88 protein-coding genes and 2 pseudogenes are annotated in these 89,059 nt (G+C 64.2%); 53 read left to right on the forward strand and 37 right to left on the reverse strand.

Translation table 11 applies throughout. The features are described from left to right. Window positions 1–177: 177 nt before the first annotated feature. On the forward strand, window positions 178–1,626 hold the full coding sequence (locus tag HZR14_RS11080) for a DHH family phosphoesterase (protein ID WP_181692936.1): 1,449 nt from the start codon (window positions 178–180) through the stop codon (window positions 1,624–1,626). Between the two features lie 145 nt (window positions 1,627–1,771). Next, window positions 1,772–2,584, forward strand: a complete 813-nt coding sequence (locus HZR14_RS11085) for a CBS pair associated ParBc domain-containing protein (protein ID WP_181692937.1) — start codon at window positions 1,772–1,774, stop codon at window positions 2,582–2,584. A gap of 43 nt (window positions 2,585–2,627) precedes the next feature. Here HZR14_RS11085 and HZR14_RS11090 read toward each other — a convergent pair whose 3' ends face one another. The 7 genes and pseudogenes from HZR14_RS11090 to HZR14_RS11120 all read right to left on the reverse strand — a co-directional run. Continuing rightward, entirely contained in the window at window positions 2,628–2,984 is a 357-nt protein-coding gene (locus HZR14_RS11090; protein ID WP_181692938.1) for a DsrE family protein, read from the reverse strand. Window positions 2,985–3,093: 109 nt separating this feature from the next. Beyond that, window positions 3,094–3,357 carry a DUF7520 family protein gene (locus HZR14_RS11095; protein WP_181692939.1) on the reverse strand — a complete coding sequence of 88 codons (264 nt, stop codon included), beginning with the start codon at window positions 3,355–3,357 and terminating at the stop codon, window positions 3,094–3,096. Between the two features lie 351 nt (window positions 3,358–3,708). Next, on the reverse strand, window positions 3,709–5,505 hold the full coding sequence (ctaD, locus tag HZR14_RS11100) for a cytochrome c oxidase subunit I (RefSeq protein ID WP_181692940.1): 1,797 nt from the start codon (window positions 5,503–5,505) through the stop codon (window positions 3,709–3,711). A gap of 115 nt (window positions 5,506–5,620) precedes the next feature. Next, the gene (locus HZR14_RS11105; RefSeq protein ID WP_181692941.1) at window positions 5,621–5,920 is read right to left on the reverse strand and encodes a DUF6684 family protein; all 300 of its coding nucleotides are present in this window, start codon (window positions 5,918–5,920) and stop codon (window positions 5,621–5,623) included. Window positions 5,921–5,978: 58 nt separating this feature from the next. Then, a complete protein-coding gene (locus HZR14_RS11110) occupies window positions 5,979–6,377 on the reverse strand; it encodes a DUF7541 family protein (RefSeq protein WP_181692942.1) in 399 nt (132 codons plus the stop codon). A gap of 107 nt (window positions 6,378–6,484) precedes the next feature. Beyond that, a complete protein-coding gene (locus HZR14_RS11115) occupies window positions 6,485–7,351 on the reverse strand; it encodes a cytochrome c oxidase subunit 3 (protein ID WP_181692943.1) in 867 nt (288 codons plus the stop codon). A gap of 49 nt (window positions 7,352–7,400) precedes the next feature. Further along, window positions 7,401–8,241 (reverse strand): annotated as a pseudogene (locus HZR14_RS11120) (RNA-guided endonuclease InsQ/TnpB family protein); the annotation flags it as partial. 167 nt (window positions 8,242–8,408) lie between these two features. Between HZR14_RS11120 and tnpA (HZR14_RS11125) the strand changes: the two are divergent. Together tnpA (HZR14_RS11125) and HZR14_RS11130 are read left to right on the forward strand one after the other, a co-directional pair. Continuing rightward, window positions 8,409–8,831 carry an IS200/IS605 family transposase gene (tnpA, locus tag HZR14_RS11125; protein ID WP_181692944.1) on the forward strand — a complete coding sequence of 141 codons (423 nt, stop codon included), beginning with the start codon at window positions 8,409–8,411 and terminating at the stop codon, window positions 8,829–8,831. Further along, window positions 8,828–10,135 carry an RNA-guided endonuclease InsQ/TnpB family protein gene (locus tag HZR14_RS11130; RefSeq protein ID WP_181692945.1) on the forward strand — a complete coding sequence of 436 codons (1,308 nt, stop codon included), beginning with the start codon at window positions 8,828–8,830 and terminating at the stop codon, window positions 10,133–10,135. Before tnpA (HZR14_RS11125) ends, HZR14_RS11130 begins: the two co-directional genes overlap by 4 nt. A gap of 6 nt (window positions 10,136–10,141) precedes the next feature. On the opposite strand, the pseudogene HZR14_RS14630 reads toward HZR14_RS11130, so the two are convergent. Together HZR14_RS14630 and coxB are read right to left on the reverse strand one after the other, a co-directional pair. Further along, window positions 10,142–10,696, reverse strand: a pseudogene (locus HZR14_RS14630) (RNA-guided endonuclease InsQ/TnpB family protein); the annotation flags it as partial. Window positions 10,697–10,854: 158 nt separating this feature from the next. Continuing rightward, window positions 10,855–11,607 (reverse strand): cytochrome c oxidase subunit II, encoded by a 753-nt coding sequence (coxB, locus tag HZR14_RS11140; protein ID WP_181692946.1) that lies wholly within the window; start codon window positions 11,605–11,607, stop codon window positions 10,855–10,857. Window positions 11,608–11,706: 99 nt separating this feature from the next. Between coxB and HZR14_RS11145 the strand changes: the two genes are divergently transcribed. From HZR14_RS11145 to katG, 9 genes are all read left to right on the forward strand, one after another. Further along, a complete protein-coding gene (locus HZR14_RS11145; RefSeq protein WP_181692947.1) occupies window positions 11,707–13,077 on the forward strand; it encodes a heme o synthase in 1,371 nt (456 codons plus the stop codon). 127 nt (window positions 13,078–13,204) lie between these two features. After that, a complete protein-coding gene (locus HZR14_RS11150; protein ID WP_181692948.1) occupies window positions 13,205–14,398 on the forward strand; it encodes an NAD(P)/FAD-dependent oxidoreductase in 1,194 nt (397 codons plus the stop codon). 131 nt (window positions 14,399–14,529) lie between these two features. After that, entirely contained in the window at window positions 14,530–14,712 is a 183-nt protein-coding gene (locus tag HZR14_RS11155; protein ID WP_181692949.1) for a DUF7331 family protein, read from the forward strand. Between the two features lie 44 nt (window positions 14,713–14,756). Next, window positions 14,757–14,993: a DUF8151 family protein gene (locus HZR14_RS11160; protein WP_181692950.1), complete on the forward strand. Its 237-nt coding sequence runs from the start codon at window positions 14,757–14,759 to the stop codon at window positions 14,991–14,993. A gap of 159 nt (window positions 14,994–15,152) precedes the next feature. Next, window positions 15,153–16,112 (forward strand): rhomboid family intramembrane serine protease, encoded by a 960-nt coding sequence (locus HZR14_RS11165; RefSeq protein ID WP_181692951.1) that lies wholly within the window; start codon window positions 15,153–15,155, stop codon window positions 16,110–16,112. Beyond that, window positions 16,113–16,850, forward strand: a complete 738-nt coding sequence (locus HZR14_RS11170) for an endonuclease V (RefSeq protein WP_181692952.1) — start codon at window positions 16,113–16,115, stop codon at window positions 16,848–16,850. A gap of 529 nt (window positions 16,851–17,379) precedes the next feature. Beyond that, a complete protein-coding gene (locus tag HZR14_RS11175; RefSeq protein WP_181692953.1) occupies window positions 17,380–18,114 on the forward strand; it encodes a DUF4382 domain-containing protein in 735 nt (244 codons plus the stop codon). Then, entirely contained in the window at window positions 18,111–18,491 is a 381-nt protein-coding gene (locus HZR14_RS11180) for a hypothetical protein (protein ID WP_181692954.1), read from the forward strand. The genes HZR14_RS11175 and HZR14_RS11180 overlap by 4 nt, the downstream gene beginning before the upstream one ends. 95 nt (window positions 18,492–18,586) lie before the next feature. Then, window positions 18,587–20,728: a catalase/peroxidase HPI gene (katG, locus tag HZR14_RS11185; protein WP_181692955.1), complete on the forward strand. Its 2,142-nt coding sequence runs from the start codon at window positions 18,587–18,589 to the stop codon at window positions 20,726–20,728. Between the two features lie 10 nt (window positions 20,729–20,738). Here the strand turns inward: katG and HZR14_RS11190 are convergent, their stop codons facing one another. After that, entirely contained in the window at window positions 20,739–23,210 is a 2,472-nt protein-coding gene (locus HZR14_RS11190; protein WP_181692956.1) for a DUF2298 domain-containing protein, read from the reverse strand. A gap of 211 nt (window positions 23,211–23,421) precedes the next feature. On the opposite strand from HZR14_RS11190, the gene HZR14_RS11195 reads away from it, so the two are divergent. Next, complete coding sequence (locus tag HZR14_RS11195; RefSeq protein WP_181692957.1) at window positions 23,422–23,925, forward strand: cupin domain-containing protein; 504 nt, start codon at window positions 23,422–23,424, stop codon at window positions 23,923–23,925. A gap of 73 nt (window positions 23,926–23,998) precedes the next feature. Next, window positions 23,999–24,157, forward strand: coding sequence for a DUF7563 family protein (locus HZR14_RS11200; RefSeq protein ID WP_181692958.1), 159 nt, complete (start codon window positions 23,999–24,001; stop codon window positions 24,155–24,157). Window positions 24,158–24,189: 32 nt separating this feature from the next. Here HZR14_RS11200 and HZR14_RS11205 read toward each other — a convergent pair whose 3' ends face one another. The 3 genes from HZR14_RS11205 to btuC all read right to left on the reverse strand — a co-directional run bounded on the left by HZR14_RS11205 (window position 24,190) and on the right by btuC (window position 26,774). After that, window positions 24,190–24,474, reverse strand: coding sequence for a DUF2250 domain-containing protein (locus HZR14_RS11205; protein ID WP_181692959.1), 285 nt, complete (start codon window positions 24,472–24,474; stop codon window positions 24,190–24,192). A gap of 78 nt (window positions 24,475–24,552) precedes the next feature. After that, complete coding sequence (locus tag HZR14_RS11210) at window positions 24,553–25,731, reverse strand: ATP-binding cassette domain-containing protein (protein WP_181692960.1); 1,179 nt, start codon at window positions 25,729–25,731, stop codon at window positions 24,553–24,555. Further along, complete coding sequence (gene btuC, locus HZR14_RS11215; RefSeq protein ID WP_181692961.1) at window positions 25,728–26,774, reverse strand: vitamin B12 ABC transporter permease BtuC; 1,047 nt, start codon at window positions 26,772–26,774, stop codon at window positions 25,728–25,730. The genes HZR14_RS11210 and btuC overlap by 4 nt, the downstream gene beginning before the upstream one ends. 59 nt (window positions 26,775–26,833) lie before the next feature. On the opposite strand from btuC, the gene HZR14_RS11220 reads away from it, so the two are divergent. The 6 genes from HZR14_RS11220 to HZR14_RS11245 all read left to right on the forward strand — a co-directional run bounded on the left by HZR14_RS11220 (window position 26,834) and on the right by HZR14_RS11245 (window position 32,140). After that, window positions 26,834–27,922: a PGF-CTERM-anchored ABC transporter substrate-binding protein gene (locus HZR14_RS11220; protein ID WP_181692962.1), complete on the forward strand. Its 1,089-nt coding sequence runs from the start codon at window positions 26,834–26,836 to the stop codon at window positions 27,920–27,922. A gap of 91 nt (window positions 27,923–28,013) precedes the next feature. Continuing rightward, entirely contained in the window at window positions 28,014–28,292 is a 279-nt protein-coding gene (gene srp19, locus HZR14_RS11225; RefSeq protein WP_181692963.1) for a signal recognition particle subunit SRP19, read from the forward strand. After that, a complete protein-coding gene (locus HZR14_RS11230) occupies window positions 28,289–28,516 on the forward strand; it encodes an H/ACA ribonucleoprotein complex subunit GAR1 (protein ID WP_181692964.1) in 228 nt (75 codons plus the stop codon). Before srp19 ends, HZR14_RS11230 begins: the two co-directional genes overlap by 4 nt. 118 nt (window positions 28,517–28,634) lie before the next feature. After that, entirely contained in the window at window positions 28,635–29,684 is a 1,050-nt protein-coding gene (locus HZR14_RS11235) for a presenilin family intramembrane aspartyl protease PSH (RefSeq protein ID WP_181692965.1), read from the forward strand. Between the two features lie 115 nt (window positions 29,685–29,799). Next, a complete protein-coding gene (locus HZR14_RS11240) occupies window positions 29,800–30,426 on the forward strand; it encodes an IS607 family transposase (protein ID WP_181692966.1) in 627 nt (208 codons plus the stop codon). Beyond that, window positions 30,419–32,140, forward strand: a complete 1,722-nt coding sequence (locus HZR14_RS11245; protein WP_181692967.1) for a zinc ribbon domain-containing protein — start codon at window positions 30,419–30,421, stop codon at window positions 32,138–32,140. Before HZR14_RS11240 ends, HZR14_RS11245 begins: the two co-directional genes overlap by 8 nt. A 12-nt stretch (window positions 32,141–32,152) precedes the next feature. Here the strand turns inward: HZR14_RS11245 and HZR14_RS11250 are convergent, their stop codons facing one another. Further along, window positions 32,153–33,151, reverse strand: coding sequence for an ornithine cyclodeaminase family protein (locus HZR14_RS11250; protein WP_181692968.1), 999 nt, complete (start codon window positions 33,149–33,151; stop codon window positions 32,153–32,155). 119 nt (window positions 33,152–33,270) lie between these two features. Here HZR14_RS11250 and HZR14_RS11255 point away from each other — a divergent pair, with 119 nt between their 5' ends. Both HZR14_RS11255 and HZR14_RS11260 read left to right on the forward strand, forming a co-directional pair. Beyond that, on the forward strand, window positions 33,271–34,587 hold the full coding sequence (locus HZR14_RS11255) for an MFS transporter (protein WP_181692969.1): 1,317 nt from the start codon (window positions 33,271–33,273) through the stop codon (window positions 34,585–34,587). Between the two features lie 43 nt (window positions 34,588–34,630). After that, the gene (locus HZR14_RS11260; protein WP_181692970.1) at window positions 34,631–35,044 is read left to right on the forward strand and encodes a DUF3054 domain-containing protein; all 414 of its coding nucleotides are present in this window, start codon (window positions 34,631–34,633) and stop codon (window positions 35,042–35,044) included. A 3-nt stretch (window positions 35,045–35,047) separates the two neighbouring features. Here HZR14_RS11260 and HZR14_RS11265 read toward each other — a convergent pair whose 3' ends face one another. Next, window positions 35,048–35,623, reverse strand: coding sequence for a class I SAM-dependent methyltransferase (locus tag HZR14_RS11265; protein WP_181692971.1), 576 nt, complete (start codon window positions 35,621–35,623; stop codon window positions 35,048–35,050). Window positions 35,624–35,674: 51 nt separating this feature from the next. Here HZR14_RS11265 and HZR14_RS11270 point away from each other — a divergent pair, with 51 nt between their 5' ends. From HZR14_RS11270 to HZR14_RS11285, 4 genes are all read left to right on the forward strand, one after another. After that, window positions 35,675–36,283, forward strand: a complete 609-nt coding sequence (locus HZR14_RS11270; protein ID WP_181692972.1) for a GNAT family N-acetyltransferase — start codon at window positions 35,675–35,677, stop codon at window positions 36,281–36,283. Window positions 36,284–36,649: 366 nt separating this feature from the next. Further along, complete coding sequence (locus HZR14_RS14635) at window positions 36,650–39,031, forward strand: rhodanese-like domain-containing protein (RefSeq protein ID WP_181692973.1); 2,382 nt, start codon at window positions 36,650–36,652, stop codon at window positions 39,029–39,031. After that, window positions 39,031–40,236 (forward strand): Coenzyme F420 hydrogenase/dehydrogenase, beta subunit C-terminal domain, encoded by a 1,206-nt coding sequence (locus HZR14_RS11280; protein WP_181692974.1) that lies wholly within the window; start codon window positions 39,031–39,033, stop codon window positions 40,234–40,236. Before HZR14_RS14635 ends, HZR14_RS11280 begins: the two co-directional genes overlap by 1 nt. Before the next feature lie 309 nt (window positions 40,237–40,545). Next, entirely contained in the window at window positions 40,546–40,854 is a 309-nt protein-coding gene (locus HZR14_RS11285; protein ID WP_181692975.1) for a hypothetical protein, read from the forward strand. Between the two features lie 6 nt (window positions 40,855–40,860). Here HZR14_RS11285 and HZR14_RS11290 read toward each other — a convergent pair whose 3' ends face one another. From HZR14_RS11290 to gyrB, 3 genes are all read right to left on the reverse strand, one after another. Further along, complete coding sequence (locus HZR14_RS11290; protein ID WP_181692976.1) at window positions 40,861–41,091, reverse strand: DUF7385 family protein; 231 nt, start codon at window positions 41,089–41,091, stop codon at window positions 40,861–40,863. A 127-nt stretch (window positions 41,092–41,218) separates the two neighbouring features. Then, window positions 41,219–43,774: a DNA gyrase subunit A gene (gyrA, locus tag HZR14_RS11295; RefSeq protein ID WP_181692977.1), complete on the reverse strand. Its 2,556-nt coding sequence runs from the start codon at window positions 43,772–43,774 to the stop codon at window positions 41,219–41,221. Next, window positions 43,771–45,690, reverse strand: a complete 1,920-nt coding sequence (gyrB, locus tag HZR14_RS11300) for a DNA topoisomerase (ATP-hydrolyzing) subunit B (protein ID WP_181692978.1) — start codon at window positions 45,688–45,690, stop codon at window positions 43,771–43,773. The genes gyrA and gyrB overlap by 4 nt, the downstream gene beginning before the upstream one ends. A gap of 180 nt (window positions 45,691–45,870) precedes the next feature. Between gyrB and fen the strand changes: the two genes are divergently transcribed. The 12 genes from fen (at window position 45,871) to HZR14_RS11360 (ending at window position 58,961) form a co-directional block, all read left to right on the forward strand. Beyond that, window positions 45,871–46,854, forward strand: coding sequence for a flap endonuclease-1 (fen, locus tag HZR14_RS11305; RefSeq protein WP_181692979.1), 984 nt, complete (start codon window positions 45,871–45,873; stop codon window positions 46,852–46,854). Between the two features lie 87 nt (window positions 46,855–46,941). Next, a complete protein-coding gene (locus tag HZR14_RS11310; protein ID WP_181692980.1) occupies window positions 46,942–47,178 on the forward strand; it encodes a BolA family protein in 237 nt (78 codons plus the stop codon). Between the two features lie 138 nt (window positions 47,179–47,316). Next, the gene (locus HZR14_RS11315; protein WP_181692981.1) at window positions 47,317–47,661 is read left to right on the forward strand and encodes a hypothetical protein; all 345 of its coding nucleotides are present in this window, start codon (window positions 47,317–47,319) and stop codon (window positions 47,659–47,661) included. A 64-nt stretch (window positions 47,662–47,725) separates the two neighbouring features. After that, window positions 47,726–49,141 carry a class II fumarate hydratase gene (locus HZR14_RS11320; RefSeq protein WP_181692982.1) on the forward strand — a complete coding sequence of 472 codons (1,416 nt, stop codon included), beginning with the start codon at window positions 47,726–47,728 and terminating at the stop codon, window positions 49,139–49,141. Between the two features lie 219 nt (window positions 49,142–49,360). Beyond that, window positions 49,361–49,861: a helix-turn-helix domain-containing protein gene (locus tag HZR14_RS11325; protein WP_181692983.1), complete on the forward strand. Its 501-nt coding sequence runs from the start codon at window positions 49,361–49,363 to the stop codon at window positions 49,859–49,861. 155 nt (window positions 49,862–50,016) lie between these two features. Further along, window positions 50,017–51,870 (forward strand): Glu-tRNA(Gln) amidotransferase subunit GatE, encoded by a 1,854-nt coding sequence (gene gatE / locus HZR14_RS11330; protein ID WP_181692984.1) that lies wholly within the window; start codon window positions 50,017–50,019, stop codon window positions 51,868–51,870. Between the two features lie 101 nt (window positions 51,871–51,971). Then, a complete protein-coding gene (locus HZR14_RS11335) occupies window positions 51,972–52,604 on the forward strand; it encodes a hypothetical protein (protein WP_181692985.1) in 633 nt (210 codons plus the stop codon). 136 nt (window positions 52,605–52,740) lie between these two features. Continuing rightward, window positions 52,741–52,890, forward strand: coding sequence for a hypothetical protein (locus HZR14_RS11340; RefSeq protein WP_181692986.1), 150 nt, complete (start codon window positions 52,741–52,743; stop codon window positions 52,888–52,890). Between the two features lie 258 nt (window positions 52,891–53,148). Further along, window positions 53,149–53,595: a universal stress protein gene (locus HZR14_RS11345; RefSeq protein WP_181692987.1), complete on the forward strand. Its 447-nt coding sequence runs from the start codon at window positions 53,149–53,151 to the stop codon at window positions 53,593–53,595. A gap of 154 nt (window positions 53,596–53,749) precedes the next feature. Beyond that, on the forward strand, window positions 53,750–55,402 hold the full coding sequence (locus tag HZR14_RS11350; protein ID WP_181692988.1) for a COG1361 S-layer family protein: 1,653 nt from the start codon (window positions 53,750–53,752) through the stop codon (window positions 55,400–55,402). 72 nt (window positions 55,403–55,474) lie between these two features. Next, window positions 55,475–57,826 (forward strand): efflux RND transporter permease subunit, encoded by a 2,352-nt coding sequence (locus HZR14_RS11355; RefSeq protein ID WP_181692989.1) that lies wholly within the window; start codon window positions 55,475–55,477, stop codon window positions 57,824–57,826. Between the two features lie 94 nt (window positions 57,827–57,920). Beyond that, complete coding sequence (locus tag HZR14_RS11360; protein ID WP_181692990.1) at window positions 57,921–58,961, forward strand: NAD(P)/FAD-dependent oxidoreductase; 1,041 nt, start codon at window positions 57,921–57,923, stop codon at window positions 58,959–58,961. A 121-nt stretch (window positions 58,962–59,082) separates the two neighbouring features. Here the strand turns inward: HZR14_RS11360 and HZR14_RS11365 are convergent, their stop codons facing one another. Continuing rightward, window positions 59,083–59,922 (reverse strand): sulfite exporter TauE/SafE family protein, encoded by an 840-nt coding sequence (locus tag HZR14_RS11365; RefSeq protein ID WP_181693023.1) that lies wholly within the window; start codon window positions 59,920–59,922, stop codon window positions 59,083–59,085. A gap of 106 nt (window positions 59,923–60,028) precedes the next feature. Here HZR14_RS11365 and HZR14_RS11370 point away from each other — a divergent pair, with 106 nt between their 5' ends. Further along, complete coding sequence (locus tag HZR14_RS11370) at window positions 60,029–60,418, forward strand: CopG family ribbon-helix-helix protein (protein ID WP_181692991.1); 390 nt, start codon at window positions 60,029–60,031, stop codon at window positions 60,416–60,418. Between the two features lie 19 nt (window positions 60,419–60,437). Here HZR14_RS11370 and HZR14_RS11375 read toward each other — a convergent pair whose 3' ends face one another. Next, window positions 60,438–60,821 (reverse strand): DUF7475 family protein, encoded by a 384-nt coding sequence (locus HZR14_RS11375; protein WP_181692992.1) that lies wholly within the window; start codon window positions 60,819–60,821, stop codon window positions 60,438–60,440. A gap of 150 nt (window positions 60,822–60,971) precedes the next feature. Between HZR14_RS11375 and HZR14_RS11380 the strand changes: the two genes are divergently transcribed. Further along, window positions 60,972–61,256 carry a DUF7545 family protein gene (locus HZR14_RS11380; RefSeq protein ID WP_181692993.1) on the forward strand — a complete coding sequence of 95 codons (285 nt, stop codon included), beginning with the start codon at window positions 60,972–60,974 and terminating at the stop codon, window positions 61,254–61,256. A gap of 73 nt (window positions 61,257–61,329) precedes the next feature. On the opposite strand, the gene HZR14_RS11385 is transcribed toward HZR14_RS11380, so the two are convergent. From HZR14_RS11385 to HZR14_RS11395, 3 genes are all read right to left on the reverse strand, one after another. After that, complete coding sequence (locus HZR14_RS11385; RefSeq protein WP_181692994.1) at window positions 61,330–61,989, reverse strand: 2,5-diamino-6-(ribosylamino)-4(3H)-pyrimidinone 5'-phosphate reductase; 660 nt, start codon at window positions 61,987–61,989, stop codon at window positions 61,330–61,332. 151 nt (window positions 61,990–62,140) lie between these two features. Further along, a complete protein-coding gene (locus HZR14_RS11390) occupies window positions 62,141–62,974 on the reverse strand; it encodes an RNA methyltransferase (protein WP_181692995.1) in 834 nt (277 codons plus the stop codon). A gap of 85 nt (window positions 62,975–63,059) precedes the next feature. Then, window positions 63,060–63,485: a DUF8009 family protein gene (locus HZR14_RS11395; protein ID WP_181692996.1), complete on the reverse strand. Its 426-nt coding sequence runs from the start codon at window positions 63,483–63,485 to the stop codon at window positions 63,060–63,062. A gap of 139 nt (window positions 63,486–63,624) precedes the next feature. Here HZR14_RS11395 and HZR14_RS11400 point away from each other — a divergent pair, with 139 nt between their 5' ends. Beyond that, entirely contained in the window at window positions 63,625–63,879 is a 255-nt protein-coding gene (locus HZR14_RS11400) for an MTH865 family protein (protein ID WP_181692997.1), read from the forward strand. Between the two features lie 150 nt (window positions 63,880–64,029). Here HZR14_RS11400 and HZR14_RS11405 read toward each other — a convergent pair whose 3' ends face one another. Then, window positions 64,030–64,701, reverse strand: coding sequence for a metal-dependent transcriptional regulator (locus HZR14_RS11405; protein WP_181692998.1), 672 nt, complete (start codon window positions 64,699–64,701; stop codon window positions 64,030–64,032). Window positions 64,702–64,835: 134 nt separating this feature from the next. On the opposite strand from HZR14_RS11405, the gene hisD reads away from it, so the two are divergent. From hisD to HZR14_RS11420, 3 genes are read left to right on the forward strand one after another with little or no spacing between them, the layout of a single operon-like run. Further along, entirely contained in the window at window positions 64,836–66,104 is a 1,269-nt protein-coding gene (gene hisD / locus HZR14_RS11410; RefSeq protein WP_181692999.1) for a histidinol dehydrogenase, read from the forward strand. A gap of 59 nt (window positions 66,105–66,163) precedes the next feature. Further along, window positions 66,164–66,538, forward strand: a complete 375-nt coding sequence (locus HZR14_RS11415; protein ID WP_181693000.1) for a universal stress protein — start codon at window positions 66,164–66,166, stop codon at window positions 66,536–66,538. A 52-nt stretch (window positions 66,539–66,590) separates the two neighbouring features. Continuing rightward, a complete protein-coding gene (locus tag HZR14_RS11420) occupies window positions 66,591–67,541 on the forward strand; it encodes a D-2-hydroxyacid dehydrogenase (RefSeq protein WP_181693001.1) in 951 nt (316 codons plus the stop codon). Between the two features lie 6 nt (window positions 67,542–67,547). Here HZR14_RS11420 and HZR14_RS11425 read toward each other — a convergent pair whose 3' ends face one another. Next, window positions 67,548–67,922 (reverse strand): VOC family protein, encoded by a 375-nt coding sequence (locus HZR14_RS11425; RefSeq protein ID WP_181693002.1) that lies wholly within the window; start codon window positions 67,920–67,922, stop codon window positions 67,548–67,550. Between the two features lie 223 nt (window positions 67,923–68,145). Here HZR14_RS11425 and HZR14_RS11430 point away from each other — a divergent pair, with 223 nt between their 5' ends. Next, window positions 68,146–69,048 carry a DMT family transporter gene (locus tag HZR14_RS11430; RefSeq protein ID WP_181693003.1) on the forward strand — a complete coding sequence of 301 codons (903 nt, stop codon included), beginning with the start codon at window positions 68,146–68,148 and terminating at the stop codon, window positions 69,046–69,048. A gap of 446 nt (window positions 69,049–69,494) precedes the next feature. Here HZR14_RS11430 and tnpA (HZR14_RS11435) read toward each other — a convergent pair whose 3' ends face one another. Then, complete coding sequence (gene tnpA / locus HZR14_RS11435) at window positions 69,495–69,893, reverse strand: IS200/IS605 family transposase (RefSeq protein WP_181693004.1); 399 nt, start codon at window positions 69,891–69,893, stop codon at window positions 69,495–69,497. Between the two features lie 45 nt (window positions 69,894–69,938). Between tnpA (HZR14_RS11435) and HZR14_RS11440 the strand changes: the two genes are divergently transcribed. Both HZR14_RS11440 and HZR14_RS11445 read left to right on the forward strand, forming a co-directional pair. Further along, a complete protein-coding gene (locus HZR14_RS11440; protein WP_181693005.1) occupies window positions 69,939–71,243 on the forward strand; it encodes an RNA-guided endonuclease TnpB family protein in 1,305 nt (434 codons plus the stop codon). A gap of 163 nt (window positions 71,244–71,406) precedes the next feature. Then, complete coding sequence (locus tag HZR14_RS11445; RefSeq protein ID WP_181693006.1) at window positions 71,407–72,270, forward strand: transcription initiation factor IIB; 864 nt, start codon at window positions 71,407–71,409, stop codon at window positions 72,268–72,270. Here HZR14_RS11445 and HZR14_RS11450 read toward each other — a convergent pair. The 6 genes from HZR14_RS11450 to HZR14_RS11475 form a co-directional block, all read right to left on the reverse strand. Beyond that, the gene (locus HZR14_RS11450) at window positions 72,259–72,858 is read right to left on the reverse strand and encodes a DUF8080 domain-containing protein (protein WP_181693007.1); all 600 of its coding nucleotides are present in this window, start codon (window positions 72,856–72,858) and stop codon (window positions 72,259–72,261) included. The genes HZR14_RS11445 and HZR14_RS11450 overlap by 12 nt on opposite strands. Before the next feature lie 23 nt (window positions 72,859–72,881). Next, window positions 72,882–73,616, reverse strand: coding sequence for a DUF7856 family protein (locus HZR14_RS11455; RefSeq protein WP_489675671.1), 735 nt, complete (start codon window positions 73,614–73,616; stop codon window positions 72,882–72,884). Beyond that, window positions 73,571–73,909, reverse strand: a complete 339-nt coding sequence (locus HZR14_RS11460; protein WP_181693009.1) for a DUF7855 family protein — start codon at window positions 73,907–73,909, stop codon at window positions 73,571–73,573. Before HZR14_RS11460 ends, HZR14_RS11455 begins: the two co-directional genes overlap by 46 nt. Window positions 73,910–73,949: 40 nt before the next feature. Continuing rightward, on the reverse strand, window positions 73,950–74,204 hold the full coding sequence (locus HZR14_RS11465; protein WP_181693010.1) for a DUF7854 family protein: 255 nt from the start codon (window positions 74,202–74,204) through the stop codon (window positions 73,950–73,952). After that, a complete protein-coding gene (locus HZR14_RS14455) occupies window positions 74,204–81,358 on the reverse strand; it encodes an LAGLIDADG family homing endonuclease (protein WP_181693011.1) in 7,155 nt (2,384 codons plus the stop codon). The genes HZR14_RS11465 and HZR14_RS14455 overlap by 1 nt, the downstream gene beginning before the upstream one ends. 215 nt (window positions 81,359–81,573) lie before the next feature. Then, entirely contained in the window at window positions 81,574–83,457 is a 1,884-nt protein-coding gene (locus HZR14_RS11475; protein ID WP_181693012.1) for a PGF-pre-PGF domain-containing protein, read from the reverse strand. 95 nt (window positions 83,458–83,552) lie between these two features. Here HZR14_RS11475 and HZR14_RS11480 point away from each other — a divergent pair, with 95 nt between their 5' ends. Next, on the forward strand, window positions 83,553–83,852 hold the full coding sequence (locus tag HZR14_RS11480; protein WP_181693013.1) for a type II toxin-antitoxin system HicB family antitoxin: 300 nt from the start codon (window positions 83,553–83,555) through the stop codon (window positions 83,850–83,852). Window positions 83,853–83,860: 8 nt separating this feature from the next. Further along, the gene (locus HZR14_RS11485; protein ID WP_181693014.1) at window positions 83,861–84,109 is read left to right on the forward strand and encodes a type II toxin-antitoxin system HicA family toxin; all 249 of its coding nucleotides are present in this window, start codon (window positions 83,861–83,863) and stop codon (window positions 84,107–84,109) included. Window positions 84,110–84,146: 37 nt separating this feature from the next. On the opposite strand, the gene HZR14_RS11490 is transcribed toward HZR14_RS11485, so the two are convergent. From HZR14_RS11490 to HZR14_RS11510, 5 genes are all read right to left on the reverse strand, one after another. After that, a complete protein-coding gene (locus HZR14_RS11490; RefSeq protein ID WP_181693015.1) occupies window positions 84,147–84,425 on the reverse strand; it encodes a hypothetical protein in 279 nt (92 codons plus the stop codon). Between the two features lie 31 nt (window positions 84,426–84,456). Next, window positions 84,457–84,789 carry a type II toxin-antitoxin system RelE family toxin gene (locus HZR14_RS11495; protein ID WP_181693016.1) on the reverse strand — a complete coding sequence of 111 codons (333 nt, stop codon included), beginning with the start codon at window positions 84,787–84,789 and terminating at the stop codon, window positions 84,457–84,459. Window positions 84,790–84,791: 2 nt separating this feature from the next. Next, the gene (locus HZR14_RS11500; protein ID WP_181693017.1) at window positions 84,792–84,944 is read right to left on the reverse strand and encodes a hypothetical protein; all 153 of its coding nucleotides are present in this window, start codon (window positions 84,942–84,944) and stop codon (window positions 84,792–84,794) included. Window positions 84,945–85,031: 87 nt separating this feature from the next. Beyond that, on the reverse strand, window positions 85,032–85,331 hold the full coding sequence (locus HZR14_RS11505) for a hypothetical protein (protein ID WP_181693018.1): 300 nt from the start codon (window positions 85,329–85,331) through the stop codon (window positions 85,032–85,034). Window positions 85,332–85,358: 27 nt separating this feature from the next. Further along, complete coding sequence (locus tag HZR14_RS11510; RefSeq protein WP_181693019.1) at window positions 85,359–87,302, reverse strand: hypothetical protein; 1,944 nt, start codon at window positions 87,300–87,302, stop codon at window positions 85,359–85,361. A 384-nt stretch (window positions 87,303–87,686) separates the two neighbouring features. On the opposite strand from HZR14_RS11510, the gene HZR14_RS11515 reads away from it, so the two are divergent. The 3 genes from HZR14_RS11515 to HZR14_RS11525 all read left to right on the forward strand — a co-directional run bounded on the left by HZR14_RS11515 (window position 87,687) and on the right by HZR14_RS11525 (window position 88,785). Continuing rightward, window positions 87,687–87,929, forward strand: coding sequence for a DUF8015 family protein (locus HZR14_RS11515; RefSeq protein WP_181693020.1), 243 nt, complete (start codon window positions 87,687–87,689; stop codon window positions 87,927–87,929). Window positions 87,930–88,082: 153 nt separating this feature from the next. Further along, window positions 88,083–88,322, forward strand: a complete 240-nt coding sequence (locus HZR14_RS11520; RefSeq protein ID WP_181693021.1) for a PRC-barrel domain-containing protein — start codon at window positions 88,083–88,085, stop codon at window positions 88,320–88,322. A gap of 7 nt (window positions 88,323–88,329) precedes the next feature. Beyond that, on the forward strand, window positions 88,330–88,785 hold the full coding sequence (locus HZR14_RS11525) for an NOB1 family endonuclease (protein ID WP_181693022.1): 456 nt from the start codon (window positions 88,330–88,332) through the stop codon (window positions 88,783–88,785). The last annotated feature ends 274 nt before the right edge of the window (window positions 88,786–89,059 follow it).

Raw genomic sequence — 89,059 nt, forward strand, 5'->3', positions numbered from 1 at the left:
CCCCGTTCGGCAGGCGAGAAGTTGCCAGCGGGGACACGGGACTGGCCCGCTGTCCCGCGCTGGAATCCTCGCGCTTCAGCGCGGGGAGGATGTCAACCGCCGGGTGGATTGTTTCGTCGCTCCAGCACGTTTCGTCGCTCCAGCACGTTTTAGGCCGTCGGGGTCGGATCCGTTGACATGAATCGGCTGGTGTTGGGTTACGATGCGGTCGGAACGTCGTTCGTCGAACGGCTGGCCGACCGCTCTGAGTCCCTTGTCGTCCTCGTCGACGACGACGACCGGGCCGAGTCCCTCCGTGACGGCGGCATCGATGCCCGGCGGGTCGACGTGGGTAACGTCGAGGACATCCGGACCGTCGCGGGCGATATCGACTCGATCATCGTCGCTCCGGACGACCCCGCGGACCTCCGGACGGCGGTCCGGACGGCCCGGTCGGCGTATCCCTCAGCGTTTCTGATGGTCTGTCTCGGCGACCGGGCGACCGGGAGCGATCGAAGCGCCGTCGCCACGGCGGCCGACCGGGTCGTCGACCTACCGGCCGAAGCGAGCCGTGCGTTTCTCGACCGCGCCGGCGAGGCCGGCATCCGGCCCCGAAAACTCCGGGAGGCGCTCGAGCGGATCGACGGCAGACTCGCCATTCTCGCTCACGACAACCCGGATCCGGACGCCATCGCCTCGGCCGTCGGACTCCGGTGTCTGGCATCGGAGTTCGGCATCGACGCCGAGGCGTGTTATTACGGGGACATCAGCCACCAGGAAAACCGTGCGCTCGTCAACCTCTTCGAGTTCGATCTCCGGGAGCTCTCCCCGGAGGCCGACCTCTCCGAGTTCGACGCCTTCGCGCTCGTCGATCACTCCAGGCCGGGTGTCAACGACGGGCTACCCGAGGAGACGCCGATCGATATCGTCATCGACCACCATCCGCCGAGGGAGCCGGTCCACGCGGGCTTCGTCGACCTTCGGAGCAGCGCCGGGGCGACCTGTACGCTCATCGTCGGATATCTCCGGCATTTCGGGATCGACACGAGCAAAGCGCTCGCGAGCGGCCTCCTGTACGGGATTCGGACGGATACCGACAACTTCTGTCGGGGGGTCTCGATCGCCGACTTCGAGGCCGCCGCGGAAATAATCGGGTCGGTCGACAGCGACCGGCTCAGACAGGTCGAGTCCCCGAGCATCTCCTCGGACACACTCGAGACGGTCGGTAACGCGGTCTCGAACCGGACGATACACGAGGACGTCCTCACGACCTGCGTCGGCCCGATTTCGGATCGGGATACGCTCTCGCAGGCCGCCGACCGGCTGCTCGATATGGAGGGCGTAACGACGACGCTCGTCTTCGGATACACCGATGACACCGTCTTCATCTCCGCGCGGGCCCGCGGCAGCGAGCGCGACCTGGGCGAGACCCTCCGCGATGCGTTCAACCAGATCGGCGGGGCCGGCGGACACGCCGACATGGCCGGCGCACAGATCCCGGTCGGTATCCTCACCGAGGGGACCGACACCGACGACCGGTGTGACGTGATCACGGACGTGATCACCGATCGGTTCTTCGAGGCGCTCGGGATCACGCCCCAGTACGCGCCGTTCATGTACACCGACGGCGATGACGGATTCAGCTAATACTGTCGGCGAGACAAGGGAAGACGTGTCCACGCGACCGCGGTATCCGTCGTGGAACGGCGTCCGACAGTACGTGCCGGCGGTCGCCCCCTCGAACCGCTATCGAGTGGTGGGCTTTTTGCCGTTCGACGCCGTCATCTCGACAATGGACGATCGTTCAGACGACACGCCCTACGACGGCAAACCAAGGGTGAAAGATTACATGACGCGCGACGTGGACACGGTCTCGCCGGACGACTCCGTGGAAGCGGTCGCAGAGCGGATCGCCGTGAGCCACGACCACAGCGGGTTTCCGGTGTGTGACGGCCGTCAGGTCGAGGGATTTATCAGCGCCCGCGATCTGCTGCTCGCCGACGAGCGCGACCTCATCTTCAAGGTGATGACCGACGACATCATCGTCGCCCACCCCGAGATGCGGATCACGGACGCCGCACGCGTCATCCTCCGCTCGGGCATCGAGCGGCTTCCCGTGGTCGACGACGCCGGAAACCTGGTGGGTATCATCTCCAACGCCGACGTCATTCGGTCGCAGATCGAGCGCGCGACCCCCGAAAAGGTCGGAAAGCTCAAACGCACCCTCGAAAGCATCCACGGCGCCGAGGCCGGAGAGGAGCGTCGAACGGTCGAGTTGGCCGCGCTGACGCCGACGCAGACGAAGGTATACACCGACGAACTGGAGGGCAGACGCTACGAACTCGAAAACGGACTCGCGGAACCGCTCGTCGTCATCGACAACGCGGGGGAACTCCTCCTGGCCGATGGCCATCACCGCGTCATGGCGGCCGCCCGACTCGGTATCGAGGAGATGGACGCCTACGTCATCACGCTCGACCGGCGGGTCGAGTTGGGGATGGCCGAAACTGCCCGCAAGAGCGATCTCGAATCAATCGACGATATCGAGGAGGTCGATTACGGACACCACCCGCTCGTCGAGACGACCGAACGGCTCCAAGAGTAGCCGACGGCCCCGCTTTCTCGCTGCGGAGATACGACCGGAAACGTCAGAACGTGATGATCTCGTAGTCGTCGTCGACGAGCGTACGGATACTGGGGTGGCCGTCGTACTCGTCGAGCGTGGTGAGCCCCGACTCCGCGACGGCATCCGAAACGCCGAACGCGCCGGAGCAGTAGTCACACACCACGGCATCGTCTCTGACCGCCTGGTACAGCCCGTGGTAGTCGCTCTCCTCGTCTTCGAGCTCCGGTATCCACTGGGTTCCCGCCCCATCGAAGATCAACGTGAACTCGTCACCGTCGGTTTCGGCGAACTCCTTTGCCGCCTCGAGCGCGTTCGCCACGCGGCCATAATCGGAATGTGATTCGTTACCGGCAAGAACTACGATTGCTGCCTTTGCCATCGTGAACGTTTATAAATCGCGTACGTATTAAACGCACCCGCGGACGTGTGTCGACGGCACCGAGCCGACACGGACGAACCCCCGGTATACAAAGCGGTAGCCGGCGGTCTCAGGCGTCGACGTACCGCCGCGAGACGAACACGACCAAAGCCAACAGGACGCCGAGCACGACGCCGACGAGTGTCATTCCGTAGGCGGCGAGGCCGACCGGCGTCGGTTGGAACGTCACGAGTCCGAGAAACGAGACCGCTTCGAGATCACGGAGCCCGATACTGCCGATGGCAGCGCCCATAAAGCCCGTGACTCCCACGACGATCACGTACAGGACGACGATGATGCGCTCGCCGCTGACGCCGGTTTCACCCTCGCTCACGGGAGCGAATACGGCTACCGTCCGAATGAGCCTTTTGTTTCCGCGGTAGGGCCGGGCACTCGTGACGGCGATGCTGACGGAGTTCGGCCGGCCGGGAGACGCCACGCGGCCGGGTCCGCGTCGACGCGTGAACGCCACTGTGAAACGCTTTTGAGACGCCCAGCCCAAACACTGGTATGTCCGAAAAACGCCGCCAGTTCACGGAAAAGGAGTATCTCCTTCTCGTCCTCGTCGCTGTCTCCGTGCTCATGGCCCTGACGGCGCTCGTGTTGGTCGTCAGCTCTACGTGAACGATCCACGCCTCGTGGTCGAAACGCCAATCGGAAAAAAATAAACCGTTCGGCCGCGGCGTCACTCGTCGCCGAGTGTCTCGCCGCCGTCCGTTGCGACCTCGCCGTCGATTTCTGTCTCGCCGCCGTCCGTCGCCGCGAGCTGTTGTTCGAACCACGCGAACTCGCGACCGTGGAGGCCGTACTCCTTGGTGTCCCAGGGATCCGGGTCGGTGACCTCACCGCCTTTCTTCCAGGACCAGACGATGTTGACGAGCCAAAGCACCGTTCCGACGGTGATGATGAGCGCACCGACGGTCATCGCCTGATGGAGGAGCGTGATCTCCGCAAGCGGTGCGAGGCTCGGATTGAATTCGTAGGTCGCATACCGCCGCGGCATCTCGAAGTAGCCCGCGAGCAACATCGCAAAGAAGGTGATGTTGACGCCGATCATCGAAAGCCAAAAGTGTGCTTTCGCGAGCGTCCGGTTGTACATCCGGCCGGTGACGATGGGGAACCAGTAGTAGATCGCCCCGAACCCGGCGAAGGCGATCATTCCCATCACGACGTAATGGAAGTGCCCGACGACGTAGTACGTCTCGTGAAGCAGGTAATTAACCGGAACCGACGCCAAGAAGACGCCGGTGATCCCGCCAAGCACGAAGTTCGAGATGAACCCGATACAGAACAGCATCGGCGTGGTCAGCCGGACGTTCCCGTTCCACAGCGTCGTGATCCAGTTGAACGTCTTCACCGCCGAAGGGATGGCGATAGCGAGCGAGGTTGCCATGAACGATGCTCGGATCCGGGGATCGATCCCGCTCCCGAACATGTGGTGTGCCCACACGCCGAACGAGAGCACGCCGATCGCGAGCGTCGAGTAGACGACGAACTTGAAACCGAAGAGCTTCCGGCCGGCGAACTTCGGTAGGATCCACGAGACCAGCCCCATCATCGGCAACACGAGGATGTACACCTCCGGATGGCCGAAGAACCAAAAGAGGTGTTGCCACAGGATCGGGCCACCACCTTCGACCGCGAAGAAGGTCGTCCCGAAGTTGCGATCCAAGAGCAACATGATCAACGCGCTCCCGAGGAGCGGGAACGCAAACAGGATGATCCCCGACTGGGTGAGGATCGTCCAACTGAATATATCGAGATTCGCCCAGGAGACGTCGTCGCCCCGCTCGGTGAAGATGGTCGCGATGAAGTTGATCGCCCCCATCGTCGCCGAGACACCCGTCAGATGGAGTCCGAGGAGCATGAGGTCGACGCCGGGGTTGACCTGCTCGACCGACAGCGGCGTGTACATCGTCCAGGACGTCTCGGCCGGGCCGATAGCGAGATCGAGCGGGATGGTGAAGAACCCGGCCCAGATGAGAAGTGCGCCCGGCGGCAGAAGCCAAAAGGCGATGGCGTTGATCCGCGGGAAGGCCATGTCGTCCGCGCCGATGAGAAGCGGGACGAAATAGTTCGCGAAGGCCGCGATGATCGGCGTCCCGAAGAGGAACAACATCGTGATCCCGTGGCTCGTCAAGAGCGCGTTGTACATGTTCGGGCTGATATACGTCGACGCCGCGGTGAACAGTTCGATCCGCATGATCAGGACGGCGACGCCACCCCACAGGAACGCGATGACACCGTAGGTCCCATACAGGATCCCGATGTCCTTGTGATCGACCGTCGTTAACCAACGAACGATGCCAGAGGGTTTGTGCGCGTGTGAGCCGCCGTGTGCGTGTCCGCCGTCGGTCGCGAGCCGTTTGCCGCCGACGAACGGGAGCCGTGTACGCCAGTTCTTTACGCTGGCAACGAAGCCGAACGCGAGGACGAAAAGCCCACCCACGAGGGCCGTCAGCGCGAGCTGTTCTGGTGGCATGTGTGTCTACCGAATGTGTGGGCTTACTCCTAAAGAAGGTTTGTGTTATCGGGTGATTTCCGCGGCGGCGGGTCGTATCAAGTGTGTCTTCGATCGCCTCCGAGGGCCGCTCCGGCTACTCGTCGCCCCCCGAGATACCGGCGGCTTCGGCGTCCGCTCGGGAGTATCCCGGAGGGGTCTGTTCGTCGGCCTCGCTCTCGGCAGCCGAGATCGCTTTGCCGGAGTAGTATGTCAAAATCGCGAGCGCCACGCCGATGAGGGCCATGAGACTCATCTGGACGAGAAAGACCACCGAATCGGCGGGAAACGGCGCGACCAGGGCGTATAGCCCGATAAAGAACAAAAGCACCGTGAGCGGGATGACGTTGACCGAGAGGTCCAACAGCGTTTCGCGGTCGAATGAGCGCTCGTTCATGCCTGCCGTGTTTGAACGCCCCCAATAAGACGTTATTGGTCGAACGTACGGCCGTGGATCACCGAGTCACCACCCGCGGAACGACGATCCCGGATACCGAGACGATACCCCCGGCCGCGGCGATCGTGAGGCCCCGCTGGAGGACGCTGTCGGCGGCGGCCGCAGCACCGACCGACGCCGAGAAGCCGCCGTCGACACGCAGCGACACGACCAACAGCCCGAGAACGACCAGGGCCGCCCCGAGACTGACGAGCAACCGCCACGGGGAGACGACGTAGCCCGCCTCGTTGACGATGCCCGAAACGCTGGCGACGAAGAGGACGAGTCCCACGATCGAGGCCGCATAGACGTTGAACAGGATCCCGAGTTCGCTGAGCACCAAGCCGAGGACGACGACGATCGGCCACGGGCTCGTCTTGTCGTAGCGGTCGTTCGTCCGTTGGGGCTCAGTTCCCATATCCGTACGTCGTGATGACGGGTAAAAGACGCGTCGGTTGCTCGATGCGTCCGGAGACGCATCGGCCATTCGAGACGAATGCCGGCCGGGAACGCGAGTCGACGGTATCAGACGATCGCGCCGGCGTACAACACGACGACCAAGAACACCCAGACGACGTCGACGAAGTGCCAATACATCGAGACGGTGCTGATCGAGACGTGCTTCTCGGGCGAGTAGTGGCCGTACAGCGCCCGGACGAAGACGATCGCGAGCAACACGGCACCCAACGCCACGTGGAGGCCGTGGAGCCCGGTCAGGCCGTAGAAGGCCGTCCCGTACGCCCCGTCGGTGATTCCGAAGCCGTAGTGGAAAATGAACTCATAGTACTCGTAGACCTGCCCGGCCAAGAAGACGAGTCCGAGCCCGAACGTCGTTCCGAGCAGTCGGACGAACCGCTTCCGGTCGCCCTTCAACAGCGCGTGGTGGGCATAGTGCATCGTCACCGAACTCGCGATCAAGACCAGCGTGTTCGCGATCACGAGCGTACTCAGGACCTCCCCCTCCGTGACGATCGCCGGAAGGTTCTCCCACGCGCCGGCGCGGACGAAGAAATAATAAACGAAGCCGCCGCCGAACGTCGCGACCTCGGTCCCGAGGAACAAAAGCATCGTCAGTTTCAACGGGAAGCCGTAACTGTCGGCCTCTCCCTCCCAGAAATCGACGATGAACGCGTGATACAGCCAGCCGTACAGTCCCGTGAGGAACGCGACGGTACTCAACACGAAGACCAGGGGGCCGATCATGGGGTTGAGCATCGGTTCCGTCCCACGGCCGAGAATGAACAGCGCGGCACCGACGTAGAACCCCCCCCCACCGAGGGCCGCGATGAACGGCCACCACGATGCTTCCCCGAATCCTTTCGGCCAGTCCTCGACGGCCGGTAGGTGATGGCTGTCGCCGTGACCGTGGCCGTCGTCAGTCTCTACGCTCATACCCGTTGGTACGGGTGCAGGAACAAAAACCCACGTGAACTACCCCGCCCTACTCAGCAACGCTTCGCGTTGCTTCCTTGAGGGCGGGGCTTCCTGCTTCCACGACGTTGTCAGACGTAGTCTGACAGCCTGTCGAGGTTCCCTCGACAAACGCGACTTGCATCCACGACGATGGACGATGAATCGCCACCGTCAGTAGACACAGCGGTCGCAGCCTCCACAGGCGTTAACGAATCGCTCTGTGATTCGTTCGCACACCAGAAATCTTCGATTTCTGGGGACGTTGCTTCGGAGTGAACCACTCCTAGTTTGTCGAGTCCCCTGTTGAGGACATTGAGAGCCGCGTTCCAATCTCTATCAAGTTCGAACCCACATGTCGGGCACGAATGCTCGCGCACCCACAACGGCTTGCGCGTTTCAACGCCACACGACGCGCATTCCTTGGTCGTCCCGCGCGGGTCAACCTGCACGACGTGACATCCGTTCTTCTCACCGTGATGTTCAAGAATCGTGATGAAGTCGCGCCAGCCAACCTCGGCCTTGTTCCGCGCGTTCTCCGAGGATTCGAGCATCCCTTTCACGTTGAGGTTTTCGACGAACACGGCGTCGTACTCCGTGGTGTAGAAGTGCGCGAGTTTGTGCTTGAAGTCGTGCTTCTTGTTCGACATCTGCGCGTGAACCTTCGCTACACATCGTCGTTGTTTCTCCCAGTTGTTCGACTCATATTCCTTCCGCGAAAGCGAGCGTTGCTCGCGTTCGAGTCGTTTTCGCTCGTCGGACAAGTCAAGTCTCCCGACAGAACGTCCATCCGAGTCGTGGATGAAGCTGAGGACGCCGAGGTCAAGCCCTACTGTATCATCTGGGTCGATGTCTTCGACGGCGGGTTTATCTTCTAACAGGCGCAATACCCCTTCCTCAAGGAGCGAGCGAAGCGAGCGAGTAGGGAGAGGATACGCGCCGTAAGCTCTGACCGTCATAGGGTGTCGTGCAAAACAGGGTATCCAAACGAAACACTAATGCCATTTGGGTGCGGAGATTGGAGTGTAGACAAAGGCCAATGGTGTACGACCTCGACAAAAGTTCCCACTCCGTGTACGCCTTGAACTACCACCTCGTTTTGGTAGTCAAATACAGGAGAGACGTGTTCACGGAGGAGATGAAGAACTTCATGCGAGGTGCCGTTGAAGGCTTCACAGAAAACTACGGCGTCGAAATCGAACGCTTCGAAGCCGACGGCGACCACGTACACATTCTGTTCAATGCCAAGCCGAGTACTGACCTAACCAAGTTCATCAACACCCTCAAAGGGAGTACCGCCCGACGGATTCGCAACGAGTACCACGACGAGATCACGGACAAACTCTGGGGTGATTCGTTTTGGACAGACTCGTACTGTCTCATCTCCACTGGGCAAGTGTCGCTTGATACGCTCATCGAATATGTCGAGAACCAACGCGAGGAACCCCCGGACGACCGATGAACTACAACTACAGGTATCGGCTCTATCCGACCGATGACCAACGGGAGGCGTTAGCGTGGACGCTCGATACCTGTAGACAGGTCTACAACCACTTCCTGAACCGGCTCAACGAAGCCGACGACATCCCCTCGGAATACGCCCAAAAGAACACACTCCCCGACCTGAAACGCGAATGGTCCGACCTGAAGCAGATCCATTCGAAGGTGCTTCAGGTCGTCGTAGAACGGCTCTACAACAACCTTCGCACACTCTCAGGGCAAAAGGAGAACGGGTACAACGTCGGTGCGCTTCGTTGGAAGGGCGCGGGATGGTACAAGTCGTTCACCTACAGCCAGAGCGGGTTCACACTCATCGAGACCGACACACGACGGGACCGACTTCGACTGAGCAAGATCGGTGAGGTGCCAATCGCGTACCACCGCGAGATTCCCGAGAACGCGACCATCAAGCAGGTCTGCATCAAACGGGACTCAACGGGCAACTGGTACGCCACCCTCGGTATCGAAACCGACGAACAGCCGGAGAAACCCGCTCCCGAAACCATCGACCCGAAGGATACGGTTGGCATCGACGTGGGTATCCTGAAGTACGCTCACGACACCGACGGGACCGCCGTCGAATCGTTGGACCTCTCGGACGAACGTGAGCGCCTACGACGAGAACAGCGGACACTCTCGCGCAAGGTGAAGGGGTCGAACAACTACGAGAAGCAACGGACGATCGTCGCCCGGTGTCACGACCGTATCAAGCGAAAGCGCCGCGACTTCCTCCACAAACTCGGCCGCTACTACGTCGAGACCTACGACGTAGTGGCCGTCGAGGACCTGAATGTTCGCGGCATGATGGAGCAAGACCGAAACAGTCGAAACACAGCACATTCCGCGTGGCGAACCTTCATCGAGATACTGCGATACAAGGCTGAGAGCGCCGGTACGCACCTCGTTGAAGTCAACCCGCGTGGCACTACCAAGGAGTGTAGCAACTGTGGCGTCGAAACTGACAAGCCCCTGTGGGTGCGCGAGCACTCTTGTCCGTCGTGTGGATACGAGGACGACAGGGACGCCAACGCCGCGAAGAACATCCTTCAGCGTGCTTTTTCTGAATTAGGCATGGGACAGGCCGAATCCGCGTGGTTCGAGAGACGAAGTCTCTCGTCATCACGAAAATCTCCGATTTTCGAACGACCCCCGGAGACTGCGACCGCTACGGATACCCGTGTGGTGTCTGCAAGTCGCGTCATCGAACGGGGAAGCCCCGCCCTCAACGAGCGAGGTCGTCAGACCGAGCGAAGTAGGGCGGGGTAGTTCACCTGGCGTCTCCGTCTCGATGCAGAAGCTGGCGTCCCACGCGCCAGTGGAGTCTTTCTTGAGTGTGACTTCTTTGATTGACTCATGGTCTGGAAGGTCTCGATGTAAGCGAATCGGGATTTCGCGGGTTTTGCTTTTGAGTTTCTTGAGGATGAGAACGCCTCGACCGTTCGGGCCACTCTTCTTGTCGAGTTCGAAGCCCGACTGTCGATACGTGAAACTCCTGAAGTCTCGTGGACGCTTCCAGTTCAGCGACCCAACGTCGTAGCCTTTGGCTTTGAGTTTCCCGAGGTTCTGAATGTTGTCTCGGATGCGCTCGACCGCCTTCTGTAAGACCGTCGAGTAGACCTGTTTGAGGCCGGGCCACCAGTCTTTGAGCGCAGGGAGCGTGTCTCGAACCATCCAGACGCGCTGGCGAAGCGTACCTGTGTCCTCGGGTATTTGTTCAAATTCGCTGAGCGCGTGGTTGTATAGCTGTCGCACGGTGTTCCGTTGCCAGTCCATCGCTCCGCGTTGCTCCGTCGTCGGGAACAACCGGAAGCGTGGGCTGTAGTTCATGCGACGTGTCTACTTGTAGGAATTGAAGTATATTAAGCATACTGACCGGCGTGGTTGTGCCTCGTGTGGGCGCTGTATCCCCTCCCTACTTGCTTCCTTCGGTCGCTCCTTGAGGAAGGGGGCTTAGCGCCCTCTCTTTCACCTAAAGCGCTCGGTCGCTACCCGAGTTGCTCGTCGATCCAGGCGTCGTAGTCGTCATCCTCCATAATGATGAACTCGCCGTTCATCTGGGAGTGGCCGACACCGCAGTACTCGGTACAGTAGAACTGGTGGCTGCCGGGCTCGTAGGTCTCCGTCTTGACGGTGTTGTACTCCCCGACGATGGCCGTCTGTTTGATGCCCACGCTCGGGACGTGGAGCATGTGTAACCAATCCGAGGACCGGATGTGGAGATACACCGGTCGGTCGGTCGGGACCCGTATCTCGTTGAACGTGCTGACGTCGCCGCCGGCGTAACTGGCTCGCCAGCCGTATCGGAAGGCTTCGATCTCGATTTCGACGGCGTCCTCCTCGTCGGCGTGGGGACCGACCGCCCCTTCGAGGTCCTGTGAGACGGACGGCTCGAGGCGTTCTTCGTCCGCGATCGGATTTCCGATCTCCTCGACCGCGAGCACCTGATACGATGCCACGCCGACGAAGAGCAACACGACCGCCGTCGCAATCGTCCACGTGATCTCGAGTCGACGGTTCTCCTCGGTCGGCTTCGGGTCGTCGTTGTTTCTGAACTTGATGACCGCGTAAATGAGCACCGCCTCAACGATGATGGTGATCGGGATCGCCGCATAGAGCAGCGTCATGTTGAGATCGGAGATCAGTTCGTCGCGGAGCGACACCTGTGCGGCGACTGGCTCGACCACAAGCAGCGCGAGAAACCCGACGAGAGCGACCGGTAGTATGCGCGCAACTCTCATTGTTCAACGTGTTGGTCTACTCGGTCAAATATGTGCCGACTTCAACTAGTACCACACGAAACGGGGCATCTAAGTGCGTACGCACGAAGAGTGTCGACAATGCGATCGACAGGGTTCGTATCATTGCTTGGGGTGGCAGTCGTCGGCGTATACGTGCTCGTAATCGTCGGCGCGACGGCCGCGCTCGCCGACGCCGCGGCTGCCTGTGGGGGATGGCCACTCTGTACCGGGGACCTCACCGATCCCGCCGTGCTCGTCTCGATCTTCCACCGTCTCGTGGCGGCCGCCGTCGGGCTGCTCTTGGTCGTAACCGCCGCCGTGGGCTGGCGGGACACGACGCGGCGGGTCCGGGCCGCACTCGCCGTCGGCCTGGTGTTGTACCCCCTCCAGGCCGGGGTCGGAGCCGTCATCGCGAACGGAACGCCGGTGGAGAACCTACACCTATTGACCGCGATGACCATCTTCGGGACCTTAGTGCTCGCGTTGGCGTGGGAACTGGAGGCGGAGACCGGGACCGACGACGTCCCGGGGACCGTTCCGGAACTGGAACTGGAGCCGGAACCACCGGCGGACGACGGCGTCGAGCCGACACGCGCGCGCTCCGGGCCCGCTCGACTCAAAGCCACTCTCGGCGCGTACTTCCGACTGATGAAGCCCCGGCTGATGTGGCTTCTCTGTCTCGTTGCCGGGGCCGGGATGGTGCTCGCCGGGACGCCGGCGGTTCGGACCGTCCTCGCGACGCTCGGCGGCGGCGTCTTGGCTATCGGCGCGTCCGGCACGTTCAATCACGTTCTCGAACGGGACGTCGACAAGCGGATGAACCGTACGTCCGACCGCCCCGTCGCGACCCACGAAGTCCCGGTCCGGAACGCCTTCGCGTTCGGCGGGCTGTTGACCGTCGCATCGCTCGGGGCGTTCCTGTCGGTAAACCTGCTCACCGCCGCGCTCGGACTGGCCGCGATCGTCTTCTACAGCGTCGTCTACACCGTCATTCTGAAGCCGAACACGGTACAGAATACGGTGCTCGGTGGAGCGGCCGGGTCGCTGCCGGCGCTCATCGGCTACGCCGCCGTAACCGGAACGGTCGGCGTCGGTGGCCTCGCGTTGGCCGGACTCATCTTCCTGTGGACGCCCGCACACTTCTATAACCTCGCGTTGGCCTACCGTGACGACTACGAGCGCGGCGGCTTCCCGATGATGCCGGTCGTCCGCGGCGAGACCGAGACGCGAAAGCACATCCTCCTGTATCTCGGCGCAACGCTGCTCGGCGCTGGCGGGTTGGCCGCGGTCTCGGACCTCGGCTGGCTCTACGGCGCGACGACCGTGGCGCTCGGAGCCGTCTTCCTGTGGATGGTCGTTCGGCTTCACTACGAGCGCTCCAACGGAGCCGCGTTCCGGGCGTTCCACGCCTCGAACGCCTACCTCGGATTGGTGCTCGTCGCGATCGTCGTCGAGGGACTCGTGGTCTGACGTCGGCTGGTGTGTCTCGAACCCCTCCTCCGACGGAGCCGTCGTTTCAGTTCTCCGACGGAGCCGTCGTTTCAGTTCTCCGACGGATCCGTAGTGCTAAGCCGTCGCCGTCCGACGGTTCACCGGAATGAAGCCGAACGAGGCGCGCGTTGCCGTCCTCGGCGGGGCCGTGGCGGGACTCGCGGCGGCACACGGACTCGTAGACGCCGAGGGGATAACCGAGATCCGCGTGTTCGAGCGACAGGAGTACGACACGAAGCGCGTCGACTGCGGGGAGGCGATCAACGACGCGACGCTCGTCCCGCTGGAAAAGACGGCCGAAAACGGGTTCTTGAACGACGTCGAGGGATTTCAACTCCGCGTATACTCGGGCCGTGACCGGGAGTTCGACGACCCTCCCCTGGAGACGTCGGACCTCCGATGCGATCCGGGATACGTCTGTGATCGCAACACCGTAGAGCGCCAGTGGGCGCGCTCGCTCGCGGAGGACGGCGTGGCTTTCGAGACCGGGCGCTCGGTGTCGCCCGACGAGTACCGCCGGATCGTCGAGGCGTACGACTACGTCGTCGATGCGACCGGACAGCCGTCTTTGACACACAAGGCTACCGACGCGGTCGACGAGTACACGGGCGATATGGTCGCGTTGAACGCCACGGTCGACGGCGAGTTCGGCGAGTACCTCCGGTATCCGCGCATCTTCTTCGAGGGGTACGTCGGCTACTCGTGGTCGTTCCCGAAATCCGAGCGCACGGCGAACGTCGGGATCGGGTGGGCCGGTGACCGACGGCCGGACGACTACATGAACGCGTTCGAAGCCGCCGCGAGGCGCAACGGGTTTCCCGTCCCCGATCGGTCCGACGTGAACGTGTATACGATCCCGCGCGGGCCGAGCCTCGATCCCCGACGGACGCATCGCCCCGCAGACGGCGTCTTCTTGGTCGGTGACGCGGCCGGGATCGCGAACCGGTACCAGGGCGAGGGCATCTGTCAGGCGATCTGGTCGTCGTATCTCCTCGCCGAATCGATCGAGGCGGGACGGGTCTCGGAGTACCCCGAGCGGCTCTTCGAGGCGATGAGACCGGAGTACCGACTCGCACACCTGATGCGCGGCGCGTGGGTCGAACACGAGGATCCGGAGCTGCTGGCGGCGGTCGCCAAGTCGCTCGAGGGGCTCTCGATCGACGACGTTACCAGACGTCCTCGGCGGGTGTTTCGCCGAATCGTACGGAACCCGACGGTCGCCGGGCGGCTCGTCGCCGACAGCGGAATGCTACGTCGAATCGTGGACAGCTACACCGACACCTGGGAGTACGCGCGGTAGCCGGCGTTTCGAGGCGGCTCCTTCCGACCGGAGCCGTGTCGCCTGCGGGACTCTCCCCTCTGGCATCTCCCATCCCGAGCGACACTGCGACCGAACGCTTATATTTCCCCGTCGCTTCGGGGCATATGTCAATGAGTAACGCACCCTCCGATACGGACGAATCGCTCCGCCCATCGACCAAACCACCGGAGACGCCGCTCGACTCCGAGCGGTACGCTCACCTCTCGCTCGACAACGGGGAGGTCGTCATCTACGACCGTGAGGATCCGGACATGTGGGTGCAGTCGGACGTCGTCGTCGAACTCGGCGCGTAACGCTCCCGGCAGCTTTTTATGTGTCAGTCGTCCTACCCGAGGGTATGAAAGAACTCCTCGCATCGGTCGTCGAACTCCTGGCCTACGCGGTCGCCGCGACCGGGTTCACGGTCGCCGGTGTCTTCGCCGAGCTGACGAGCGTCGATTACCTCGCGGCCGGCAATCTCAAATTCGCGCTCTGGCTGTCGGTCATGGGCGCGGTCGCGTTGTACGCTGGAATCGTCGCCCTGGGCGTCGAGGAAGTCATCCCACGCCTCCGCGAGACCGCAGACGGCGCGTGAAATCCCTCCCCGGTATGAACGCTGGGACCCCCCGCTCGAAACGGACAGAAAAGACCGTACGCCGCTCGGGTACCGCCTTGATCCGCTTTTTGTCGGGTGGTTCGACGGACGCCAAAACGCATCCAAACGATTTTGCCCGCCGAGAGCGACCGAGTAACAATGGCGACGTGTGACGTCTGCGGCAGAGACGAGAACATGCCGTACAACTGCCGGCACTGCGGCGGGACCTACTGCAGTGAGCACAGACTCCCGGAGAACCACGACTGCCCCGGCCTCGAAAACTGGAACGATCCGGACGGCGTCTTCGACAGCGGCTTCGACGATTCGGTCGGATCCAGCCCCCGGCGTGGACGGCGCGGTGTGGGGCGTTCGAGCGGCGTTCTCGACCGTTTCGGTATCGATACCGGACCGGGCGGGCTGTCGGGATACTTTCGGAACAACCTCTCGTATCTCTTCTTGGCGCTCACCGTCGCCGTCTTCGGCATGCAGTATCTCATCGCACCGCTTTTCGGCGTCCGACTGCCGCCGGCGGGCGTCAGCCCCGGAACTACGACGTGGGGGCAGATCTTCACGCTCACGACGACTCACCCCGAGTACGTCTGGACGTGGGTCATCTCGGTGTTTTCACACGGCAGTCCGACACACCTGCTGTTCAACGCGATCGCGCTGTATTTCTTCGGGCCGATCGTCGAGCGGCAGGTAGGTTCGAAGAAGTTCGCCGCCCTCTTTCTCGTGAGCGGTATCCTCGCCGGGCTCGGGCAGGTCGGCGTCGGCCTCCTAACCGGCGAGGAGGTCGCGGTGTTGGGAGCCTCCGGCGCGCTGATGGCGATCATGGGCGTGTTGGCGGTCACGTCCCCCGAACTGAAGGTCTTGCTGTTCTTTTTCATCCCGATGTCGATCCGGACGCTGACCGTACTGTTCGCGGCCTTTTCGATCTTCGCGTTCGTCGCCAACGGCGGGATCCTCGATGGTGTCGCCCACTTCGCACACCTCGTCGGCCTCCTCGTCGGGCTGTGGTACGGCAACCGGATCAAAGATCGCATCGGCCGCGGGCCGAGACAACTGAACATCGGGCCGGGCGGTCCCGGCGGTCCGGGCGGTCCGGGGCGGTTCCGGTAGATGGAGGTCGCTGTCGAGCGGTTTCGGCCCGGTCGCCCCGACTCGCACGAGGCGATGGAGGCGCTACAGGCCGAGATCGCGTCGGCGGCGGTCTTCGAGGACACCGTCGAAGACACTCCCTCCGACGTCCGATCGGGCGAGGCGCTCGTCGCCGGGATCGATCAGGCGTTTCTCGACGACCGGGCGGTCTCGGCGGTCGTCGTCCTGCGCGGCGGGGAGGTGATCGCCCGCGAAAGCGCCGTCACGCCGCTTTCGATGCCGTACGTACCCGGGCTGCTCGCGTTCCGCGAGGGCGAACCGATCGTCGCCGCACTCGAGGCGCTCGACGTCGAGCCGGATCTGCTCGTTTTCGACGGGAGCGGCCGGATCCACTACCGTGAGGCGGGGATCGCCACCCACGTCGGCGTCTGCTTCGACGTCCCGGCTATCGGTGTCGCAAAGGGCCTCCTCTGTGGCCGCCCTCGGGCCCCGACCGACTCGCTCGAGGCGGGCGAGTACGTTCCGATCGAGGCCGACGACTCGATGACGGCCCCGGAGGGGACTGTCATCGGGTACGCCTACCAGAGCCGACAGTACCCGGACTCGACGCGGATCAATCCTCTGTATATTTCACCGGGACACCGGCTCTCGGCCCGGACGGCCCTCGAGTGCGTTATCGCCTGTGGCGGCGAGTACAAACTCCCCCCGCCGACGCGGCTCGCCGACCGGTACGCCGACGAACTGAAAGCCGACGTTTGACCCAGCCGCCCCCGTGCGTGGACGCAGCACGGTGTACGACGGCGAAACGGACACGCAGATTGGTTTCCTGTGCGGTGTTCGCTCCTGTGCGGTGTTCGCTCCTGTGCGGTGTTCGCTCCCGTGGTCGGCGTCCGAAGCCGTCTCACCCGACGTTGGTTCCCGGTGGACCCGGACGGATACTTCGTGCCGCAGGGACGTGTCTTCGTCCCCGAGCTCGGGGCTGGCCTACGTCACATCGGTCGATACTACCGCGGAGGCTATAGTAGAGATCGGAAGACAATACACACTCGATCGCACTGCCGCCGTGCGATCGCTGTGTACGTAATTGCGATGTTCACTATAGCGCTTTCGGTCATAGAGCACTCGAGGGACGCTGTGCCTCATCGTTCGATCCGTATCCGAACGCTACGCGAGGAGCAGCCCACACGGTTATCCGTCTCCCTCTCGTATGCTAGAGAATGACAACAGTCTCTCAGTGGTGTCCATTACGAACGTATCTAATTACGGCGTCCCCGCAAGGTGAGGGCGCATGAGACGACGATCCCTGATCAAGGCCACCGTAGGGCTCGGAACCGTGTTCCTTGCCGGCTGTTCCGACAGCCAAAGCGGTTCCGACGACGGCAGCGTGGCAAGCGGGACGTTCCGGCTGTTGATTAGCGACCAGCCGGTAGCCATCGAGGACTTCGATTCCCTGGACGTCACCCTCTCGGCGGCTCGTGTCTTTCGGGCCGACGAGGACGAAGAAATCACTCCGGGAGTCGCCAACGGCACGGTGAACGAAACTGCCACGCCGCCGTCCGACACCACGACCGGCGACGATACTGACGGTTCCGAGGACGACGGAAGCGGGGGATTCGTCAAATTCGACCTCGATAGTGTGACCGTTGATCTCACCCAGGTCAAAGGAAACCGTGCCGTTTCGGTGCTCGAAGGCGAACTGGAAGAGGGGCGGTACTCGGGGATCGAACTCCGAGTCGCCAGCGCTGAAGGGGTCGTCGACGGCGAGGCTGTCGACGTGATGGTGCCAAGTAACCGACTCCGTATCGTCAAACCCTTCGAGATCGGAACCGACGAGGAACTGGACTTCGTCTTCGACATTACCGTCATCCGGAAGGGCCCGACAGGGGGCTATAATTTGCTCCCAGTCATCGGCGAAAGCGGCGTCGCCGGTGAGGACGTCGAGATCGAAGAAGTCGACACCGAGGCCGCCGCAGCGGCGGGGCCAGCAACCGGCACTGACGCGGCGGACGAAGACGGGGAATGATCCCCGGACTCGCCGCGGTCGTACCGTTGTTCTCTGGCCCGAGCGCGTTCTTCGTCGGGACACTGCTCGCAGTCGTGTTGGTTCTCGTGATCGCCCCTGTTGTGATCGGGCTCGCCTGGAACCCCGTCGTGATCGGGCTCGCCTGGAAACCCATCGTGATCGGGCTCGCCTGGAAACCCGTCGTAATCGGCGCGGTCGTCCTGGGCGGGCGTTGGCTCCTCGGCGCGATCAGCGTCGGCCCACCCGGCCTCGGACGACCGATCCGGGGAGATCGGGATCCGGCCGTAGACGTGCTGACCACGTCTTTCCCCGTGGGTTGTGAGGGGTCGAAATATACGGGACCGACGGCGTTCTCGTGGCGGCTCCCCAGCTGCTGAAAAAACTTTACCATTTGATAGATTACGTAGGCGACAGCACATATTTCCTTATTGGTTCGATAAGATTAACACGCCAAAGCGGCAACCCTCCGATGATGAGTGATCCAGACCGAGACGGATGGTCGAATCAGCTACATCTGAAGATGCTCGACCAGAACGCCCGACAGGTCGGTCCAATGGGCGACACGTTCGACTACGCCGAAGCGTTTGAGACGCTCGATTTCGAGGCGGTAAAGGCGGACATCGAATCGGTGATGACGACGTCCCAGGAGTGGTGGCCGGCCGACTACGGCCACTACGGTCCGCTGTTCATTCGGATGGCGTGGCACAGCGCCGGCACGTATCGAACCACCGACGGCCGCGGCGGCGCGGCCGGTGGTCGACAGCGCCTCGCGCCCCTCAACAGCTGGCCCGACAACGCGAACCTCGATAAGGCGCGCCGACTGCTGTGGCCGGTCAAACAGAAGTACGGCCGCAAACTCTCGTGGGCGGACCTGATCGTCCTGGCCGGGAACTGCGCCCTGGAGTCGATGGGGTTCGAGACGTTCGGCTTTGCCGGCGGACGCGAGGACGCCTTCGAACCCGACGAGGGCGTCAACTGGGGGCCCGAAGACGAGATGGAAGCCCCCCAATCCGAGCGCCGGGACGAGGACGGCGAACTCGTAGAACCGGTCGGTGCAAGCGTGATGGGGCTGATCTACGTGGACCCGGAGGGTCCGGACGGCGAGCCGGATCCGCTCGCGTCGGCGGAGAACATCCGGGAGTCGTTCGGCCTGATGGCGATGAACGACGAGGAGACGCTCGCGCTCATCGCCGGCGGACACACGTTCGGCAAATCCCACGGCGCGTCCGACGAGGACCTCGGGCCCGTGCCCGAGGAGGCCCCGATCGACGCACAGGACCTCGGCTGGGAGAACGACTACGGCACCGGCAAGGGCCCTGATACGATCACAAGCGGCATCGAGGGTGCCTGGAACGGCACACCGACGATGTGGGATACCTCCTATCTCGACAACCTGCTCGACTACGAGTGGGAGGTCGAGGAAGGCCCCGGCGGCGCGGTGCAGTGGGCCCCGACGGATGAGGCCGCACAGGACACCGTGCCGGACGCACACGATCCCTCGGAGACGCATGCCCCGATGATGATGACGACGGACATCGCCCTCAAGCGGGATCCGGACTACCGGGAGATCGCGGAGCGCTTCCGCGAGAACCCCAACGAGTTCCAAGAGGCCTTCGCGAAAGCGTGGTACAAGCTGATCCACCGCGATATGGGGCCGCCCTCCCGGTTCCTGGGTCCGGAGGTTCCCGACGAGGAGATGCTGTGGCAAGACCCCCTCCCCGACGTCGATCACGAACTGATCGGGGACGAAGCGGTCGCCGAACTCAAGCGGACGATCCTCGACTCCGAACTGTCCGTCCCCCAGTTGGTGAAAACGGCCTGGGCATCGGCATCGACGTACCGCGACAGCGACAAGCGTGGGGGGGCAAACGGGAGCCGCGTTCGCCTCGAACCACAGCGGAGCTGGGAGGTAAACGAGCCGGAGCAACTGGAGGCGGCGCTCGATGTTCTCGACGGGATCCAAGCGGAGTTCAACGGTTCGCAGTCCGATGGGACGAGGGTCTCACTCGCCGACCTAATCGTTCTGGGCGGCTGTGCGGCCGTCGAGCAGGCGGCGGCCGACGCCGGCTACGACGTGGAGGTGCCGTTCGAACCGGGGCGTACGGACGCCTCACGCGAACAGACCGACATCGACTCCTTCGAGGCGCTCGAGCCGAAAGCGGACGGGTTCCGCAACTATCTCGGGGACGATGCCGACCAGCCGGCCGAGGAGCTGTTGGTGGATCGGGCTGACCTCCTGAACCTGACGGCGTCCGAGATGACGGCTCTCGTCGGCGGGATGCGAGCGCTGGGTGCGAACTACGAGCAGTCCGACCTCGGCGTCTTCACCGACCGGCCAGGGACGCTGAGCAACGACTTCTTCGTCAACCTACTCGACATGGATACGGAGTGGGAGGCGGCCTCGGCGTCCGAGGACGTCTTCGAGGGGCGTGACTGTGAAACGGGCGAGCGCAAGTGGAGGGGGACCCGCGTGGACCTCGTCTTCGGATCGAACTCCCGGCTCCGGGCCATCGCGGAGGCGTATGGATGCGACGATGCGGAGGAGACGTTCGTCCACGACTTCGTGGACGCCTGGAGCAACGTGATGAAACTCGACCGCTTCGATCTGGCCTGAGACGGCCGGCTCATCCCCGTTCGCCCCCGCCCACCCGGTAGATCGTCACCGCACCGTTCTCGAAGGCGACGGTGATCTCCGGCCGGTCGAACGACCGCAACGCGTCGCCGTAGCGATCGCGCTCGCCGGGGCCGACGTAGACGTACACGACGTCGTATCTCCGCAGGTGTTCGGCGGCGACCGTCCACTCGTCCGCGTAGATCTCGTCGACGTGGGTGACGCGGCGCTCGTAGGCCTCGGGGCTCCGGTATTCCGCTTGATGATCCCACCCGACGACCGTCGGGAGACCGGTGAACGTCGAGGCGGGGCTCGTGAACCGATAGGACGGGCCGGGCGCTTCGACGATGGTCGGCCTCCCCGGACGGTCTCCGAGCCAGCGGATCGCTGCGGCCTGCTCCGGCCGGGACGTCTCGATCGCCTCGAACCCGTCGAGGGTGGGGTCGTACGTCCCCGCGGCGACCTCGTTAGCGACCTCCTGGTTGAACACCATGACCGGGAACACGAGCGTCGATACCAAGAACAGACAGACGAGGGCGACGGCGACCGACGACCGGAGCACGGCGAGTCGATCGGGTACGGTCGCCGTGTCGGCACCCCCGCCGGGCGTCGAATCGCTCGCCGACTCGACGGCTGCCCGGTAGGCGGCGATGCGGGTTCGCCCGCGCGAGAGGACGACCGCGGCGGCGGCACCCGCGCCCGCGGCGGCCAGCGTCCACCCCTGGACGGCGACTTTCAGCGCCGTGTTCCACCGTGGCAGATCGATCTCCGGGAGCCGAGCGTGTACCACCTCCAACGCGAGGAGCAGTCCGAAGCCGGCGACGAACAACACGACCGCGAAGTCCCCGCCGTCGGTGGGATCGCGTCCGTCCCCGTGCTCGCCTCGACTCCCACCTCTGTCGCCCCGACTCCCACCCCCGACGCTTCGGCCGGCACACACCAGAAGCCAGCCCACGAGCAACGACGTCGCCATGAGGGCGAGTACGTCGACGTCGAAACGAACCACCGTAGCCGCCAGGGCCGGCGGGAGACAGAGCCCCGTGGCTGCGAGGAGGCGTCGGTCGAGGCCCTCGACTGTGGACCACCCGAGCGTCACTACATAGAGGGCGAACATCGCAAGCAGGCCACCGTACACGACCAAAAACGGTCCGATCGGGCTCCGTGGTGGGAGGAGGCCGATTCCCTCGTTGGTCGGGACGTGGCCGAAGACGAGAAACGGCGACGCGACGGCGACGCCGATCACGACGACGATGCCCCCCGCTCCCCCGGCGAGCGCCAGCCGTCGGAGTTCCGATCCGAGGCGCGATACCCGTGACCGATCCCCACCCGACGCCGACGCGCCTTCGAGCATCGTTCCGAAGCGCCCCGGCACCAGCGTCGCGGGATCCGGATCGGCCGCGCCGACCGCGAGGACCGCGATCCCGCCGGCCGTCGGGAGCGCCCAGGTGTTCATGAAGCCGAAGACGCCCCCGATCGCGCCGAGTCCACCGAACACTGTGGCAGCACGGCGTCGGCGATCCTCGGCCGGCATCCGGTAGTAGGCGTACGCCACCGCGGCAGCGAACAGCACGTATCCCGTCGAGAGCGCGTGGCCGTGGAGGTCGGCCTTCACGAAGGAGTACAGCGGGACCTCCTGGATCGTGCCCGGGACCACATAGCGGGTGTCCCACCACGACCAGGTTCGGGGGGCCGACAGTTCGGCGACCGCGGCGGCCAGATCGCCCCCGTGGAACCGCCGGGCGACGAACCCGAAGGCCGCACGGGCGACGGGCTCCGAGATCCCCTCGGGGAGGACAGGCGTCAGGAGACGAACGGGCGTCGTCGTCGCCCCGCCGAGGGCGACGACGAACGCGCCGAGGACGCCACCCAGGCGGTAAGAATGGCCGCGACGGGCGACGATCGCACCCGAGAGGCCGTAGGCCACCACGACCAATACCCCGTAGAACGCGGCGATTCCGAGGTTGAAACCGTAGCGCAGCTCCGTCCCCGTCAGCATCGCAAAGCTCGTCACCTGTAGTTGGGTCCCATAATAATACCGCAGCGGCTCGCCGGCGTAGCAAAAATCCAGCGGCGGGAGGCTCCCGGACCGTTCCAGCGCGTTCACGAGGCCGAAATGGAGGAACTGCTCGCCACCGGCGGGCGTGATTCCGGGCGAGGACGTACGCAACAACACGAGACACAGAAACCCGAGCGCGAACACGCCGTAGCCCCTCGCGACTGCGTCCCACTCGGGGACGCCGCCGCGGCGGTACGCGATCGACGTGGCGGTGGCCACGGTTCCGAGGGCGATCACGACCGTGTGGCGGCCGAACGTGATCTGTCCGAGCCAGAACACGACGATGGCGAAGGGGATCAGTGCCGTCGGGATCGCGAACGCGGCACCCTTATATTTTAGTTCCCGGAAGACGACCGCCGCGATCGGAGCCCCCAGCGCGCCGAAACACGCAAACAGCAGGAGGTAGCTAACGACTGGAAAGTACTCCACGCGGGATACTGGTTTTCCGCCCTTTGTAAACGCTTTCGACTCCGGTCGGTTCGGTCGGTTCCAGTCGGTCCTGGTCGGTTCCAGTCGGTCCTGGTCGGTTCGGTCGGTTCCAGTCGGTCCTGGTCGGTTCCAGTCGGTCCTGGTCGGTTCCAGTCGGCCCGGTCGGCGTCCGAGAGAAACGCTTTACCCCCGTGCGGTCTTCGACGTCCCCATGCACAAGGCCACGATCGACGAGATCGATAGCGAGTCACACCCCGGAGAGATCTACAGCATCCGTCGCCCGGTTTCGGACGCGGTGGATGCCGAACACCTCGCGATGAACTACTTCGAACTCGAACCGGGCGAATCCTTCTCCGGGGGACTCCACACCCACCACGATCAGGAAGAGGTATTCTATATCCAGTCGGGCGAGGCGACCTTCGACGTGGCCGAGGCCCCGGACAGCGACGCGGCTGATCCCGTCTCCGTCGGCGCGGGCGAGGTGATCCGCTTCCCGCCGGGGGAGTTCCAGACCGGATACAACGAGGCGGACAACGACGAACGGGTCGTCGCGCTCGCCCTCGGTGCCCCGACGTCGGAACACGACATCGGCGAGATCGAAGCGGCGATCCCCTGCTCCGAGTGCGGTGAGGAGACCGGACACACGATGACGGAGACCGACGACGGGGACTTCGTGTTCACCTGCCTGGAGTGTGGAAACGAGCGGAGGCCTTGACATCCCCCCGTCGGGATATCTTTCTCGGCCGGTAGGGGAAAGATATTTGAGACTCTCTTCGAGAGTCTACGGTATGCCACATTGTCGTAACTGTGAGGCGTTCGTGACGGACAACTACGTGCGCGTGTTCGCTCCACAGGGGATGTCGACCGTCCGTGTCTGTCCGAACTGCGAGGACAAACTCCGCGACGGCGCGGAAGTCCGGGAAGCGCGCTCGACCCGACAGAACTGATCCGTCCGGAACGAACCGCCGACGGCCCCCGGTTATCCGTCGCGTTCGGCGGCGAACGAGCGGTCCCCGTCGACGAGATACCGCGATCCTTTTTCGGTGGTCGTATAGATGACCTCCGCAGTCACCGCCTGGACCAGTCCGTGGTCGATCAGCGTGTCGACCCGCCGTTCGACGTATCGGAGATGCATGCCGAGCCGGGTCGCAACGACCGGCAGATAGTCGGGCGGGTTCTCGTCGAGGTACGAGAGAATCCGTTTGTCGGCGGGGTGTGGCGTGGGTGATGAATCTACACTGGACATCGTCGGTGTCTCGTACATAGGTGCGTGGTACCATATAACACTATCGCCGATGGGGGATCCGATCGGTCCCGGCATGACGGCACCGCGAGGACACGGTTATCGGGCCGTCGGTTCGGCCGGAGCCGACCGCCCGAGAACGTCGAGCAGTTCGCGTTCGGTGGCGAGCGGACGGCTCGAGTGACCGTCCGGTGCGTCACGGAGGGCGAACGTCCGCTCCGGGACGTCCGCGAGGCGTCTGTTCGGTGCCCCGAGGGTCCCGGCGACGACGACCGCGTCCGCCCGCCTGACCAGGTCGGCCGCGGCCGCGAACCGGTCGTCGGAGACCGGCTCGAACGGCGGGGCGGTCACGACCTCCCGTGCGACCGCCTCGGCGGTGACGGCGGCGACGTCCCCCGCGGGAACCACTCCGGCGCTAACGCGGACGCCGAGTTCGGCGAGACGGCCGATCGTTCGGGCCGCGCCCGTCCCGTGTCCGACGACGTGTACCCGATGCTCGCCGGCGTGCTCGCCCGATAGCGGCGTCACGGAGAGGGATCCGGTCGCCGGATTCGTTCCCACGGCCGTCCGAACCCCGAAGGCGGACTCGATCCGGTCGGCGGTGAGGACCGCGTCCGGCGGTCCGTCAGCGAGGACCGTTCCCCCAGACAGCAACGCGATCCGATCACAAAAGCGTGCGGCGAGATCCAGGTCGTGGATCGCCGCGACGACCGTTTTTCCGGCCGCAACGAGCTCTCTCGCCAACGCGAGTGTCCGCCGCTGGTGGTTGATGTCGAGACTCGCCGTCGGCTCGTCGAGCAACAGAACGGGCGTCTCCTGTGCGAGCGCACGGGCGAACACGACGCGCTGTCGTTCTCCCCCGCTCAGTTCAGTGACGGATCGGTCGGCGAACCGGGCGGTATCGGTCCGTTCGAGCGCCGATTCGACGGCGGTTCGATCGGCGTCGTCGGCCGTCTCGAACCGCGAACGGTGCGGCGTCCGTCCCATCGCGACGAACGCCGAGACGTCGAAATCAAAGACGGCCGCCGTCTCCTGTGGAACGGTCGCGACCAGTCGTCCGATCTCGCGGGGCGACGCCGACATCACGTGGCGGCCGTCCACGCGGACGGCCCCTGTCGCCGGCGAGACGAGCCCGTTGCAGGTCCGAAGTAGCGTCGTCTTGCCCGCCCCGTTCGGGCCGACCAACGCGACGAAGGTTCCCTCGGGAATACGCAGGGAGACGTCCTCGAGCACTGACGTGTCGCCCAGTTCGACGCTGACCGCCTCGAAATCGATCACAGCGAGTGCACCTCCCGTTGCCGCAGCAAGTACAAAAAGAATGGCGCACCGAGTGCCGCGGTGACGATACCGACGGGCACCTCGGTCGGCCCCGACCGCGCGACCGTGTCGGTCGCGACGAGAAACACCGCCCCAGCCAGGGCGCTCGTCGGCAGCAGGATCCGGTGGTCCGGACCGACGACGAGCCGCATCATGTGGGGGACGATGAGCCCGACGAACCCGATCACGCCCGCCACCGAGACGGCGGCCGCGGTGACGATACTCGACGTCGCGAGGAGGATCCGCTTGGTCCGCTCGACGTCGATGCCGAGCGTGTGGGCGTCGTCCTCGCCCAACAATAGTACGTTCAGATCGCGGGCATACGCCAACAGAACCACGAACAACGCGAGGACGACCGGCAACGCCACTCGGACCCGACCCCAGGTGCTGTTGTGGAGATGTCCCATCAGCCAGTAGACCGCCGTTTCGAGGCTGTCGCCGGCGTTCAACAGGAGAAACGAGATCGCCGCCCCGAGAAACGTCTGGAGGGCGACGCCGGCCAGAAGAAGCGTCGCGACGGGGGTCTGGCCGCCCTCGGTCGCGATGGCGTAGACGGCGAACGCGGCGACGAGCGCGCCGACGAAGGCGAAGGTGGCCCGGCCGAACGGGACGGAGACCGGAAGGACGATGAACGCCACGGCACCGACGGCGGCCCCCGAGGAGACGCCGATGATCGAGGGGTCAGCCATCGGGTTCCGAAAGAACCCCTGCATGACGGCCCCCGCGAGCGCCAGCGCGAACCCGACGATCGCGCCTAAAACGATGCGCGGCAGTCGGATCCGGGTGACGATGAGTTCCGTCGTGGTCGCGACGTCGAAGCCGAACGGCCGGAACCATACGAGCGAGCCAGCCCCGATCGCCGGGACCCGAACCTCGTTCAACAGGACGTACGCTACCTCCAAGGGACCGATAGCCGCGTACCCGAGCGCGGCGCTGACGACGACGACGGCGAAGAGCAGCCCACAGAGGGCTCCGGACCACGCGACCGTCCGCCGGAGAACCATGAACGAAACTGCGGTTGCAGTAGTCAAATACTTATTGTCCTGGTCTCTGGGTTCGGGCAATGCGTCATCGACTCTCGGTCCCCCTCCTCGCGGTACTCCTCACGTCCTCCCTCCTCGCCGGCATCCCGATCGCGACCGCACAGGGAGCCACATCGGCGTGTTCGTTCCCGGTCTCGGAGACGGACGCGACCGGGGCGTCCGTGACAGTCGCGGATCGTCCCGAGCGGATCGTCGTCCTCCAGCCCAGCGCCGCACAGACCGTCTGGGAACTCGGTGCGGCCGATCGGGTCGTCGGCGCACCCGTCGGCCCCTACACTGACTTTCTCGAAGAGATCGAGCGCAAGGAGAACGTGTTGAACCTCGACGAGTTCGCCGTCAATCAAGAGGCCGTCGTCCAACTAGACGCCGACATCGTCCTCGCGCCGAGCATCGTCCCCGAGGAGACCGTTTTGAGCCTCCGGGAGGCCGACCAGACCGTCTTCAAATTCGGGTTCGGCACCTCCCTCGAATCGGTCGCCGACAAAACCGAACTGACCGGGAGGCTGATCGGCACCTGCGCGGAGGCCGAGGAAACGAACCGAGCGTACCGGAGCCGAATCGAGTCGGTTCGGAGCGGTACCGACCCGGACCACACCCCCCGAGCGCTGTACTACACGGACGGCTTCGCCGCCGGATCCGGCACGTTCATCGACGAGATCCTCACCACGGCGGGCGCGGCGAACGTCGCCGCCGACAACGGTGTCGAGGGATACGGCGAGGTGAACGAGGAGGCGCTCGTCGAATGGAACCCGGAGGTGATCGTGGTCCCCGACGAGCGGGCCGGACTCCCCGAGACGCCCGCCTTCGAGTCGACGTTCGCCGTCCGAAACGATCAGATCGCCGTCGTCAACGGTAACTACGTCAGCCAGCCCGCGCCGCGGGTCGCACTCGCCGTCGAGGACGTCGCCGAGGCGGTCGCCGACGCGGAACGCGAACGTGAGGCGGCCGCTGCCCCCGATGCGGGAGCCGACGGCGACGTCGAAACCGACGTCGATGCGGACGAAACGGACGGCTCACCCCCGGAGGCGGCCGATGGCCAGTCAGGGTTCGGTATCGGCATCGCCCTCGTCGCGGTCTTGGCAGGCGTGTTCTTCGCGCGCCGAAGATAGAGCGGCACGGAGGCGTCGGCGACGACCGACGGGGGCCTCCGACCGACCACGGACCGCCCGCTTTTTATTTCGCCAACGCGCAGGCTCGAACATGGTCGAAAACGTCATTTGGCCCGCCTACCTCGATTCGGCGCGTTCCCGGAGCGAGGGCCGGCGGGTCGCCGAGGATCTCGCCGTCCCCGATCCGACCGTCGACGAGATCGCAAGCGCGGTCCAACAGGTCGGCTACGACGCCGTCATCGAACGGGATCGAACGTATCCCCGGGAGTACGAACCGCGCGGCCGGGTTATCGTCAAGGGGGCGGACGACGCGTCGAAGTCCGATCTACTGGGCGCGGTCGCCGCCTACGTCGCCGCCATCCGCGAATGAAACGCGTCGGCGAGGTCGTCCGAACCGCCCAGGGGCTTGCGATCCTCCGGTCGCCGGACGACACACATCCCGATGTCGGCACCGCGGTCGTCGACCCGGAACTCGAAACCGTCGGTCGGGTCGTCGACGTGTTCGGCCCGGTCGAACGGCCCTACATGGCCGTCTCGCCCACGGAGGGCGTCACGTTGCCGGCGCTTCTCGGCGAGAAGCTCTACGCCCGATAGATATCCCGTCGGTCCCGTCCGGGAACCGCACTACCCAAACGATCGGACGGGAACCGCACTACCCAAACGATCGGACGGGAACCGCAATACCCAAACGATCGGACGGGAACGGTACGGTATGAAGCGGGCCGCTGTCGCCGTCGTCGCCACGCTCGGGCTCTTCGTGTTCGTCCAACTGGGCGCGCTCGCGTTGGTCCAGCCGTTCATGGACGCCGGCTACCAGACCGTCGAGGATCCCTCCGACCCGACGAACAGCCTGTTGTATCTCGGTGCCATCCTCGTCGCCACGGTCGTGATGCTCGCGGCGATGAAATTCGGCGTCGATCGGCTGCTACAGGGGCTCATCGTCTTCGCCGCGGTGTTCCTCTCGTTTTACGTCTTCACCGTCGTGATCCCCCCGGTCCTCACCACCGCCGGGGTCAACGTCCTCGCGGTCGGTGCCGCGCTCGTACTCGGGGCCGGGCTGTTGGTGTATCCGGAGTGGTACGTCATCGACGCCGCCGGGATCGTCATGGGGGCCGGGGCCGCCGGGCTGTTCGGGATCAGTTTCGGCCTCCTGCCGGCGCTCGTCCTGCTCGTCGTGCTCGCCGTGTACGATGCGATCTCGGTATACGGTACCGAACACATGCTCACGCTCGCCTCGGGCGTGATGGACCTCCGGTTGCCGGTCGTGCTCGTGATCCCGCTGACGCTGTCGTATTCGTTTCTCGAGGACAGCGGTCCCGAGACGCTCGACGACGGGGAACGCGACGACGATGAGGAACGCGACGACGATGAGGAACGCGACGACAAGCGCTCGGAGGCCCCCGATGGCTCCGAGCACTCCGACGGCCCGGACGAACCGGGGGACCCCCTCGACCGGGACGCCTTCTTCATCGGCCTGGGCGACGCCGTCATCCCGACGATCCTCGTCGCCTCCGCCGCGTTCTTCAGGCCGGGTGGAGAACCGCTGTTGGACGTCCCCGGCCTCGCGGTCACCGTCCCGGCGCTCGGCGCGATGGTCGGAACGCTCGCCGGATTGGTCGTGTTGTTGTGGATGGTGATGAAAGGACGTGCACACGCGGGGTTGCCGCTTCTCAACGGCGGCGCGATCGCGGGCTATCTCCTCGGGGCGATCCTCGCGGGCGTCGCGATCGTCGAGGCGGTCGGCATCGCGCCGTATTTGTAATCCCGTCCGGCATCACGGGACGTACGTCACTCCCCCGTTGCACACGCAGGGTTGTGTAACTGTTACAAAATCCAGTATTTATAAGTAGCTACCAGTAGGAAATAGTAACATCGGAATGCCACGGTCGTACTCGGTTGGCGAGTTCGCGGATGAACTCGGTGTTCACTCCCAGACTGTGAAACGATGGTGTCGTAACGGCGACCTTGACTACACCCGAACACCGGGCGGAGAACGACGGATTCCACACCGAGAACTCCGCCGACTTGCAGGCGATACTCGTCCAACAGACCGTGTTGCCCTCTACGGTCGCGTCTCAAGCCACGGCCAGAAAGACAACGGTGACCTCGACCGGCAACTCGACCGACTCACGGACTACGCTCACGACCACGGTTGGAGCGTCGAAAACACCTACACCGACGTTGGCAGTGGCCTCAACGAAGACCGACGCGGCCTCAACTCCCTCCTCGATGACGTGCAAGACGCCGACTACGGCCGGGTTCTCGTCACCTACGAAGATAGGCTCACTCGCTTTGGCTTCTCGTATCTTGAACGGTATTTCGACTGCTACGGTATCACCATCACCGTCATCGAAGACGAAACGGACAAATCAGCACAGGAAGAACTCGTTGACGACCTTATCAAACTCGTTGCCAGCTTCAGTGGCAAACTCTACGGTATGCGCTCCTCGAAAAAACAACAGGTCGTCAACACCGTCGAATCCGAGGTGAAACCCGATGAGTAACCACCTCTCGCTCCCAATCCGTTTGCCAGACGAGGATGCCGAGCGATTCGAGCGACTGGCAATACTCACTCGTCGTGTCGCCAATTATGTCCTCAAAAACCACTGGACGCCAGTCCATCTAGACGGCATTGCCGACGCATCGCATCAGGCGTGGAAATACTTCGATGAGCACGAACCGTTCGAAGAACTCGACCTGTATCTCCCCTCGCGGTTTCGACGGTGCATCTTGCAGAAAGTCGGTGAAACGCTTCGGAGTCACGCCGACCGCCGAGACGCCTTTCAGTCCATCCAGAGCGTGTTGCCCGACCACAAAATCCGACGAATTCACCGCCGACACATCAAAGACCAGCTCTGGGACGACGGCGACTACCTCTCGTCAGGCTACGTGGACATCCTCATCGACCAACTCAACAGCTACTACGACCGTCACGGCACGTATCCAGACACGTATCTTGAGATGCAGGACTGTCCTGAGTATGACAGCGGCGTACTCCCGTACTCTGCGGACGACGGCCCGACATCGGGTCAAGCTGTTAAATACCAGTACGACACCGATAGCGAGACGCTGGCCATCCGACTCAAAACACCGGACACACTATCGCCGGAGACACGAGGTGACTGGTCGTGGACAGAGTACGAACGTGGCGGCTACGAGGCGTTTCATGACCTCCTCGCTCACGGCGATCTCTCGGCTCCCGAGTTCCAGCCCTCCCGTCGTAAAACCGGTGCCGCCTACTACGAACTCTCCTTCCCCGTCGAAGTCGAACACGCAAAGACGACTGACAGCACCGACTGCGTGTTGGCGCTCGACGCCGGGATGCGAAAAGACATGACTGCCGTGGTGGTTACTGACGATGGCGAACAGCGGTCTACGCCACAGTTTATTCAGTTTACTGACCGCAAGAAGATGCGGCGACTCCACCGCGAACGCACCCGACTGAACGACCGACTTGCCGCGTTGCGCCGTGATGGTCGCTCGCATACTGACGAGTTCGCGCACCTCCACAGCGAATACGAACGGGTAAACGCCAAAATCCAGCACAAGCGCGAACAACTGACACACGACGTAGCAAATCAGATTCTTGCAATCGCACTCCTATACGACGTAGACGCCATCGTTCACGAGGATTTGCGCTCGCTCTCACCGCCGCGAGGTGAGTGGGAGTTGTCGTGGGAGTTGTCGTCATGGGCGCGGCGTGACATCATCGAGAACATCGAATACCGGGCAGAGTGTGCCGGTCTGACTGTTGAACGAGTCTTCCCACAGGGAACGAGTCGGTCGTGTCCCCGGTGTGGTTCGACCGGCCACACCTGCGAGTCACCCGACCATCACGAGGAACTGTGGTGGGGCGGGCACTTTCGCTGTGACAACGCCCGGTGTGACTTCGAAGGCGACCGCGACTACATCGGGGCGCTGAACGTGGCTCGCGTGTTCTTCAGTGAGACGGACGAGCTGGACCACGGTTTCACGTCCTCCTATACGGGGGATTCTGAAATCGTGCTAGCTGGCCGTTCCGCTGGTACGCGGCTCACGTTCGGGTCTGGAATCGTCACCTACGAACCCGATCAGGCAACGGCGATCACTGGTGGTGGGTCGGCTGTCATAGCGCCTGCTGTCGCCGTGCCCGAGTCGAATGCGGATAGTAGCGATGGACGTGGCCCGGTCGTCCAACAGTGTACCCGTTTCTTACGGTGTACTACTGAAAGCTACTGAAAATTGGAACGGTCACTCCCCCGTTAGCGCCTCGCTCGCGGGCGCGAACTCGATCGTCTCGCCGAGCCCCTCCGACTTCGCGCGCCGATAGAGCATCCACGCCGCGGCGACGGTCTCGATCCCGGTCCCGCCGCTGTCGAAGACGGTGACCTCGTCGGCCGAGGTCCGCCCCCGGCAGTGGCCTCCGACGATCTCGCCGAGTTCGGCGTAGATGTGATCGTCGTCGACGGCCCCGGCCTCGCGGGCCGAGAGGAACGCGCCGGCGTCCTGGAACGCCCGCTCGCGGAGATCCGGGACGTACGTCGAACGGGCGATCGTTGCGGCGTCGAGCTCCCGTTTGCCGCGGTCGTATTGGCCCATCGCGGTGACGTGGACGCCCTCGGCGAGGTCGTCGTTTCGAACCACGGGGTCGGTCGCGGTCGTCGCGGTGATGACGACGTCGGCGTCCTCGACGGCCGAGGCCGCGCTGTCGACCGCACGCACGTCTGCGGGGAGCCGTTCGTCGAACTCCTCGGCGAAGGCGCGCCTGTGCTCGGCCGTCGGTGAGAATACGCGAACCGAGTCGAACGCCCGGACCGTCGCCGTCGCCTTGAGTTGCCCCCGGGCCTGTGCGCTCGAGCCGATCACAGCACACGTAGTCGCGTCCTCGCGGGCCAACGCGTCGACGCCGACCGCCCCCGTCGCGCCAGTCTTGAACGGGTTCATCGACGAGCCGTCCAAGAGCGCGAGCAGTTCGCCGGATTCCGCATCAAAAAGCGGGAGCGCGAAGTGGGCATCCCGGTCGCCGAAGCCGGCGGCGTAGGTGTATCCGCCCATCGCGCCGACCTCGGGCAGGATCGCGAAGTACCCGGTACACATCCCCGGCGGCTCCGAGGAGACGAGTTTGGTCCGGGGCTCGGCGCTGCCGTCGTTGCCGTGGCTCTCGTAGCCGGCTCTGACGGCCGAGACGTAGTCGGCGGGCGTCGCGAGCCCGGCGAGGTCGTCGCTTCGGAGGAACAGGACGTCCGTCATATCCGGCGTTCACCCGCGGAGGGCATAACCGCTGTGGCTCCCGAAACGGCGTCGCCCCACCGTGCCGCCCGAGACCGAAGCCCGTCCGTTTAACCACCCCCGGCGAGAACCCGAGATCGATGGACGAATCGTCCCGAACGGGCGGCGGATCGGACGTCGATTACGCCGGGCGGGCCAGGGAGATACTCGGCTTCTCGCGGTGGTGGCAGATCGCCGCCGCCGCGGGAATGATGGCCGCGGTCAGCCCGTATCAGTACGTCTGGTCGTCGATCGAGGGGCCGCTGGCGGAAAGCCTCGATATCGCGTTGCCCGCCCTCGGGGCCGTCTTCTCGTTTTACGTCGTCTTCCAGTCGCTCTCACAGCTGCCCGCCGGCTGGTGGCGGGACCGCCGCGGCCCCCGCAATCTGACGTATCTCGCGGCCGTCCTCGCCGGCGGCGGCTACGTCGGCCTCGCGTACGCCGAGAGCGTCTGGCAGCTCTATTTGCTCTACTCGCTCGGGGCGATCGGCGTCGGGATCATCTACACCATCGCCGTCAACACCGCCGTCAAGTGGTTCCCGGACCGGACGGGACTCACGACGGGTATCGGAACGATGGCGTTCGCGGGCGGCAGCGCACTCCTCGTGCCGTACGTCCGGGCCAACGCCACGGTCGCCGGCTACACCGACGTGCTCCGAAACGTCGGAGTGGGCATCCTCGTCGTCCTGCTCGTCGGGGCGGTCCTGTTGCGCGATCCGCCCGAGGACTGGCTCGATCGCGACGGCGGCGGCGGTGATGACGACGACGGCGGTGGCGGCGGGCTCGCCGCTTCGCTCCGCGGACGGTCCTACACGACCCGTGAGATGCTCTCGACGTGGCAGTTCTGGCTGCTCTATGCGATGTTCGTCGCGACCGCCGGTGCGGACCTCATCGTCATCGCGAACGTCGTCCGCTTCGCCGAACACCTGGGGCTCGCCGCGGCCGTCGCGACCGCCGCCGCGACCCTCCTGCCGGTCGCCGCGGGCGTCTCACGGATGATCCTCGGCGAGGTCTCCGATCGCTTCGATCGGGTGCGCGTGATGGCCGTCTCCTTTGCGCTCGCGGGGCTCTTTCGGTTCGGGCTCGTCGGCGCGGGGACGGCCGACGCTCCGATCGCGTTCGTCGGTGCGGTACTCGGTGCGATGTTCTTTTCCTCGCCGCTGTACGTCTACTTTCCGGCCGTCGTCGCCGACTACTACGGTGCCGAATACTCCTCGAGCAATTACGCCGTTATCTATTCTGCGAAGGTCGGCGGCGGCGTCTTCGCCGGAACGGTGGCCGGATTCTTGGTCGCGACGTTCGGCTGGATACCGACGTTCACCCTCGGCGGGGCGCTCGCGCTCGGGGCCAGTCTCGCCGCGCTCGTTCTCCGGCCACCGTCCGGGGCCGACCTCGACGGCCCGAGTCCGGATCCGTAGTCGAATCCGCAAGGATTTGAACCCCCGGCGTCGAACGGCCGGTATGGCAGATAAGTCGTTCCTCGAACAGCGCCTCGACGCGAGCACCTGGCCCATCGCGGTCGGGGACGTCGCGGTCCTGTTGGCGTTTCTCCTCGCCGGGACGCTCCAGCATTCGACCGTCGATCAACTGTTGGCCGATCCGGGTCTCTATCTCGTCGCGGCCGGGCCGTTCGTTCTCGGATGGCTCCTGTGTGCGCCCCTCATCGGCGCGTACTCCCCGGGCGGTGGCTCGGCGCCGAACTCCTCGATCCCGCTCGCGATCCGCTCGTGGATCCCGGCGGCGATAGTCGGAATGGCGATCCGGGTCGTTGCACTCCGCGGCCGCGGTGCCGAGGCGTCCTTCGCCGCGGTCATGATCGTCGGCGGGGCGGCGGTCCTGTCGGCCTGGCGGCTCCTCTATTTCAAACTCCGGTAGGCGTCACGCCCGAGCGTCGGCGGGGGTGTTCACCCCCGCGACCGTCATCTCGAAGCCGTACTCGATCGGCCTCACGTCGAGACCGACCGCCTCTATTGCCGATTCGAGTTCGGGCGCGGTATAGAAATTCGGATCGAAACCGACGAGCCGTTCGGCCCGATCGAGCGCCCTCCCGAGTCGCGTCCCGCGGTCGAAGTCGGTCACCACGAGAACGCCGCCGGGGGCGAGGACCCGGGCCATCTCCGAGAGACACCGCTGCCCTTCGGGGAAGTGATGGAGGGCGTCGACGACGACGACGGCGTCGACCGATCCGTCGGGGTGTGGGAGGTCGGTCGCGCTCGCCCGGACGGCTTCGAGCCCCCGGCGTCGGGCCCGACGCACCATGCCGCCGGCCGGATCGACGACCGTCGCATCGATCTCGTCGGCGACCCGGCCGGAGCCGCCACCGACCTCGAGGATCCGGTCGGTCGTCCGTTCGGCCACGGAGAGCCCCTTCCGGAGCGCGACCCCGTCGGTCGGTGGCACGAACAGATCATATAGCGGCGCGAACAGGTCGAAGGCCCGAACGTCCCAGCGCATGGGTGCGAATCGAACGCCGAACATAACTCCGTTGCCCTCCGAGCCGCCGGCATGGAAGCACGCCTGCTCGGGTGGCCCGCAGACGGGCCGACGCTCCGGCTCGATCACCGACGGTTCAGCTACGCCGGGAAGTTCGTGATGTCGAACACCGGGAAGGCGGTCCTGTCGGCTCCCGAACGGGCCGGATCGGGGAGTGGAGGCGACCGGTCGGGGGACTCCGTGGACGGGGGCGAGTACGACGACGTCCTCGCTGCGGTCGCGTTCAACGGGGACCGAACCGAACCGGATACGCTCTGGCTCCGTTATGTCACCGTCCGACGGGATCTGCGTGGAGCGGGACTCGGCCCACGGCTGTGTCGGTTCGTCGCCGGGCGGGCGACCGAGCGCGGCTACGATCGGCTCCGGATCGCGGTGAACAACCCCTTCGCGTACGAGGCGCTGTATCGGGCCGGCTTCTCCTATACCGGCGAGGAGACGGGACTCGCCGAACTCGTCTTGGAGCGCCCGGCCGAGAAGCCGGCCGACGGCCGCTCCGAACGAACGTATCAAAACGGGCTCGACGAGTATCGAGACCGGGACCTCTCGGCGGCGGAGCGGGCGTTTCTCGAACGGAAAGAGGGGGCCGCTCCGCCACCCACGGGGATGGATGGCCCGATATAACCATCGCCGGCGGCATCGAGAGACCGTCGCGCACACATATCCCGTGTAGTACCGGAATTTTTCACCGCTATCGGTGTCGAAATTCTCTACCGTCGGGGTCCGGACCACCGATCCGCAGTCACCCGGTTTCATGCCGTGGGGCGGATAAATACACACGGTACCGTGGTATTTGTCGGGATCCCGACTTGAGTCCCGGATTTGCGGGCATCGCGAAGGGGCAGAAACGGTTTCCCCAAGGCGAATTGAATTATACGTAGCGAACGTCCGGATCAGTGAGATGATCGACGAGATTCCCCCCAGACGAACGGTTCGCCGGCCACGAGCATACGGCCGGAACAGACGCGACGTCCCTCCCGGTGATCCGGCGTGACGCTCGATATCTCGATTGCCGATCCGTCGTGGGTCGACGACCGCCGGGACGGGTTGGCCGTCGTCGACGCTCGCGACCGGCGGGACTACGAAACGCTCGGACACGTCCCGGGGGCGGTGAACGTCCCCTTCGAGTCGATCCGGGACAGCGGATCCGACGCCGCGGGACATCTGCCCGACCCGGAAGCCGTTCGGGAACTGCTCTCCGCGGCCGGGATCGAGCACGACGACCCCGTCGTCGCCTACGACAACCGACGCGGCGTCGAGGCGGCGAGACTCCTCGTGACGATGGCGGTCTACGGCCACGAGGGACCGTTGTACCTACTGGACGGCGATTTCGACGCCTGGCAACGGGCGTATCGAACCGAACAGTCCGTACCGGATCCGGGGGTCTCCAGGTACGGATCGGTATCGCTCCGTGCGTCGGCGCTCGCCGACCGCGCCGACGTCGAGGCGGCTATGGGGAACGGGACGACACTCGTTGATACGCGCACCGCGAGCGAGTACGAATCCGCACACGTTCCGGGGGCGGTCCACCTCGGGTGGGAAGCCTTCGTCGACCCCGAGACCGGACGGCTCAAACCCGAAGCCGAACGGCGGGCGATACTCGAGGACCGAGGGCTCGATCCGGACGATCCGATCGTCCTGTACTGTAACACCGCCCGACGGCTCAGCCACACCTACGCGGTCCTCTCGGCGCACGGCTACGGCCACGTCCGGTTTCACGAGGGCGATCTCACGGGACTCATCCGCGAGCACTCACCAGACTGGGATCCAAAGCAGCTGTACGAGGGCGTCCGGGAGGTCGCCTCCGAGGGCTACGACGCGCTCGCCGAGGAGCTCGGCGAGGACGTATTCGGGCGGTTGCACCTCATCGGGCTGTATACGGTCCGACAGGACGGGTACTTCATGCTTCGGACGAAGGTCCCCGGCGGGCGACTGACCGCAGAACAGGCCAAGACCGTCGGACGGATCACGGAGGAGTTCGCGACCGCCCCCGAACGCCACGGCGGCACGGAACAAAACCCCGTCTTCGGCGACGGGTTCCTCGACGTGACGACGAGACAGGGGATCCAGCTACACTGGATCCGGATCGAGGACATGCCCGAGATCTGGGATCGCTACGAGTCCGTCGGTCTGACGACGATCCAGGCGAGCGGGAACACCCTGCGAAACGTCGTTACGTGCCCGACCGCGGGACGTATCGCCGGTGAGACCGACGTCAACGCGATCGCGGAGGAGCTCGCGGACGCGTTCGAGGGGAGCCGCCGCTACGCCAACCTCCCCCGGAAGTTCAAGATCGGCCTCTCGGGCTGTCAGGAGAACTGCGCGCGCGCCGAACTGCAGGATCTCGGCTTCGTTCCGGCGACGAGGGACGGCGAGGAGGGGTTCGCCGTCAAGGTCGGCGGCGGTCTCTCGGACGGGCCGCGAGCCGCGACCGACCTCGGGATCTTCGTCGCGCCGGACGAGGTCGTCGACCTGTCCTTGGCCGCGGCGGATCTCTTCATCGACCACGGCAGCTATCTCGATACCGCGGTCAACCGCCTGAAGTACGTCGTCGACGAGTGGGGTACCGAACGGTTCCGCGAGGAGCTACGGAGCTACGCCCCGTTCGAGTTCGAGCCCTACGACCGAACCCCTTCGAGTGACTACCGCGGCGATCACGTCGGGATTCACCACGAGACGGGCGATCGATACTACGCCGGCTGTACCCTGCCGACCGGGCGGATCGGCGGCGGCGACCTGATCGAGTTCGCCGACCTCGCCGATCGTTACGGTGACGGCGAACTCCGAACGACGGCGAATCAGAACCTCGTCGTCCCGGGTGTCCGTGGCGACACGCTCGAGTCGTTCCTCGGCGAGTCTGTCTTAGACGAGTATAGCCCCACCCCGGGGCCGTTCTCGCGGGGTATCGTCACCTGCACCGGGCGGGAGTTCTGCAAGTACGGCGTCGTCGAGACGAAGAGCCGCGGCCACCGGTGGGCCCGCGAACTCGACTCCTGGCTCGAATCGAGCGACGTCCCAGACGCCGCGGTTCCCGACGCGGTCCGGATCCACATGAGCGGCTGTTCGGCCTCCTGTGCCCAGCCACAGATCGCCGACATCGGGCTTCGAGGGGAGGCATACCGGGACGAAACACGCTCGAGCCAGGCGGTCGATATCGGTTTGGGCGGCGATCTCGGCCAACCACGGTTCGTCGAGTGGGTCTCCGGACGCGTCCCCGTCGAGGACGTTCCCGACGCGACGAAGCGGCTGCTCCGTCGGTTCTTCGAGGAGCGACGGGCGGACGAATCCTTCGCCACCTGGACGGATCGGACGGACGCCGATCGACTCGACCGGATCGTCCGTACCGACCGAGCGGTCGCGGGGGCGGACTGATGTCGATCGAACGCTCCCCCGGCGTGCCGGAGATCGAGACCGATCCGAGAGATCGGATCGCCGAAGCCCGCGAACCGACCGAAAAGACGTGGTTCCGGAACCTCGACGAGGCCGTCATCGAGGCCGATCGATGTGTCCAGTGTGGCAGTTGTATGGCGGCGTGCCCCTCGGATTCGATCGGTATCGACGAGGAGACGGGCCGGCCGACGCTCGTCAGGATGTGTACCGGCTGCTCGCGGTGTTGGGACTTCTGTCCCCGAAGCGGCCTGCGCTATGAGCGGCTAAACGGCCTCGAAGGCTCCGAGGCACGGTCCGCGTACGCGGTGAGCGCGGCCGGCGACCACGAGGGACAAAACGGGGGCGCGGTCACGGCGTTGCTCGCCGGGCTACTCGAGGCCGGCGAGATCGACGGCGCGGTCGTCGTCGGCGACGGCGGTGATGCGCTGACCGGCGAGCCGGTCCTCGCGACCACGCGGACGGAGCTGCTCGAAAGCGCGGGCAGCAGCTATACCCAGACGATGCAGCTCGGACGGGTCGACGAGCTGATCGCCGACAGCGGCCTCGACGACCCGGACATCGCGCTGGTCGGTACCCCGTGTGTCATCCAGGGGGCGGCCGCCCTGGATCGGCTGCAGTACGACGACGAGTTGGCCTCGGTGACGCTTACCATCTCGTTGGTCTGTACGCGGAGCTTCGCGTACGAACGGCTCCGTTCGTTGCTCATCGGACGCGGCGTCGAGATCGACTCGATCGATTCGCTCGAGATCGACGGCGGCGACCTGATCGCGAGAGACGACGGCGGCGCGCGGCTGCTCACCGAGGACGTCGAGGCGTTCGACGCCGCCGCCCTCCGTGGGTGTGCGGAGTGTTCGGACGCGGTCGGCGAGGCGGCCGACATCTCGGCCGGAAACGTCGGCAGCCCGGACGGGAAGACGACGCTTCTGGCCCGTACCGAGGCGGGCGAAGCCGCGATCGATGCGGCCACCGCGGATCTCGACCCCGACGAGCTGGACGAGACCGCGGCGCTCGAGGGATTCGCCGACTGGAACCGCCGGCAGGCCGAGGCATCGATCCCCCGCGATCTCGACGCCGATGCTCCGCTTTCGATCACCTACACGGAACACCACGACGCCTACGACGGAACCGATCGCGCCCCCGAATCGCTGAACCCCGCCCGCGTCCACCAGTACGAGGAGTGGTGTTGACCGGAAGATAGGGCGGGGCGGCTCAGCATCTTTCGAGGTCGATCTCTCGACTGTGCGTACCGGAGACGTTCGCCGCCTTCGGGTGGCGTCCTGTCTGGAACGTTGCCGAGACCGATCGAAAACGCGCGACCGAATGGGCCGCGCCTGCCCGGTTTCCGTCGCGACGACGGGACAGGGATGTGTGCCGTCCGCCGGAAACCGGGTGGAGATGGACGGGTTCTATGTATAATGCTTTGGATCTGTCACGGAACCGCGGGGGACCGCGGTGGGTTCCGGAACGTTGAGGGTCGGTGCCCCGAACGGTGAGACATGCTCGACCGCGTTCGATCGATCCTGAGCGATGCCTGGCCGTTCGTCGGCGCGGCGTATCTGGCGTATCTGGCGCTTCGACCGCCGCCGGTCCGCTACGTCGGCGTCGGCGGATTGATCATCGTGACGCCGCTTTTGTTCGGGTGGACCGTCGGGCGACTCTTCGGGGTCGGGCCGTGGGCCGACGACGGGGCGACTGAGGACGGGACGGTCGACGATGGAGTGGCTGCCGACGATGGAGTGGCTGCCGACGAGGCGGTCGACGACGGGGCGGTTGAGGACGGAACGACCGACGAGGAGGTCGGGTGATCCGATCTAGGGCTTGTGGGTGAAAATAAACGCCTGGCCGTCCTCGACGCCCACACAGAGATCGAGCTGTTTCGAGAGGTTGAGGCTCGTTGGGTTCTGCTTGCAGACGACGAGATCATCGAACGGTTCCTCACACGCGGGACAGGCGACCGAGACCGTGTTCTGGTAGGTCTTGATCGCCGGGTTCTCCTCACGGGGCGTCAACGACGCCAGCAGTTCGTCCGTATCGATGTCCATACATCGTTAGGCGGGGGCCTCCCCCTTCAATCTCGCGGGCGTATGGACGGCCCCCGACCGTCGTACCCATCAGACGGATCGGTGTCACACATGACCGGTGAACGCCGAGCGAGGTAGGTGGGGTAGTTCACTCTGAGTTCGCCCGGTCCGCGTCTACGTTCTCGTTCGCGTCTACGTTCTCGTTCGCGTCTACGTTCTCGTTCGCGTCTACGTTCTCGTTCGCGTCCGGGACGACATCGACACCCGCGACCCGATCGTCGTCGGCGAGTCGCATCACGACGACGCCCTTCGTGTTCCGGCCGACCGTCGAGACCTCGTCGACGTGGGTACGCATGATCTGTCCCGATTCGCTCATGATGGCGAGGTCCTCACCCGCCGAGACGGCATCGATCGAACAGACGGGGCCGTTTCGCTCGTCGGTTTTGATGTCGATGAGCCCTTTGCCGTATCTCGATTGACGCCGGTACTCCGAGAGCGGCGTCCGCTTTCCGTAGCCGTGTTTTGTCACCGTCAACAGGTGGCGGTCGTCGTCGGCCTCGGCCGCGACGAGGCCGGCCACCCGATCGTCGCCCTCGAGATCGATCCCGTTGACCCCTCGGGCTGACCGCCCCATCGGGCGGGCGTCCGTCTCCGCAAAGCGGATCGTCATCCCCCGACGGGTGCCGAGGAGGAGATCGCCGTCCCCGGTGGTGACCTCTACGTCGACGAGCGAGTCCGCTGGTTCGAGCGTGAGCGCGCGGATGCCGCCCGAATGGACGTTCTCGAACGCCGAGACGGCGGTCCGCTTGACGTAGCCGTTTCGGGTCGCCATCGCGAGGTATCCCTCGTCGACGTCGTCGGTGTTGACGACCGCCGTGATCTCCTCGCCATCGTCGAGGTCGATGACGTTGACGGCGGACGTCCCGCGGGCGGTCCGGCCCATCTCCGGCAACTCGAACACCTTCAGCCGGTAGACCTGCCCCTGGTTGGTGAAACAGAGCAGATAATCGTGTGTCGAGGCGGTAAAGACGGTCGAGACCCGGTCGCCTTCCTTGGGCCGCGAGCCGATGATTCCCTTGCCGCCGCGGTGTTGGGGGTCGAACTCGGAGAGGGCCATCCGTTTGACGTAATCCTCCTCGGAGACCGCGACGACGACCTCCTCTTCGGCGATCAGGTCCTCCCTGGTGACGGAGCCGGCGTCCTCGATGATCCTCGTCCGGCGTTCGTCGGCGTACTCCTCCCGGATCTCCCGGAGTTCGTCCTTTATGACGCCGAGGAGTTTGCTCTCGTCGCTCAGGACCGTCTCGAGCCACTGGATCTCGGCTTGGACGTCTTGGTACTCGGATTCGATCTCGCCGGCCTCCATCGACGTGAGCGAACCCAGTTGCATCCGGACGATGTGTTCGGCCTGGTCGGCCGAGAGGTCGTAGGACTCGCGAAGCCCCGCCATCGCCGCGTCGCGATCCTCGCTGTTGCGGACGATCTCGACGACGTTCTCGACGTTGTCCAGCGCGGTGAGCCGTCCTTCGAGGATGTGTGCGCGGTCCTCGGCCTCGTCGAGTTCGAACTGCGAGCGCCGACGGACGACCTCGCGGCGGTGATCGACGAACGCTTCGAGCAGCTGTTTCAGGTTCAACACCCGCGGCTGGTCGTCGATCAAGGCGAGCGAGATGACAGAAAAGGTGTTTTCGAGGTGGTGTTCGAGCAGTTGGTTTTTGACCACGTCGGCGTTCGCGCCGCGTTTGCACTCGATGACGACCCGAACGCCGTTCCTGTCGGACTCGTCACGGATGTCGCGGATCCCCTCGATTTTGTCCTCCTGGACGTCCTCGGCGATGCGCTCGATGCGCCGCGCCTTGTTCTCTTGGTAGGGGAGTTCGGTGATCACGATGCGGTCGCTGCCCGTCTCGTCGTACTCGGTGTCCATCTCCGCGCGGACCCGGAGCCGCCCGCGGCCCTCGGTGTAGGCGTTCCACAGCCCTTCGCGGTTGACGATGTTCGCGCCGGTCGGGAAGTCGGGACCCTTTATGTGCCCTTCCGAATCGGGCGTGTCGATCAACTCGGAGACCGAACAGTCGGGGTCGTCGATGACGTGGATCGCGGCGTCGATCACCTCCCCGAGGTTGTGCGGCGGGATGTTCGTCGACATCCCAACCGCGATCCCGGACGCACCGTTGACGAGCAGGTTCGGCACCGCCGCCGGCAACACCGCCGGCTCCGTCAGCCGATCGTCGTAGTTGCCCTCGAAGTCGACGGTATCCTTGTCGATGTCCGCCATGAGCTCCTCGGCGATCGGGGCCATCCGTGCCTCGGTGTAGCGCATCGCCGCCGGCGGGTCGCCGTCGACGGAGCCGAAGTTCCCCTGCCCGTCGACGAGAGGATATCGAAGCGAGAAGTCCTGTGCCATCCGCGCGAGGGCGTCGTAGATCGCCGAGTCGCCGTGGGGGTGGTAGTTCCCCATCGTGTCGCCGACGATCGAGGAGGACTTCCGGTGACCCGAGCGGGAACTGACGCCCATCTCGTCCATCGCATAGAGAATGCGCCGCTGGACGGGTTTGAGACCGTCGCGAGCGTCGGGCAGCGCCCGCCCCACGATGACGCTCATCGCGTAGTCGATGTAGGACTGCTCCATCTCGTCCTCGATGCGAACCGCCTCTACGTTGTCCGCCGGCACGTCCGGCGCGTCGGGTACGTCCGAGCTCATATGTCGATCCACTCCGCTTCCTCGGCGTGTTCTTTGATAAACTGCTTTCGCGGCCCGACGGCGTCGCCCATCAGGACGCTGAACATCCGGTCGGCCGCCGCCGCGTCCTCGATGGTTATCCGTTTCAGAATCCGGTTTCCGGGGTTCATCGTCGTCTCCCAGAGCTGCTCGGGGTTCATCTCGCCAAGTCCCTTGAACCGCTGGACCTGCGTCGGGTTGCCGTCACAGACCTCCTCGACGATCCGGTCGCGTTCGGCCTCGGTCATCGCGTCGTAGGTCTCACCTTTATATCGGATCCGATACAGCGGTGGCTGGGCGGCGTAGACGTAGCCGGCCTCGAGGAGCGGCGTCATGTGCCGATAAAAGAACGTCAAGAGGAGCGTCCGGATGTGGGCCCCGTCGACGTCCGCATCACACAGGAGGACCACCTTGTGATACCGGGCGTCCTCGATGTCGAACTCGTCGCCGATGCCGGTGCCGATCGCCGTGATCAAGTTGCGGATCTCGTTGTTTTCGAGGATGCGATCGAGGCGGTGTTTCTCGACGTTCAGTATCTTTCCGCGGATCGGGAGGATCGCCTGGAACTCGGGATTACGGCCCTGCTTTGCGCTCCCGCCCGCGCTGTCGCCTTCCGTAATGAAGAGCTCCGAGTCCTCCGGGTCCCGCTCTCGACAGTCCGCGAGCTTTCCGGGCAGCGAGGTCGATTCGAGCGCTGACTTCCGCCGTGTCAACTCCTCCGCCTTCTTTGCGGCTTTGCGGGCTTTCGCCGCTTCGACGGCCTTCGAGACGATCGCTTCGGCGGTGTCGGGGTGTTCTTCCAGGTACGTCGCAAGCTCTTCGTGAACCGCCCCCTCGACGATCCCGCGGACCTCGCTGTTGCCGAGTTTCGTCTTCGTCTGGCCCTCGAACTGCGGGTCCGGGTGTTTGATCGAGATGACCGCGGTCAGTCCCTCGCGGATGTCGTCACCTTTCAGCGTGCCGTCGAGGTCGGACAGCATGCCGTTGGAGGTGGCGTAATCGTTGATCACCCGTGTCAGCGCGGTTTTAAACCCCGTCAGATGCGTCCCGCCTTCGCGGGTGTTGATGTTGTTCGCGAAGGCGTGGATCGACCCCTGGACGCCCGCCGTCGCCTGCATCGCGACCTCGACGTGGATGTCGTCGACTTCGTCATCGAAGTAGACGACGTCGTCGTGGAGGACGTCCCGCGTCTCGTTGAGATAGGCGACGAACTCCCTGATCCCGCCTTCGTACTCGAAGACCGATTCCGAGCGTTCGTCCGTTCTCCCGTCCCGCAACGCGATCTCGACGCCGGGATTGAGAAACGCGAGTTCGCGGAGCCGCGATTCGAGCGTTGAGCATTCGAACTCGGTGGTTTCGAAGATCCCGTCATCGGGCCAAAAGCGGATCTCGGTACCGGTCTCCTCATCGGGTCTCATCTCCCGTACCCGTTCGATGCCGTCTTCGGGTTCGCCGTGATCGAAGCGGTGTCGCCAGACCGCGCCGTCGCGTTTGATCTCGACTTCGAGCCACTTCGAGAGCGCGTTGACGACGGAGACGCCGACCCCGTGGAGCCCCCCCGAGACCTTATACGATTTGCTGTCGAACTTTCCGCCGGCGTGGAGGACGGTCATGATGACCTCCACGGCGGGGCGCTCGTACTCGGCGTGCGTGTCGACGGGGATCCCACGCCCGTCGTCGGCGACGGTCACCGACCCGTCGTCGTTGATACGCACCTCGATGGTGTCACAGTACCCGGCCAGGGCCTCGTCGATGGAGTTGTCGACGACCTCGTAGACGAGATGATGGAGGCCGCGCGTGTCCGTCGAGCCGATGTACATCGCCGGACGCTTCTGGACGGCTTCTAACCCTTCCAGCACCTGTATCTGCCCGGCGCTGTATTCACTATCCTGAGACATGTGATACTTGCCCGATCTTATAACCCGGCAGGTATAAACTTCCCGCACGCGCGCGAGACACGGGCCGGCGCGAACCACCTCCGGTCGCCGCCAGACCGTCGTTGTCGCGGACGGCGTTCCGGTGGCGGGGAGGGGGGTATCACCGGCGCTTTCAAGCCCCCGAGGCCCGAATTCGGGTCGATGGGAAACGCGGATATCCGACAGTTGGCGGTCATCGAGCCGAAACCGTTCGAGGAACTCGCCGGCTCGGTCGTGGCCATCGACGCCCACAACTGGCTGTATCGGTATCTGACGACGACGGTTCGGTTTACATCGGGGTCGATTTACACGACGGACGCCGGCCGGGAGGTCCCAAACCTCATCGGGGTCGTCCAGGGGCTGCCGAAGTTCTTCGAGGCGGACGTGACACCGATATTCGTCTTCGACGGTGGCGTGACCGACCTGAAAGAAGACGAGGTCGAGAGCCGGCGCGAACAGCGGGAGCGATACGAGGACGAACTCGAAGCCGCGCGGGCAGGCGAGGCCGACGCCGCGGAGGTCTCGACGCTCGAATCGCGCACCCAGCGGCTCACCGAGACGATCCAGACGACCACCCGCGAGCTGCTCGGGCTGCTCGACGTACCGGTCGTCGAGGCCCCTGCCGAGGGGGAGGCCCAGGCGGCCTACATGGCGCGGTACGGCGACGTCGACTACGCCGGCTCGGAGGACTACGACGCGCTCCTGTTGGGTGCGCCCTACACCCTCCGGGGGCTGACAAGCAAGGGCGACCCGGAGTGTATGTACTTCGAGCGGACGCTCGACGAACTCGGTCTGACCTGGGAGCAACTCGTCGACGCCGCCATCCTGATGGGGACCGATTTCAACGAGGGGATCGACGGCATCGGCCCGAAGACCGCGGTGAAACTGCTTCGAGAGCACGGTGACCTCTGGGCTGTCCTCGACGCCCGCGGGGAGTCGATCCCGAACGCCGACCGTATCCGGCAGCTGTTCTTGGAGCCGGCGGTCACCGACGGCTACGACTACGACACCGAGATCACCCCCGACATGGCGGCGGCGCGGCGATACGTCACCGACACGTGGGAGGTCCCGGCCGAGGAGGTCGAACGCGGTTTCGAACGCATCGAGGAGTCGGTCGTCCAGACGGGGCTCGACCGCTGGAGCTGACAGCGTCGCGATCGGCGAGCCGCCGCGCCCGAGACGACAGCCGCCGATCCCGCGGGCTTTTGGTTCTCGCGGCCCCACACACTACGTATGACTCCCGAAGAAGTCGAGGCGCGCATCGAGGAGGCGCTCGAGGACTGCGAGGCGACCGTCCGAACGGACCGCGGCGATCACGACGAGGATCACCTGCTCGCGACCGTCGTCTCCCCGGCCTTCGACGGCGAATCGCTCGTCGACCAACACCGACTCGTCTACGACGCCCTCGGCGATGCGATGACGACGGAGATCCACGCCCTGGAGTTGACGACCCAGACGCCCGAGGCGTGATCGGGACCGGCGTCGGGTCGGGTGACGGATGTCGGCGTCGGGTCGGGTGACGGATGTCGGCGTCGGGTCGGGTGACGGATGTCGGCGTCGGGTCGCCGGCACATCGGGATTTATCTGGCTGTCGTACGTCTTACGTGCATGGCAACCTGTAGCACGTGCCGCGATCGGCTGAACGAGGAGTCCCTGCTCGAGGGGAGCAACGTGTACTCCGAGATGGCGGGCGGCAACAGCCGGGACGACATCCTCTCGGCGTACGACGGCGTGAGATACAGCGACTCGAGCGTCCTGTGTTCGGCGTGTCTGGACACGCCCTCGGAGTGTGGCAACTGCGATGGTACGGGGGCGGTGACGACGATCGAGGCGGCGGGCGACGGTGACGGCGGAGGCGGTGAGGGCAGCGACGAACCCACACAGGAGTGTTCCGTCTGTGGCGGGACGGGAACGACGACGCCGAACCTCCGGCGTGACTGCTGTCGGTTTTAACTAGGGGCGGGTCCGGCGGCGGGCTTTCGATGCTCTTTAAGGACCCCGGTGAGTGCCCCCGATTATGACGGACGAGGATGACGGATACCGGATCGAACGTGACAGCCTCGGAGAGATGGAAGTCCCGGTGGACGCCTACTGGGGTGCCCAGACCCAACGCGCCGTGGAGAACTTCCCGATCTCGGGGATCTCCTTCGGACGCCGGTTCGTGCGGGCGCTCGGGATCGTCAAGAAGGCGGCCGCCGAGGCGAACCTCGAACTCGGGTTCCTCGAAGCCGAGAAGGCCGACGCGATCGTCGAGGCGGCCGACGAGGTCATCGCGGGCGAGCACGACGATCAGTTCCCGGTCGACGTCTTCCAGACCGGATCGGGGACCTCCTCGAACATGAACGCCAACGAGGTGATCGCCAACCGAGCGAGCGAAATCTACGGGGCCGAGGTGGGATCCCGCGAGATCCACCCCAACGACCACGTCAACTACGGCCAGTCGTCGAACGACGTGATCCCGACGGCGATGCACGTCGCGTCGCTCGAGGCCGTCGAAAAGGACGTGATTCCGGGGCTGGACGTCCTCGCTTCCGAGCTCGCCGACAAGGAGGAGGCCTTCGCCGACGTGGTCAAGACGGGGCGAACCCACCTCCAGGACGCGACGCCGATCCGTCTCGGCCAGGAGTTCGGCGGCTACCGGACCCAAATCGAGAAGGGGATCGACCGCCTCGAGGCGACCCGCGAACGGCTCGGCGAACTCGCCTTGGGCGGGACGGCGGTCGGAACGGGGCTCAATACCCACCCCGACTTCCCCGAACTCGCCGCCGAGAACATCGCCGAGGAGACCGGTCTCGCCTTCCGGGAGGCCGACAACCACTTCGAGGCCCAGGCCGCCCACGACGCGATGAACGAGGCCCACGGTGCCCTCCGGACGGTCGCGGGCTCGATGAACAAGATCGCGAACGACCTCCGGCTGCTCGCCTCCGGCCCCCGGAACGGGCTCGGCGAGATCGAACAGCCCGAAAACCAGCCCGGCTCCTCGATCATGCCCGGCAAAATCAACCCGGTCGTCGCCGAGTCCGTCAACCAGGTCCACAAACAGGTCGTCGGCAACGACGCGGCCGTCTCCGCCGGGGCCGCCCGCGGGGAGATCGATCTGAACCTCTACAAGCCGGTACTCGCACACAACTTCCTCGAGAGCGCCGCGCTCATCGCCAACAGCGCGGCGACGTTCGGCGAGCGCTTCGTCGGTAAACTCGAAGCCAACGCCGATCACTGCAAAAAGCAGGTCGACCAGTCGATGGCGCTGGCGACGGCGCTCAATCCGGCGATCGGCTACGATGCGGCCTCGAAAGTCGCAAAACAGGCGCTCGCGGACGACAAGACGGTCCGGGAGGTCGCCGTGGAGGAGGGATATCTCACCGAAGCCGAGGCCGACGAGGTGCTTGACCCCCGCGCGATGACGGAGCGGGTCATCCTCGGCGACGACTGACAGCTTCTCGGCCCCACACGCGCCGTTCGAATCGGGGTCCGGAAGGCGCTCGGATCGGGGTCCGGAAGGCGCTCGGATCGGGGTCCGGAAGGCGCTCGAACGGCCCACCCGCTACGGCGACCACGTCACGACCAGAGCTCCTATAAAAATGTAGTGGCCGTTCCTCCGTTCTTGAAAACGTTAACCTCTGGTTAATACCCATCTCACGTACGAGAGATTATGGCAGAGATGGAGCCTTCGACCGAACTCGGAGCCGAAGACAGCGACCAATCGATAACCGTCTCGCAACTGCGCGCGGAGCTGAACGGAACCGGCCAGAGCAACGAGCCCGGTACGGCTGTCTCCGAGGTCGTCTCCGAGGTCGAATCCTCGCTTTTCGGCTCCGAGTCGTTCGTGTTCGAGGAGACACACGTCAAATCCTCCCTCGACGAGTTGCTCCTTTCGCTCGTCGCGCTTCGGACGGCCGACACCCACGGCAAACAGCTCCTCGACGACCTCGCACAGGAGTTCGATACGATCCTCAGCCCCGGGACGGTCTATCCACGGCTTCACGACCTCTGTGACGAGGCCGTTCTCGAACAGCGCGAACTCGTCAAGACAAAGGAGTACACCCTCGACGACGCCGACGTGGCCCGCTCGAACGTCGCGGCGGCGGCCCGACAACACCTCGCGCTCGGGATGGTACTCAGGGCGGCCCTCGAACGCGGCGACTTCGAGTGATGCTGCTTGCTGTCCCCGGGGCACGCGAGTTGCGACTCCGGGTGGCGAACCGCGTTTGCGACGGGCAGCCGGCAGTATGAACACGTCGGGAGCCGGTGGGGTTCGTAACTGTTGGATGGTGTCTTTTTTGAGTGTTCGTACCCCACCCTCGGGTAATGACGCACGATTACGAGGCCCTGGGACTCGTCGCCGGGCTGGAGATCCACCAACAGCTCGACACGGCGAGCAAACTCTTCTGTAACTGCCCGACGGAGCGGCGCGATCCCGAGGAGTCGGTCCGCTCGTTCTCCCGGTATCTCCACCCGACGAAGTCCGAACTCGGCGAGCTCGACGAGGCAGCCCTCGAGGAGTCCCGCGTCGACCGGGAGTTCGAGTACCTCGCCTTCGACACCACGTGTCTCGTCGAGGAGGACGACGAGCCGCCGGGACGGCTCGACGGGGAGGCGCTGAACACGGCCCTGGAGATCGCGACGCTTCTGGACTGTGTCGTCGTCGACCGGGCCCACGTGATGCGTAAGATCGTCGTCGACGGCTCCAACACGTCGGGCTTTCAGCGCTCGACGCTCGTCGCCACCGACGGCGAGATCGAAACCGACGACGGCCCGGTCCGGATCGCCGACATGCTGCTCGAAGAGGAGTCCGCAGCCCGAATCGAAGAGCGCGATGGCGGCGTCACCTACGCGCTGGATCGCCTCGGGATCCCCCTCGTCGAGATCGGGACGAAACCGGACATCCGGTCGCCCGAACAGGCCCGTGAGGCCGCAGAGCGGATCGGAATGTTGCTCCGTTCGACCGGAAAAGTAAAACGGGGGCTGGGAACCATCCGCCAGGACGTCAACGTCTCCATCGCCGAGGGCGCGCGCGTCGAAATGAAGGGCGTCCAGAGCCTCGACGACGTCGACGACCTCGTCGCGGGCGAGGTCGGCAGGCAGGTCGAACTCCTCGAGATCGCCGACACGCTGCGAACGCGGGGGGCGGAGGTCGCGGAGCCGACCGACGTGACGGACGTGTTCGCCGATACCGACAGCGGTGTCATCGCCGGGGCAGAGGCCGTCTTCGCGGTCAGACTCGTCGGATTCGACGGGGTCGTCGGCCACGAGATCCAGCCCGACCGCCGTCTCGGGACGGAGCTTTCGGATCACGCCAAACGCCAGGGCGCGGGCGGGATCTTCCATACCGACGAACTGCCGGCCTACGGCGTCACCGAGCGCGAGGTCGATGCGCTCCGTGACGCCGTCGGGGCGGACGCGGCGGACGCGGTCGCACTCGTCGCCACCGATGCCGATGTCGCCGAGCGGGCGATCGAGGCCGTCGCCGACCGCGCCGCGACCGCGATCGAGGGCGTCCCCGAGGAGACCCGCGGTGCGAACGACGACGGCACCTCGCGGTATCTCCGGCCCCTGCCGGGCGCGGCACGGATGTACCCCGAGACCGACGTGCCGCCGGTCGCCCCCGATCCCTCCGAGGTCGAGCCGCCGGAGTTGCTCACGGAACGGGTCGAGCGCTACCGGACGGACCTCGGTCTCGGCTCGGGACTCGCCGAACAGGTCGCCTACGGCCGCCACATGCCGACGTTCGAGGCCGCCGTCGAGCGCGGTGTCGACCCGACGACCGCGGCGAGCACACTCGAATCGACGCTGACCGAACTGCGCCGCGACGGCGTCCCGGTGGACGCGTTGACCGACGAGGACCTCCTCGATGTGCTCGAACTCGTCGAGGACGGCGAGTTGGCCAACGAGGGGATCGATCCCGTCCTGAGCGAACTCGCCGGGGACCCGACGCTGTCTGCCGAGGAGGCGATCGAGGCCGCGGGACTGTCCGGCGTCGACCGCGAGGCGGTTCGTGACACCGTCGTCGAGGTGATCGAGCGCAACGAGGCCCAGGTCGAATCCGAGGGAATGGCCGCCTTCTCCGGGCTCATGGGCGAGTGTATGGGCGCACTCCGTGGGAAGGCTGACGGCGAGGTCGTCTCCGAGTTGCTTCGCGAGGAGATCAGCCGGCGGACGTGAACCGCCTCGGAGGACCCGCCTCATAAACTCGCGGGGAGTATCGGACCTTCGGCGACCCCTCGGAGCGAACACGCCGACCGAAACCGGGTAAGCGTATATATGTGCGACTCGCGAACGACCGAATCGAGATGGCGTCCGAACGGCTCTCGGATCCCGGCGTCGTCGATCGGATCGATGTGCGACCGTCCGATCCCGACCCGTCGGACCGTCTATTGGCGGGCGAAACCCCGGTCGAGACGGTCGCGCTCTCACCGGGATGGATCGTCGTCACCGACCGGGCCGTGCTCAGTTATCATCCCGACAGGGACCTCGCCGTCCGCAGAACGCCGCGATCGAACGTCACATCCATCACCGTCCGCCGGACGGGTGGACGGGCGTTTCTCGGTTACGTCCCCGGTGCGATACTGTATACCCTCGCCGCCCTGGCGGGTGGCGTACTCCTGTTGGCGGTCTCGCCGACGAGCCTCCTCGTCGTTCCCGACGCCCCGGGCGCGGGCGGGATCGAGACGATCCTCAAAACGCTCGAGTGGGCGAGCCGACTGCTCGGTACCGTCCTCGTGTTCAGCGGCATTCTGATCGGACTGGCCGCCGTCGTCGTCGTCGGGTACTGGCTGTCCTCCCGGGAGGTCGCGCTCGTCCTCGAACGCGGAGCCGCCGACCCGATCGAGTGTCCCACCGACCGACACACCGGCCAGCGGGCGCTGCGGGCGCTGCGGGATGCCTTTCCCGACTAGGGGATCCGCCTATCGTCACGGTGTTCGGGAGGATGGGTTCGGTACGTATCGCGTCCTCGGAGAGACGAGACGTGCCGTCCGACCGGCCGAAACAACCACGAGCGTAATACGTCACCCCGTTCACGGTGAGGTATCGATGTCGTTCGTACCCATCCCGGACCTCGGAGCCGAACGGTTCCGTGCGGCAGACCGCGCGATGAGCCAATCGGCAGTGCTCGGAATCCTGTTGGGAGTCGCGTTCGTCCTCGCGGGCGTCCTGGCCGTGCTCATGTTGTTCGGCGGGTGACGGAAACGGGTACCGGACGTTGATACTGACGGACAAAAGAATGTGTACACGACGCACGAGGATCACGCCGTTCGACGGAGCGAACGGCGGATCACTCGTGAGTCGGTTTCATTTGATTTCGTCCACCAGTATGAACACGAGCGGCATCCCGTATTGTGCCATGACATCACAACACGTCGGACGGGGCCGCCACGCCGAGCGCCGAGACCCCTCCCGTTCGACGCTGGATTTTTGTGTCCCCGGCGCAGATGGTTGTGTATGTATAACGAAATACTAGTCCCGACGGACGGCGGCGAAGCGTCCGACATCGCTGTCGACCACGCCGTGTATCTCGCCGACCGGTGTGGCGGTCGGGTGCACGGACTGTTCGTCGTGGACAGCGGCCCCCTAGAGAGTATCGGCGGCGGGTATCCCGAAGCCGTCACGGAGATCGAGCGCCTCGGCGAGGAGGCGGTCGGGCGGGTCGAATCGGTCGGCGACGAGCGGGGCGTCGAGACGACGACGTCGGTCGTCCGCGGGACGGTCCATCGGACGATCGCGGAGTACATAGAGGAGAACGACATCGACACCGTGGTGATGGGAACCCACGGCCGGCAAGGAGTCGGCCGGCACCTGCTCGGATCGGTCACCGAGCGGATCATCCGAATGGTCGACGTCCCCGTGGTGGCGGTCACGGCATCGGAAGACGGGGAGGAGTCGTCGTAAGTTCCCGACGAACCGGGTGGTATAAGTAACTGTATTCCATAGTATTGTGTAGATTACGAATGATTGATCGACAGGCCGAACGGCAAACCGAGGCGACACCGCGAGCACGTAGGATCGGACGGAGCGAACGTATCCGAACGGCGGGGCGGAATCGATGAGTCGGGACGCGGACGGCCGGGGAACGGGGGCGTTCGGCCGGCGGGTGCTCACGGCCGCGCTCGGCCTCGCCGTCGTCACCGCGCTTCTCGTCTCCGGGATCACCGGAAGCGTCGGCGCACAGGCGGCCGGCGGCGATCCGGAACTCGAAGTGTTCGTGCCCGATCCCACGTTGACGCCGGGAACGAGTGCCCAACTCGAACTGCAGGTCGCGAACGACGCCGAGGCGGACTTCGGCACTATGGAGAGCCGCAACCGGGTGACCGCTGCCCGGAACGTCCGGATCGAGGTCGACGCCGACGACGCGCCGATCGACGTCGAATCCGGCCGCTACTCGATCGGTAGCGTCTACGAATCACAGCCGGGAACCGCTCCGATCGACGTCGACGTCCCGGAGGACGCCGAACCGGGCGAGTACGAGATCGACGTCGAACTGGAGTACTCCTACACCTCGGGGTACTTCCCCCGCGGTGAGGTCGAGTACGATCGCACGCGGACGGTCACCCGAACCGTCGAGATCGAGATCGACGACGACCCGCGCTTCGAGTTGAGCGGCGTCGAGAACACCACGGTACAGATCGGCGAAACCGGGACGATCGACGTCGACGTCGAGAACGTCGGCGCCAAACCGGCCCGTGACGTCGCGGTCGCGCTCGAATCACGGAGCCCGATGTTGGGCTTCGGTGGGGGCGAGCTCGACACCGCCCGGATCGACGGCCTCGATGCCGGCGAGACGAAGACCGTCACCTACGAGGTCAGCGTCGCGCCCGACGCGCCCGACCGGGAGTACGAACTCGACGGCACTGTCCAGTACACCGACCCGGACGGGATCCGGGGTCACGACGACAGCCTCTCGGTCGGCGTCCGAACGGTCTCCGAGCAGGCGTTCTCGATGACGGCCGAAGGGACGGCGCTGCACGCTGACGAGGAGGGAGACGTCGCGGTGACGGTCACCAACGAGGGACCGGTGACCGCCCACGACGTCTCGGTCAACCTCGCCGGTGAGTACCCGAACGTTCGACTGCTCGAGGGGTCCGTCTCGGCCGGGACGCTCGACTCCGGCGAGTCGGCGACCGTCGACGTCCCCTTCGATCTGGGACGCGAGGCCGATCCCGTCTCGAAGACGCTCGATATGAACCTCGGCTACCGGACCGCCGACGGCGAACACCGCGTCGACCCCGACCACTCGCTCGTCATCGACATCCAGGAGCGCCGCGACGACTTCTTGCTCACGTTCTCGAACGCCACCATCACCGCGGACTCCTCTCAGCTCGTCGAGGTCGAGGTGACGAACAACCGCGATCAGCGACTCACCGACGTCGAGGCAAAACTCGGGACCAGCGACCCCCTCGATAGCGCCGACGACGAGGGCTACGTCGCCGCGCTCGATCCGGGGGAAACGACGACGATGACGTTCGAACTGTCGGCGACAAGCGACGCGAACCCCAAGACCTACTCGGTCGCGATGGACTTCAGATACGACGACGAGAAAGGTAACACGAAGATGTCGAACGTCTATCGGCTCCCGGTCGACGTCGAGGAGAACGGCGGCACGCCCCTGTGGCTCGTGGGTGGGGGCCTGCTCGTCCTCGTCGTCATCGGAGGTATCGCATACTACCGGAGGCGTCAGGGGGCCTCCCCCGGACAGTAACGTGTTCGTGTACCGCTTCCCGGCCACGGCAACGGCCGGCCGAGCCCACTGCCGCAGGACCGATAGGCCACGATGAGCGACGAGAGCACACCGCTTCGCGACCAACTGGAGCGAGTCGGGCGGTTCTCCGCGGAGAACCGCCGTACGATCTTCGCCGTCGTGGCCGTCCTGCTCGTCGCTTCGATGGGCATCGCGGCCACCTCCGTGTACATGAGCCTGGGGATGGAGCTGTACATCGACGACGACTCCCAGGTCAACCAAGACTGGCAAGAGGTCAAAGCCGACGACGAGTTCGACGTCGGTAACGCGGTGTACGTCTCCATCGAGACCGATCAACTCTACGACCCCGAGACGATCCGCGCCATCGATCGCCTCGATAGGCGATACACCTCGGCCGAGGAGTTTACCTCGGTGACGAGCCTCGCGGACGTCGTCCGGGCCGGCAACGGCGGCGAGATACCGGAGACTGAACGCGGCGTCCGGGCGGCGATCGACCGAACCGCGGCGATGGATCCGAGCGCCGAACGGCTCGTCACGAACCTGAATCCGGACCCACAGACGGCGTTCGTCATCGCCACCTACGGGGAGGTCGACGTCCCGCCCGCCGAGGACCAGTACTTCGGGTTCCTTCCCGGCACCGAGGGCGGCGTGGTCTCCGAGACCGTCGTCGACGAGACCGACGCCACGTGGCTTCCGCCCCACGTCGACGTCACGATCACCGGCACCCCCGTGTTCGAGACCGCCGCGTTCGGGCTCATGCTCCCCGAGATGGTTCAGCTGTTCGCGATCGCCTTCGCGATCATCTTCACGATCGTGTTCTTCGTCATGCGCGGACGCGTCGAACGGACCTGGGAGGTCGCGCTCCCCCTCTCGGCGGCGATGGTCGCGCTCATCTACATGCTCGGGATGATGGGAATCGTCGGCTTCCAGTTCAACGCGATCATGCTCGGGGTGTTGCCCATCGCGCTCGGGCTGGGGATCGACTTCAGCCTCCAACTCCACACGCGGTACATCGAAGAACGGGAGAACGGCCGCGAGCCGGTCGACGCCGCCGGGGCCGCGGCCCGGACGACCGGCAACACGCTGTTGTTGGCCATGGCGACGACCTCGATCGGCCTCGGGGCGCTCTTGGTGTCGGCAGTGCCCCCGACCAGACAGCTCGGCGCGACGGCGGCCTTCGGCGTCGTCGCTGCGACCATACTCTCGCTTACGTACCTCGTCGCGCTGTTGGTCCACTTCGACGACGGCTCCTACGGGGGCGAGCCGACCGACGACTCCAGCGAAGGGGCCGAGACGGCCGAGGGGCCTACGGACGGTCGGCTGGAACAGGCCGTCGACAGCGGGTCGACGGTCATCGCCGCGTCACCCCTGTTGGTATTGCTCGTTATGTTCGCCGCCATCGGCGGCGGGGCGGCGGTCTATCACGACGTGCCGACGACCCAGGAGATGCTCGATTACTGGCCGGACATCGAGGAACGCGAGGACCTCGAGGACCTCCAGGACACCGCCGAGAGCCCGAACGTGATGTACGTCACCGTCGAGGGACAGGACACCTACTCGCCGGCGACGTTCCGGCGGGCCTCGGCGTTCGAGACCGCGATCGAAGAACACGACGACGTCAACGCCGCGATGAGCCCCGTGAGTGCGACCGAGATGGCCGTCGGGGACATTCCCGAAAGCCGGGCGCGGCTGATCGAGACCGTCGACCGACAGGCCGAAAACGAGCTCCTGCCGATCGGATCGCGCTCGCAGACGCCGAACAAGATCCTCATCCAGCTGTTCGTCGCCGACGTCGAAGGCGAGGAGGTCAGACACCTCACCGACGATATCGAGGCCGAGGCGGAGTGGCACTTCGGAACCGAGCGGGCCGCAGTCACCGGAAAGCCGGTCGTCAATCGAAACGTCATCGAAAACGTCACCTCGGGGCGGGATCCGATGACGATCCTGAGCTTCGGGATGGCGTTTCTGTTCTTGACGGCCGCGCTCAGATCCGCCCGGGAGTCGGCGCTTTTGATCGTCAGCGTCGCCGTCAGCGCCGTGATGCTCATCTCGATGATGATGTATCTCTTCGAGATCCCGTGGAACCCCCTGACCGTCGCGACCGGATCGATCGCTTTGGGGGCCGGGATCACGTACGGGATACACGTCCACGAGCGGTTCAAAGAGGAGATGTTCGCCCGCGGGGCGACCCCCGAGGCGGCGATGCGGGAGGCGATGGTCAAGAAATCCCGCCCGGTCATCGGCTCGGGGACGACGACGCTGTTCGGCTTCGGGGTGCTCGGCATCTCCGAGTTCCCCGTCCTCGCGAACTTCGGGATCGCGGTCGCGCTCGCGATGACGTTCGCGCTCGTGACCTCGTTCTTGTTCCTCCCGGCCGCCGCCCTGACACTCGCGCGCTGGACGGACACCTACGAACGGGCGTGATCGACCCACGGCAGGGGGATCGTCGCCCCCCGTATTCGGCCCGATCGAGGGAACCAGCACAAGGTACATACCCGATGGCCGGGTATGTCCGTGTATGAGTGACGACGCCGAACACCGACGACTCGTCATCGCCGGCTCCGGAATCGCGGGGCTGTCGGCGGCGATCTACGCCGCGCGCTCGAACAACGATCCGCTGGTGCTCGAAGGCCCCGAGCCCGGCGGCCAGCTCACGCTGACGACCGACGTCGCGAACTACCCGGGCTTTCCCGAGGGGATCGGCGGCCCGGAGCTGATACAGGACATGAAAGCCCAGGCGGAGCAGTTCGGCACCGAGATCGACACCGGCGTCATCGTCGACGTCGACCCGGGGACACCCCACCGGATCGAACTCCGGGACGGCACCGTCTACACCGCGGACGCGCTCATCGCGGCCTCGGGGGCCTCCGCCCGAACGCTCGGGGTGCCCGGCGAGGACGAACTCATGGGCTACGGCGTCTCGACGTGTGCGACCTGCGATGGGGCGTTCTTCCGGGACGAGGACATGATCGTGGTCGGCGGCGGCGACGCGGCCTGCGAGGAAGCGGCGTTCCTCACGAAGTTCGCCGACACCGTCTCCATCGTCCACCGACGCGAGGAGTTCCGCGCGGAGGACTACTGGGTCGACCGGGTCCGGGAACTGGAGTCCGAGGGCGACGTCGAGGTGTTGACCAACACCGAACTGCTCGAGATCGACGGCTCCCCGGAGGAGGGCGTCGAGTCGGTGACGCTCGCACGGAACCCCGAGGGCCACCCCACGGAGAAACTCGACGACTCCGACACCGAGCGCTTCGAGATGGACGTCGGCGCGGTGTTCATGGCGATCGGACACACCCCGAACACTGACTATCTACAGGACACCGGCGTCGAGTTGGACGACGCCGGCTACCTCGAGACCGTCGGCGGATCGGGTGGCGGCCAAACGCGGACGGGCGTCGAGGGGATCTTCGGTGCCGGCGACGTGGTCGACTTCCACTACCAGCAGGCGATCACGGCCGGCGGAATGGGATCGAAGGCCGCCATCGACGCCGACGCCTACCTCGAGGACCTCGAACGGGAGGCCGAGGGGACGGCCGACCCCGCCGCTGCGGACGACTGATACGGATCGGCGTACCGGATCCCCGAAAATACGAGGCGATACTCATGCCGCCGGCTGTCCCCAGTGTACGCGAGTCGTGACCCTGGGTGCGACATTCGCTCGCGACGGACGGCCGGCGGTATCAGAACACGCCGGCGATGAATCCAACGCCCATGATGATGAGGACGGCAGCGGAGAAGGCCGGCAAATACGGCGTGTACTGTTTGACCGTCTCCTCGTGGTGTTGATAGCCCGCGATCAACAGCATCGTCAGCCCGACGATAGCAAACACAACGGTGAGAGCGTATGCACTCATCAGTTCGAGACAGTAGTTCGACCCGGCACAGAGGGCGATAATCTCGAACTCCTCCTCGTGGGCGAACCCGAGCAGAAAGGCGAACCAGGCGATTCCGAACAATCCCCTCTCGGCGACAGCATCGGAACGCTCGTCTGTATGCGCGTGCCCACCGAAGAACGGAAGGGTGCGCTTCAGGCGCGAGACGGATCCCTCGCCGCCCTGTGAACCCGGATGGGCGTGGGTCTCTCCGTGGCTGTGGTCGTGTGAGGCGTGGTCTGTCGACTCGTGGTCGGGACTCCCGTGTGAGCGGGCGTGGCCGCCACCGGGACTGTCACGCGAGTGGTCGTGGCGGTACTCTCGGATCCCCAGACCGATCAGTAATACGCCCGCAACTAGACTGACCGGACCACCGATCCGGATGCCGCTGAAGACCGTGAGTGGCTCGTTGATTTGGGTGAGGCTGAAATAGGATTTCGCATAAAAGAACACGCCAACCATCGCGATACTACTGACGAGGTGTCCGACACCGATGATGAAACTCGCCGCGAAGCCGTAGAGCCACTTGTTCGTCTGATCCAACGCATACGAGGCGGCGACGGGCCACCCATGACCAGGTTCGATCCCGTGGATAGCCCCAAGTGCGACCGAACCGAGCAGCAAGCCGACAGCGTCTCCTGGTATCATCGTCATACGCCGAACTCGGTACGAGCGCCGAATAACGGTTGTTACTACCCGATCGGGGGAATCGTCATACTCGGGACTCTTGTGTCCGGGCACCGAACACGGCCGTGTGCGAACGAGCTTCAATATCCCCGATACGGTGGTCGACGAGTTCGATCAGGTCTGGCAGGACGAGGGACTCGACAACCGATCCCGGGCCGTCCGTGAAGCGATGCAGGAGTACATCGAATCGCATTCCCGACTCGAAGACCTCTGCGAGGACGTCATCGCACTCGTCGCCTTCGACTACCGCCACCACGAAGTGATCGGAGAACTTCACGCCGTCCAACACGAGTACCAGGACGTGATCCTCAACACGAGTCACACGCACCAGGGAGAATGGTGTCTCGAGTCCCTGTTCTGCCAGGGAACAGGCGAACGGGTCCGGGAACTGACCTACCGACTTCGCGACTTCGACGGGGTAAACCGAGTGAAGATCATGGTGATTCGAGACGACTGAGCGCAGTGAACTCGCCCGCTCAGTCCGCTGTCGTCACCGTGTTCTTGGTCGGCTCGGACCGCGTGTCCACGTAGAGGTACACCAACGTGAGGATCAAGACGACCTGGACCGCCTTGTCGACGTAGTCGACCATCCCGTACTCCGATTTGGCCACGATCCAGAGGGGGAACTGCACGGCCGTATACGGAATCCCGAGCAGGTAGAGCAGCCGCCGCCGATAGTCGAGGAAAAACAGCACAAGCGCACCGGCGTATCCAACGCCTGCCAGCGCGACGGGAATCCGTCCCTCGATGACACCAGCATACACGTGCAAGACGCCGGTGATGACGATTAGTGCAACCGCCAGCCACTGAAGCTGGGTGAGTGATCCGATCCGGCTCGCCGGACTGTTTTGTGCAGTCATCACAATACTACCTTCCATCGGATGGACTATAAGGACTGTTATTATCCAACTCGGAGTGTCATCATACGGTGCCCAACGAGTAGTCGTTCGTTTGAGCCGTGGACACACGACACCGGAAGTGCCTTGAGTCGCCGTCCGAAACCAGGGGGTATGGCAGACGATACAGTCACGCTGCGTATCGAGGGCGACGAGGAGGCCGACGAGGTAACGCTTCCGAGCGAGATGCTCGATCTCATGCGGGAGGACGGGGAGTCCGACCCCGAGATCGTCGGCGACCTCGCGCTCTTTTCGTGCGCCCAGCGCATCCACGCGACGGTCCATCACGCCCAGGGCGGCGACACCGGACGCTACGAGGCCATCGAGGCGCAGACCATGGATCTCTTCGAGGACCGCTTCGGCGCGACCTACGGCGAGTTGACCGGCCACGATCACTGAACCGACTCGTCGTATCGGAGCGCTCAGGCCGTGAGTTGCCCCGCTGCGTTGTGAATACCGCCCGTCGGTCTTTTCATAAAACGTCCCACTCGAGGACGACGCCGGAGTCGAGACGCTCGACGCCCCCGAGCGCCAACTCCGGGAACTCCGAGACGAACCCCTCGCCGTCGGCGAGCGTCGGCGCGTCCCGGCCGCCGACGACGGTGTTGGCTATATAAACGGTCAGCTCGTCGACGAGCCCTGCCTCGAACAGCGAGAAGATCAACTCGCCGCCCCCCTCGACGAGCAGGCGCTCGACCCCCACGGACTCTAAGGCGTCGAACGCCCCGACGAGGTCGACCCGTTCTTCGCCGGCGACCACGACGGTCGCGCCGGCGTCTCCCAGCGCTGCCCGCCGGGGGTCGGGAGCCGACTTGCTCGTGAGCACGTACGTCTCGGGTTCGCCCGCCAGTATCGCGGCGTCCGTAGGCGTCCGACACGTCGAGTCGACGACGACCCGGGTCGGCGGCGACGCGTCCGGTCCGCGGACCGACGTGCGGTGGGCTTCGTCGTGGCGGACGAGCGACGGGTCGTCCGCCAGCGCCGTGCCGACGCCGACGACGATGCCGTCGGCCGCCGCACGGAGCCGATCGACGCGGGCGAAGTCGTCGTCACCGCTTATTTCGAGCTGTTCGCGCCGCCGCGAGGAGAGTTTGCCGTCGGCGCTCGTGGCGGCGTTGACCGAGACGTGCATACCGTCTTTGGGGGAGCCGGCGACAAAACGGTTGCCGGTCGCCGGGGCGGTTCGTATACCACCGGGCGGAACGGCGACTACGCCCGGCGACGGGCCGTTCCAGGCCGACAGCCCCGACGCCCCCGTCGGACGGTACAACCGGCGTCGGCATTCAGCGGGCGTCGATGCCGTCGCTTTCGGCCCCGTCGCTTTCGGCCCCGTCGCTTTCGGCCCCGTCGCTTTCGGCCCCGTCGCTTTCGGCCCCGTCGTCGCCGCCGCGCGGGAGCGCGCCGTTGGCGTGCATCGCCCCGCGGCGGAGGACACCCCGTATCGTCCGCGCTTCCCGACCGGTCGGGTGTGCACGCGAGAGCAGCCGGCGAAACAGCCGTTCCGTCTTCGGGATCTTCTCCTTCGGATGGCCGACGTCGTGGAGGTACTCGGAGAACGTTGTATAGGCCCCCTCGATCTCGTGTTCGGCGGCGCGCTCGTGTGGCTCCGCCGGATGTTGGGTCTCCTCGACGGTCAGCTCGCGGAGTTCATAGAGGACGATCGTCGCCGCCTGCGCGAGGTTCAACACGGGGTACGCCTCGCTCGCGGCGATCGAACAGATCCGGTCCAGGTCGGCGAGTTCGTCGTTCGTCAGCCCGACGCGCTCACGGCCGAAGACGATACACACGTCCGCGTCGAGGCCCCCGAGTTCCTCGGGAAGCTCAGCCGGACGCATAAACGGATACCGGACGTGGTTTCTCGCGTCCTGGTTCGTCGTCGCGGTACAGGCGACCGTGTAGAAGTGGTCTCTGAGGTACTCGAACTCGACGGTCGTAGCGTTCGGGAGGACGTCCTCGCGGGCGTGGCCGGCGAACCCGTAGGCTTCCCCGTCGGGGTCGAGTTCGGGCGGGTCGACGAGATACAGCTCCGAGAGCCCGAAATTCTTCATCGAGCGTGCGATGGTGCCGACGTTGCCGGGGGTCTCGGCCCCGACGACGGCGACGGAGATATCGACCATTGCCGAAGGGTTCGGTTCGGCGTCGGATAAGCGCGTTCGTCGGGCGGGGTCGCCGAATACACCGTCGGCCGGCCGACGAAGCGTCCTATCCGAGCGTGGCGATTCGGACTCGGTGGCTCCCGCCCGGTACGGAAACGACGGCCTCCCCGGAAACCGCCTCACCGACGCGTTCTCGCCACCCCTCGACTGCGGCCTCGTGGGTGATCCGGTGACGTTCGGGCGAGTACGACGTTCCCGGATCGGACCGGAGCTCGTCTTCGGTGTCGTCGGGGGACGGAAACGCCGGGACCGATTCGACGAGCCGCTCCGGCGGGACGTGAAGCGGGGACGGGTCGCCGTATTCGCTTTCGGTCCCGTCGAGGTGCAGACGCGCCCGCATCCGGCCGCTGAACGGCGGCGTCACTCGGAGGACAGCCCCGGCCTCGCGCCGTTCGTTGGCCTCGATCGCGGTCACGACGTCGTCGGTCGTCACCGCGAGTACGCGGATGTCGCTCGGATCGTCGGACTCCACACCGAGACACCGTCCGCCGTCGCAATGAGCGTGTCGACACCGGCCGATGGGGCCGGGGTGAGTCCCCCCATCCCTCCCCGGCGTGGCGACCGGCCGGAGCAAAATACTCAACTGACTGTACCCTGTATCGGCTCTCACGATGGTAGATAAATCCGAGCTCCGACGGCAGTTTATCGAGGCGTTCGAGGGTGCCGACTTTCCGGTTACCAGTCCGATGGACCTCGTTCCCGCCCTGCCGGAAGGCCCGGCCACGAAGTTCGAATCGGGCGAGTTCTCGATGACCGCGATCGAACTCAACGCGAAGGCGGGCGACGACCGTGATTTCCCCTACGACTCCGTCGACAGCCTCGTCGACGACCTCATGGACGGCCTCGAATCCGAAGACGTGATCTGATCCCCCCCGTCGCTCGCTCGGCAGCTTCGAGGCGGCACCTCCGGCCGCACGTCGTGGGGGACCGACGGTCACGCCGACCGTCCGAACGGGCCTGCGGCCCGTGTGGGGCGAGCGGGGCGGTTGCCCCCGAGCGAAGTAGGGTGGGGTAGTTCACGCCTCGGCCTCTGCCGTCGGCGCGGTCTCGATCAGTCGGGCGATGTCGTCCGGGAGGCTCTGTTCACCCTCGGGAGTCCGAACCGTGACCAGCCCGAACGGCGCGATTTCGAGCACTTCGATCTCGACGTCCGGTTCGACGCCGGCGGCGGCGAGATACCGCAGCTCCTCGTCACCCTGGTGGCGGATCCGCTTGACGACGGCGCGGTCACCCTCCGTGGCGTCCGAGAGCCTCGATCGATCGGTATCGTCGGGCAGTTCGAGGTCCGCATCGGGAATCGGATCGCCGTGGGGATCGACCCCCGGATTGTCGAGCATCTCGGCGATCCGGTCGGTCAGCTCCTCGGAAACGTGGTGTTCGAGCCGGTCCGCCTCCTCGTGGACGTCCGCCCAGTCGTAATCGAGGTGTTCGCTCAAAAACGACTCCAGGAGCCGGTGGTGTCTGAGGATCTCGAGGGCGACGACCTCGCCGTCCTCGGTGAGCGTCACGCCGCGGTACTCCTCGCGGTCGAGGAGGCCCTGTTCTTCTAGCTTCTTGATCATACTCGAGACCGTCGGGGAGGTGACATCGAGGTAATCGGCGAGTTCGGAGGTGCCGACGCGCTCGCCGGTATCGTTTTCGATCACGTAGATCGCCTTGATATAGTCCTCCATGACGGCGCTCAGCATCGTCCGCCCGTAGGTGGCGGGGATGAATAGTGTTTGTGTCCCGCTCTGGGCGGACCGGGACGTCCCCGCGTGAGCCCCTGTGGGGCCGGTCCCCGGATGGAAACCGCTTTCAGACCCGCATCCGATGATTCCGTATGAACGTGAGATCCGTCGCCGACCTCTCGCCGGACGAGCGGGCGGCGTTTTTCGAACGCGACGCGGGCGTCGAGGGGGCCCGCGAGGCGGCCGGGGAGATCGTCTCCCGTGTCCGCTCCGAGGGCGACGTCGCCCTCCGGTCGTACGCCAGCGAGTTCGACGACGTCGAGATCGGTAACATCGATATCACCGACGAGGCCGAACGCGCCTACGAGGTCGTCGACGCCGACGTACGCGAGGCGATCGAGGCCGCCGCCGAGAACATCCGGACGTTCCACGAGCGCCAGGTGCCGGAGGACTGGCGGGATTCCTTCGGTGGGCGGGAACTGGGGCGCAGATACCGCCCGCTCTCCAGTGTCGGTGTCTACGCGCCCGGCGGGACCGCAAGCTACCCATCGAGCGTGCTCATGGGCGTCATCCCGGCGACCGTCGCGGGCGTCGACCACGTCGCGGTCGCGACGCCGCCGGCCGAGGACCTCCCGCCGGCGACGCTCGCGGCGGCCCACGTCGCCGGGGCCGACGCGGTCTATCAGGTCGGCGGCGCACAGGCGGTCGCGGCGTTGGCCTACGGGACGGAGACGGTCTCCCCCGTCGCGAAGATCGTCGGCCCGGGCAACAAGTGGGTCACGGCGGCGAAGGCGGACGTCCGAGGTGACGTCGAGATCGACTTCCTCGCGGGCCCCTCGGAGGTGCTCGTCGTCTGCGATGAGACGGCCCCCCCCGGCCTCGTCGCGGCCGATCTGCTCGCCCAGGCCGAACACGACCCGAACGCCTCCGTCGTCTGTGTCACCGACGACGAGGCGACGGCCGAGGCGGTCGCCGACGCCTGCGAGGAGCAGGCCGTCGAACGCGACCGCCGGGAGATCATCGAGGCGGCCCTCGACAACGACGCCTCCGGCGTGCTCCGTGCCCGATCGATGTCCGAAGCCGTCCTCTTCGCCGAGGAGTACGCCGCCGAACACCTCTCGATCGTCACGGAAGACGACGAGGCGGTCCTGGATCGGATCGACTCCGCCGGCAGCGTCTTTCTCGGCGAGACCGCACCGGTCGCCGCCGGTGATTACGCCTCCGGGACGAACCACGTCCTCCCGACGGGCGGGTTGGCGAAGGTCGTCGGCGGGCTCTCCGTGGACCACTTCCTCCGGTCGACGACCGTCCAGAAACTCGACGACGGGGCGCTCTCCGGGCTCCGGGAGACGATCACGACGCTCGCCCGGGCCGAGGGGCTCGAAGCCCACGCCGAGAGCATCGAAAAGCGCTTCGAGTAGCCGCGTTCGGGCGGCGTGACGACCGAAACGTTCGAGCCGTTCGCCCCGGAAGCGTCGGTATGCGGTTTCTGATCGCCACCGACTCCGTACACACGACCGCCGCCGCCTGTGACTACCTCGAGCCGCGTCTCGACGGGGAGGACGTCGTAGACGTCGTGACCGTCCCAAGCGCAGCGGCCCGGGACGCCGACGACGCGTTGAACGTCGCAAACGCCCGGCTGCTCGGGTACGCAGACGTCGGGACGGCCCGACTCGACACCGACGGCGATCCGGCGAGCGCGATCCTCGCGGCTGTCGCCGACCGGTCGCCGGACGTCGTCGTCATCGGCCCACACGCCGGAGTGGCCGGCGCCGGCCCGGCGCTCGGGGGCACGGCCCGCCGGATAATCGAGGGGGCCGACGTCCCCGTCGTCGTCGTCCCGCTGTCGTTTTGATCCGTTCCGCTCGCCGACGGGTTTGAAATACTCCCTCGACGAACCCCGACGTATGGAACTACTCGTCCTGCGCGAGGGCGTCCACGGCCTCCCGACCGAGTCGTACGTCGACGCACTCTCCGAACGACTGCCGGCACATACCGTCCGATACGCGAGGACGCCTACCGAAGAACGGGACGCGATACCCACGGCCGACGTCGCGACGGGGCTCAACGTCCGCCCGTCGCTTTTGGAACACGCCGAAGGGCTTCGGCTCTTCGCGTGTGCGTACGCCGGGACGGGCCACCTCCCGCTGGACGCGCTCGCCGAACACGGCATCGCCGTGACGAACGCCGCCGGCGTCCACGCGCCGAACGCCGCCGAACAGGCGATCGGCTCGATGCTCGCGTTCTCGCGGCGGCTCCACGAGGCCGCCCGGACCGACGAGTGGCAGCCGGTCTCGCCGGGCGAACTCGCCGGGTCGACGGTCACGGTGGTCGGTCTGGGAGCCATCGGGACGGCGATCGCCGAACGCCTCGAGCCCTTCGGCGTCACCACGGTCGGCGTACGCCGCACCCCCGAATCGGGCGGGGCGACGGACGAGGTGATCGGTCCCGAACGGCTCCACGACGCCCTGGCGCGCAGCGAGTTCGTCGTGTTGTGCTGTCCGCTCACCGACTCGACGCGAGGGCTCATCGACGAGGAGGCGCTCGCGACGCTTCCACCGGAGGCCGTCATCGTCAACGTCGCCCGTGGCGAGGTAGTCGAGACGGACGTCCTCGTCGAGTATCTCCGTCGGGGATGGATCGGCGGGGCCGTCCTCGACGTGACCGATCCGGAACCCCTCCCGGACGATCACCCGTTGTGGGGCCTCGACGACGTCCTCCTCACGCCGCACTCCGCGGGCGCGACGCCGAAATATTACGATCGGCTCGCCGACGTGGTCGCCGACAACGTCGATCGCCTCGAGTCCGGGGCGTCCCTCCGCAACCGGGTTCACATCCCGAACGAAGACGTCTCGTAGCGGCGATCACTCCTCGAGCGGCTCGATCAGTTCGACAGCGTGGCCGTCGGGATCGAGCACGAAGGCGGTTCGGGCACCCGCCTCGGGCTGGTCTGCGGGCTCCTTCCGGACGCCGTGGTGGTCGATCGCCTCGAAGGCCGCGTCGACGTCATCGACTTTTAACGCGATGTGGTCCCAGCGGTCGCCGTCCTCGGCCGGCGTCTCCCCGTCGGTGTCCGAAAGCTGGAGTTCGACGCCGTTTTCGTCGGCGACGTAGCGGTTGACCGTCTCGCCGTCCTCGGTTTCGAAGCCCCACGACTCCTCGAAGTCGAGGTTCTCGACGTACCACTCGACGGATCGTTCGACGTCCGAGACGTTCAGACAGGTGTGCAAAATCACCATATCGGGACGCCGTCCGGGGCGATGATAACGGCAGCGGTTCGGCTTCGTCCGGCGTGTCGGCATCGAGCGCCTCGGGCCGGGACTGGCTGTCCGCCGTGAGCCGCCTTCGATCCGGACCGGCCCGCTCGCCGAGCCGTACCCGGACGGTTTTTGCCCGAGCGTGTGGAACTACCGGTGTGTCTTTCACCGTGCAGCGACCGTCGTCTCTCGTTCGGGGACGCTCATGAGTCGGCTCCGAAACGTCGGCCTGTTCGTCGCCCTCTCGGCGCTTTGGGGCTTTTCGTTTCCCGCCATCAGCGCCGGGCTCGAGTCGATCCCGCCGCTTCTGTTCGCGGCGTTTCGTTTCAGTATCGGCGGGGCGATACTGCTCGCGTACCTGGTCGCAAGCGGGGTCGAGTGGCGACCGAGGACCCGCGTCGATCTGCTCTCGATCGCGGTTTCGGGAGGGCTCCTCATCGCCGGCGGGAGTCTGCTTTTCGTCGGCCAACGGACCGTGCCGAGCGGCATCGCATCGATCCTCTATGGGCTCGTTCCGATCCTGACGACCGGATTCGCTGCCCTCTTTCTCCCCGGCGAGTCGATCACGCCTCGCCGGCTGCTCGGCGTCGGTACCGGCCTGGTCGGCGTCGGCGTCATCGCGCGGCCGGACCCCTCGAACCTCCTTGCAGCCGAACTCGTCGGGATCGGGTTCGTCCTCCTCGCCGCGATGAGCGTCGCGCTCGGGAGCGTCCTTCTCAGGCGACGGTCACCGACGCTCGGGATCGGCGCGATGACCGCGTGGGCGATGCTTGCCGGGAGTGGTCTCCTCTACGTGGGCAGCCGCCTCACCGGCGAGCGCCTCGCCGACGTAACGCCGACGCTCGTCGGTGCCGTCTCGGTCGTCTATCTCGCCGTGTTCGCAAGCGCCATCGCCTACGGGATTTACTTTTCGCTCCTCGAGGAGTTCGGCCCGCTCGAAACAAATCTCGTCTCCTATGCCGTGCCGGTCTTCGCGACGGTCGGCGGGATCGCGTTGCTCGGCGAGGAGCTCTCGGTCGGGATGATCGCCGGGTTCGCGCTCATCGCCGGCGGCTTCGTTCTGTTGAAATCCGGAGTGATCGCGGCCGAACTCGGGTATCGGCCGTGAACCGGGGAGCGTAGGATTCGGCAAAACTGGGTGCTGTAGATCACCGTCGAGTGCGCCCGACAGCTCGACAACGGGATACGGCGCGGGTACTCCCCTTGCCGTTTGTGAACGGAGCGCCACAGCGCGGATGCCGCTTGCGACATCTCGGGAGTCGGACCCCTCCGTCGGCGTTCATGAGACCGGAAGCCCCATGCGGCCCGCCGGGACCGAAGGCTCTGGAGGCGACGACTGATACGGATCGACGTCCCGATGCAGCGGTCGCCACCGCCACGGGCAAGCGGTGACCGCGCTCGGACGACGACGGTCCGTATGACGGATATTCCTCCAGCAGGGACCCCTTGCCGTTCACCGCGTGGAGGACGTCACGACCCGCTGCGGAGTGTGAACAACCTACGAGGGCGAGTTCCCCGACCCACTGGGGTCGGAGGTGAAGCCCGACACCCGGCCTAGTGTTCAGTCTCCTCGATATACCGTTCAACCACTTCCTCCGATACTGCCCCTGTCGTCCCCACGTAGTACCCGACTTTCCAGAATCCTCCGCCCCAGAAATACGACTCCCGAATCTCGGGGTACTGTTCCAGCAAGTGCTTACCAGAGTACGACTTGAATTGCCGAGCGATGTTCGCTGGACTGTGTTTCGGGTCTGTTTGCACGAACAGGTGTACGTGGTCGTCTGCAATCTCCAACGCCAGAATCTCGTGCCCGAAGTGGTCAGCAGTCTCACTAAACAACTCCCACACATCTTCTTCAACCACGTTGAGAACCGGGTGGCGGTACTTGGGGCACCAGACGAAGTGATACTTGCAGGAACTAACCGAATGTGCATGACTGCGGTACTCTTCCATCCCCTAATCTCTACATTTATGACAGTCTGGAACGATTGTCAAAGTATGGGTGAAGAAGCCACGAAAACCATTCAGACGTGCCTTCACATAGCGTCTGGTGAGCGGTCGTGGCTTCACGACGCCCGCCTCGCCTCACGCGAGATATTCAACCAAACCATCCGCCTCAAACAGCAAGGGTACACTCGCACCAAGATACAGAACGAGGTTGACCGCGACGACTTCTTACGGAACAACAAGTGCGCGGTCGTCGGCAAAGCCCTCCAAACGTGGGACTCTTACCAGTCACTCAAAGAGTGGTGGGAGAATCAAGACGACCCTGATGGCGGCAAGCCGACGCCACCGAGTACGGACAAATCTGGTGCGTATCCGCTCGTGATGGCGCACACGGAAGGCTACCGCCTCACCGTAGACGATGACACGAACCGCGTCCGGTTCCGAATCAGCCCGAAACCCTACAAGAAGGTGAAAGGACACCTGCGCGGCGAACCGGACGCGATGGACGAACTCCGAGACGCCCTCACGTCGGATGAGGTGAATGTTGGGCAGGCCGAACTCCTGTACCGCGATGGCGTGTACTACCTACACGTCACGGTCACACGCGAGTTCGATGTACCCAAACCCGATACTGCCGATACGGTAGTCGGTGTGGACATCAACGAGCGCAACATCGCTCTCACCGCTCTCGACCGTGAGACGATGCGGACGAAGGGCACGCTCGTCCTTGACTATGGACGGGTAAAGCAGGAACGCCAACGCTACCACACCATCACCACACGCTGTCAGGAACACGGCAAGACGAGTATCCACCAGAAAATCGGTGACAAGGAAGAGCGATTCACCGAGTGGGTGTTGCATCGGCTCTCCCGTGCTGTCGTGGAGTTCGCAGAACAGTTCCCGAACCCGGTTATCGTGTTCGAGGATATGAGCGGCATCCGCGACGAAATCAAGTACGGGACGTACATGAACCGTCGGTTGCACAAACTGCCGTTCCACAAGTTCGAGAAGTTCGTCTCGTACAAGGCGACGTGGCGAGAGATTCCCACGGATACAGTGGATGCGTACTACAATTCGCAGACGTGTTCGTGCTGTGGTGAGCGTGGGTATCGGCAGGGACGGCGGTTCCGGTGTACGAACGACGAGTGTGACGTGGTGCAAGACCACGCCGACCGGAATGCGTCGGTGAACATCGCGTGGCGCGAAAAGGCGAAACTCGACGGCAACGAATCGAATTACCGGACTCACAAAACCCAACCACAGGTTCGGTTGGTGCGTCTGTCCGGGTCGGGGCGCGTAAGCCGCCCAACCTCATCCCGCTCGCTTGCCGAGCAGGGAGTGCTAGCGCACGGCTGAGGGAACCAACAAAAGCCTCGGGCCACCGCGCCCGAGGCTGTTTACGAGCCGATACATCCGAAAGACCATGCCGGTTACCGATAGGCTTTCGCCTCCGTGTTCGGGTCGGATCGTCGTTTGGCGCTCCTTTTTTAAATCCCATCGAGACGAAGGTTCGCATGTGATGAGCACGACGACACGACAGGCGTGCCCCGAATGTGACGGACGGCTCCGGAGCATGGGGGCCGAGACGGTCTGTGATGAGTGTGGGCTCGTTGTCTCCGAGGACGAACTGGACCGTGGCCCCGAGTGGCGCTCCTTTGCGGACGACGAGACGAACCCCGAGCGCTGCGGCGCGCCGTTGACGCGCTCGCGGCACGACCGCGGGCTCTCGACCGAGATCGGCCGCTCGACCCGTCTGAAAGGTCGAAAACGCCGACAGATCGCCCGCATGCGCAGACAGCACAACCGGGCACGGATCTCCTCGAAACGCGAGCGGAATCAGGTGTATGGGTTCACGGAGATCAGACGCCTCACCGGACAGCTGGAGTTGCCCGAACACGTCCGTGATCGGTCCTGTGTCCTCTTCGAGTCGGCACAGGATTCGGATCTACTCCAGGGACGTTGTATCGAGGGGTTCGCCGCCGCAGCCGTGTATGCGGTCTGCCGAACGGCGTCCGTCTCACGGACGCTCGGGGAGATCGTCGCCGTCGCGAGTGCTGACGAGGACGAACTCAAAGTCGCCTACGGGGCGTTGAACCGGGAGCTCGACCTCCGGACTGGGCCGATCGATCCCAGCGAATATCTCGCCCGCTTCGCCTCGAACCTCGATCTCCCGACGGACGTAGAGCGGACCGCTCGACGTCTGGCGAGGGAGGCACACGAATCCGGCCACGCCGCGGGGCGAAACCCGAGCGGCGTCGCCGCGGCTTGTCTGTATACGGCTGCCAGGGACGTCGGACACGAACTCACACAGCGAGAAGCAAGCGACGTCGCCGGCGTTTCAACGGTGACGGTACGGAACACATATAAACATCTACAGCGGTGAACTCCCGCTCGGGGGTCCGGTGTCGGCGTCCGAATCCCACCCGCTCGTCCCGGAGGCGATACGGGCGAACGTCGAAGCCGGGATCTCGACGGCTTCGAGCCGCTCTCGGACGTCATCCGGAACGACCGAAAGCCGGGCCGCGAGCCGACGGTCCCGTGCGATCTCGGCGGCGAGGCGTTCGACGGCGGACAGCCCACCGACGGATGCGATAGCCTCGGTCGCGGTCGGCAGGTCGTCGGCGTTTCCGAGCCGTTCGGCGGTTTCGAGCCGTCCTTCGACCCGATCGACCCACGCCGCTATCCCGGCGGGGAGCCCATCGGGGATCGGCTTCGACCGAACGAGTTCGACCGGGTCACCGTCCGGCCGCGCGGACGTGGCAAACCCGATCGCCGTCCGGCCAGCACCGATCTCCGTTATCAATCCGTCCCTCCCCCACCCCTTCTCGACCGTCCCGTTCGTCCGCGGCGGCCAGACCGGGCCGTCAAAACGTAGCCCGAGCCGGACACGATGGGGTCGGTCCGCCCACAGGACTACCTCGACGAAGGTCGCTCGATCACCCTCGACCGTCGTGGCTGTCAGTGTCGGCATACCCGGTCTGGCCGCCCACTCAGTTATAAATCCGCGGGCGAGCCACGAATCGGGATACGATAGGCCGGTGCGCCGAGCCACCGCTCGGCGGTGTCCCGATCCGGAAACCGACCGCAGGCTAGCACGATCGGCCGCTCGGTTCGACCAGCCCTGACGAGCGCGAGCGCGGCCGAAACGGCATCGGTATCGTCGTAGCCGCCGACGGTATTTCCCGGCAGCTCCGAAACCGCGGCATCGACCCGTGGAAGGATCGCCTCACGCAACTCCCGGCGGGCCGTCCGTTCCGCGTTACCGAGTCGGTCTTCGATTCGGAGCCGTCGATTGCGGGCATCGCGAGCGGTTCGTGCCCGCCGTCGGACGGCGGCAAGTCCCTCCCTCGCGGCGGCGTGTTCGGTTTCGGCCTCCGAGAGCGTTCGTATTGCCGAGCGATACTCGGCAGCGATAGCGTCGTCCGCCGCCGCCTGCATCCACCCGCGGAGGGTCGCTACGCGCTCTCGCTTGGCTTCGAGTTCCGAGGCAGTCTCTGCGACCCGTCGGCGTGCCTCGATACGCGACGGGACCGTTTCCGGAAGCGTCTCGAGTTCGGTCCGTAGCGTCCGCAGTTCCGCGTCGACGCTCGTCTCGATTCCGACGGAACGGGCCGCCGCGACGAGGGCGTCCTGGCGGGAAAGAGACATTCCGGGTATGACGACCCGAACGTGTTCGTAGAGACTCACAGCTTCCGGCGTTTCAACGCTGTTGGCTCCGGATGTGGGGATCCGACGGCGAACTTCGCATACGACGTCGCGGCATTTGCTCGGTTTTCGTAGGCTTTGGCGGCTTCTCGAACCGTATCGGGCACGTCGCGGAACTCGTTGAAGGGTTCGGTCCGTTCGAGTTGTACGTCCTCGGGATGCTTCTCTCGCAGCCGGAGTGCGAGAAACGCACCGTGTTCGGTCTCCTCCAACAACGCCGCCCGTCCGAGTCGACGGACCACGCTTGTATCGTGTGTACGACAGACGTTCCGGAGTGACGTCCGTGCGGCCTTTGAGTACGTTACGACGAGCAACACGGCTCATTTTTCCGCCCGTTCGGATCTTAAACCTGAGCCCTCATTCGATCGGTCGAACCGTCGGCGCGTCGGCACCTGTCAGCTCGCGAACCCGCTCGCGGGCCTCCCGTTCGGAGGTAGCGACGACGACCGTCCCGTCGTCCGCACGGTATGCCGAGAGTCCGTCGTCGAACTCCGTTGCGAAGGTCCGAACGGCAGCACGGACCCGTCGCTCGCACGTCTCGAGGTCGGTCTTCCCCGACTCGAACGCCGACAGCGACGCCTCGATCCGACGGAGGGTTGCGATTCGATCCATCACACCGTCCTGAGATGATCCGTCGTCGGCTCATAGACGTCGCCTTGCCGGCGGAGCTTCTCGATCTCGTGTTCGGCCTGCGAGCGCTCCATCCCCACCTCCTCGGCCCGATCCAGGATCGTCTCGATCGGCGCGCCCTCGTCGTACTCCGCCTCGATCTCGCTGATGAGCGATTTGACGTTTTTGATGCGGTCCCGCTGGGTCTTGCTTTGGCCCGTCTCGACGACGTCGGCATCGAATTCGCCGGTTTCGGGATCGACGCCGATGTCCTTGAGACACGATCGAACGATCTCTATGACCCGCTCGGCATCCTCGCGTTCGACGGTATCCGACAGCCGCATCCGCGCGGAGGCCTCCGCGAGCCGTACCAGCGCCTCCAGCTTCCGGGCCGTCACCGGGACCGGAGCGTCCTCGTCTTGGCCCTTCGAGCGGAGGTCGACGTAGAAATCCCGGATCTCGACTTTCGCCTCCTCGGTCATCATCGGATAGCAGTTTCGCTTGGCGTGGGCGACATACTTCCGGAGCAGCTCGGCGTCGATTTCGGGTTCGACGTTCTCGGTGACGCTTTCGACTTCCTCCGCGGAGACGTCCGATGTCGTCGTGTTCTCGCGGTGGGTGTGGAGTTCGCCCGCGTAGTTCGTGTTGATGATGTGTTCGGCGAGGTTTGCGTCCTCCTCGGCGTCCGGCTGGTCGGTGACCGTGAAGATGAGATCGAACCGTGAGATGAGCGCCGGTTCGAGGTCGATCTGCTCGCCGATCGGTTCGTACTGGTCGAAGCGGCCGTATTTCGGGTTCGCAGCGCCAAGGAGCGAACACCGGGATTTGAGGGTGGCGTTGATTCCGGCTTTGGAAATGGAGATCGAGTTGTGGAGCACGACCCCTTGGCTCACGAACGTGTTCGTCGGCTCGACGGTCACGTCGTAGACCCACTCACAAGCGTTCTCACCGTCGTTGGGAACGGTCTCAACATCGCGAACGCGGTAGTATCGGAGATCACAGCGCTCTTCGAGCGCTGTTGCACGATCAGCAAACTCCTCAAGCGCAGTGTACACAGCATCCATCGCGCGGTCAGCCAGATCCGACCGTCGATTGCCGTCGTATCCGCCGTTTTCGGCGTAGTGTATGGCGCTCGTCGTTTCGTCACCGAGTTGATCAGCCAGTTGGCGACCGGACCAGCCGGAGATCTTCCGAATATCGGCGAGCGTCTCGGCCTGTTGCAGTTCCCGTTCGATCTCATCAGCGCGCTCCCGAAGCCCCTCAATTTCTTCCCACACTGATTCGATTTGCACGCCGTATCCCGCATCGAGATGTGGCCTAAATTCCCCCGTAAGAGAAACACCGAGCAATCGATTGAGGTCGCGGATTTCCCGGGCAGCGCTCGTCGGGAGCACGTCGTGATGGCGACGCGTTTCGTTGCTCCGCTCGGCAAACGCCTGGGCCGCATCGTAGCGCCCGTCGGCCGGATCCACGACAGCCTCAACGAACCGCTCTGTCGAGTCGCCCATCACGTATACTTTCCAGGAATCCTCCGTTTTGTCGTGGTGAATCCGGGAGCCGACACCGATCTTCGAGAGGGCATCGGCGTAATCCCGGGCGAGGCCGTCGGAGGCCGTCGAAAACGACATGGCCTCGCTTTCGACGCCACCATCGCCCGCGAACGCCCCGACGAGGAACCGCCGGATCGCCTCCTCGGACGCTCCGAGCACCCGGTCCGGGATGCGTTTGCTCCGGGCCGTGTACATGAATCCGGGGAAGTTCCGACCGAACCAGCGGTACAGTTTCGTCGACACCCACCGTTTCGTTACCGTTCCGGCTTCGTTCGTCGTATCGGTGCTTTCTATTCCGAACACCGACGCCATGAGTCGGTCCATCCGCTCCAGCAACCGTTCGTCCTGGTTGGAGAATCCGATCTCGTGAGCGGAACCGGCGTAGGAGTGACCCTCGGCGATCAAAAACCCGAGCACCTCCGCGAGATCATCGGACAGTTCCTCCGGCAGCGTCACGTCCTTTTCTTTGCCGCGCTGGGGTTCCCCATCGAGTTCGACTGCGGCGCTCGAATTGGGCAGCTTTCGCGGCGCGGGGACGAACGCTCCCCTCTCGATAGCGCTGGCTTCGACAGTACCGATCTCGCCACCGTCATCGACGAAGATCGGATGCTCGGGCGTGACTGTCACCTCCCGACCGTTAGAAAATGTCACCCGAACGAACTCTTCGGGTGCCTTGTGTCTGCTCACGCGATCGACAGGGAGTTTCGTTGTCTCGTTCGTCTCGAAATTAGTCGAGTGAATCCGAGCGTCATCGATCGGAAGGATTTCACAATCGACGCCCTCGGTTACCTGCTCCGGATGTTCCTGCATACGGGTGTCGACGAACTCGCCGATGTCGACGCGACGACCGTCCGCCAGCAGGAGTTCGGTGTCCGGGTGATAGGACTGCTGCTCGAGCGCTTCGTGCATCGCCGAGCGGTCCTCAGAATTATGAACGACCATCCCGTTGGCGACGAAGTTGTGCGTGCCCTCGACGGTCAGATCGTAGACGTTTGTCTCTCGTCTGGAATCGATCTCATTTAATAGCTCTCGGATCTCGGACTGTTTATCCGAGATTTGAGAGTTCGCGGCAGTTCTAACTTCATCGAACCGATCAGTCTCAACAACGCCAGTTGACCATCGTGAGAGAGTCGAACCGGAGACACTGAGGTCCGAGCTAAGTTTACGAAGGGAAATATCGTATCGACTGAGTTCATTCCGGAGCGCTTCCCAGGAGTCTATTTTGCATGTTCGGTTAAGCAGATTCCGCGCACGGTGTTCAACTGCAGATAACGGACAATCAACTAAATCTGCCAACTCCTGCTTGAGGATAGGAATTCGATCATTCCCGTGTTCAGACGAAACCGTATCGATAGAATCGACTCTTCTCCATTTTACATCCCCGTTAACGATCTCAGTAAGTGGTGAGAGCTCTGTTTCAGCAACATCTTTGAGAATCGTTCGGAGGCGATTCAAAACAGTGGAATGAACTGCGTCGTTACTTCCCCATCCACGAGAGATTTGTTGTTGGCTGAAATCAGTTCCCTTCGCGAGCTCCGTCTGTGAAACGTGGTAGCGCTCTTTTAATTCTTGGAGGTGATTCCAGCCACTGTTCTCGGGTAGGTTCGATCTATCGATGTTTGCCGTTTCGATTCGATCTTCGAACGCTCGAAGAACTAGATGAGCGCGATGGAACGAGCAGTTCGCGTCACCGTTCTCGAAGCTACAGTACGTAGCATCTTTGAGACCGCATTCGGACTGATAAAGACGAAGAGACGTTCGGATACTCTTGAGTAAATCACCACATTCAGGAAGTATATCTATGATTGTGCGGTCACCATCAACTGAAGCACAGACCTCATCAAGCGCCTCTTGTTTTCGGTCTAAGGTGAATCCGATCTGTCTACGATACGATTGAAGTGATGCTGCGGAGGTTATAGTAAGGATATACAGGTCTCGTTCTTTCTGCCGTTGCTTAGTTCGAATCTGACACGAAATACCGAATTCTAACAGGAGGCTCTTAATCCCTGCGAGGAGTTCCTCGCTTGCGGAGTACATTCGTACATTCCCTGTACTCGTATCGACGTTTCCTTCGCTATCAGCGAACGCACGAATAAATGCCGCTTTCGTTTGTCGGGATCCAGTCGAAACATGCGAGGGGAACGATTTGTTATCGTATGTTTCCAGATTCATCCCAGCATCAAGCACGCTATCGGCGTACTCACGACCATGGAGTCGAACAGTCTCGACACCATCATCCCGCTGCTCACTCGGATGACGAACGGGCTCCTTACCAAAGGCAGTTCTACAGGCACGCTCGAAGTCTTCGAGAAGCTCCTCTTCTTTATTCGTAAAGCGAATTCCGTAGCTACCCTCGTTTCGGTTATAATAGACGTTACCATCACCCGAAAGATAACCAAGGACTGCACTGAAAGCTGGCCCAGTAGTGCTATCTGAGGACGACAAAGAACCTGTAACTATATCTGTACCACCGTCAGCCGCTGTTCCCGAGAGACGCTTGGGGACGAATGTCCAATCGCCTGGCTTAAGATCAGAAGCCGACCGTGTGTAACGTTTTCCGCCCTCAAACACGAAAAACGGGTGATCATGGGTCGCGGTAACTGATTCACCGGATTCGAGCGTAACTTCCATGAGTTCATCCGGGGCTTCGTATTCGTGGATAGCAGTCACAGGCCGTTTGACGAGTCGGCCGTCATCGGTCATCGTCCATGCCGTCAGATCGATATCGCGAATCGTGCGGCCATTCGGGAGCGTTTCTATGGATCCGGTATCTTCTACGTTTCGGGCAAGCTCATCGATTCTAGAGACACGCCCATCAGCCAGATGAACGAGCGTATCTCCAGTAACACACCGCATCTTATCTAGCTCGTCGACGGCCGCGATCCCCTGGTCGGCGAGCACGAGCGCGCCGGCCTCGAGCGTCCACTGTTGGCCGTCGCCGAAGTCGTCTCTGACAGCCGCAGCGGTAAGTCCGGCGCTTGACGATCCTTTACCGGATGTATACACCGACCGTGGAGCAAGGTTGCGAATATACTGGAGCAGCTGGGAGTTGTGCGAGACGACGTTGTTGGAGATGTACGTGTGTGTCCCATCGACCTCGAGGTCGTAGACCCACTCGTAGTCCGGGTCGACGGCCTCGATCGAGTCGATCCGGTCCCACCCGATGTCGCTTTCGGCGAGCGCTCTGAGTCGGTCGATGTCGTCCGCGACCGAGAGCGCCGCGTCGAGTCGGTCCAAGACGACCCCGCTTGCGTCCATCACGCGGCCGCCGTCGGGGGCGACCTCGTTCCGCTCGTAGTAGCTGATAGCCGTCTGGGAGACGTCCATGCCGTCGGCCAACGCTGCCTGCGAGATGCCGAGTTCGTCGCGGGCGGTGACGATCACGTCCCACCCGCCGTCGGTGACTCGTTCGCGGAGCGCCGACAGCCGCTCCGTGCGCGCCTCAAACGCATCGAGGATGGTGTGCAGGGTGGATCGGCTCGGGTTTCGGTCCCCGCGTTCGTAGTGTTGATACGTCGTTCGGGGGACGCCGCAGTCGAACTGCGAGAGGGCGAGGGCTTCGCGGACGTCCCGGAGCGTTCCCCCCACGTTTGGAACGACGTCCGTGTTCGTGTTCGCCTCGACGTCGTCGAACTCGGCGGCCGAGACGGCCTTCCGTTCCGTGACGAACCCGATCCGGTCGACGTAACGCTCGAAATCGGCCCCGCTGATTCTGAGCCGGTAGCTGTCGTTATGACGGGGATGGAGTTGGCTCTGGATCCCGAACGAGAGAAGCAGGCTCCGCACGTCTTCGAGCAGCTCCTCGCTCATCGACGCGACGACTATCTCCCGTTCCTTCGGGGACACCGTACATTCCCCGTCGACGTATGTTTTCAAAAACCCACGCTTGATATCAGTTGAAGCAGTAAAAATAATATCCGGTACTTTTTGATCGGCAGATTTCTCTAGGACCGCTGGTTTGATTGATTGTAAAAACGCAGTAAACTCCGACGAAGAACAAATAATACGCGTAGCCCGGTTGCTTGAGCTCGGTCGGACCTGGTATCTAAGGCCGAATGATCTTAGACAAAATATGACATCTTCGATGATTTCTTTGTCGGCGTTAGTCACCGTTAGTGTAGTTTCTGTTATGCTTCCTTCGGCAACAATGTATCCAAGGAGCCGGGCGAGCTCCGGTTCAATTTGTTCGGGGGCTTCGAATTCGTTTGCTCGTGTTTGATCTACCCTCGAATACGTAACATCTATGTCGTTGTTAGGCTCTGGAGACAGCTTCTTGGGTACTGCAATAAAATCGCATTCAGTTAGGTCATTTGCCGTCGTTGCATGTAGTCCCCCCGAGTTTGTAAACAATGGATGTGTCGGAGTCACTTCAATTTCCTTTCCTTGCTCCGTCCGTATCTTATACATCCGATCCGGCGCTTCACGCTTCCAAACCTTCGTCGCTTGTCGGGACTCAATAGTTCCATCAGGGTTCGTCGACAGAACGTTGAAGTCCGCCTCATCGTATACACCATCGTCGACTGATTTGGGATTAGTAAGAGTCGTTTCAACGAGATCTCGTATCGGGACTTCTTTGCCAGTAGATAGCGTAACACGCGTATCTCCGCCGCAGCACTTGCCTGTACCCGGATCTCCAATTAGAAGCATGTGCAGATCACCACGCGTCCGGGAGCCGTCGGGCAGATGCTTCGTCACCCCCGAAAACAGCTGCATGATGATGGCGAGTTTCTCCTCGTCGTAGCCGTAGATCGAGGGGGCCATCGAGGCGATCATCTTCTCGTAGATGTCGGACTCGTTGGAGAGTTCGATGATGCGTTTTTTGTCCTCGTCGGTGATGTCCATGTCCTCGAACTGCTCGTCCTCGATTTCGACGGACATCCCGTCCATGTACACGTCGAAAATGGGCGATTTCTCCTGATTCGAGCCCTGCTGGTCGAGATGGAGGACGCCGGTCACCCGGACGTGATCGCCGGCAGTGACCTCACCCGTGATGTCGTCGTCGATGTGAACGTCGATGCTCTGGGGGGTTTCGCCGCCCCGGAGCCCCTCGGGGGATTCTTGGACCCGGAGTTTCTGTGCGTCGACGAACTCCGATTGGTCGAAGTTGATATCGAAGGGGCCCTGTCGCTCACAGCCCTGACACTCGTGGGGTTCGTAGAACTCCCCGGCCGTCTGTGGAATCCTCGTCAGCGTACCGCAGCGTTGACACTCGAAGGCGGCCTCGACGACTTTCGGCCGGACGTCGGTCGCCTTTCGGACGATGCCCGTCACCTCGACGAGCTGGCCGCGGTGGCGCGCGCGGATGTCGCGGATACCGGTCGTCCGCTGGAGGTTCTTGACGCGGACGTGTGCCTGTCCCAGCTTTACGTCCACCGGGAGATCGTACAGCCTGAGCGCCTCCTCGGCGTAATCGCGCATCTGATCCGGTTGGGCGACGAAGTCGTCGGCGAGGTCCGGATCGAACCGGTATATATCGTCCCAGTCGACGTACAGCGAGCGCTTCTCGTTGGGGTATTTTTGTGCGAGTTGACCGATCTCGTTCCGGTAGTAGTCGCGGTAGAACCCCTCGAACTTGTCGATGACTTCCGTGTCCTCCGCGCGAGCCATTTGGGTATCACGTCTTGGCGCGCCACCGAATAAGAACCTTGCCTCCGGGTCGTTCCGGTTCGTCCGGCCCCCGCGACGCCTTCGGACTGCCCGAGACCGAGTTTCGTCCGGTGTCACCGTTCGAGTGCTCGATCGACGCTACCTCCGCTCGTGGCCCGCGTCGGTTTCGAGTTCGGCCTCGACAACTGCCCGACAGGACCGACGGGGTTCGTCCCTCAGCGTTGCCGCAGAGCCACGATACCCAAGACGAGCACCAACACCACCGCGATGGCGATGATCCCCCACGGAGGGCTACCGTCTGCCTCTTCGGGCTGTTCCTGCCCAGGCTCCTCGACGGCCAGCGGCTCGAGGTCGAGCGCTCCGACGGCGAGGTCGTACTCGCCGGGCGCGTCCGGGGCGACGGTGAACGACACGTTTCGTGATTCGCCGCCGTCGAGCGTGACCGTTTCGGTGGCGACGACGTCGCCGTCGAGTGTGAGTTCGATCGAATCCTCGCCGGTAGTCTGCCCGCGATTCGTCACGGTGGCTGTGACGGTCGCTTCTGCACCCACGTCGATCGTCCCCGCGTCGATAGTGGCGGCTGTCGGCTCGATCGTCGCCGCCCCGGTTCCGAGCGCGAACACGGAGAACTCGGGCATCGTGCCTTCGAAACGGTGGTACGTCTCCCCGCCGTCGGCGTATTCGGTCTCTCGTGTCTCCCACTCGCCGTCGAGTCGATGATACAGCGTGACGCCCTCGGGCTCGACGCCCAGTTCCTCGAGATATGCGCGGCGGATGCTGAACTCGAACGTCGCGCCGGCGATCGCGCCGTCGCCGAGGGTGTGTTCGACATCGACGTAGCCGGCGGAGACGGTGTCTGTCTCGGCTTCGAAGGACTCGGCGGCGGTTCGGACGGTATCGGGGGCGTCGGTCTGTGCGATCAGTTCCGGCGGCTCGCCCCGAGGTGCGATCGATGCGTCGACCGCACCGACAGCCCCCGAAGGCGGCGGTGCAAGCGCCGACTGTGCGGGCTGGCCCGCGGCGGAACTTCTGGTGAGGTCGTTCTCGTAGGTGGTGACCGAGAGCGTGAAGTCTTGATCGGTGTTGAGGTCGACGCTGAGGCGGTCAGCACGGACGTTGCTGGCCCCATCCCCGTCGGCTCCGTCGGCGTCGGTCCCGCCGTCGGCTCCGTCGGCCTGTCCAGTGTCGGCGTCTCCGTCCGCCCCGGCGTCGGCGTCATCCTCGGGGTCGACGTCGGCGTCGACGATCCGTGCCCGTCCGTTCTCGATGATGAGCGTTTGACCGGGTTGGGGGTTCGACACCGAGACGGTCGTATCCGGGGTTTCACCGTCCTCACCGCCGTCTTCGCCGCTGCTGTCGCCGGTTTCGGTGGTCTCCGTCACGGTAACGGACGCCTCCCCGTCCTCGGCGACTGTCGAACTCCCGCTTCCTCCCCCGCCCCCGCCGGAGCTACTGCTTCCAGTAGTGACCTCCTCGCGGAGGTTCACGCTGTGTGCTCCCGCCGCAAGTTCACTGAAGCTGACAGAGCCGTCGCCGTCGACCGCCGTGGTATCGAGTACGGTTCCGGTATCCACGTCGAGTGCTTCGACAGTGTCGCCAGTGTCGAGACCGGTACTCTCGATCCGAACCGCGGCCGTAGTCTCACTATCGGTGCTGTAGACGAGGTCGACGTCGGAACTCGACGAATCGTAGTCCACGTCGCTGACGTTCAGGGAGTCGAAGCCCCCAAGCAGCGCGATCGCCTGTTTGTCGTCGGGGGTGACGGTGATCGAGGGATCGTCGTCGACGTTCGTGAGGTTGGTGAACGTGCCGGTGCGCTGGTCGAGGGTCACGGACGCAGCGCCGGAGGACGAGAGAGTGATGTCCGGCAGTTCGAGCGTGTCCGGATCCGAGAAGGGGTTGCCCGATCGGGGGTCGGCCCCGTCGCTTGCGTCCGCGACCTCGAACCCGGAGTCGGTAACGTAGTGGACGCCATCGGCGGCGCTCGCCGTGCCGATAGGTCCGACTCCGAGCGGTGCTACGAGTGGTGACAGTACGAGCAGTGTGACGAGCGTTATCGAGAGCAACCGAACGCGGGGGCTAGTCGAGAAGTCAGTCATCGGCGACCCCCTCCACTCTGGAATGTTGCTGCTCGCTTGGCACCGTTTGCTCTCCTGGCCGAACTCTTTTATTCGATTCCGGCCTACGGACATGCATGGCAAGTTCGAGTGTGGACGGAGAGGATAACGGGCGAGAGCAGGAGATTCGGCTCGTCCGTTCGGGGGAGTTGTGGGTTGCCACGGACGTGGAGACGGGCGTCGCCAGCCAGGGGGAGTCCCGCGAGGTCGCACTCGAAAACCTCGACGAAGCCCTTGCCCTCCACCGGGGCGAAATCGGTGACTCCGTCGACTCTCCAGAAGCAGAACGCGAGGTCCTTCGGAAGTTGGATATCGACCCCGACGAGGTCGAGCAGGCCCGAGAAGATGCAGGCGAACTGCCGGAGTTCATGCAGTAGTTAGTCTGATGCCGCCCAGGGACTTCTCCGGTCGTGAGGTCGTCAAAGCGCTCACGAAAAACCGGTTTTTCATCGTCGATCGGACGGGTAGTCACGTCAAACTCCGGTACGAGCATCCGACCAACGACGAGGACGTTCGGGTGGTAAGCGTGCCGATGCACGGCCGTATCGACACCGGGACGTTGCGGTCGATTGCCGAGCAGTCGGGGGCGCGTGACTTCGACGCCTTTTGTGCGTGGATCGGCCGGCACAGTTGAGTTCTCGTCCTGAGACGAACGCTCCACCGTCGCGCCCTCAGTCATGCTCTCCTCCGGGCTGGTCGGGGACCTGTGGCGTCTCGACACCGCCGGGGTCGACCTGAATCTGGTCGCGGCTGTCCCACAGCGCGTTGATGATGTGCATCCCCTGGGCGGTGAGGTCCTGGCTGAGATTGGCTTTCACGAGGTCCGCGATGGTCTCCTGACCGTACTCGTTGATTAGTCGCTCCCACATCAGTTGTCGTGGCTCGTCGAAGGCCGCGGGGTCGATTTCGACCGAAAGTGTGATGGGGTCGAACGCGTCGTCCTCAGTCATCGACGACCACCCGCCTGGTGGTGGTCGCGCGTCACTCCGAACTGCGCCGTGCGAGTGCCGACAGGTCGTAGGTATCGTCGCTTTTCGGTAGCACAGCAACGACGGTCATCACGTCGGCGGATATCTCGTAGATGACCCGGTAACCACTGTTCCCGACTCGCTCGCGGTAGAAGTTGTATGCAGATGGCGAGTCGGTCAGGTATGTCAGATGCTTCTGTGGAACTCGCCCCCAGTCTATTTTCTCTTCCCAGTCGGCAATCTTGTCCAGAATCCGCTGGGCGTGGTCGGGGTTGTGGTCGGCGATCTGTGCGATGTCCTGCTGTGCCTCTGGAAGAAATTCGAGCGACGACGGCCCACGCGGCATCGTTACTCGTCCGTTTCGAGTGCCTCTCTGACTTCCGAGAGCGAGCGACGGTCCTCGTCGTCGAGACTCTCCAGTCGCTCGGCAACCGCTTCGCGCTCGTCAGGGAGCATCTCGTCGTCGTCCTGCTCCTCAGTGGTGTCGTCGCTTTTCGCCATTGCTGTGTGAGGATTGGCCGTGTTCGTATTTGAACCCTTGGACCGACCTGGCACTGATTGCGACCCGTTCGGAGACGATAGGTGATTTCAGTCATCGTTCCCTCCTGGCTGATCTGGGACTTGTGGTGTCTCGACACCGCCGGGGTTGACCTGAATCTGGTCCCGGTTGTCCCACAGGGCGTTGACCAACTGCATCCCCTGTGCGGTGAGGTCTTGCTGCAGGTTCGCCTTCACGAGGTCCGCGACTGTCTCGTGGCCGTACTCTTCGATTAGTCGCTCCCACATCAGTTGTCGTGGCTCGTCGAAGGCCGCGGGGTCGATTTCGACGGTGAGGGTGATCGGGTCGGTCGGTGCGTCTTCGTCGTTCGTGGTGTTGGGTCCTGTCATTTGTTGAATCCCGACTGTTGGTTCTGATCAGGTTGATACCCCTGCGACCTCACCGGTTACATGCCAACTACTGCCACCCCAGATGACCTTCCTGGACGCGTATTGGTTGGTTAATTCTATGGTTGTTGAGCCGTCGATTTTCTCATTATCTGCATCAATTGTGAGTTTATTCGCACTGGCCGATTTCTTGATGACGTGTTCTTCACCGATAGACGGAGAATCGGGAAGGTGGATGGTGACGCTAGAACTGGACGTATCGACTTCGACAAAGTATTTTTCTTGATTATCGTCCAAATCGTATTCTGATGACTGACTGGTGGTTGGACGCGTGAACGGGCCCCCTGAAATCTTAATCGGTTTGGTTAGGGCGCCGCTGTTTTCAAGTATTATACTGGAGTAGGCATCCAGTTTCAGGTCCCCGTCATTTGTACTGATATCAAAACCATCACTCGATATAATGTCGCTACCATCCAATTCGACATTCCCGAAGGGGCTCAATTTCAGGTGACCTGTACTGGTCGATATCTCGCCCGCACTCCCGCCGTGGCTGATATCGACCGAATCGCTCTCGGTGCCGTCGAACACCTGCACTTTGTCGTTGGTGGTGTCGGCCGCAAGCAACGTATTGCCGTCCTTGTCCCGCACGTCAAGCATCGTCGTCTTGTCGAGCCTTGGCGCGATGACGAACCCGCCGGTGGCCTGGAAGCGTACCTCGTCGGTCGCGCTCGCTGTAAATGTCGTGTCTGAGGAGTCAGCCCAGACGAACGCACTGTTGTTGGTACCCGTGTCAGCCTCACGGCCAGCAGCAAACGAGTACTCTCCATCGGCTACGTTATTACGGCCAGCAGCAAACGAGTACTCTCCATCGGCTACGTTATCAGAGCCGCCAGGAATGGTCGCGTTGAATCCCGACGCCTCGTTACGGGTGCCGCCACCAACGGTTGAGGCATGTCCGCTGGCGGTACCAGCAAATCCCCCGGCGACAGTCGCGTTTTTTGTACTCGCAGTGTTTCCGTTACCGCCGGCAATAGTCGTCTGGGTATTGCTCGCTGTGTTATCCCTGCCGCCACCCACAGTCGCCCGGTCGGCACTCGCGGTGTTACCCCTGCCGCCACCCACAGTCGCCCAGTCGGCACTCGCGGTGTTGTCGTAGGAACTGCCGGAGTCGCCACCACCGCCAGCGATGGTGACGCCTTTGACGCTTTGAGCCCCATCGTTGTCCTCGGTGTTGTTACTCGGATGCCCCCCGATGACGTTCGGTGGCGTGGCCCCGTCTGAAGTTTCTCCGACACTGTCACCGCCATCAATCACCTCCACCGCTGTGACCGAGTTGGTGCTGGTCACCAGCGAACTGGAACTGCCACCGCCACCGACATCGCCCAGAGTGGTGCCACTGGCTTCGACGACGTTGCCACTGCCATCGATGGCCAGCAGATTGCCTGAGGACCCCGTCGTCTGATTCGAGAAGGTCAGTTCGTTGTTCGCGCCGGGATCCAACGTCAGATTGCCGTTGTCGTTGGTCGTGACCGTCAGGCCGCCGGTCGTGTTCTCGACGGTGCCGGACTGGACGTCGAGGTTATCGTTGACCGCCACGGTTCCCGAATTGCCGTTCAACTCCTCGGTGTACAGCTGCTGCAGCGGGTCGGAACTCGTGCCGATCTGGCCCGAGGCATCCGCACTCGCCGTGCCCGCGCCGAGGCCGAGCAGTCCCAACACGCCGCCCGCCTGCAGTGCGGTTCGGCGGTTCAACACTGCCCTCTCGGAGTCGTCGCCGTCCGCGTCGCTGCCGTTCGCATCGATCTCCTCGCTGTCGTCCGCATCGCCGCCGTCCGCGTCGAGCCGTTTTTGTTGTGCGTTGATGATCGCCTCCTGCGCTTCGATGCGTTCTTGTTGGCGCTCGATTGTTTTCTGTTGGTCGTCGAGTTGTGCTTCGAGTGCGTCGAGTCGGTCGGCGATATCGTTTTGTGTCATACGGGGGGTTGCTATTCGCTCGTTGCTGTGTCTGTGCAGTTTTCCGTTCCGCGGTCAGTGGAACGGCGTGCTGGTGCTACTCGGGTGGAGACGGCAGTCGTGGAGTCGGTCGCAGACGGCCCGGTCGTCCGATATGGACGGTCTCCCGAACCGGACGTCGGGGTGGAATCACGCGACGTCAGCGCGATCACCACCTAATATAAATGCTTTGCTTTTACCCATAATTCACCGGTTACTTGGACGGTATTTATAATTTCGGCTCCTGCGCAGGATCGTGTCGGGGTCGCACACCCCAACGCTACCGGAGTCGGGGTGTGCTCACACCCACCGCATGAAAACCAACGGAGGACATTTACGGATGAGTACCGAACAGTCGACGGACGGATGCTCGATTACTACGACTGGCTCCTGATGGCGATCGCCGCGGCGATGGTCGCCGGAGCGTCATTGGGCGCTCACCCGGCGATAACGCTCCACGAGGGGCTCGCGGGTGGGAGCGTGGTCGCGACGGCCCTTTTGTACGAGGCCGTCATCCGGAATCCGCCGACCCAGCCGACCCGGTCGACGACCGTGGCCTCCGTCGTCGTGAGTGTCGGCTGGCTGCTCACTGTCGTCTCGTTTCTGTGATCACTGTCATCTCGTTTCTGGTATCATCATCGTCTCGTTTCTGGTATCATCGCCGTCTCGTTTGCGTGAGCCGGTCCCGCGGAAAGCCCCCCGACGAACGCCCCGGAGTCGATGACCCGAACGTTGATACCGAATAAACGTCAAGCGGAACGTATGCCCGATATACTCGCGGAGAACCTCTCCGAGAAGGAGGTCATGGGATCGGACGGTGCCAACCTCGGCACCCTGTACAACATCACGATGGAGTTAAAGACCGGAACGCTCCGGCATCTCGTGTTGGACCCCGGCCAGCGGACGGCCGACCTCGAGTTCGATCGCGACGAGGCGGGTAACTACCTCATCCCGGTCAACCGCGTTCAGGCGGTCAAGGATACGATCGTCGTCGATCGCTGAGCCACGCATGCACGTTCTCGATTCGTCGGCGTTCATCGACGAGTACACTACGGACGAGCAGATCGCGACGATCCCGATGGTTCGGGAGGAACTCGAAGACGAGGCGGGATACCGCTTCGACGCCCTCGAGGGATCGGGGATGCGGATCCACATCCCGGACCCCGAGACCGTCGATCAAATCGAACGCGCCGCCCGCGAGACGGGCGACGCGGAGGCGCTTTCGCGGACGGACGTCCGCCTGCTTGCGACCGCTTTCGAGTTGGACGCGACCCTCGTGACCGACGACTACGCGATGCAAAACGTCGCCGAGAAACTCGACGTCGGCGTCGAAGTCATCGCCCAGGACGGCATCGACGAGCGCAGGGACTGGACGTTCCAATGTCAGGGATGCGGACGCGTCTTCGATGAGAACCACGACCGCTGTGAGATCTGCGGGAGCGGGCTCGAACGGAAACGGCCCTGACGCGCGCATCGTACCGAGTACGCCCGTCTCGGAGCGCCACGCGCCCTCTACGGGGGTGGCGCTCGGCGGGACACCGTGGGCGTACTCATACTGTCGGCTATAATTCCGTGAAGCTATCGCGTCACCGTCGCGCGAATAGCTTGAAATATAGTAAACATCGCAACTATGTACACATCGATCGCACGGCGTAATGGTCAAGATAATTTTTGCAAATAGGGACCCAGGAATTTGTCGATCCAAGATTTAGCAAATCCAAGTCTCTTCGTGAACTTCT

The organism is Natronomonas salinimetallica, assembly GCF_013839515.1.
GTDB lineage: Archaea > Halobacteriota > Halobacteria > Halobacteriales > Haloarculaceae > Natronomonas.

Bases quoted from the DNA above. Each gene is read 5' to 3' on its own strand.
- gyrA (WP_181692977.1), bottom strand. From the start codon at position 43,774: ATGAGCTCGGACGTACCCGACGCGCCGGACGTGCCGGCGGACAACGTA.
- HZR14_RS11520 (WP_181693021.1), top strand. From the start codon at position 88,083: ATGCCCGATATACTCGCGGAGAACCTCTCCGAGAAGGAGGTCATGGGA.
- HZR14_RS11475 (WP_181693012.1), bottom strand. From the start codon at position 83,457: ATGACTGACTTCTCGACTAGCCCCCGCGTTCGGTTGCTCTCGATAACG.
- HZR14_RS11145 (WP_181692947.1), top strand. From the start codon at position 11,707: ATGCGATCGACAGGGTTCGTATCATTGCTTGGGGTGGCAGTCGTCGGC.
- HZR14_RS11345 (WP_181692987.1), top strand. From the start codon at position 53,149: ATGTATAACGAAATACTAGTCCCGACGGACGGCGGCGAAGCGTCCGAC.
- HZR14_RS11490 (WP_181693015.1), bottom strand. From the start codon at position 84,425: ATGACTGAGGACGACGCGTTCGACCCCATCACACTTTCGGTCGAAATC.
- HZR14_RS11200 (WP_181692958.1), top strand. From the start codon at position 23,999: ATGCCACATTGTCGTAACTGTGAGGCGTTCGTGACGGACAACTACGTG.
- HZR14_RS11105 (WP_181692941.1), bottom strand. From the start codon at position 5,920: ATGAACGAGCGCTCATTCGACCGCGAAACGCTGTTGGACCTCTCGGTC.
- HZR14_RS11425 (WP_181693002.1), bottom strand. From the start codon at position 67,922: ATGGTGATTTTGCACACCTGTCTGAACGTCTCGGACGTCGAACGATCC.
- HZR14_RS11285 (WP_181692975.1), top strand. From the start codon at position 40,546: ATGCTCGACCGCGTTCGATCGATCCTGAGCGATGCCTGGCCGTTCGTC.
- HZR14_RS14455 (WP_181693011.1), bottom strand. From the start codon at position 81,358: ATGGCTCGCGCGGAGGACACGGAAGTCATCGACAAGTTCGAGGGGTTC.
- HZR14_RS11270 (WP_181692972.1), top strand. From the start codon at position 35,675: ATGGAAGCACGCCTGCTCGGGTGGCCCGCAGACGGGCCGACGCTCCGG.
- HZR14_RS11525 (WP_181693022.1), top strand. From the start codon at position 88,330: ATGCACGTTCTCGATTCGTCGGCGTTCATCGACGAGTACACTACGGAC.
- HZR14_RS11110 (WP_181692942.1), bottom strand. From the start codon at position 6,377: ATGGGAACTGAGCCCCAACGGACGAACGACCGCTACGACAAGACGAGC.
- tnpA (WP_181693004.1), bottom strand. From the start codon at position 69,893: ATGGAAGAGTACCGCAGTCATGCACATTCGGTTAGTTCCTGCAAGTAT.
- HZR14_RS11510 (WP_181693019.1), bottom strand. From the start codon at position 87,302: ATGACACAAAACGATATCGCCGACCGACTCGACGCACTCGAAGCACAA.
- HZR14_RS11250 (WP_181692968.1), bottom strand. From the start codon at position 33,151: ATGACGGACGTCCTGTTCCTCCGAAGCGACGACCTCGCCGGGCTCGCG.
- HZR14_RS11265 (WP_181692971.1), bottom strand. From the start codon at position 35,623: ATGCGCTGGGACGTTCGGGCCTTCGACCTGTTCGCGCCGCTATATGAT.
- HZR14_RS11245 (WP_181692967.1), top strand. From the start codon at position 30,419: ATGAGTAACCACCTCTCGCTCCCAATCCGTTTGCCAGACGAGGATGCC.
- HZR14_RS11155 (WP_181692949.1), top strand. From the start codon at position 14,530: ATGAGTAACGCACCCTCCGATACGGACGAATCGCTCCGCCCATCGACC.
- HZR14_RS11515 (WP_181693020.1), top strand. From the start codon at position 87,687: ATGCTCGATTACTACGACTGGCTCCTGATGGCGATCGCCGCGGCGATG.
- HZR14_RS11500 (WP_181693017.1), bottom strand. From the start codon at position 84,944: ATGGCGAAAAGCGACGACACCACTGAGGAGCAGGACGACGACGAGATG.
- HZR14_RS11320 (WP_181692982.1), top strand. From the start codon at position 47,726: ATGACGGACGAGGATGACGGATACCGGATCGAACGTGACAGCCTCGGA.
- HZR14_RS11165 (WP_181692951.1), top strand. From the start codon at position 15,153: ATGGCGACGTGTGACGTCTGCGGCAGAGACGAGAACATGCCGTACAAC.
- hisD (WP_181692999.1), top strand. From the start codon at position 64,836: ATGAACGTGAGATCCGTCGCCGACCTCTCGCCGGACGAGCGGGCGGCG.
- HZR14_RS11290 (WP_181692976.1), bottom strand. From the start codon at position 41,091: ATGGACATCGATACGGACGAACTGCTGGCGTCGTTGACGCCCCGTGAG.
- coxB (WP_181692946.1), bottom strand. From the start codon at position 11,607: ATGAGAGTTGCGCGCATACTACCGGTCGCTCTCGTCGGGTTTCTCGCG.
- HZR14_RS11235 (WP_181692965.1), top strand. From the start codon at position 28,635: ATGAAGCGGGCCGCTGTCGCCGTCGTCGCCACGCTCGGGCTCTTCGTG.
- HZR14_RS11465 (WP_181693010.1), bottom strand. From the start codon at position 74,204: ATGGATCGAATCGCAACCCTCCGTCGGATCGAGGCGTCGCTGTCGGCG.
- HZR14_RS11445 (WP_181693006.1), top strand. From the start codon at position 71,407: ATGAGCACGACGACACGACAGGCGTGCCCCGAATGTGACGGACGGCTC.
- HZR14_RS11130 (WP_181692945.1), top strand. From the start codon at position 8,828: ATGAACTACAACTACAGGTATCGGCTCTATCCGACCGATGACCAACGG.
- HZR14_RS11360 (WP_181692990.1), top strand. From the start codon at position 57,921: ATGAGTGACGACGCCGAACACCGACGACTCGTCATCGCCGGCTCCGGA.
- HZR14_RS11315 (WP_181692981.1), top strand. From the start codon at position 47,317: ATGGCAACCTGTAGCACGTGCCGCGATCGGCTGAACGAGGAGTCCCTG.
- HZR14_RS11355 (WP_181692989.1), top strand. From the start codon at position 55,475: ATGAGCGACGAGAGCACACCGCTTCGCGACCAACTGGAGCGAGTCGGG.
- HZR14_RS11080 (WP_181692936.1), top strand. From the start codon at position 178: ATGAATCGGCTGGTGTTGGGTTACGATGCGGTCGGAACGTCGTTCGTC.
- HZR14_RS11090 (WP_181692938.1), bottom strand. From the start codon at position 2,984: ATGGCAAAGGCAGCAATCGTAGTTCTTGCCGGTAACGAATCACATTCC.
- btuC (WP_181692961.1), bottom strand. From the start codon at position 26,774: ATGGTTCTCCGGCGGACGGTCGCGTGGTCCGGAGCCCTCTGTGGGCTG.
- HZR14_RS11280 (WP_181692974.1), top strand. From the start codon at position 39,031: ATGTCGATCGAACGCTCCCCCGGCGTGCCGGAGATCGAGACCGATCCG.
- HZR14_RS11375 (WP_181692992.1), bottom strand. From the start codon at position 60,821: ATGACTGCACAAAACAGTCCGGCGAGCCGGATCGGATCACTCACCCAG.
- HZR14_RS11240 (WP_181692966.1), top strand. From the start codon at position 29,800: ATGCCACGGTCGTACTCGGTTGGCGAGTTCGCGGATGAACTCGGTGTT.
- HZR14_RS11195 (WP_181692957.1), top strand. From the start codon at position 23,422: ATGCACAAGGCCACGATCGACGAGATCGATAGCGAGTCACACCCCGGA.
- fen (WP_181692979.1), top strand. From the start codon at position 45,871: ATGGGAAACGCGGATATCCGACAGTTGGCGGTCATCGAGCCGAAACCG.
- HZR14_RS11220 (WP_181692962.1), top strand. From the start codon at position 26,834: ATGCGTCATCGACTCTCGGTCCCCCTCCTCGCGGTACTCCTCACGTCC.
- HZR14_RS11380 (WP_181692993.1), top strand. From the start codon at position 60,972: ATGGCAGACGATACAGTCACGCTGCGTATCGAGGGCGACGAGGAGGCC.
- HZR14_RS11255 (WP_181692969.1), top strand. From the start codon at position 33,271: ATGGACGAATCGTCCCGAACGGGCGGCGGATCGGACGTCGATTACGCC.
- HZR14_RS11385 (WP_181692994.1), bottom strand. From the start codon at position 61,989: ATGCACGTCTCGGTCAACGCCGCCACGAGCGCCGACGGCAAACTCTCC.
- HZR14_RS11505 (WP_181693018.1), bottom strand. From the start codon at position 85,331: ATGACAGGACCCAACACCACGAACGACGAAGACGCACCGACCGACCCG.
- gyrB (WP_181692978.1), bottom strand. From the start codon at position 45,690: ATGTCTCAGGATAGTGAATACAGCGCCGGGCAGATACAGGTGCTGGAA.
- tnpA (WP_181692944.1), top strand. From the start codon at position 8,409: ATGGTGTACGACCTCGACAAAAGTTCCCACTCCGTGTACGCCTTGAAC.
- HZR14_RS11430 (WP_181693003.1), top strand. From the start codon at position 68,146: ATGAGTCGGCTCCGAAACGTCGGCCTGTTCGTCGCCCTCTCGGCGCTT.
- HZR14_RS11350 (WP_181692988.1), top strand. From the start codon at position 53,750: ATGAGTCGGGACGCGGACGGCCGGGGAACGGGGGCGTTCGGCCGGCGG.
- HZR14_RS11115 (WP_181692943.1), bottom strand. From the start codon at position 7,351: ATGAGCGTAGAGACTGACGACGGCCACGGTCACGGCGACAGCCATCAC.
- HZR14_RS11495 (WP_181693016.1), bottom strand. From the start codon at position 84,789: ATGCCGCGTGGGCCGTCGTCGCTCGAATTTCTTCCAGAGGCACAGCAG.
- HZR14_RS11180 (WP_181692954.1), top strand. From the start codon at position 18,111: ATGATCCCCGGACTCGCCGCGGTCGTACCGTTGTTCTCTGGCCCGAGC.
- HZR14_RS11420 (WP_181693001.1), top strand. From the start codon at position 66,591: ATGGAACTACTCGTCCTGCGCGAGGGCGTCCACGGCCTCCCGACCGAG.
- HZR14_RS11365 (WP_181693023.1), bottom strand. From the start codon at position 59,922: ATGATACCAGGAGACGCTGTCGGCTTGCTGCTCGGTTCGGTCGCACTT.
- HZR14_RS11085 (WP_181692937.1), top strand. From the start codon at position 1,772: ATGGACGATCGTTCAGACGACACGCCCTACGACGGCAAACCAAGGGTG.
- HZR14_RS11310 (WP_181692980.1), top strand. From the start codon at position 46,942: ATGACTCCCGAAGAAGTCGAGGCGCGCATCGAGGAGGCGCTCGAGGAC.
- HZR14_RS11480 (WP_181693013.1), top strand. From the start codon at position 83,553: ATGGCAAGTTCGAGTGTGGACGGAGAGGATAACGGGCGAGAGCAGGAG.
- srp19 (WP_181692963.1), top strand. From the start codon at position 28,014: ATGGTCGAAAACGTCATTTGGCCCGCCTACCTCGATTCGGCGCGTTCC.
- HZR14_RS11400 (WP_181692997.1), top strand. From the start codon at position 63,625: ATGGTAGATAAATCCGAGCTCCGACGGCAGTTTATCGAGGCGTTCGAG.
- HZR14_RS11150 (WP_181692948.1), top strand. From the start codon at position 13,205: ATGAAGCCGAACGAGGCGCGCGTTGCCGTCCTCGGCGGGGCCGTGGCG.
- HZR14_RS11170 (WP_181692952.1), top strand. From the start codon at position 16,113: ATGGAGGTCGCTGTCGAGCGGTTTCGGCCCGGTCGCCCCGACTCGCAC.
- katG (WP_181692955.1), top strand. From the start codon at position 18,587: ATGAGTGATCCAGACCGAGACGGATGGTCGAATCAGCTACATCTGAAG.
- HZR14_RS11160 (WP_181692950.1), top strand. From the start codon at position 14,757: ATGAAAGAACTCCTCGCATCGGTCGTCGAACTCCTGGCCTACGCGGTC.
- HZR14_RS11325 (WP_181692983.1), top strand. From the start codon at position 49,361: ATGGCAGAGATGGAGCCTTCGACCGAACTCGGAGCCGAAGACAGCGAC.
- HZR14_RS11230 (WP_181692964.1), top strand. From the start codon at position 28,289: ATGAAACGCGTCGGCGAGGTCGTCCGAACCGCCCAGGGGCTTGCGATC.
- HZR14_RS11205 (WP_181692959.1), bottom strand. From the start codon at position 24,474: ATGTACGAGACACCGACGATGTCCAGTGTAGATTCATCACCCACGCCA.
- HZR14_RS11450 (WP_181693007.1), bottom strand. From the start codon at position 72,858: ATGCCGACACTGACAGCCACGACGGTCGAGGGTGATCGAGCGACCTTC.
- HZR14_RS11485 (WP_181693014.1), top strand. From the start codon at position 83,861: ATGCCGCCCAGGGACTTCTCCGGTCGTGAGGTCGTCAAAGCGCTCACG.
- HZR14_RS11405 (WP_181692998.1), bottom strand. From the start codon at position 64,701: ATGCTGAGCGCCGTCATGGAGGACTATATCAAGGCGATCTACGTGATC.
- HZR14_RS11175 (WP_181692953.1), top strand. From the start codon at position 17,380: ATGAGACGACGATCCCTGATCAAGGCCACCGTAGGGCTCGGAACCGTG.
- HZR14_RS11440 (WP_181693005.1), top strand. From the start codon at position 69,939: ATGGGTGAAGAAGCCACGAAAACCATTCAGACGTGCCTTCACATAGCG.
- HZR14_RS11260 (WP_181692970.1), top strand. From the start codon at position 34,631: ATGGCAGATAAGTCGTTCCTCGAACAGCGCCTCGACGCGAGCACCTGG.
- gatE (WP_181692984.1), top strand. From the start codon at position 50,017: ATGACGCACGATTACGAGGCCCTGGGACTCGTCGCCGGGCTGGAGATC.
- HZR14_RS11340 (WP_181692986.1), top strand. From the start codon at position 52,741: ATGTCGTTCGTACCCATCCCGGACCTCGGAGCCGAACGGTTCCGTGCG.
- HZR14_RS11415 (WP_181693000.1), top strand. From the start codon at position 66,164: ATGCGGTTTCTGATCGCCACCGACTCCGTACACACGACCGCCGCCGCC.
- HZR14_RS11390 (WP_181692995.1), bottom strand. From the start codon at position 62,974: ATGGTCGATATCTCCGTCGCCGTCGTCGGGGCCGAGACCCCCGGCAAC.
- ctaD (WP_181692940.1), bottom strand. From the start codon at position 5,505: ATGCCACCAGAACAGCTCGCGCTGACGGCCCTCGTGGGTGGGCTTTTC.